The organism is Haliea sp. E1-2-M8 (assembly GCF_030649675.1).
In the GTDB taxonomy this organism is placed as follows: Bacteria; Pseudomonadota; Gammaproteobacteria; order Pseudomonadales; family Halieaceae; genus Haliea.
In genome coordinates, this window is sequence record NZ_JAUTDR010000005.1 from 113,702 (window position 1) to 227,581 (window position 113,880).

The 113,880-nt window shown below is 64.0% G+C and carries 97 protein-coding genes and 1 tRNA gene (1 of these 98 running past the window's edge); 42 read left to right on the forward strand and 56 right to left on the reverse strand.

The genetic code is table 11. The features are described 5' to 3' along the window. The 3 genes in view from Q6D67_RS05840 to Q6D67_RS05850 are tightly spaced (at most 32 nt apart) and all read right to left on the reverse strand, a layout consistent with a single transcriptional unit that may run on beyond the window. Window positions 1–174: the beginning of an alkene reductase gene (locus Q6D67_RS05840; protein WP_304704650.1), read on the reverse strand. 900 nt of this gene lie to the left of the window's left edge; only the first 174 of its 1,074 coding nucleotides appear in the window; its start codon is at window positions 172–174; its stop codon lies off the left edge, out of view. Between the two features lie 32 nt (window positions 175–206). After that, window positions 207–833: a nuclear transport factor 2 family protein gene (locus Q6D67_RS05845; RefSeq protein WP_304704651.1), complete on the reverse strand. Its 627-nt coding sequence runs from the start codon at window positions 831–833 to the stop codon at window positions 207–209. A gap of 4 nt (window positions 834–837) precedes the next feature. Further along, window positions 838–1,611, reverse strand: a complete 774-nt coding sequence (locus Q6D67_RS05850) for an SDR family NAD(P)-dependent oxidoreductase (RefSeq protein ID WP_304704652.1) — start codon at window positions 1,609–1,611, stop codon at window positions 838–840. A gap of 245 nt (window positions 1,612–1,856) precedes the next feature. On the opposite strand from Q6D67_RS05850, the gene Q6D67_RS05855 reads away from it, so the two are divergent. After that, entirely contained in the window at window positions 1,857–2,870 is a 1,014-nt protein-coding gene (locus Q6D67_RS05855; RefSeq protein WP_304704653.1) for a Rieske 2Fe-2S domain-containing protein, read from the forward strand. Between the two features lie 50 nt (window positions 2,871–2,920). Here Q6D67_RS05855 and Q6D67_RS05860 read toward each other — a convergent pair whose 3' ends face one another. The 3 genes from Q6D67_RS05860 to Q6D67_RS05870 all read right to left on the reverse strand — a co-directional run bounded on the left by Q6D67_RS05860 (window position 2,921) and on the right by Q6D67_RS05870 (window position 6,475). Beyond that, window positions 2,921–4,870, reverse strand: coding sequence for a DUF3604 domain-containing protein (locus Q6D67_RS05860; protein WP_304704654.1), 1,950 nt, complete (start codon window positions 4,868–4,870; stop codon window positions 2,921–2,923). Between the two features lie 157 nt (window positions 4,871–5,027). After that, entirely contained in the window at window positions 5,028–5,234 is a 207-nt protein-coding gene (locus Q6D67_RS05865) for a cold-shock protein (RefSeq protein WP_304704655.1), read from the reverse strand. Window positions 5,235–5,425: 191 nt separating this feature from the next. Continuing rightward, the gene (locus tag Q6D67_RS05870) at window positions 5,426–6,475 is read right to left on the reverse strand and encodes an AraC family transcriptional regulator (protein WP_304704656.1); all 1,050 of its coding nucleotides are present in this window, start codon (window positions 6,473–6,475) and stop codon (window positions 5,426–5,428) included. Window positions 6,476–6,623: 148 nt separating this feature from the next. Here Q6D67_RS05870 and Q6D67_RS05875 point away from each other — a divergent pair, with 148 nt between their 5' ends. From Q6D67_RS05875 to Q6D67_RS05895, 5 genes are all read left to right on the forward strand, one after another. After that, complete coding sequence (locus Q6D67_RS05875; protein WP_304704657.1) at window positions 6,624–8,111, forward strand: NAD(P)/FAD-dependent oxidoreductase; 1,488 nt, start codon at window positions 6,624–6,626, stop codon at window positions 8,109–8,111. Between the two features lie 10 nt (window positions 8,112–8,121). Next, window positions 8,122–9,588 (forward strand): acyl-CoA carboxylase subunit beta, encoded by a 1,467-nt coding sequence (locus Q6D67_RS05880; RefSeq protein WP_304704658.1) that lies wholly within the window; start codon window positions 8,122–8,124, stop codon window positions 9,586–9,588. Window positions 9,589–9,633: 45 nt separating this feature from the next. Next, window positions 9,634–11,439 (forward strand): DNA helicase RecQ, encoded by a 1,806-nt coding sequence (gene recQ / locus Q6D67_RS05885; protein ID WP_304704659.1) that lies wholly within the window; start codon window positions 9,634–9,636, stop codon window positions 11,437–11,439. Between the two features lie 108 nt (window positions 11,440–11,547). Beyond that, entirely contained in the window at window positions 11,548–12,735 is a 1,188-nt protein-coding gene (locus Q6D67_RS05890) for a hydroxymethylglutaryl-CoA reductase (RefSeq protein ID WP_304704660.1), read from the forward strand. Window positions 12,736–12,907: 172 nt separating this feature from the next. Further along, window positions 12,908–13,330, forward strand: a complete 423-nt coding sequence (locus Q6D67_RS05895) for a nuclear transport factor 2 family protein (protein ID WP_304704661.1) — start codon at window positions 12,908–12,910, stop codon at window positions 13,328–13,330. Between the two features lie 553 nt (window positions 13,331–13,883). Here Q6D67_RS05895 and Q6D67_RS05900 read toward each other — a convergent pair. Continuing rightward, window positions 13,884–15,011 carry a hypothetical protein gene (locus tag Q6D67_RS05900; RefSeq protein ID WP_304704662.1) on the reverse strand — a complete coding sequence of 376 codons (1,128 nt, stop codon included), beginning with the start codon at window positions 15,009–15,011 and terminating at the stop codon, window positions 13,884–13,886. 204 nt (window positions 15,012–15,215) lie between these two features. On the opposite strand from Q6D67_RS05900, the gene Q6D67_RS05905 reads away from it, so the two are divergent. Next, window positions 15,216–16,751 carry an AbgT family transporter gene (locus tag Q6D67_RS05905; RefSeq protein ID WP_304704663.1) on the forward strand — a complete coding sequence of 512 codons (1,536 nt, stop codon included), beginning with the start codon at window positions 15,216–15,218 and terminating at the stop codon, window positions 16,749–16,751. Here the strand turns inward: Q6D67_RS05905 and Q6D67_RS05910 are convergent. The 3 genes from Q6D67_RS05910 to recA form a co-directional block, all read right to left on the reverse strand. Next, window positions 16,745–18,550: an ABC transporter ATP-binding protein/permease gene (locus Q6D67_RS05910; protein ID WP_304704664.1), complete on the reverse strand. Its 1,806-nt coding sequence runs from the start codon at window positions 18,548–18,550 to the stop codon at window positions 16,745–16,747. The two genes, Q6D67_RS05905 and Q6D67_RS05910, sit on opposite strands and share 7 nt — an antisense overlap. Before the next feature lie 137 nt (window positions 18,551–18,687). Beyond that, the gene (locus Q6D67_RS05915) at window positions 18,688–19,266 is read right to left on the reverse strand and encodes a regulatory protein RecX (RefSeq protein ID WP_304704665.1); all 579 of its coding nucleotides are present in this window, start codon (window positions 19,264–19,266) and stop codon (window positions 18,688–18,690) included. 116 nt (window positions 19,267–19,382) lie between these two features. Beyond that, complete coding sequence (gene recA / locus Q6D67_RS05920) at window positions 19,383–20,435, reverse strand: recombinase RecA (protein WP_304704666.1); 1,053 nt, start codon at window positions 20,433–20,435, stop codon at window positions 19,383–19,385. Between the two features lie 269 nt (window positions 20,436–20,704). Here recA and Q6D67_RS05925 point away from each other — a divergent pair, with 269 nt between their 5' ends. Then, the gene (locus Q6D67_RS05925; RefSeq protein ID WP_304704667.1) at window positions 20,705–21,262 is read left to right on the forward strand and encodes a hypothetical protein; all 558 of its coding nucleotides are present in this window, start codon (window positions 20,705–20,707) and stop codon (window positions 21,260–21,262) included. Window positions 21,263–21,280: 18 nt separating this feature from the next. Here the strand turns inward: Q6D67_RS05925 and Q6D67_RS05930 are convergent, their stop codons facing one another. Together Q6D67_RS05930 and Q6D67_RS05935 are read right to left on the reverse strand one after the other, a co-directional pair. Continuing rightward, on the reverse strand, window positions 21,281–22,315 hold the full coding sequence (locus Q6D67_RS05930; RefSeq protein ID WP_304704668.1) for a succinylglutamate desuccinylase/aspartoacylase family protein: 1,035 nt from the start codon (window positions 22,313–22,315) through the stop codon (window positions 21,281–21,283). After that, the gene (locus Q6D67_RS05935; protein WP_304704669.1) at window positions 22,312–23,787 is read right to left on the reverse strand and encodes a glutamate--cysteine ligase; all 1,476 of its coding nucleotides are present in this window, start codon (window positions 23,785–23,787) and stop codon (window positions 22,312–22,314) included. Before Q6D67_RS05935 ends, Q6D67_RS05930 begins: the two co-directional genes overlap by 4 nt. A 122-nt stretch (window positions 23,788–23,909) precedes the next feature. On the opposite strand from Q6D67_RS05935, the gene Q6D67_RS05940 reads away from it, so the two are divergent. From Q6D67_RS05940 to fdxA, 7 genes are all read left to right on the forward strand, one after another. Then, entirely contained in the window at window positions 23,910–24,380 is a 471-nt protein-coding gene (locus Q6D67_RS05940) for a YbjN domain-containing protein (protein ID WP_304704670.1), read from the forward strand. A 30-nt stretch (window positions 24,381–24,410) separates the two neighbouring features. Further along, window positions 24,411–25,850 (forward strand): Wadjet anti-phage system protein JetA family protein, encoded by a 1,440-nt coding sequence (locus tag Q6D67_RS05945; protein WP_304704671.1) that lies wholly within the window; start codon window positions 24,411–24,413, stop codon window positions 25,848–25,850. Then, window positions 25,828–26,502: a DUF4194 domain-containing protein gene (locus tag Q6D67_RS05950; RefSeq protein ID WP_304704672.1), complete on the forward strand. Its 675-nt coding sequence runs from the start codon at window positions 25,828–25,830 to the stop codon at window positions 26,500–26,502. Before Q6D67_RS05945 ends, Q6D67_RS05950 begins: the two co-directional genes overlap by 23 nt. A gap of 46 nt (window positions 26,503–26,548) precedes the next feature. Continuing rightward, entirely contained in the window at window positions 26,549–30,196 is a 3,648-nt protein-coding gene (locus tag Q6D67_RS05955) for an ATP-binding protein (RefSeq protein ID WP_304704673.1), read from the forward strand. Next, the gene (locus tag Q6D67_RS05960) at window positions 30,197–31,327 is read left to right on the forward strand and encodes a Wadjet anti-phage system protein JetD domain-containing protein (RefSeq protein WP_304704674.1); all 1,131 of its coding nucleotides are present in this window, start codon (window positions 30,197–30,199) and stop codon (window positions 31,325–31,327) included. It begins immediately after the preceding gene. A 113-nt stretch (window positions 31,328–31,440) separates the two neighbouring features. Further along, on the forward strand, window positions 31,441–34,005 hold the full coding sequence (gene mutS / locus Q6D67_RS05965) for a DNA mismatch repair protein MutS (RefSeq protein WP_304704675.1): 2,565 nt from the start codon (window positions 31,441–31,443) through the stop codon (window positions 34,003–34,005). Window positions 34,006–34,098: 93 nt separating this feature from the next. Then, on the forward strand, window positions 34,099–34,422 hold the full coding sequence (gene fdxA, locus Q6D67_RS05970) for a ferredoxin FdxA (RefSeq protein ID WP_304704676.1): 324 nt from the start codon (window positions 34,099–34,101) through the stop codon (window positions 34,420–34,422). Between the two features lie 31 nt (window positions 34,423–34,453). Here fdxA and rpoS read toward each other — a convergent pair whose 3' ends face one another. The 16 genes from rpoS to Q6D67_RS06050 form a co-directional block, all read right to left on the reverse strand. Then, window positions 34,454–35,422, reverse strand: a complete 969-nt coding sequence (gene rpoS / locus Q6D67_RS05975; protein WP_304704677.1) for an RNA polymerase sigma factor RpoS — start codon at window positions 35,420–35,422, stop codon at window positions 34,454–34,456. Between the two features lie 223 nt (window positions 35,423–35,645). Then, window positions 35,646–36,482 carry a peptidoglycan DD-metalloendopeptidase family protein gene (locus Q6D67_RS05980; RefSeq protein ID WP_304704678.1) on the reverse strand — a complete coding sequence of 279 codons (837 nt, stop codon included), beginning with the start codon at window positions 36,480–36,482 and terminating at the stop codon, window positions 35,646–35,648. Window positions 36,483–36,519: 37 nt separating this feature from the next. Then, window positions 36,520–37,422 carry a DUF368 domain-containing protein gene (locus Q6D67_RS05985; protein WP_304704679.1) on the reverse strand — a complete coding sequence of 301 codons (903 nt, stop codon included), beginning with the start codon at window positions 37,420–37,422 and terminating at the stop codon, window positions 36,520–36,522. Beyond that, window positions 37,422–38,084 (reverse strand): protein-L-isoaspartate(D-aspartate) O-methyltransferase, encoded by a 663-nt coding sequence (locus Q6D67_RS05990; RefSeq protein ID WP_304704680.1) that lies wholly within the window; start codon window positions 38,082–38,084, stop codon window positions 37,422–37,424. Before Q6D67_RS05990 ends, Q6D67_RS05985 begins: the two co-directional genes overlap by 1 nt. Beyond that, window positions 38,077–39,084: a tRNA pseudouridine(13) synthase TruD gene (gene truD, locus Q6D67_RS05995; protein WP_304704681.1), complete on the reverse strand. Its 1,008-nt coding sequence runs from the start codon at window positions 39,082–39,084 to the stop codon at window positions 38,077–38,079. Before truD ends, Q6D67_RS05990 begins: the two co-directional genes overlap by 8 nt. Window positions 39,085–39,128: 44 nt before the next feature. Further along, the gene (ispF, locus tag Q6D67_RS06000) at window positions 39,129–39,608 is read right to left on the reverse strand and encodes a 2-C-methyl-D-erythritol 2,4-cyclodiphosphate synthase (RefSeq protein WP_304704682.1); all 480 of its coding nucleotides are present in this window, start codon (window positions 39,606–39,608) and stop codon (window positions 39,129–39,131) included. 5 nt (window positions 39,609–39,613) lie between these two features. Next, the gene (gene ispD / locus Q6D67_RS06005) at window positions 39,614–40,315 is read right to left on the reverse strand and encodes a 2-C-methyl-D-erythritol 4-phosphate cytidylyltransferase (RefSeq protein WP_304704683.1); all 702 of its coding nucleotides are present in this window, start codon (window positions 40,313–40,315) and stop codon (window positions 39,614–39,616) included. After that, window positions 40,312–40,689: a cell division protein FtsB gene (gene ftsB, locus Q6D67_RS06010; RefSeq protein ID WP_304704684.1), complete on the reverse strand. Its 378-nt coding sequence runs from the start codon at window positions 40,687–40,689 to the stop codon at window positions 40,312–40,314. The genes ispD and ftsB overlap by 4 nt, the downstream gene beginning before the upstream one ends. Before the next feature lie 31 nt (window positions 40,690–40,720). Then, on the reverse strand, window positions 40,721–42,013 hold the full coding sequence (gene eno, locus Q6D67_RS06015) for a phosphopyruvate hydratase (protein WP_304704685.1): 1,293 nt from the start codon (window positions 42,011–42,013) through the stop codon (window positions 40,721–40,723). Window positions 42,014–42,038: 25 nt separating this feature from the next. After that, complete coding sequence (gene kdsA / locus Q6D67_RS06020; RefSeq protein WP_304704686.1) at window positions 42,039–42,890, reverse strand: 3-deoxy-8-phosphooctulonate synthase; 852 nt, start codon at window positions 42,888–42,890, stop codon at window positions 42,039–42,041. A gap of 21 nt (window positions 42,891–42,911) precedes the next feature. Further along, complete coding sequence (locus tag Q6D67_RS06025) at window positions 42,912–44,540, reverse strand: CTP synthase (RefSeq protein ID WP_304704687.1); 1,629 nt, start codon at window positions 44,538–44,540, stop codon at window positions 42,912–42,914. Between the two features lie 124 nt (window positions 44,541–44,664). Next, window positions 44,665–46,014, reverse strand: a complete 1,350-nt coding sequence (tilS, locus tag Q6D67_RS06030; RefSeq protein WP_304704688.1) for a tRNA lysidine(34) synthetase TilS — start codon at window positions 46,012–46,014, stop codon at window positions 44,665–44,667. A gap of 25 nt (window positions 46,015–46,039) precedes the next feature. After that, window positions 46,040–46,987 carry an acetyl-CoA carboxylase carboxyl transferase subunit alpha gene (gene accA / locus Q6D67_RS06035; protein WP_304704689.1) on the reverse strand — a complete coding sequence of 316 codons (948 nt, stop codon included), beginning with the start codon at window positions 46,985–46,987 and terminating at the stop codon, window positions 46,040–46,042. Between the two features lie 102 nt (window positions 46,988–47,089). Beyond that, the gene (locus tag Q6D67_RS06040; protein ID WP_304704690.1) at window positions 47,090–48,394 is read right to left on the reverse strand and encodes a sodium ion-translocating decarboxylase subunit beta; all 1,305 of its coding nucleotides are present in this window, start codon (window positions 48,392–48,394) and stop codon (window positions 47,090–47,092) included. 5 nt (window positions 48,395–48,399) lie between these two features. Then, the gene (gene oadA / locus Q6D67_RS06045) at window positions 48,400–50,214 is read right to left on the reverse strand and encodes a sodium-extruding oxaloacetate decarboxylase subunit alpha (RefSeq protein WP_304704691.1); all 1,815 of its coding nucleotides are present in this window, start codon (window positions 50,212–50,214) and stop codon (window positions 48,400–48,402) included. A gap of 25 nt (window positions 50,215–50,239) precedes the next feature. Continuing rightward, on the reverse strand, window positions 50,240–50,503 hold the full coding sequence (locus tag Q6D67_RS06050; protein WP_304704692.1) for an OadG family protein: 264 nt from the start codon (window positions 50,501–50,503) through the stop codon (window positions 50,240–50,242). Between the two features lie 193 nt (window positions 50,504–50,696). Between Q6D67_RS06050 and Q6D67_RS06055 the strand changes: the two genes are divergently transcribed. Continuing rightward, window positions 50,697–51,683 (forward strand): tRNA-dihydrouridine synthase, encoded by a 987-nt coding sequence (locus Q6D67_RS06055; RefSeq protein WP_304704693.1) that lies wholly within the window; start codon window positions 50,697–50,699, stop codon window positions 51,681–51,683. Window positions 51,684–51,715: 32 nt separating this feature from the next. Further along, the gene (locus tag Q6D67_RS06060; protein WP_304704694.1) at window positions 51,716–52,474 is read left to right on the forward strand and encodes an SDR family NAD(P)-dependent oxidoreductase; all 759 of its coding nucleotides are present in this window, start codon (window positions 51,716–51,718) and stop codon (window positions 52,472–52,474) included. A gap of 21 nt (window positions 52,475–52,495) precedes the next feature. Here Q6D67_RS06060 and Q6D67_RS06065 read toward each other — a convergent pair whose 3' ends face one another. Further along, window positions 52,496–54,154, reverse strand: a complete 1,659-nt coding sequence (locus tag Q6D67_RS06065; RefSeq protein ID WP_304704695.1) for a M28 family metallopeptidase — start codon at window positions 54,152–54,154, stop codon at window positions 52,496–52,498. 157 nt (window positions 54,155–54,311) lie between these two features. On the opposite strand from Q6D67_RS06065, the gene Q6D67_RS06070 reads away from it, so the two are divergent. The 6 genes from Q6D67_RS06070 to Q6D67_RS06095 all read left to right on the forward strand — a co-directional run bounded on the left by Q6D67_RS06070 (window position 54,312) and on the right by Q6D67_RS06095 (window position 62,178). Next, a complete protein-coding gene (locus Q6D67_RS06070) occupies window positions 54,312–55,859 on the forward strand; it encodes a peptide MFS transporter (RefSeq protein WP_304704696.1) in 1,548 nt (515 codons plus the stop codon). 29 nt (window positions 55,860–55,888) lie between these two features. Continuing rightward, window positions 55,889–57,121: a trans-acting enoyl reductase family protein gene (locus tag Q6D67_RS06075; protein WP_304704697.1), complete on the forward strand. Its 1,233-nt coding sequence runs from the start codon at window positions 55,889–55,891 to the stop codon at window positions 57,119–57,121. 83 nt (window positions 57,122–57,204) lie between these two features. Continuing rightward, entirely contained in the window at window positions 57,205–59,157 is a 1,953-nt protein-coding gene (locus Q6D67_RS06080; protein ID WP_304704698.1) for a hypothetical protein, read from the forward strand. Between the two features lie 93 nt (window positions 59,158–59,250). Next, window positions 59,251–60,042, forward strand: a complete 792-nt coding sequence (locus Q6D67_RS06085) for a (Fe-S)-binding protein (protein ID WP_304704699.1) — start codon at window positions 59,251–59,253, stop codon at window positions 60,040–60,042. After that, on the forward strand, window positions 60,039–61,466 hold the full coding sequence (locus Q6D67_RS06090; protein WP_304704700.1) for a lactate utilization protein B: 1,428 nt from the start codon (window positions 60,039–60,041) through the stop codon (window positions 61,464–61,466). The genes Q6D67_RS06085 and Q6D67_RS06090 overlap by 4 nt, the downstream gene beginning before the upstream one ends. Then, complete coding sequence (locus tag Q6D67_RS06095; RefSeq protein ID WP_304704701.1) at window positions 61,459–62,178, forward strand: lactate utilization protein; 720 nt, start codon at window positions 61,459–61,461, stop codon at window positions 62,176–62,178. The genes Q6D67_RS06090 and Q6D67_RS06095 overlap by 8 nt, the downstream gene beginning before the upstream one ends. Window positions 62,179–62,206: 28 nt before the next feature. Here Q6D67_RS06095 and ppc read toward each other — a convergent pair whose 3' ends face one another. Genes ppc through eda form a run of 4 tightly spaced genes read right to left on the reverse strand, consistent with a single transcriptional unit; the run spans window position 62,207 to window position 67,577 of the window. After that, a complete protein-coding gene (ppc, locus tag Q6D67_RS06100; protein WP_304704702.1) occupies window positions 62,207–64,894 on the reverse strand; it encodes a phosphoenolpyruvate carboxylase in 2,688 nt (895 codons plus the stop codon). Beyond that, complete coding sequence (gap, locus tag Q6D67_RS06105; protein ID WP_304704703.1) at window positions 64,891–65,889, reverse strand: type I glyceraldehyde-3-phosphate dehydrogenase; 999 nt, start codon at window positions 65,887–65,889, stop codon at window positions 64,891–64,893. Before gap ends, ppc begins: the two co-directional genes overlap by 4 nt. Beyond that, window positions 65,886–66,911, reverse strand: a complete 1,026-nt coding sequence (locus tag Q6D67_RS06110; RefSeq protein WP_304704704.1) for a type I glyceraldehyde-3-phosphate dehydrogenase — start codon at window positions 66,909–66,911, stop codon at window positions 65,886–65,888. Before Q6D67_RS06110 ends, gap begins: the two co-directional genes overlap by 4 nt. Window positions 66,912–66,941: 30 nt before the next feature. Then, window positions 66,942–67,577: a bifunctional 4-hydroxy-2-oxoglutarate aldolase/2-dehydro-3-deoxy-phosphogluconate aldolase gene (gene eda, locus Q6D67_RS06115; protein WP_304704705.1), complete on the reverse strand. Its 636-nt coding sequence runs from the start codon at window positions 67,575–67,577 to the stop codon at window positions 66,942–66,944. A gap of 153 nt (window positions 67,578–67,730) precedes the next feature. On the opposite strand from eda, the gene folE reads away from it, so the two are divergent. Continuing rightward, window positions 67,731–68,408, forward strand: a complete 678-nt coding sequence (gene folE / locus Q6D67_RS06120) for a GTP cyclohydrolase I FolE (protein WP_304704706.1) — start codon at window positions 67,731–67,733, stop codon at window positions 68,406–68,408. A 133-nt stretch (window positions 68,409–68,541) separates the two neighbouring features. Then, the gene (locus Q6D67_RS06125; protein ID WP_304704707.1) at window positions 68,542–69,906 is read left to right on the forward strand and encodes an MFS transporter; all 1,365 of its coding nucleotides are present in this window, start codon (window positions 68,542–68,544) and stop codon (window positions 69,904–69,906) included. Here Q6D67_RS06125 and Q6D67_RS06130 read toward each other — a convergent pair. The 6 genes from Q6D67_RS06130 to Q6D67_RS06155 all read right to left on the reverse strand — a co-directional run bounded on the left by Q6D67_RS06130 (window position 69,883) and on the right by Q6D67_RS06155 (window position 78,074). Then, window positions 69,883–71,556: an AMP-binding protein gene (locus Q6D67_RS06130; RefSeq protein WP_304704708.1), complete on the reverse strand. Its 1,674-nt coding sequence runs from the start codon at window positions 71,554–71,556 to the stop codon at window positions 69,883–69,885. The two genes, Q6D67_RS06125 and Q6D67_RS06130, sit on opposite strands and share 24 nt — an antisense overlap. A gap of 75 nt (window positions 71,557–71,631) precedes the next feature. Further along, entirely contained in the window at window positions 71,632–73,380 is a 1,749-nt protein-coding gene (locus Q6D67_RS06135) for an alkaline phosphatase (protein ID WP_304704709.1), read from the reverse strand. 105 nt (window positions 73,381–73,485) lie between these two features. Beyond that, on the reverse strand, window positions 73,486–74,775 hold the full coding sequence (locus tag Q6D67_RS06140; RefSeq protein ID WP_304704710.1) for a DEAD/DEAH box helicase: 1,290 nt from the start codon (window positions 74,773–74,775) through the stop codon (window positions 73,486–73,488). Window positions 74,776–74,902: 127 nt separating this feature from the next. Continuing rightward, window positions 74,903–75,901, reverse strand: coding sequence for an alpha-L-glutamate ligase-like protein (locus Q6D67_RS06145; protein WP_304704711.1), 999 nt, complete (start codon window positions 75,899–75,901; stop codon window positions 74,903–74,905). Continuing rightward, complete coding sequence (locus Q6D67_RS06150) at window positions 75,898–77,421, reverse strand: inactive transglutaminase family protein (protein WP_304704712.1); 1,524 nt, start codon at window positions 77,419–77,421, stop codon at window positions 75,898–75,900. Before Q6D67_RS06150 ends, Q6D67_RS06145 begins: the two co-directional genes overlap by 4 nt. An 8-nt stretch (window positions 77,422–77,429) precedes the next feature. Further along, window positions 77,430–78,074, reverse strand: coding sequence for a RimK/LysX family protein (locus Q6D67_RS06155; protein ID WP_304704713.1), 645 nt, complete (start codon window positions 78,072–78,074; stop codon window positions 77,430–77,432). Between the two features lie 187 nt (window positions 78,075–78,261). Between Q6D67_RS06155 and msrB the strand changes: the two genes are divergently transcribed. Together msrB and Q6D67_RS06165 are read left to right on the forward strand one after the other, a co-directional pair. Continuing rightward, entirely contained in the window at window positions 78,262–78,702 is a 441-nt protein-coding gene (gene msrB, locus Q6D67_RS06160; protein ID WP_304704714.1) for a peptide-methionine (R)-S-oxide reductase MsrB, read from the forward strand. A 4-nt stretch (window positions 78,703–78,706) separates the two neighbouring features. Further along, entirely contained in the window at window positions 78,707–79,144 is a 438-nt protein-coding gene (locus tag Q6D67_RS06165) for a thioesterase family protein (protein WP_304704715.1), read from the forward strand. Between the two features lie 18 nt (window positions 79,145–79,162). On the opposite strand, the gene Q6D67_RS06170 is transcribed toward Q6D67_RS06165, so the two are convergent. Next, window positions 79,163–80,362, reverse strand: a complete 1,200-nt coding sequence (locus tag Q6D67_RS06170; RefSeq protein WP_304704716.1) for a magnesium transporter — start codon at window positions 80,360–80,362, stop codon at window positions 79,163–79,165. Then, on the reverse strand, window positions 80,359–80,766 hold the full coding sequence (locus tag Q6D67_RS06175; RefSeq protein WP_304704717.1) for a hypothetical protein: 408 nt from the start codon (window positions 80,764–80,766) through the stop codon (window positions 80,359–80,361). The genes Q6D67_RS06170 and Q6D67_RS06175 overlap by 4 nt, the downstream gene beginning before the upstream one ends. A 200-nt stretch (window positions 80,767–80,966) precedes the next feature. Between Q6D67_RS06175 and Q6D67_RS06180 the strand changes: the two genes are divergently transcribed. From Q6D67_RS06180 to Q6D67_RS06215, 8 genes are all read left to right on the forward strand, one after another. Continuing rightward, complete coding sequence (locus Q6D67_RS06180) at window positions 80,967–82,376, forward strand: tetratricopeptide repeat-containing sulfotransferase family protein (RefSeq protein WP_304704718.1); 1,410 nt, start codon at window positions 80,967–80,969, stop codon at window positions 82,374–82,376. A gap of 157 nt (window positions 82,377–82,533) precedes the next feature. Then, window positions 82,534–83,973, forward strand: a complete 1,440-nt coding sequence (sufB, locus tag Q6D67_RS06185) for a Fe-S cluster assembly protein SufB (RefSeq protein ID WP_304704719.1) — start codon at window positions 82,534–82,536, stop codon at window positions 83,971–83,973. Between the two features lie 50 nt (window positions 83,974–84,023). Further along, window positions 84,024–84,770 carry a Fe-S cluster assembly ATPase SufC gene (sufC, locus tag Q6D67_RS06190; protein WP_304704720.1) on the forward strand — a complete coding sequence of 249 codons (747 nt, stop codon included), beginning with the start codon at window positions 84,024–84,026 and terminating at the stop codon, window positions 84,768–84,770. An 11-nt stretch (window positions 84,771–84,781) separates the two neighbouring features. Next, window positions 84,782–86,074 (forward strand): Fe-S cluster assembly protein SufD, encoded by a 1,293-nt coding sequence (sufD, locus tag Q6D67_RS06195; protein WP_304704721.1) that lies wholly within the window; start codon window positions 84,782–84,784, stop codon window positions 86,072–86,074. Next, complete coding sequence (locus Q6D67_RS06200) at window positions 86,071–87,318, forward strand: aminotransferase class V-fold PLP-dependent enzyme (RefSeq protein WP_304704722.1); 1,248 nt, start codon at window positions 86,071–86,073, stop codon at window positions 87,316–87,318. Before sufD ends, Q6D67_RS06200 begins: the two co-directional genes overlap by 4 nt. A gap of 11 nt (window positions 87,319–87,329) precedes the next feature. After that, window positions 87,330–87,686: an iron-sulfur cluster assembly accessory protein gene (locus tag Q6D67_RS06205; protein ID WP_304704723.1), complete on the forward strand. Its 357-nt coding sequence runs from the start codon at window positions 87,330–87,332 to the stop codon at window positions 87,684–87,686. A gap of 16 nt (window positions 87,687–87,702) precedes the next feature. After that, window positions 87,703–88,245 (forward strand): putative Fe-S cluster assembly protein SufT, encoded by a 543-nt coding sequence (gene sufT / locus Q6D67_RS06210; RefSeq protein ID WP_304704724.1) that lies wholly within the window; start codon window positions 87,703–87,705, stop codon window positions 88,243–88,245. Window positions 88,246–88,258: 13 nt separating this feature from the next. Beyond that, entirely contained in the window at window positions 88,259–88,699 is a 441-nt protein-coding gene (locus Q6D67_RS06215; RefSeq protein WP_304704725.1) for a SufE family protein, read from the forward strand. A gap of 22 nt (window positions 88,700–88,721) precedes the next feature. Here Q6D67_RS06215 and Q6D67_RS06220 read toward each other — a convergent pair whose 3' ends face one another. The 8 genes from Q6D67_RS06220 to Q6D67_RS06255 all read right to left on the reverse strand — a co-directional run bounded on the left by Q6D67_RS06220 (window position 88,722) and on the right by Q6D67_RS06255 (window position 99,651). Continuing rightward, complete coding sequence (locus Q6D67_RS06220; RefSeq protein ID WP_304704726.1) at window positions 88,722–90,464, reverse strand: DUF5666 domain-containing protein; 1,743 nt, start codon at window positions 90,462–90,464, stop codon at window positions 88,722–88,724. Continuing rightward, on the reverse strand, window positions 90,461–91,276 hold the full coding sequence (locus Q6D67_RS06225) for a DUF6502 family protein (protein ID WP_304704727.1): 816 nt from the start codon (window positions 91,274–91,276) through the stop codon (window positions 90,461–90,463). Before Q6D67_RS06225 ends, Q6D67_RS06220 begins: the two co-directional genes overlap by 4 nt. 116 nt (window positions 91,277–91,392) lie before the next feature. Continuing rightward, window positions 91,393–92,715 carry an MFS transporter gene (locus Q6D67_RS06230; protein WP_304704728.1) on the reverse strand — a complete coding sequence of 441 codons (1,323 nt, stop codon included), beginning with the start codon at window positions 92,713–92,715 and terminating at the stop codon, window positions 91,393–91,395. Beyond that, entirely contained in the window at window positions 92,715–94,304 is a 1,590-nt protein-coding gene (locus Q6D67_RS06235) for an ABC transporter ATP-binding protein (protein WP_304704729.1), read from the reverse strand. Before Q6D67_RS06235 ends, Q6D67_RS06230 begins: the two co-directional genes overlap by 1 nt. A 6-nt stretch (window positions 94,305–94,310) precedes the next feature. Then, window positions 94,311–95,198 carry an ABC transporter permease gene (locus Q6D67_RS06240; RefSeq protein ID WP_304704730.1) on the reverse strand — a complete coding sequence of 296 codons (888 nt, stop codon included), beginning with the start codon at window positions 95,196–95,198 and terminating at the stop codon, window positions 94,311–94,313. Then, complete coding sequence (locus Q6D67_RS06245) at window positions 95,199–96,131, reverse strand: ABC transporter permease (RefSeq protein ID WP_304704731.1); 933 nt, start codon at window positions 96,129–96,131, stop codon at window positions 95,199–95,201. Between the two features lie 3 nt (window positions 96,132–96,134). Beyond that, window positions 96,135–97,781 (reverse strand): peptide ABC transporter substrate-binding protein, encoded by a 1,647-nt coding sequence (locus tag Q6D67_RS06250; RefSeq protein ID WP_304704746.1) that lies wholly within the window; start codon window positions 97,779–97,781, stop codon window positions 96,135–96,137. Between the two features lie 64 nt (window positions 97,782–97,845). Then, window positions 97,846–99,651, reverse strand: coding sequence for a long-chain-acyl-CoA synthetase (locus Q6D67_RS06255; RefSeq protein ID WP_304704732.1), 1,806 nt, complete (start codon window positions 99,649–99,651; stop codon window positions 97,846–97,848). Window positions 99,652–99,743: 92 nt separating this feature from the next. On the opposite strand from Q6D67_RS06255, the gene Q6D67_RS06260 reads away from it, so the two are divergent. After that, window positions 99,744–101,240: a carboxypeptidase M32 gene (locus tag Q6D67_RS06260; RefSeq protein ID WP_304704733.1), complete on the forward strand. Its 1,497-nt coding sequence runs from the start codon at window positions 99,744–99,746 to the stop codon at window positions 101,238–101,240. Between the two features lie 27 nt (window positions 101,241–101,267). Next, complete coding sequence (locus Q6D67_RS06265) at window positions 101,268–102,665, forward strand: wax ester/triacylglycerol synthase family O-acyltransferase (RefSeq protein WP_304704734.1); 1,398 nt, start codon at window positions 101,268–101,270, stop codon at window positions 102,663–102,665. A gap of 4 nt (window positions 102,666–102,669) precedes the next feature. Here the strand turns inward: Q6D67_RS06265 and Q6D67_RS06270 are convergent, their stop codons facing one another. Then, entirely contained in the window at window positions 102,670–103,209 is a 540-nt protein-coding gene (locus Q6D67_RS06270; protein ID WP_304704735.1) for a VOC family protein, read from the reverse strand. A gap of 190 nt (window positions 103,210–103,399) precedes the next feature. Between Q6D67_RS06270 and Q6D67_RS06275 the strand changes: the two genes are divergently transcribed. The 3 genes from Q6D67_RS06275 to Q6D67_RS06285 are packed head-to-tail and all read left to right on the forward strand — an operon-like array spanning window position 103,400 to window position 106,446. After that, window positions 103,400–103,900, forward strand: a complete 501-nt coding sequence (locus Q6D67_RS06275; protein WP_304704736.1) for a 2,4'-dihydroxyacetophenone dioxygenase family protein — start codon at window positions 103,400–103,402, stop codon at window positions 103,898–103,900. A gap of 58 nt (window positions 103,901–103,958) precedes the next feature. Continuing rightward, on the forward strand, window positions 103,959–104,744 hold the full coding sequence (locus Q6D67_RS06280) for a glucose 1-dehydrogenase (RefSeq protein WP_304704737.1): 786 nt from the start codon (window positions 103,959–103,961) through the stop codon (window positions 104,742–104,744). A 10-nt stretch (window positions 104,745–104,754) separates the two neighbouring features. Continuing rightward, a complete protein-coding gene (locus Q6D67_RS06285) occupies window positions 104,755–106,446 on the forward strand; it encodes an AMP-binding protein (protein ID WP_304704738.1) in 1,692 nt (563 codons plus the stop codon). Between the two features lie 26 nt (window positions 106,447–106,472). Here Q6D67_RS06285 and Q6D67_RS06290 read toward each other — a convergent pair whose 3' ends face one another. From Q6D67_RS06290 to Q6D67_RS06300, 3 genes are read right to left on the reverse strand one after another with little or no spacing between them, the layout of a single operon-like run. Beyond that, window positions 106,473–108,224 carry a thiamine pyrophosphate-binding protein gene (locus tag Q6D67_RS06290; RefSeq protein ID WP_304704739.1) on the reverse strand — a complete coding sequence of 584 codons (1,752 nt, stop codon included), beginning with the start codon at window positions 108,222–108,224 and terminating at the stop codon, window positions 106,473–106,475. 25 nt (window positions 108,225–108,249) lie between these two features. Then, window positions 108,250–109,044 carry an SDR family NAD(P)-dependent oxidoreductase gene (locus Q6D67_RS06295; RefSeq protein ID WP_304704740.1) on the reverse strand — a complete coding sequence of 265 codons (795 nt, stop codon included), beginning with the start codon at window positions 109,042–109,044 and terminating at the stop codon, window positions 108,250–108,252. 35 nt (window positions 109,045–109,079) lie between these two features. Then, entirely contained in the window at window positions 109,080–111,311 is a 2,232-nt protein-coding gene (locus Q6D67_RS06300; RefSeq protein ID WP_304704741.1) for a TonB-dependent receptor, read from the reverse strand. Window positions 111,312–111,557: 246 nt separating this feature from the next. On the opposite strand from Q6D67_RS06300, the gene Q6D67_RS06305 reads away from it, so the two are divergent. Together Q6D67_RS06305 and Q6D67_RS06310 are read left to right on the forward strand one after the other, a co-directional pair. After that, window positions 111,558–112,376: a LuxR C-terminal-related transcriptional regulator gene (locus Q6D67_RS06305; protein ID WP_304704742.1), complete on the forward strand. Its 819-nt coding sequence runs from the start codon at window positions 111,558–111,560 to the stop codon at window positions 112,374–112,376. 58 nt (window positions 112,377–112,434) lie between these two features. After that, window positions 112,435–112,510 (forward strand) — tRNA-Thr (locus Q6D67_RS06310). A gap of 147 nt (window positions 112,511–112,657) precedes the next feature. On the opposite strand, the gene Q6D67_RS21740 is transcribed toward Q6D67_RS06310, so the two are convergent. Genes Q6D67_RS21740 through Q6D67_RS06320 form a run of 3 tightly spaced genes read right to left on the reverse strand, consistent with a single transcriptional unit; the run spans window position 112,658 to window position 113,606 of the window. Beyond that, window positions 112,658–112,966 carry an SDR family NAD(P)-dependent oxidoreductase gene (locus tag Q6D67_RS21740; RefSeq protein WP_370551926.1) on the reverse strand — a complete coding sequence of 103 codons (309 nt, stop codon included), beginning with the start codon at window positions 112,964–112,966 and terminating at the stop codon, window positions 112,658–112,660. After that, window positions 112,854–113,396: an ABC transporter ATP-binding protein gene (locus Q6D67_RS06315; RefSeq protein ID WP_304704743.1), complete on the reverse strand. Its 543-nt coding sequence runs from the start codon at window positions 113,394–113,396 to the stop codon at window positions 112,854–112,856. The genes Q6D67_RS21740 and Q6D67_RS06315 overlap by 113 nt, the downstream gene beginning before the upstream one ends. Window positions 113,397–113,435: 39 nt before the next feature. Then, on the reverse strand, window positions 113,436–113,606 hold the full coding sequence (locus Q6D67_RS06320; protein WP_304704744.1) for a hypothetical protein: 171 nt from the start codon (window positions 113,604–113,606) through the stop codon (window positions 113,436–113,438). Window positions 113,607–113,880 lie beyond the last annotated feature (274 nt).

Sequence of the window (113,880 nt, forward strand, 5' to 3'; positions counted from 1 at the left end):
GGGCGCGACACCCTCGCTGATGATCATGCCAGCACTGGCGCGCTGGCGGTAGTACTCGGTCATCAACGGGGTGGGTACGGCATCGGTGCCGGCGCGACTGCGGGTCATGGGGGCCATCACAATGCGGTTGCGCAAGTGCAGGGCGCCGAGTTCCAGTGGTGTCAGGAGATCCATAGCAGGGGTAATCCTCGATCGGGTAACGGGGTTCAGCGCACGCGGATGCGCGGCTCGGGCGCGCCGCGGCGCATGCTGGCGAGGAACTCTTCCAGCGGTGCCGGGGCGGCCACCTCGGGTTCGTCCGCGGTTGGCGGGTTGGCCCAGAAATCCGCCCAGGAAGGCCACAGGTCGTGGAAGGCACCGTCGTAGGCTTCGCGCTCGGGCCAGCGCATCTTGTGCTCGCCGATGGGCGGGCTGTTGAGATCGGTGGCGTACCAGTAACAGGGCAGGCGGCGGCGGAAATACCAGCGCCCGTCAATGCGCTCGTAGTTGTCCCAGTACAGCATCTGCATGATCACCCACTGGTCGCCGGTTTCGTGCTCGTTCTTGGAGTAGACCACCCCGTGGGCGTGATCCGGGTCATCGAACTCGATAATGTGATTACCGATATGGTGGGAGGTGCCGGTAAACTGCAGGCGCAGGGTATCGTCCAGCCAGCGCTTGAGATGGCTGCGGCCGACCTTCTCCCGGCTCACCCGAATGTCCGCCGCGAACAGGTTGACGTGGGCATCCAGGTCGCGCATGTCCAGGGACAGGGAATACTTGGCTGCGAGCTGGCGTATTTCGTCCAGGGACTCCAGGCGATCCAGGCGCCGCAGCAGGCTGTCATCGCTCATCGCCCTACTCCCAGCTCGCCGCGCCGGCGTTCAGCTCCGCCACCCGGCCGCCGTCCACCACCAGTTCAGTACCGGTGATGTAGGACGCCTCCTCGCTGGCGAGAAACAGGATCGCATTGGCGCACTCCCGCGGGTCGCCAATGCGGCCGATCGGAATAGACTTTGCCGTGGCCTCGCGCGAGGCAGCGTCCGGCAGTACCGCCGCCGTGGGGGGCGTCATGAAGGCACCCGGCACAACGGTGTTGACCCGGATACCCTTTTTGCCCCACTCCATGGCCGCGTTGCGCGACAGGCCCAGCATCGCCGCCTTGGCCGCGCTGTAGCCGGCCATGGCCGGAGAGCCGCGCAAGCCACAGACCGAGGACACATTCACCACCGCGCCGCGATTCGCCTTGAGCTGGGAATAGGCTTCGCGCATCAGGAACATGGCGCCATCCAGAGAGACAATGAAGTTCTGGCGCCAGGCTTTGGTGTCGTGCGTGGCCAGCATGCCCGGCACCATGAGCACCGCATTGTTGACGACGATGTCCAGGCGCCCAAAAGTTTCCACCGTCTGCGCCACCAGGGCGCGCACCGCGTCCTCATCGGCTATGTCCGTAGGGCAGACCAGGGCCCGCCCGCCCGCCGCTGCAATCGTGGCCGCGACTGCGGCAAGCTTGTCTTCGCTGCGCGCTGCCAGTACCACCGCCGCGCCCTCTTCCGCAAAGCGCAGGGCGGTGGCGGCACCGATACCCTGTCCCGCTCCGGTAATTATCGCAACCTTGCCCTGCAATCGCATCTGCCTGCCCTCAATCTACGCTGTAAAGAAAGAGCGGCAGCTTAGGCAGCCCGGGGGCACAGGGTCAACTGCCGCGGTTCCGGCTGGCGCCCGCCCGCTGCCCGTCAGGGGCGAATAGCGGGCGGGGTATAATTATTTACTCCGGTAACGTTTCGTCAGAAATTTGCAAGCCATACCAATGCCCCAGGGCCTGCCGTAGAGTAACCACCCCAACGTAACGACACCTTTACCGGGAGTGTTCCAATATGAGTCAACGTATCCCCATGCCAATTCCCCTGGGCTGGTTCCAGATTGCCTACTCGCAGGAACTCGCGGTGGCCGCGTCGATGCCGCTGCGTTACTTCGCCACTGATCTGGTGCTGTTCCGGACCGAGAGCGGGGAAGCCAGGGTCCTCGATGCCTACTGCCCGCACATGGGCGCCCACCTCGGCTACGGCATTCGCGGCCAGGCCGGCGGCGGCTCGGAGGTACGCGGCGACTCCATAGTCTGCCCTTTCCACGGCTGGGCCTACAACGGCGAGGGGCAGTGCACGGATGTCCCCTACGCCGACAACCTGCCGCCCAGGATCGCCCGCGGTGAACAGGTGATCCGGCCCTGGCACGTGCGGGAACTCAACCAGGTAATCTACGTGTGGTACCACCCGGAAGGCGCGGAACCGTATTTTGAACCGGAGGAAATTCCGGAAGCCGCCGCCGACAACCACGACTGGGGCAGCTTCAAGATTCACACCTGGGACATCAGTACCCATATGCAGGAAATCGGCGAGAACGCTGTCGACGCAGCCCACTTCCTGTATGTGCACGGCACCCAGAATATCCCCACGCCCGACGTCATGGAGTTCGATGGGGTCTACCGGTCGGGGAGGCTGGTCAGCAAGATGGCCACGCCCCGGGGTGAAGTCACCGGGATCATCGCCAACAAAAGCACCGGGCCGGGGCAGGCTACGGTGCGCTTCAGCGGCATCTGCGATACGGTGCTGATGGCCAACCTGACGCCGGTGGACAGTGAGAATTCAAAAGCCTTCTATGCATTTATCCAGAAGAAGGTCGACGGCAAGGATCCGGTGGGCGGCGTCGCCGATGCCATCGTCAAGGATATCTATCGGCAGATGGAAGAGGACCGCATCATCTGGGCCCACAAGCGGTACTTCGAGAAGCCGCTGCTGTGTGACAACGACGGCCCCTTCGCCAAATTCCGCAAGTGGTACTCGCAGTTCTACACCCACGACAACTGGCGCCCAGGCGCTGGCGAACGCTGACAGTCAGGCAACCAGAACAGGACGTGGAGATGGCTCACGCCCAGGGCGCCCTAGGGCTGATACCAGACCGGTGAGGTCCAGGCCCGCTCCTGTACCAGCGGGCGGTGCTCGGCCGCGCAACAGCCTTCGAAGCCCTTGCCGATAGTCTCCGGGCGGCTGCAGTCGACGCCTCCGGCCAGGCACTGGCGCTGGCTCCAGCGGCAGCTCGGGTTCTCCACGACCCGGGTGTAATAGAACGCGCGCTGCGCCGGATCAAAGTCCGGGTCTTCCCACACGGTGCACAGCCGGCTGTGCCCGGCACCGGCGGTGGCACAGGTCTGCAGGTCGACGCTGCCGCGACTGACAGCGTCACCGACGACATCCACCACCTGCTCGCGGTTATTGCCCTCACCGTTCAGCCAGCCCTTGATCACCTGGATTTTCTGCAGGGGCATGCCGGGACTGTCGCCGGTGCCCGCATCCTGCTGCGCCGCCACCAGCAGGCGCAGGGCGCTGCCCTCCGGTGCCGGCCCCAGTTTCGACCCCATCGGTACCGCACTGGCATAGGCGCGTTCGATCTGGTCTGGTGCTGCGCACAGCTCCGGGTCAAGATCCCAGCCAGCGAACAGGCGGGTGACGATCCGCGGCCCGCTGGTGCCATAGGCCTCGCGCCGCTGCATCGCGGCAAACAGGGCATCGCGGGAATTCTCCTCGGCCCAGACCACGGCGAGACCGCCGGGATTGTACTCAAGCTTGTCGGGCAGACCCGCCGGTACTGCTTTCAGGGCCGGCTCACCGGCGCCGCCGTGACCCAGGAAACGATCCTCCTCCACCGCCCCCGGGGCTCCCAGGTGGGTGTCGGTACTGGCGATAACGCCAAAGCGGAAGGGATTGATACCCAGCGTTTCTTCCAGAGCCAGGCCCTGCTGCCAGGTTTCCCGCAGGAATCCGGTCCGGGGGGTGGGCGGGTTACCGAACCCGGCAATGTTATCCCGCGGCAACTGCTCGAACGCACACAGCTCATCGCGGCTGATGTCCGGGGCAAAGAAACACTCCGATGCCCCCTTGTGCTGCATGATCTCCGCCAGGGGCTCCATACGCTCACGCCGCAGGGCATACTCGGCATCGACGGGAGCGTCATCGGCCAATTGCTCACTGAACATGTGACCTGCGCTGAGATTCGAGTTGTGGGGAATCACCAGGGCGTCACAGCCGCTGCCCGCATCGATACACGCCGTCTCCAACGCGTCCCACAGCAGCGTCTCCTCCGGTGTATCGATGTAGCTCGCCGGCAGCGCCGGCACGGTATCGTTGCGAAACACCACATTGCGATGCAGGTTGCCACCGGAGTCCGCTTGCACGCCGGTCCACTCGTAGCCGACAAAGGTGGTAAACGCACAGTCGCTGGAGCGGTCGTAGTGACTCTCGGCCGCGTCCTGCATCTCCTGCCAGGGCACCAGCGCCGCCGCCAGACAGCGCTCGGCATCGTCGCCACACATGCCCAGGTGGGAGGCGCGCATCGCGGCCATGTAATTGAACAGATAGTAGGCACCCCGGGGCCAGGCCCGATAGAAGCGGCACTGCCAGCTGCGATAACCGGAGACTCCCGGATCGGTGCACATGTGCACCTCGCCGATCAGCTCGGCGTGGTCGGACACCATGGCGAAATCCAGCGGCCGGCGCAGTTGCAGGCTCCGGGCAGGCTGGCCGGCATCGTCCCAGGGCTGGATACCGATACGCTCGCCGCGGGCAAACCGGTAGGCATCCGCCGGCGAGGTGCGGGTGCCCTGGGTACTCGCGTCCAGCGAGTAACGGGTATGCACGTGGAGGTCACCAAAAAACGGCTGCCGCAGGGGTTGATGGTGACTGCAGGTCGCGCGCTGTTCGCTGTAGCCTTCGGCCAGAGCCTGGGGCAGCAACAACAGCGCAGCAAGCGGCAGGACCACCCATCGCCAGCAGTGGCTCAGTGCGGTGCGTTGCACAGCGGGATGGCGTAATTGGAAGGGATGCAGTGTAGCCATGATGCCTCCGGCGCGGATGAGGCCTCACCTTAATAAGGCGCCACTCCCCGCGCAAACGGGCGGGGCAAGCATGTTGAACCATGGCACCGGAACTGCGGGCACAAAAAAAGCCCCGCGGTGTTTCCACCGGGGGGCCTTGTCAGAAAACTGCGGCGTCTTAGACGACGACGATGTTTTCTGCCTGCGGGCCTTTCTGGCCCTGTGTGACGTTGAACTCAACCTTCTGGCCTTCGATCAGAGTCTTGAAGCCGGAGCCGGAGATCGCGCTGAAGTGCGCAAATACGTCCGGGCCTGATTCTTGCTCAATGAAGCCAAAGCCTTTTGTTTCGTTAAACCATTTTACGGTGCCGGTGCTAGTAGCCATGTTACGTTCCTGTATTTCAGGTATAGATAGAACCTTCCAAAGAAGGCGATAGAGCTTGAGGTATGCAATTACTTATGAAATCAGGGACGAGGTACTAACTGCGTGACTTCGAAATGGTATACATAAATAGGTGTAAAACGTTCAAGCAAGGCCAGATTATACAGCCGTTCTGCGAGCCGTCAATGTTTATTTCACTCGGCGGGCTTAAAGCTGGCCGCCAGCGCCTGCTCGCGCCAGGCGCCCGGCGCCATGCCAAACCACTGCGCGAACGCGCGACGAAAAGTGCCCGCATCGGCAAAACCGAGGCTGGCGGCAATATCACTGATCTGCCGGTCAGGCTGGCTCAGGGCCGCGCAGGCCCCGTTGCGCAGCGCGGCCTCCCGCAGGCTGCGATAGTTGCTGCCGCCCTGCTGCAAGCGCCGGCGGAAAGTGGAGAGCGGCAGGCCCAGATCCGCGGCGAGTTGCACCTGGCTCGGAAGCGGCGCCCCATGGCGCAGGGCGGCGGCCAGCAGCGCACTGACCTGGGCCGGCACGCTGTGGGCCCGCGCCCCGAACACCGCGCAGGGAAAGCTGTGGAAGAACGCAGCGAACTCGCTGGGCGCGCGAACTACCGGCAGGCTCAGTGCCGCCGCGTCGAAATCCAGCGCATAGTCCTCGCCGCCGGCGAGCACCGGGGCGCGAAACAGACGCAGGAATGGCAGCACATCCTGGCGCCGAATGGGGCCGATCCGCACCTGTCGCAGCGGCAGTTCGCGCCCCAGCAGCCACTGGAACAATTGCAGGAAGGCAAACAGGCCGGTGATGTCCACCAGGCTGCCGGCGGTGCTGGCCTGGCCGCGCAGGGAATCCAGCCGGAAACTGGCCCGCCCCCGCGCGATTTCCAGACGGATGCGGCCGGCACGCGGGTGCAGCATGCGGGCAAAATGTTCACAGAGCAGAATGGCCTCGCGCAGGTCGGCCGCGGACAGGGCGCAGCGGCACAGCAGCTCAACTTCGCCGCGCGCCATCGGCGCATGGTTGTCACTGCCGGCCAGGTGTGCCTCCAGGCGCTGCACGACATCCAGGTACCAGGAGGTGAATCCGGCCAGCGTGAGTGGCGGCTGGCGCAGGCCATCGGCCTGACCACAGGATTCCAGTTCCGCCAGCAACAGCTCGACCAGCGGGGCAAAGGTCGCGCTGGTGGTTGCGGGGGCATCCTGTTCGCCCCCTCTGCGGACACGTCGCTGAGCTTGCTGCTTCAAGGCACTTGGCACCTGGATTCCGGGTCCGGCAATTTTAGCATTACTGCCCTGTTATTGAACACGAATGTTATGCTAGAAAACCCCGATGTCCCGTAAGCTGTCGCCCTGTTCACAGCACCCATATTCACAACAATCTGGAGCCAGCCCCATGTCTGCCACGCAACCACGCATCATCGTTCTCGGCGCCGGCATGGCCGGTATTCTTGCGGGCATTCGCCTGCAGGCAGACGGCTATACCGACATCACCCTCTACGAGAAGGCCGATCGGGTCGGCGGCACCTGGCGCGACAACACTTACCCCGGCCTGACCTGCGACGTCCCCTCCCACTTCTACACCTACAGCTTCGAACGCAACCCGGACTGGAGCCGGCACTTGCCCCCGGGCCAGGAAATCCAGGCCTATTTCGAGCGCACCGCCGCGAAGTACGGCGTCGACAAGCTGACCCGATTCGGCGAGGAAGCCACCGGCGCGGACTACCGCGACGGCCGCTGGCATCTGCAATTCCGCAGCGGCTATCGCGACAGCGCCGACATCCTCATCGCCGCCACCGGCGTCCTCCACCATCCCCGCTACCCGGATATCGCCGGTGCGGATTCCTTCCGCGGCGACCTGATGCACAGTGCCAGCTGGGACCACAGCGTGGCCCTGGAAGGCAAGCGCATCGGCATTATCGGCAACGGCTCCACCGGGGTACAGATCGTCTCCGCACTGGCGGGCAAGGCGGCGCTGCTGGAGCATTACCAGCGCACCCCGCAGTGGATCATGCCGGTGGAAAACGGGGTCTTCAGCGAGGAGGAGCGGGCAGCCTTCCACGACCCGGAAGTGTTGGCCCAGGCGATGAACGTGGAGGAATACATGGCCGCCGTCGAGGCCTACACCCAGGCCATTACCGAAATGGAATCCGATGCCGCCAGGGCCATGGGCCAGGCCTGCCTCGATAACCTGGAGCAGTCCGTGACCGATCCGGCACTGCGGGAACAGCTGCGGCCCGATCACGCGCCCCTGTGCAAGCGCCTGATCTTCTCCCCCGATTACTACCAGGCCATCCAGCACCCACAGTGCAGGCTGGTGCGCAACGGCATCCAGCGCATCGAACCGGAGGGGATCCGTACCGAAGACGGGGAACTGCACGAGCTGGACGCGATCGTCTACGCCACCGGTTTCCACGCCGATCATTTCATGCGCCCGATGACGATCAATGGGCGCAACGGGGCGGCCCTGGAAGACTTCTGGGCCGATCGTCCCAAGGCCTACCTGGCGGTGACCATGCCCGACTTTCCGAATCTGTTCATGCTCAATGGTCCCAACGGACCGGTGGGCAACTTCTCGCTGATCGACATCGCCGAGCACCAGTGGGGCTACATACACCAGCTGATGGAGCGCCTGCGAAACGGCGACTGCAAGGAGGTTGCCCCCAGCCCCGAGGCCATGGAAACTTTCGAAACCGAACGCATCGCCGCGGCCAAGAACACGGTCTGGTACCGGGGTGGCTGTGTCAGCTGGTACCTGGACGCCGCGGGCATCCCCTCCAGCTGGCCGTGGAACTTCGCCCGCTTCGCCGCCTGCATGGCGGAACCGGACTGGGCGGTCTTCGGCCTGGATGCGCCGGCGGCAGAAAGATCCTCGGCGGCTTAGACCAGCCGCCATGACCGGGCACCGCAACCACTGGGAGGCGCTGTTGGAGGAACTGCGCTCGCGCCAGGAGGCCGCAGCGGCCATGGGCGGTGAGGAGCGCATTGCCCGCCAGCACCAGCGGGGCCGACTCACTGCGCGGGAGCGCATTGAGGCCCTGGCCGACCCCGACAGCTTCCGCGAATACGGCGCCCTGGCGGGCGGCCAGCACCCCGCCGGCCGGCCGGGGGTACCCGCGGATGGTCTGGTGGCGGGCACCGTGCGCATTGACGGCAGGATCAGCGTTATTCTGGCGGAGGATTTTACCGTCCAGGGTGGCTCGATTGGCCATCCCAACACGGCCAAGCGCGCCCGCCTGGTGCGGCTGGCCCTGGAGCAGCGCTATCCGCTGCTGGTACTGCTGGACGGCGCCGGCGAGCGGGCCAGCAACCAGGACGAACGCTATCCCCACGCCCCCGGTGACCTGCAGCTGCTCGCCGACCTGCAGGGGCGGGCCCCGATCGTGGCCGTGGTGCTCGGCACCTCCGCCGGCCACGGCGCTCTCGCCGCGATGTTCGCCGACCTGGTGATCATGGCCGAGGGCAGCTCTCTATTCAGCGCCGGACCGCCCCTGGTCAAGGCTGCCATGGGCATCGACACCACTGCCGACGAGCTGGGGGCCGCCCTGATACACACCCGCGACAGCGGCGTCGCCCACCAGCGCTGCGCCAGTGAAGCCGAGTGCTTCAGTCTGGCGCGGCGGTTCCTGCAGTTGCTGGCGGAGCCGGACAATGCGGCGGCAGCTGACGCGGATCCTGCCGCAGCCGCGCCGCGCCCGGTGGACACCCTGCTGGACATCATTCCCCCCGCGGTGGCGCAACCCTACGACATGCGCCGGGTGCTGGCGGAGCTGGTAGATGCGGACAGCCTGCTGGAATTGCAGCCGGACCACGGCCGCACCCTGATTGCCGCGCTCGCCCGCATCGGCGGCCGCAGCTGTATGCTGATTGCCAACCAGCCGGCGGTGGAAGCGGGCGCCATTACCCGCCAGGCCGCGGACAAGGCCTGTTACTTTATCGAACTCGCTCACCGTTTCGGCCTGCCGCTGGTGTCCCTGGTCGACAACCCCGGAGTGATGCCGGGGCCCGCCGCAGAGCGTTCCGGCGTCCTGCGCGCGGCGGCCAACATGTTCCGGGCCCAGCGCCACTATCGCGGGCGCAAGGTAGTCGTCACCCTGCGCAAGGCCTTTGGCTTTGGCAGCTCGGTCATGGGCATGAACCCCTGGGACCGGCAGCTGCTGAGTCTGGCCCTGCCCGGCGTCAGCCTGGGCGGGATCCCGGCCCTGGGCGCCGCCGCAGCCACCGGGGCCGACAGTCACGCCACCGACGCGCTGGTCGCCCAGCAGAGTGGCGCCTGGGCCGGGGCGGACGCCATGGCATTCGACCGGGTTATCGACCCCCGCGAGCTGCGCAACGAACTCATCGAGGCGTTATTGCGCTGACAAGATCGACGGATTCAGAGCTCGCCTGAGGTATACTCCGCGGCCATGACTTCTCCCCTCACTGTACTCCAGACCGTTTTCGGCTACCCCGCCTTTCGCCCGCTGCAGGAAGCGGTGGTGCAGCGGCTGGTGGACGGCGAAGACGCGCTCGTGCTGATGCCCACCGGCGGCGGCAAATCCCTCTGCTACCAGGTGCCGGCACTGGTGCGCCCCGGCTGCGGGATTGTCATCTCGCCGCTGATTGCCCTGATGCAGGACCAGGTCGATGCCCTGCGGGAGCTCGGTGTCAGGGCCGCCTACCTCAATTCCAGCCTCGATTCGGCCACCGCACAGACCGTCGAGCAGGCCCTGGCAAACGGCCAGCTGGACCTGCTCTACATCGCCCCGGAACGCCTGGTGCAGAACCGCATGCTGGACCTGCTGCAGCGCGCGGACATTGCCCTGTTCGCCATCGATGAAGCCCACTGCGTGTCCCAATGGGGCCACGATTTTCGCGCCGACTACCTGCAGCTGAGCCTGCTGCACGAGCGCTTCCCGGCGGTGCCGCGGATAGCGCTTACCGCCACCGCCGATGCCCGTACCCGCCAGGAAATCATCACCCGGCTGGACCTGGAGGGCGCGGAGAAATTCATTGCCGGCTTCGACCGGCCCAATATCCGCTACCGCATCGCGTTGAAGCAGAACCCGAAGCAGCAGCTGCTGCGGTTCCTGAAGGCGGAACACCCGCGGGACGCGGGCATCGTCTACTGCCTGTCGCGCAAGAAAGTGGAGGAAACCGCGCTGTGGTTACAGCAGGAGGGCTATAACGCCCTGCCCTATCACGCCGGCCTGCCGGCGGCCCTGCGCAGCAGCCACCAGTCGCGCTTCCTGCGCGAGGACGCGGTCATCATGGTCGCCACCATCGCCTTCGGCATGGGCATCGACAAGCCGGATGTGCGCTTCGTCGCCCACCTGGACTTGCCCAAGACCATAGAAGCCTACTACCAGGAAACCGGCCGCGCCGGCCGCGACGGCCTGCCCGCGGACGCCTGGCTCGTGTACGGGCTGCAGGATGTACTGAAGCTGCGCCAGATGATGGACAATTCCGAGGGCAGCGCCGAACACAAACGCGCGGAGCAGCAGCGCCTCAATGCCATGCTCGGCCTGTGTGAAATCACCACCTGCCGGCGCCAGGCCCTGCTGCACTACTTTGGCGATGACCTGCCCCAGCCCTGCGGCAATTGCGACACCTGTCTGGAACCGGTGCCCACCTGGGACGGTACCGAGGCAGCCCGCATGGCCCTGAGCGCGGTCTACCGCACCGGCCAGCGGTTCGGGGTCAACCACCTGATCGAGGTGCTGCGCGGCATCGAGAACGATCGCATTTTCCAGTACGACCACCACTGCCTGCCCACCTTCGGCGTCGGCAAGGCCCTGGACAACCACCAGTGGCGCTCGGTTTTCCGGCAGCTGGTGGCGGGAGGCTACCTGACCGCGGACCTGGAGCGCTTTGGCGCCCTGCGCCTGCAGGACAAGTGCCGCGGCCTGCTCAAGGGCGAGGAAACCCTGCAGCTACGCAAGGATATTGCGCGCAAGGCGACCCGCCAGCAGACCCGCCAGCCCCTGCCAGAGGAGGTAGACGTCGGCCTCTGGGAAGCCCTGCGCGAATGCCGCCGATCACTGGCGGAAACCCAGGGCATACCGCCTTATATTATTTTCCACGACCGCACCCTGCAGGACATGTGCGCTCAACTACCGCGCGATATTGCCGCCTTTGGCCGCCTCAGCGGCGTTGGCGAACGCAAGCGCGACAAGTATGGGCGCGACTTTCTGCGGGTGATCGAACAGCACCTGGAACAATCCACCGCCTGAGGGTGGATCTCCGCCGCAAGCGCAGGCGCAGGCGGAGCAGCACCGTGGCCCTGCTTGCGCCCGGATGCCCTTTTTCCTACCCTTTGTGTTTTTTCCGAGGACAATGCCATGAGCAATAACAAGATCCCGCGCAGCAACGACAACGATTACGGCCGCGACATCATCGCCGAACGCCAGGCCTTTATCGAAGAGAAAACGCCGGCGAAGCTGCACCATACCCGCGAGTTCTCCTTCGAACCCGAGGTGATGGCGGGCAACATCGAAAACATGTTTGGCGCAGTCCAGGTCCCCGTCGGCCTGGCCGGCCCCCTGCTGATTGACGGCGAGCACGCCAAGGGAGAATTCTACGTACCCATGGCCACCGTCGAGGGCACCATGCTGGCCAGCTACAACCGCGGCATGAAAGTGATCCGCGAAAGTGGCGGGGTAAAAACCACGGTCTGCGGCGAGGCCATGCAGCGTGCGCCCTGCTTCGTATTCAAGGACGCCCGCGATGCCCGGGATTTCAACGAATGGCTGGTTGAGAACTTCACCGCCATCAAGGAAGTGGCCGAGAGCACAACCTCGATAGGCAAGCTCAACGAGGTCGAACACTATATCGCCCACAACATGGTGTTCACCCGCTTTGACTACAGCACCGGCGACGCCGCCGGCCAGAATATGACCAGCAAGGCGACCTTCGTCGCCTGCGAGTGGATACGCGAGCAGTTCCCGAAAATGCGCCACTACCTGCTGTCCGGCAACTTCGACACCGAGAAACGCACCTCCTCGGTGAATTCGCTGAAGGGCCGCGGGCGCCGGGTCACTGCGGAAATCACCGTCCCCCGCGACGTACTGCAGGCCCATCTGCGCATTACCCCGGAAGCCATGCACTATGGCTGGGGCATTACCACGATTGCCTCTTTCCTCACCCACTCATCCAACAACGCCGCCCACCCCGCCAACGGTCTCGCCGCCCTGTACCTGGCCACCGGTCAGGATATCGCCAACATCGGCGAATCCAATCAGTGCACCGTCTACACCCGGGTGACCCGGGACGGCGACTATTTCTTCTCCATCACCCTGCCCGCCCTGATCCTCGCCACCTACGGCGGCGGCACCAACCTGCCCACCCAGCGCGAATGCCTGGAAATCATGGACTGCCACGGCAAGGGCAAGGCCCTGAAGCTGGCGGAAATTGCCGCCGGACTGGTGGTCGCCGGAGAGCTGTCGCTGGGTGCCGCCACCCGCGTCGACAAGGAGACTCGGCAGAATGAGTGGGTCAACGCCCACGAGCGCCTGGGCCGCAACCGTTGATACCGCTCCCAGCCCTGCAGCCAGTTATCGAATAGTTAAACCAGCGCCCGCCCACTGCATTGCCGCGGCAGAGCTGGATTGAAATGCTGTACCGGCAACATGGCGCAGCCCACAGCGGCGTCTAAGATAGGGGCATGGCGCCGCCCGGCGCTCCTTCGCTTGAGTAACGGCCATGACGACAGAGACAGACAACAAGGCAAGGGCCCGCCAGTTCCTGGCAGACCTGAGCGCCGGCAATGTAGACGGGGCCCTTGCTGCCTACGCGAAGAACGGCTGCGTTGAAACCATGGGTTCGACGCTGATTTCCGGTGTCAGCGAGTATCCCGAGCTGCCCGGCGCCATCGCCAGCATCATGGAAGTCTTCCCCAAGGGCATCACCTTCACCGTACGCGGCATGGTGGCAGAGGGGGAAAAAGTGGCGGTGGAAGCCTCCAGCGAAGGCGAACACGTCTCCGGCCAGACCTACAGCAACGACTACCACTTCCTGTTCGAATTCGACAAGGGCAAGCTGGTCAAGCTGACGGAGTACATGGATACCGAGCAGGTGACCGACGTGCTCTGCCGCGGGCAGCGGCCGCCCTACCCGCTCGACTGAGGCTTCGTATCCTGCCATCCAGGGCAGGCGCTGTTGGTGCGGGGACTTCGAGAGCGGGGATGGGGCTGACGGACACGCCGTCAATACGTCCGTGTAGGCTTGTTTGAAACATCCATGTTTCATACAGTCCGTCAGCCCCCTTCCCGCCCTCAAAGTCCTTCAGACTCAGTGGTGGCTGCAAGCCTATGCAACCTGCAAGCCACGAGCGGATTCTGCAGCCCCGGAGTGCTCCCGAAGTTAGGCAGACCCAGTGCGTGGATCTGCGAGCCTGGTGCTGAGCTGTGCGCTTCGAGCCTTGTAAAGTGCCGAGTATTTCGAGTCTTGTGCCGTAAGAGGCATAGGGAGCCCCGCCCCCCATCTCGGACTGTTGAAAACATGGATGTTTTCACCAAGCCTACAGGGATGTATTGACGGCGTGTCCGAGATGGGGGGCGGGGCTACCGATGCCGGCGACGTTGCGAAAACAAGCCTAAACTGCCGCGCCTGGGCGGCCCCACCTGGGCGGCCCCACCTAGCCGGCCGCACCTGGGCGGCCGCACCTAGGCGGCCCCACCTAGGCGGCCCCATCAAACCAGTCGTTAAAGCCGTAGCTGCGCGACGGCCCGATGTGCATCTGCTCGAGGACGCCGTGGCCGACGCGGTCGCCGCAGGTGGCGCGCACGACCTGTTGGACATGCAGGTTCTCCAGCGCCAGTGGGTCGAGGTCGCTGTCGCGCCAGCTCTCCCCGGCAATCACCAGCTCGCCGTGCCACTTGCCGTGGCCCCACTGCGGATGCTGGTAGCCCAGGCCCTTCATGTGGTGCACCAGTAGCGGTTCCAGGGTGACGGTCATGGCCTCCCCGGCGCGATCACGCATGGTCACGGTGGCGCTGGCGGCGCGGCGGGTGCCGGGTAGCATGGTGATGTCGTGCTCGACCGCGCCCTGCCAGACAGTGGCCGCGGGGTCGCTGGTACCGGGAATAGCCTCGACGTTTTCGTAGCGTGGCAGAAACCCCTGGTCGCAGTGCCACTGGTGGCCGCTGTCGTCCTCGAACCAGCCCGCCAGGCTGCACTGGTCTTGCCAGTGGATCGGCATCCAGCAGAAATGCACGGCCTGGAAGTTGCTGATCGGGGCGCCACCCGGCCAGGGCTCACCCACGGGGCGGATGCCCCAGGAACGGTCCTTGAGGCCAAAGGTGGTGGCACCGTCGACCCGCAGTTCACGGCCATCATAGCGAATCCAGCCATGCCAGCTGCCAAACTGATCGAGGCGTGTCGCATCCATCACCAGATGCCGCTCGTTGCGCAGAGTTTGCCTGCCCTCCTCCATACACGCTGTGTAAGACGTAAACACCAGGTCGCACTCAATGCCCGTATCGTTGGCTGCGATGGTCAGCTGATGGCGGCCCATCGGTTCGAGGATATGCAGGACAAAGGGTCCGACGCTGGTATCGGTGGGCTCGGACGGCGCCCGGCGCGAGCCGTGGAAAGCGTATTGTTGGCCGTCCAGCGCCAGGCTCAGGCTGCAGTCCATGATGCCCAGGTTGGGATAGCGGCAGAGACCGATCCCGAAATAAAAGCCGCCGTCGCGGTCGTGGGCGTTGTACCAATAGCGGTCATAGGTACAGCGATCACTGCTGGCGGTCAGCGCGATGGGTTCGGCGGTCTGGTGAATGGGGTAGTCGTCGAATCTGGAAAGCATTGTGGCGGCCCATTTGTTATTGGAGTTGGCTCGAGCATGACCGAGCGCGATGCCCCGCACAAGCGCAACACGGCTACGGCCGCACCCCGTTCAGCAAATCAAACCAATAGTGGGGCGAGGCGCTGATGCCTGTGAAATTGCCTGTGGGTTTGTCTCCCGCGCCGGGTCGAATTACACTGCGCTTTTCCCCGGGAAGCGTCCGGCATGAACCAGGCACCACTCTCCTCCACCCGCACCCAGAAAGTCCTTGCCAGTATCGAACGCGCCGGTAACAAGCTGCCCGACCCGGCGGTCCTGTTCATTGCCCTGCTGTTTGTTACCTGGGGTCTGTCGCTGCTGTTCTCACTGTTCGAGTACGATTCGATCGACCCCCGCAATGGCGAGCCGCTGGTGGTGGTAAACCAGCTCTCGGCGGGCGCAATGACCCAGTTCCTGTCTGAGATGGTCACCACCTTCGCCCACTTCCACCCGATTGGTGTGGTGCTGGTCGCAATGCTGGGGATTGGTGTTGCCGAGCACACCGGCTTTATCAATTCCACCTTGCGGGCCATGCTGGGTGTCACTGCCCGCTGGCTGCTGACGCCCATGGTGATCATGGTCGGCATCGTCAGCCACACCGCGGCTGACGCCGGCTATGTGCTGGTTATTCCCCTGGGCGGGATCATCTTTCACGCTGCGGGGCGGCATCCGCTTGCAGGGATTGCCGCCGCCTTTGCCGGCGTTTCCGGTGGCTATTCCGCCAACTTTGTTCCCTCCGCAGTGGACCCGATGCTGCAGGGAATCTCGCAATCCGCGGCCCAGATCATTGATCCGTCGGTGGTGCTGAACCCGCTGAACAACTATTTTTTCACCGCGGCCTCTTCGCTGCTGATCATTCTCGTAGGCTGGCTGATCACCGACAAATTTGTCGAACCGCGGCTGCAGCACAGTCCGCTGGATAAGGGCGTGGCGGATGAGACCGGGATGCAGGAACTCGGCGACAAAGAGCGTCGCGCCCTGCGCCTGGCCCTCTGGGGCATGCTGGCGGCGGTTGTCCTGCTGGTACTGAGCGCACTGCCCGCAGATTCGGCCTGGCGTGGGCCCACTGGCTCATTGACCGAAGCGGGGGCGCCCCTGATGGCGTCGATCGTACCGCTGATCTTCCTGCTGTTTCTGCTGCCCGGGGTGGTCTACGGCATTGCCGCCGGCACCGTGACCAGCAGCCGCGACGTTATCGAGGGCATGACCAAGACCATGCAGACCATGGGCTACTACCTGGTCATCATGTTTTTCATTGCCCAGTTCATCTACGCCTTTGGCGCTTCCAACCTGGGCATTCTGCTGGCGGTCAAGGGCGCCGCCGGCCTGCAGGCGCTGGGTTTGCCCGGCGCACTCACCATCTCCGGCATTGTGCTGCTGACCGGCCTGCTGAACCTGTTCGTGGGCTCCGCATCCGCCAAGTGGGCACTGCTGGCGCCGATCCTGGTACCGATGCTGATGAAACTGGGCGCCTCGCCGGACCTGACCCAGGCCGCCTACCGGATCGGCGACTCCACCACCAACATCATTACTCCGCTGATGCCCTACTTCCCGCTGGTAGTGGTGTACTGTCAGCGCTATATCCGCGGTGCCGGTATCGGCACGGTAACGGCCCTGATGCTGCCCTACTCCGTGACCTTCATCATTCTCTGGACCCTGTTTTTGCTGGGCTACTGGGCGCTGGACCTGCCGCTGGGACTGCAGTCCAGTTATACCTACTGAGCGGGAGCCACCAGCGGAGTCTGCTCATCCTGCTGGGCGCGCCACAGCGCCGCGTAGTGCGCGTCCCGCGCCAGCAGTTCCCGGTGGCCACCCTGCTCGACAATGCGGCCCTGGTGCAGCACCAGAATGCGGTCCGCATCGACCAAGGTGGACAGGCGGTGCGCAATCACCAGGCTGGTGTGGTGCTGGGCTATCTCCCGCAGCGCTGCCAGAATCGACTGCTCTGAGCGGCTGTCCAGGCTTGAGGTGGCCTCGTCGAACACCAGGATCGGCGGCCGCTTCAGTACCGTCCGGGCGATAGACACCCGCTGCTTCTCGCCCCCGGACAGTTTCAGGCCGCGCTCTCCCACCCGGGTCTCGCCACCCTCGGGAAGCTGGGCCAGGAATTCCTCCAGGTGCGCCATGCGGATTGCCTGGGCGACCTCCGCGTCGGAGGCACCGGGCTTGCCGTAACGCACATTCTCCAGCAACGTATCGTTGAACAGCACCGTGTCCTGGGGCACGATCCCGATCGCCCGACGCAGAGACTGCTGGGTCACCGTCGCAATATCCTGGCCGTCGATGGTGATACCGCCGGCGGTAGGGTCATAGAAACGGAACAACAGCTTTACCAGGGTGGATTTGCCGGCACCGCTGGCACCGACCACTGCTACCTTCTGGCCCGGCAGCACCTCGAAACTGACGCCCTGCAGAATCGGCCGTTCCGGCTGGTAATAAAAACCCACGTTGTCGAAACAGATCGCCGCCTCCCGCACTGCCAGCGCCGGCGCGCCGCGCTGGTCGACAACCATGGGGCGCACATCCAGCAGGGCGAACAGTTTCTCGATATTGGCCATCGCGCCCTTCATCTCCCGGTAGACAAAGCCCAGGAACCCCAGTGGCATGAACAGCTGGATCATGTACTGGCTGATCAGGATGAAGTCGCCGAGGGTGAGCACGCCTGCGCGCACCTGATAGACCGCCAGCCCGATCATCGCGGTCTGAGACAGGGCGATAATCAGCGCCTGGCCGCCATTGAGCCCAAACAGTGACAGCCGGTTCTTGCGTCGGGCCATCTCCCAACGCTCCAGGTCTTCGTCGTAGCGGTGTGCTTCGAAATCTTCGTTACCGAAATACTTGACCGTTTCGAAGTTCAGCAGACTGTCCACGGCCCGGGTATTGCTGGCCGAATCCGCCTCATTCATTTCCCGGACGAAGCGCGTCCGCCACTCGGTGGCACCGAAGGAAAACCAGCCATAGGCAAGCACGGACAGCAGCGTGAGCAGCGCATAGCTGGCGCCATACGCGACCAGAAACACCGTGACCACGGCGGCGATCTCGAACAGGGTGGGCACGATATTGAACACCATGAACCGGAGCAGGAAGCTGACCCCACTGGTGCCGCGCTCAATATCCCGGGCCAGACCACCCGTGCGCCGCTGCAGGTGAAAATCCAGATCCAGGGCGTGCACGTGGCGGAATACCTTGAGACCGAGGTTGCGCATCGCCCGCTCGGTCACGCGGCCGAACAGGGTGTCGCGCAACTCGCCGAAGAGGACACTGGATAACCGCGCCAGGCCGTAGGCCAATACCAGACCCAGAGCCACCATACCCGCCAGTTGCGCACCGGCTTCCAGGTTCATGCCATCCACCAGATATTTCATGATGAAGGGAATCACCAGCATCGCACCCTTGGCCAGCAGCAAGCACACCAGCGCGAGGGCAATACGGCGCCGGTGGTCGCGCAGGTAGGGCCACAGGCGCGGCAGGATGGACCAGTTCAGGGTCTGGCCAGGCTCCGCGGAGTTAGTCGGCCGCATACGTCTTGGGCCTGGGCAGATGGGGTGTGAGGGTCATTGCTGCAGCTCGTTACTCGGGCAGCGGAGGATAGCAAAGATTAAGGGCTCAAGGTTCCCAGCGCGTGCTGAATCACTGTTCACCGGGTCGACAGCTGCCCTCATTCATCCAGCAAATGCCGGAAGTGCTCCGGGGCAAAGCCGCGATACTGCATGAAACGCATACGGCGGGCCTTTTCCTTGAACGCCGCCTGTTGCGCTTGCCGGCGCGCGACAGGGTCGAGAGCATTGTCGTCACGCCCGAATGATTCGCTGGCAGGTGGAGCATCGAAAGCACCACCGAACTTGCGGGAAAACACGTCCTCGGCGGCGGCAAACCAGTCCGGTTCGACGGCGGCGTGGGCGGCCGCTATCGCCGCATCATCCAGACCCCGTTCACGCATGTCCTGCCGAACGCGGGCCGGGCCATAGCCCCTTCGCAGGCGCTGGCGCAGCAGGCTTTCCCCATAGCGCTCGTCGCTCTGCAGATTTTCCCGCTGTAATTCCTGCAATACGGAAGAAACCAGGTCGGGGGCATCGAAGCGACGACACAACTTGCTTTGTAATTCGGACTGGGAGTGTTCGCGGCGTGCGAGCAGGTTCATGGCGGCAACGCGGACATCGGCGAGCCGGATGCCTTGATCGTCAGCGCCGGTAACGCCGTCAGGGCGGTTGGCTTGATTCCTGGTGTCAACTTGCACCAATAGTCACTCCCGGAGTTGACTGAAAAAAAGCGCCGGGGATGTGAGAGTGGGGTCAGTGGGTGCCCCGGCGCCGAAAACCACCGGTGACCCTGGAGGGCCACCGGGCTCTGTGGTCATTCGTCAGCGAGGTCGTCTTCCGCGGCGATGGCTTCCTTGCCATCTTTCTTCGCCGGCACCACCGCCACCATCATCTGCTTGCGAATCTCGGTCTCAATCTCACTGGCGACCGCAGGGTTGTCCTCCAGGAACTTGGCCGCGTTGGCCTTGCCCTGGCCGATCTTGTCGCCCTTGTAGGCGTACCAGGCACCGGATTTGTCGACCAGGCTGAGCTTGACGCCCCAGTCGATAACCTCGCCCATGTGGTAGATGCCCTTGCCGTACATGATCTGGAACTCGGCCTGTTTGAACGGAGGCGACACCTTGTTCTTGACTACCTTCACCCGGGTTTCGTTGCCGATGACCTCGTCACCGTCCTTGACCGCGCCAATACGGCGGATGTCCAGGCGCACCGACGCATAAAACTTCAGCGCGTTGCCGCCGGTGGTGGTCTCCGGGTTGCCGAACATCACCCCGATCTTCATCCGGATCTGGTTGATGAAGATGACAAGGCAGTTGCTGTGCTTGATGGCGCCGGTCAGCTTGCGCATGGCCTGGCTCAGCAGGCGGGCCTGCAGGCCCACGTGGGAGTCGCCCATCTCTCCCTCAATCTCGGCTTTCGGCGTCAGTGCCGCGACGGAGTCGATTACCAGCACATCCACCGCACCGGAGCGCACCAGCATCTCGGCGACTTCCAGAGCCTGCTCGCCGGTGTCGGGCTGGGACAGAATGAGGTCGTCCACCTGCACCCCGAGCTTCTCGGCATAGGAGGGGTCCAGGGCGTGCTCGGCGTCGATAAAGGCCGCGGTGCCGCCCAGCTTCTGGGACTCGGCGATCACCTGCAGGGTCAGCGTGGTCTTGCCCGATGACTCCGGGCCGTAGATTTCGCAGATACGTCCCTTGGGCAGGCCGCCGATGCCCAGGGCGATGTCCAGCCCCAGGGAGCCGGTCGAGATGGCGGGCATGGCTACGCGCTCGTTGTCGCCCATGCGCATGACTGTGCCTTTGCCGAACTGGCGTTCAATCTGGCTGAGGGCTGCGTCCAGTGCTTTTTGCTTGTTGGCGTCCATAATCGACTGCTCCTGTCGTTGTTGCGGCTCTGCTGTGTGATTTTCTGGCCTGGTTGCCTATTGGCGTGGTGGCACCCGGCCTGACTACTGTATATATACTCAGTGCATTGACCGGTAAATGCAAGCCCCAAATCCAGACAAATACGGGCAAATCCGACCAGCACTGGAACACCTGCCTGTTCAGGCGACAGGTCTGCAGCAAAGGAGATGCAGGCTGCCCGTTTTGGTGTAAGCTCGGATCCTCAAGCCCGAGTGCCGGGAGACCTGCCATGCGACCGATTGCCTTTCTGCTGACCCTGCTGCTGGCGGGTTCTGCCCAGGCCAACCCCACTGCAGACTACTGGCAGGCACTGACCACGCTCTGTGGCAGGGCCTTCGCCGGCCAGCTGATCGATGCCCCGGCAGGCGACGACTTCGCCGGCAAGTCGCTGGTGATGCATGTGCGGGACTGCTCCGAAAACCGCATTCGCATTCCCTTCGTGGTCGGCGACGACCTGTCCCGTACCTGGGTACTGACCCGCAGCGAGGACCGCATCACACTCAAGCACGATCACCGCCACGCCGACGGCAGCCCCGACGTCATCACCATGTACGGCGGTACCAGCAGCAACGCCGGCCGTGCGGGGGAACAGCTGTTTCCCGCCGATGAGGAAACCCGCGAGATCATAGAGCCCGCCTTCGCCAATGTCTGGACCATGCGGGTCACGCCGGGGGAAGTCTTCACCTACGGTCTCTGGCGGTTGGGCACAGCGCGCGTCTTCCGGGTGGATTTTGACCTCAGCCAACCGGTAGAGCCACCGCCGGCGCCCTGGGGCTGGGAAGATTGATCCTGTCGAACAGCCGCCTCAGGTGACGTCAGCCGCCTCGTTCTGCTCGATGGCATAGAACAGGCAATCGCTGCGCGCGATGGCGGCGTTGGTGGTGATCATGAACAGCTTGAGCGGCGCGGCCGGAAACAGGCGTCCCGCTGCCACCCGCAGCAAGCGGCTGACCGCGCAGCGGCCGCTCGCGTCCTGGGCCCAGAACAGTGAGCGCAACTCACCATTGACCCAGCCCAGGGGCACGTCCGGTTGCACCACGCCGAAGTTGAGCTGCTCGATATCGGGCCGCAGAACCACCGGAAACGCGGGGTCCGCCTGCTCCGCATAGGCCAGCCCAATACCCGGGTTGAGCTCGAGCCGGATGGGGTTGCGCAATAGCTCCAGCCCCCATTCTGTTACCTCCCCGGCCAGCACCTGCGGCCTCTGCAGATACTCGCACAGCCCCGACCAGGCCAGCTCATGGGCGCAGTCATCCAGGCGCCCGCCCACCTCCACCGTCACGGTAGGGTAACTGTGTTCGCTGATCTCCATCAGCGCGCCCAGGTTGAGCCGGGTTACGATCATGCGCCGGGTGAACAGCGATACCAGGGCATCGTGCTGCCGATCCATGTGGGTACAGACCCCAAAGGCGGGGCCGGTGCCGGAAGTGTTGTGCATGTCCACCACCGCCTCGGGGTGATGCAGGCGCAGGATCTCCAGGATCTCCTCCGCCAGGCGGCCCTGCTCGTCGTCAAAGGGGGGCCGGAAGCAGCGGTTGAGGTCCCGTTCTCCAGGCAACATCCGGTGGCTGAAGCAGGGCGTCGTCAGGGCCGCCTGCACCGAAGCGACAATACACACCGTATTGACCGCGGGCTGGCGACCGGATTTAAGCCAGCGAAACAGGGCCATCGCGCCGGAGGGTTCATTGCCGTGCAGCAGAGTGACGATAGCGCGGGTGCGGCTATTGTCGAGGCCCTCCAGGAAAATACTCGCAGGGCCGCCGAGATAGCGCAGGAAGGACTCCACACTGGTGCCGATTTCGGTGGCGAGGGGGTTGCGGAGAAACCGGAAGCGCTTCATAGAGGCCACTCCGCCACCGGGTCGTTGCCAGCAGTACAATCCATGTATGCCTCCAGCATTGCCTGTAAATCAGCCGCATCCGGCCGCTTGTCCGCCCCGGTCTGCGCCAGCCGCCCCAGCTGCCAGCGGGCACCGGTCTGGCCGTTCGCCAGGCGCCGCTCGATAATACCGAGATAGTGCGAAATCGAGTGCTCGTCAATACCTATCGCAAGCAGGCCGCGCCGCGCCACCGGCAGCATATCGGCAATTATCGCAGCCGCGGTCTGCTCCTCACAGGCGCACTGCCTGTCCCGCGGCCAGACCAGGCGTGCATCCAGACCGTACTGGGCCGCCCGGTAAAAATTGTGTTCCGCAAAATTGAACGGCAGTGCCGGCAGCCAGGTGTTGATTGTGGGCCGCAACCCCTCGGCCATGCCAATCAGAAAGGCGGCATTGGCGACCATGTCCGCTGCGGTAGGGCCTGCCGGCAGTGCCCGCATCTCGATGCGCAGGTGCCCGCCTTCTGTAGCGTCATAGACCGGCCGGTTCCAGAGCCAGACGGTACTCTGGTGCAGCTGCAACTCGGGGAGCTGCGGCGGCTGCGCCGCCTCATCGGTATCTGCAAGCTCCTCGGCGCAGACCGGCAAAAGCGGCCGATAGAGGCGCACCGCCTCCACGAACAGCTCGGCTGCCTCGCGCCGTACCCAACCCTGGCCAAAGTTGACCCGCGCCGGCTCGTTCCAACTGTAACGGTCGGGCAGGCGAGTATCGATCGATTGCTTGAACAGGGGAATCCGCGTCTCCTGCCACAGGCAGTGACCAAACAGGGTAGGAGAATTACCCGCAACGGCCACCACCAGCGGCGTTACCGCCTGGACGGCATTGAAGGTGTCGGCAAAATGCCGGGGGTCGACCCGGTAGTGGACCTGGAAGGAGGTATTGGCGCCCTCGAGCGTAACGTCATCCATTTCCAGCCGCAGCGGGTGCCTGCCGTTGAGATCAATCCGGAACTGTCGGCCACGGCGCTCAATGAGCTGTTCCACCAGGGCCGCGAAGCGCTGCTTGCCGGTCAGGCACGCCGGCCCGAAATCCGTCAGCTGCAAGGTAGGCAGAATCCCGATAGGCACGATCCGGGCATCGCGCTCCGCTGCCAGGCTGCGCAGGCACTGGAGCTTGCCCAGAATTTCCTGTTCCAGCGCCCGCAGCGGATTGTCAGCGATAGCAACCGGTGTCAGGTTGTATTCCAGATTATAGCGGTTCAACTCCAGGGTGAGCTGTGGGTCACTCGCCGCCGCCTGCAGCTCTTCATTGAGCAGCGCGGGGCGCCCCTGCCGGTCGACGATATACAGCTCCAGCTCGGCACCAAGCGAGCCAGGGCCCTGGCCGAACCCGGGCACAGCCAGCGTCTGCCGCAGCCGCTCCAGGTTGCGTTCCAGGCGCTCACCAAAACGGAGATAATCCCCGGAGGTGAACTGCGTATGCTGAATATCCATGCCCATTGCTGTTTTATAGCACAGTTGGTCTCCAGGCCAAGAGCGCCGACGACAGAAGGCGGTAGAGGATCGCGGCCCCTTGGCGTAAAATCTCCCCCACGTTTATCGGAAATACTGTTGTCATGCCCACACCCGTCACCCCCGATCGCTCCCTGCTGGAAAGCTGGCTCAACGCCACCGCTGTCGAAAGCTACGTGTGCGAACATTGCGAAAACCTGCACCTGAGCGAGCTCCGCGCCCAGGAAGGGGTGCTGGACAGCCGTCTGATTCAGGAGTCCTTTGGCCTGCTGTTCACCACCGAGCTGGAAATCCGGCCCATGGCCCTGCTCGCCCTGTCGGCGGACCTGGGGCGCCTGAACATGGAGTACCCGACCCTGAAAATCTTTCTCGACATCGTCGACGATGCCACCCCGCAACTGGTGGCTGCCAGCATCTTCCCCGGCAATGAGGGCCTGACCCAGGGGCAGTTCAACCACTTTGTCGCCATCGCCATGCAGGCCACCCTGCTGTTGGCGGAAGAGTGCCTGCGGCTGGACTACCTGTTCTCCGAGGACGGCGCCACCCGCCAGCAGCCGCGTTCCGTGCTGCATTGAGTGGCGGCTGTGAGCCATTAGCTAAAGGCCATGTTTTTTACCGACGAGCGCACGCAGTTCTTCAGGCCACTTACCGGCAAGTACCGGGAGCAAATCGCCGAATGCCTGCGCCTGCTACATGAGCGGCTGTACAGTTCGCACGCCGACTATGGCGAGTCACTGCGCCGGGAACAGATCCTGGACCTGTTTTCCGAAGCACTGGAACGTGCCCCGCTGCTCGAGGGCGAGGAAGAGGGACGCTTCAACAGTAACCGCGAGCAGGCCGGCTGGATTCTCAACCAATTGGTGGAGAACGGCTGGCTCAAGCGCGACAAGGATGAAGCCTCTTTCCAGTCCACTTACCCCTTCAGTCGCAGCGGGCGCCTGTTCACCCAGACGCTGGCGGAAGTGGACGGCCGCAGCGTGCGCACCCGCCACCGCAATACGCGCAACACGCTCAATGCGCTTTCCGCGTTCCTCGAGCGCGGCGAAGTCTACGACCTGCTGGACGCCTACGAACACTCCGAGCGCATCATCGCCGACTTTACCGACATCATCGCCGAGCTTGAGGAGCGCAAACGGGAGCTGGTTCGCGAAGTTGAAGCGCAGCAACTGGTGCAGCAGGCGTCGGACCAGTTTTTCGATTTCATGGAGAAGCGGTTCCAGCCGGACGTAGCCATCCGTCTTTCGGCCGACAGTGTCGAGAAACATCGCGAGCGCATCCAGCGCACCATCGAAAAAATTCGCCGCAAGCAAAACAAGTGGAAGGCCAGCGCAGAACGCGAACTGCGCCGGCTGGCTCCGGAACTGGTGGTGAGCGACGAGGGCTCGGTGCTCTGGCACCTGCTGGACAGCATCGACAGCCGCATGCGCAATGCATCCGAGATAATGCTGCCGTCTCTGCGCCGCACCCTGCAGGGGTTTACCCGCCGCGCCGACATCATCATCCGCCAACTCAGCTATGTACACAGCCAGAAGCACAATGACATTGTCGGCCTGTGCCGCGAATTGTCCGAGCTGGACGATGCCAGTTTCAACCAGCGCCTGGCCGCCGCCGGTGACGCCATGGCGGGCCTGAAGCTGGGCCTGGTAGACCCGGCGCACAATCGCCTGCGGGAACAACGGCAAAAACGCCCGGTGCGCAGCCGCATCACCGAGCTTTCTGCACCGGACGCGGCCACGCGCCACGAGCTGTTGCTCCAGCAGTTACTGGAGAAAGCCTTCAATATCAACAACCGCGCACTGCGCGACTACCTGCGCGAGGCGCTCGGCGCCAGCCGCCGCATCGACAGCCGCGACCTGCCTGTCAACAACGCCGGCGACCTGCTGGCTCTGAGCCATGTGATCGAACTCGGTAGCGCCGACCACGCCGAGACGGGTTTCCGTCTGCGCCTGGAGCGCACCGAGCCGATCACCGGGGAACACTATTTCACCCGCAGGGACGGCTTCCTGCTGGAACTGGAGCACGATGACGATACGAACAGCCCTTGAAGACGCGCTGGAAGCACGCGGCGTCAGCGCGGAGCAATTCTCCGAACTGATGATCCGCTTGCTCGACCACGGCGTGCTGTGCCGCGACGAGAATAAGCGCGAGGCAGAGTTCTACGATCGTTACCTGCAGGTGGCGGACCTGGTGGAGGACTATCTCAATGTCCTGCGGATTCGCCTGCTGCACGAACCCCGCTTCCATTCCCTGCGCCTGTTCCCGCCCGGCGCCGAGGTGCCGGGCCTGGCCGACATCGACGACGCATTCAACAGCGGCCTGCGAGAACGCCTCAGCCAGCCGGAAGTGGCGCTGATTCTGGTGCTGCGCGCGGAATACGACAAGACGCTACGCGAAGGACAGATCGACGAGAACGGCCAGGTGACGCTGCCGCTGGAAGCCCTGAGTCTCGCCCACAAGAACCTGCTCGGCCGTCCGATGCCGGAGGGGCTGGTGGACCGCCGCAACCTGTTCCGCCGCTTGCGTCAGCTGCGGCTCATCCGCTACGCCGGCGACGAGGCGCTGGAGGACAGCGAATCCTGGCTCACCATCCGCCCCGACATTACCAGTCTGGTCAGCGACACTGTGCTTGCGGAGCTGGCAGACGCTGGCGAGCCAGCCAGCAACGATACACCGTCATCTGATGAGGACGCGCCGTGACTATGAAAAGCCGCGCCGCCGCCAGCCACAGGGATCCCCTCACTCCATGTACCTGAAACACGCCATTACCGTGAACTGGGGCAACCTGCCCCCGGAAGAACTGGAATTCGGCCCGGTGAACCTGTTTTCCGGCGGCAACGGCTCGGGCAAGACCACCGCCGCCGACGCCCTCCAGACCCTGATGACCGCGGCCCACGACAACCTGTTCACCTACAACCCGGGGCAGGATGAAACCACCCAACGCGGCCGCGGCGGCAAGCAGGTGCGCACCCTCGCCTCCTACGTGCTGGGTTGTGACGACGGCGCCTTCGCCCGGCCCTGGGACTGCGATGGCTACATCGCCGGCATCTTCCATCCCACCAGGGGAGAAACCGCGGAGCCTTTTACCGCAGTAATCGGCGTGCGCGCCCACCTCGACCGCGCCGGGGTCCAGCCGCAGGCGCGGCAGGACGAACTGCTGATGATGATCGTGCCTGGCGAGATGCTCAGACTCTCCCACTTCGTGCGTGAATACCCCGATGGCCGCCACGCTGTGCCGATCACCGAATTGCCCAACCTGCTGCGCCAGGAGTTTGGCAAAAAGGCGGTGGAAACCTACGAACGCAAGGGCGCCTATCTGTCGCGACTGTTCGGCGCGCTGCGTGGCAAGCGCGACGCGGTGTCCCAGCGCGAGGGTACCAACGCCGCGCGTACTTTCGCCCGCTTCATGGCCTACAAGCCGGTGGATTCCATCGACCAGTTTGTCGCGGGCGAAGTGCTGGAGGCGCGCGACCTGGGCGACACCATCCGCCGTATTCGCGAGCTGCTGCGGACCGTGCACGGCATGGAGCAGGAAGCCCGGCAGCTGCGCGACAGTGTCGAGCTGCTGGGGCGGTCCCGCGACCAGGCGGAGCGCTACCTGGAGAGCTGGCTGCAGCGTACCACTGTGACCTACGGCGCCGCCGCCCAGCAGCAGCGGCGCAATCAGGCGCTGTATAACGCGGAGAAAGATCAGCAGCTCGCCCTGCGCCAACAGCAGGCGACACTGAAAACCGAGCGGCAGGAAATACAGCGACGCAAAACTCACGCCCTCAACGAGTTGACCGAGCTCAAGGCCCGCATCCAGGGCATCCCCGCCCTGCGCAGCAAAGAGGAACTGGAAACCCGGCGGAGCACCCTTACCGGCAAACTGCACGAGGGAGCCCGCCCTCTGCTGGAACAGGACCAGCAGCGGAGCGCGAATATCACCGCCCTGCGCAACATCCGCGACATTCTCAGCCGCCACAGTCTGGAACTACTGTTGCCGGAACTGGCCGCGCGCGGTTGGCGCAACACGGCGAAAGAACTGCTGGCCCGCGCCGACCGACCGGTGCCCGACCTGAACCAGCTACTGGCACGAGACTGGATCGACCTCAGCCCGCTGGAGGCCGGACTGGACCTGAGCCGCGAAGAACAGCCCCTGCACAACGCACTGGCGGATATCCTGCACACCACCGACAACGCCAGGAGCGAGCGGGAAGCCGTATCGCTGTCCCAGCGTCTGGACCGGCTGCTTGCCGACCGCGAACGCGAACTGCGCGGCGTCGAGCAGGAACAGCAGCGCATCGAGCAGCAAATCAAGACCCTGCAGTCCCACCAGGTCAGCTACCCCCGGGATGTAGATGAAGCGCTGGCGGCTATACGCAAGGAGTGCCCCAAAGCCGACCCGCGGGTGCTCTGCGACCACGTGGAAGTCACCGACCCGGACTGGCAGATGGCCATCGAGGGCTATCTCGGCGGCGCCCGTTTCGGCATCCTGGTGGAGCCGGAGTTCGAGGCCGAGGCAATCCGTATCGTGCGCCGGCTGACGGGCGCGCGCCGCAATCGCACCCGGGTAATCCAGGGCGAGCAGGCACGCCGGGACGCCGAGCGCCAGTCCCTGCCGGAAGACTCCATTTTCCATGTACTGCGTTTTTCCCACGGCATAGCCGAACACTACCTCAAGGCCTCCTACGGCAGCGTGGTACGAGTGCCGGCTGCCGACACCCTGCGCCTCACCCGGCGCGGCATTACAGCGGACGGTCTCGCCTCCGGCAACTACGCCATGTTCCGCTGCGATGTGAGCGACAGCGAACTGGTATTCGGCGCGGCCGCCCGGGAGCGCAACCTGCTCGCCCAACAACAGGCCCTGCAGGATGTACAAGTCCAGCACCAAAATGCCAACGACGCCTACCAGGCGGTGCGACAACTACATCAACAGGTACACCATTTCCGGCCGCTGAACTGGGTGGAAGCTGTTACCAGCCTGCTCGACAGCCAGCGCCAGCTGCGGGAAGTGGATACCGCGCTGGAGAACCTCGATCTCAGCGACCACCGGGATCTGGAACAGGAGTGTGAACAGGCGCAGCAACGCTATCAGTCCCTGGACGAAGAGCAGCGCGAGCAGGATAAACGCGAGGGACAGCTGGATGAACAGCTCACTACCTGCGGTAATAAACTGCGCGACTTCGCCGACAACAGCGAAGCTCTGGAGCAGGCCCGCGACGATGCCGAAGCCGCGCTACTTGCCAGCGAACGCCACTGGCCGGGGCTCGACGTCCAACCGCGTATCGAATGGATGGACCAGCGCCTCGACGCGGTCCATGAGGCCATCGACTTCGTCGCCGAGGAGAAAGCGCTCGACGACAGCTTGATGAAGCAGGCGGTGGGATTGCAGCAGTCCATCAACCAGTACAACCAGCAGGCCCAGCCGGCAGACCATGTCCTCGCCGACACTGCCGAGGAACTGCACAGCGCACCTTTCTTCGGCCATGTGCGGACGCTGCAGCAACAACTCGATAACCTGCACAACCGCCTGCGCAACAACGTATTGCTGGCGAGACAGGAAGAACTCGGCAGATTGCGTGACACTTTCAACACCACCTTCGTCAGCGACCTGTGCCACGAGATCCACCAGGCGGTGCGCGACGGCGAGCGTACCCTCAAAAGCCTCAACAAGGAGCTCGAACACCACCGCTTCGGCGCCGACCGGGAGCGCTTCGCTTTCGACTGGAGCTGGCTGCCTGAATTCAAGGAGTACTGGGACTTCTTCCGCGAGATTATCGACATCCCCAACCTCGGCGACGGCAGCAGCCTGTTCGATGCCAATCTCTCGGAAAAGGCGGGCGGGGTGCGCGACCGCCTGCTGACCCTGCTGCTGGACGGCGACGAACAACAGGCCCTGCGCGAGCTGGAGCGCATCAGCGACTACCGCAAGTACCGCCGCTACGACATCCTCAAGTACCCCGAGAACAAAACACCGATCCGTCTCAGCCAGTACGGCACTGGCTCCGGCGGCCAATTGGAAACGCCCGCCTACATCATCCGCGCCGCCGCCATCACCAGCGCCTTCCGCTTCAACGAAGGCGACAGCCACCTGCGCATGGTGATCGTCGACGAAGCCTTCATGCACATGGACGAGACCCGCTCCCGGGAGGTCATTGGCTACCTGACCAAAACACTCGGCCTGCAGTTGATCTTTATCATGCCCAGCAGCAAGTCCGGTCCCTTCCTCGACCTGGTGAGCAACCAGTTCGTGTTCAGCAAGGTGCCCAGCACCGTACCGATGGGTGAACTGAATACACGCGTATTGCTGGATCGCCAGCAGCTCAACGTGGAACGGGTGGCGGAACTGTGGGCGCAGCACCGCCGGGTGATCCGCCAGCAGGGAGCGCTGGATTTTATGGATGAGGTGTAGATGGCCGACGGCGACGGCAACCGTCAGGGCGACCCTCCCGGCTGGCTGGCAGAGGAAGGCTGGCTGCGGGAGCTGCTCGGCTGGTTCCTCGACCGTTTGGATGGGCCACGGCAGCGGGACGTAACCCGCCGGATCAAAAAATCCACGGTGCCCGCCCTGTTCCGGTTTTCCGAGAATACCGGCTACCGCTGGCGGCTGGTTGAACAACTAGCCACCGTGTACGGTATTTTCAGCATCGGCTACGATCACCGCATCGAAGGCCACCAGGAACGCTACGAGAACGCGCAGTTACGGCTGAACCCGGACAGCGAGGCGGTGTTACGGGACTGGCTCCAGCGCCCGCGCCTCGACCCGACTTTGCTGGTCTGGCAAAGTGTGCTTGCTCAATATAGTGAACACTTCACTGACAGCGGCGCCGCGCTGCTCGCCAGCCCGCCCCGGTACCCCGACTGGGAAATCAGCGAACTGGCCGCGGCCTTCGCCACTATTGGAGAGCACCTGGACAGCGGCCTGAGCCTGCGCGAAATCGCCGCCCGATGCTTTCGCGGCGACTCCAAGTTTCTCGATAATCGCCAGGAACTGCTGAGCAAACTCTACGGCGAACGTGTCGCGGCCATCGCGCCTCGCCCCCTGCTATTGACAGCCTGGGCTCCGCCGGGTTTCCAGCGCTTGCTGGTTGTGGAAAACCAGGACAGCTTCCTGCGCCTGGTGGAGCGGCCTCCGCCCGCTTACGCCCTCTTGTACAGTGGAGGCTTTCGTGCCAGCGCGCAGCGGTTGAGTAGCCTGCATACACGCTTTGCCTTTCTACCCGGCAGCAACAGCGAAGGCTTTCAGGAGCGCTGGCTGGATACAGCACTCCCCACGTACTTCTGGGGGGACCTGGATTTTGCCGGCTTTGGAATTCTCAAAGGGCTACGCCAAAGCCTGCCGACACTGCGAGCCTGGGAGCCGGGCTACCGGCCAATGCTGCAATCACTGGAAAACGGCGGAGGCCACAGCGCCGGGCAGGCCTACAAGACCGGACAAATTGACCCGGTACAGACCGGGTGCGCCTACAGCGATACCGCGCTGCTGCCAGCCTTGCGCCAGCACCAACGCTTTGTGGATCAGGAAGCAGTCGCTCTGGGATAATGCACTATCGGACGGCTTGATATTGTGGGGGATCACCGCCTTCTGTTGCTGAAGGTTCCGCAACCCCGCCGCCATCGCGTAGAATCGCGCCTTTAAGCGCAGCAAGGTTTTCCATGTCCGCCCGGGAACAGCCCATCGAAACCCACACTCCCATGATGCAGCAGTTCCTGCGGATCAAGGCCCAGCATCCGCGGGAGCTGCTGTTCTATCGCATGGGCGACTTCTACGAGCTGTTCTTTGACGATGCCAAACGGGCGGCAGAGCTGCTGGACATCACCCTGACTGCCCGCGGCAAGTCCGGCGGCGAACCCATCCCCATGGCCGGGGTGCCCTACCACGCGGCCGAGGGCTACCTGGCGCGGCTGGTGAAAGCCGGAGTCTCGGTGGCGATCTGCGAGCAGATCGGCGACCCGGCGACCAGCAAGGGGCCGGTGGAACGCAAGGTCGTGCGCATCGTCACCCCGGGCACGCTCAGCGACGAGGCCCTGCTGGAGGAGCGGGCGGACAACCTGCTGCTGGCAGTGGCACAGCACCGGGATCAGTTCGGGCTGGCCTGGCTGGACCTGGCCAGCGGCCGCTTCCGGGTGCTGGAGGTGGCCGGCGAGGAGGCCCTGGCCAGCGAACTGCAGCGCCTGAACCCGGCGGAAACACTGTATCAGGACAGCCTTGCCTACCCGGTCGTGACCGGGCGCCGCGGCGCCCGCGCCCAGCCGGTCTGGGAGTTCGACCAGGACAGCGCGCGCCGGGCCCTGAACCTGCAGTTCCAGACCCACGATCTACAGGGGTTTGGCTGCGACGGGCTGGGCCTGGCGCTGGGCGCCGCCGGCTGCCTGCTGCAGTATGTAAAAGACACCCAGCGCAGCAACCTGCCCCACATCCGCGGTATCGGCCACGAAAGCCGGGCGGAGAGCGTGATCCTCGATGCCGCCACCCGCCGCAACCTGGAGATCGACCGCAATCTGGCCGGAGGGGAAAGCAACACCCTGCTGTCGGTGATGGACCGCTGTGCCACCGCCATGGGCAGCCGCCTGCTGCGGCGCTGGCTGCATCGCCCGCTCACGGACATCGGCGTCCTGCGCCAGCGCCACAAGGCGATTCAGATCCTGTGTACAGAGTACGTATACGAGCCCGTGCGGGCAGCACTCAAGCCCATCGGCGACATGGAGCGCATCCTCAGCCGGGTGGCCCTGCGCTCCGCCCGCCCCCGGGACCTGACCCGCCTGCGCAGCTCGCTGCAAGCCCTGCCGGCGCTACACTCGGCACTGGGCAACTGCGCTGCGGAGCGGCTCGGCGCCCTGTCGCAGCAAGCGGCGGAATTTCCGGAGCTCTGTGACCTGCTGGCAAGTGCAATTGGTGACAACCCCCCGGTGGTCATTCGCGACGGCGGGGTGATCGCCACAGGCTTCGACGCAGAGCTGGACGAGCTGCGCCGCATCAGCAGCAACGCCGGCGACTACCTGCTGGAGATCGAGCAGCGCGAGCGCGAAGCAACCGGCATCAACTCTTTAAAGGTGGGCTACAACCGGGTCCACGGCTACTACATCGAGATCAGCCGCGGCCAGTCAGACCGGGCCCCGGACACGTACCAGCGGCGTCAGACCCTGAAAAACGCCGAACGCTTCATCACCCCGGAACTGAAAACCTTCGAGGACAAGGCCCTGTCGGCCAAAAGCCGGGCCCTGGCGCGCGAGAAAGGCCTGTACGATGCCTTGCTGGAACGCCTGAACGAGGATCTGGCCCCGCTACAGGACAGTGCCGCCGCGGTGGCGGAGCTGGACGTGCTGGCCAACCTGGCCGAGCGCGCCGAGACCCTGCGCCTGTGCCAGCCCGAGTTCAGCGACGAATTGCTGTTCGAGATCAGCGGTGGCCGCCACCTGGTGGTGGAACAGGTGCTGGAGGAGCCCTTCATCGCCAATGACGCCCTGCTCAACCAGCACCGCCGCATGCTGCTGATCACGGGCCCCAACATGGGCGGCAAGTCGACCTATATGCGGCAGAATGCAATTATCGCCCTGCTTGCCCACAGCGGCAGCTTTGTCCCGGCGAGCAGCGCCCGCCTGTCGCCCATCGACCGCATTTTCACCCGCATCGGCTCTTCGGATGACCTCGCCAGCGGCCGCTCCACTTTCATGGTGGAGATGACGGAGACCGCCAATATCCTGCACAACGCCACCGAGCGCAGCCTGGTCCTGATGGACGAGGTCGGCCGCGGCACCAGCACCTTCGACGGCCTCAGCCTGGCCTGGGCAGCGGCGATCCAGCTGGCGCAGCAGGTCCGCGCCTTCACCCTGTTCGCCACCCACTATTTCGAGCTCACCGCCCTGCCCGAGCTGTGCCCGACCATGGCCAATGTGCACCTGGATGCCACGGAACACCAGGACCACGTGGTGTTCCTGCACAACATTCAGGACGGCCCCGCCAACCGCAGCTTCGGCCTGCAGGTGGCGAAGCTGGCAGGGATTCCGGACCCGGTGTTGCGCGCCGCCCGGGACAAGCTGCGGGAGCTGGAACTGGGCCGGGACCGCGCCGGGACCGCACCGGCGCCCGCTCAGGCCGAGTTGTTTACCGAACCCGCCACGCACCCGGTGCTGAAGGAGCTTGAAGCACTGGACGTGGACAGCCTGAGCCCGCGCCAGGCGCTGGAGCTGCTCTACCGAATGCGCGCCCGACTGGACTAGCCTGAAACGAGGCCAACCACTTTAAAACTCACCCCGCAGCGGTTAAACTTCCCCACCTTCGAACCGGCCCACGGGCAGATGAGGCAAAGTGGCATGACTTTCGTTGTAGGTGAACAGTGTATCAAGTGCAAGCACACGGATTGTGTGGAGGTCTGCCCGGTGGACTGCTTCTACGAGGGCCCAAATTTTCTGGTCATTCACCCCGACGAGTGTATCGACTGTGCCCTGTGCGAGCCCGAGTGCCCGGTGGATGCGATTTACTCCGAGGATGAGCTGCCGGAAGACCAGCAGGTTTTCCTGGAACTCAATGCCGAGCTGGCGGAAATCTGGCCCAACATTACCGAGATGAAGCCGGCGCTGCCCGACGCCGAGGAGTGGGCCCACAAACCCAACAAGCTGGCCCTGCTGGAGCGGTAGTACCCCGCCTCCTGGAGGCAGGGTGCCAGGCCTAGCTGAACAGGGACTCCCCGGTCAGGCCCTCGGTCTCCATGATCTGACGCAGGCGCCGCAGGGCCTCGACCTGGATCTGGCGCACCCGCTCCCGGGTCAGGCCGATCTCCCGACCGACCTCTTCCAGGGTACTGCTTTCGTGCCCACGGAGCCCGAAACGCCGGGACACCACCTCCCGCTGCTTCTCCGACAGCTCGTCCAGCCAGTGGCTGATACTGTCGCGAATATCGTTGTCCTGCAGCAATTGGGAAGGGTCATTGCCGCCCAGATCGGCAATGGTCTCCAGCACTGCCTTGTCCGATTCCGGTCCCACCGGCACATCAATGGAGGTGATCCGCTCGTTTAGCCCCAGCAGTCGCTTCACATCCTCTGCCGGCTTGTCCAGCATCTGGGCAATTTCTTCCGCGCTGGGCTCATGGTCCAGCTTCTGGGTGAGTTCGCGCGCGGCGCGCAGGTAGACATTCAGTTCCTTGACCACATGAATGGGCAGACGAATCGTGCGGGTCTGGTTCATGATCGCCCGCTCAACGGTCTGGCGGATCCACCAGGTGGCGTAGGTGGAAAAGCGGAAACCGCGCTCCGGGTCGAACTTTTCCACCGCGCGGATCAGGCCCAGATTACCCTCTTCAATCAGGTCCAGCAGGGTCAGGCCGCGATTGATGTAGCGCCGGGAAATTTTCACCACCAGGCGCAGGTTGCTTTCGATCATCCGGGCCCTGGCAGCCTTGTCGCCCTTGCGGGCCAGACGGGCATAGTATTTCTCTTCGTCAGCTGTCAGCAGGGGAGAAAAGCCTATTTCATTCAGGTAGAGCTGGGTCGCGTCCAGAGACTTTTCCGCGCAACGGGCGGACCGGGCGCGATCAAACGCCTGTTGCTCGGCATCGTCACCGCTATCTTCGGGGGGGAGCTCGTCGGCATCGCGGTCAGCCAGCGACTGCCCGGCTTCTGCGTCTTCGTTCGGGGGCACTTCAGGTTTCTGTCGTGACAGGGCGCTACGCGGATTCCCGGAGCAGGTCTTGCTCGCTGCGGCCCTCCGTTTGGGGCGTGTTTTTCTGGTGTCCACATCCATGGCTATACCTCATTTAATGCGCGCTGATTGCTGAGCGTATACGGGCCGTTCTTGCAGATTACCCCAAGGGGAATGTTCAGCACAAGACATACGGCATGCAGACACCTGGGCGGCCCCCCACCTACCTCCGAGGCAGCAGCCCCAGAGGATCAGCCGGCCTGCCTTCCTGGCGGATCTCGAAATGCAGTTTCACCGTATCAGTGCCGCTGCTGCCCTTCTCCGCGATCTGCTGCCCGGCGCTGACCCGTTCACCCTCGGCAACCAGCAGGCGGTCATTGTGGCCGTAGGCGCTCAGGTACACGTCATCGTGCTTGATGATCAGCAGTTCGCCAAAGCCAACAATCCCGGTACCGGCGTACACCACCTCGCCGGCCGCCGCCGCGACAACTGCCTCGCCGCGCTTGCCGCTGATATCAATGCCCTTGTGTACTGTCGCCGAATAACCCCGGCTGACCGGTCCGGATGCGGGCCAGCGCCAGGCTGACACCGCTGCCAGAGGAGGCTTGGGAGCAGGTGTCGCAGGTACGGGCGCCGCCGGCAACACTGTTCTAGCAGCGGTCGATGACGGTGGCGTTACCACGGGAGCCTGGGAGGGCTCGGGGCGCACAACCGTGGCTGGAGGTGGCGCAGACGCCCGCGCCCTCGGTGCAGGCGTGGCTCGGGCCACCGGTTGCGGGCTGGCGCTATAGCCTGCCGCCCGGCCACCAATCAGGGTCAGCCGTTGGCCGGGATAAATAGTGTAGGGAGCTCCGATGCCGTTGGCGGCCGCCATATCGCGATAGTCCAGACCAAAGCGAAATGCGATCGAATACAGGGTGTCGCCCCGCTTTACCAGATAGGCATTGGCCGCGGGCAGTGCGCTCGCGGCGCGGGTCTGGCGATCCTCGATCGGGGCCTTGGGTCCGCTGGCACAGCCCGCCAACAGCAGGGCCAGGGTAATTAGCAGTGCCACGGGCATGCACCTGTTTCCCTCGGCCCGCCAGGCTACGGGGTATTCAGCCATCACCCCACCTCCGGTCCACCAGCCATACCAGAGCGAAGCCGACGACCATCAGTGCCACACAGATGGAGAGCAGGGGCTCGCCGGCGAAATTCCAGGGCAATACCGGCACCTGTTGGGCGGGACGCAGCTCACCGTCGCTGCCGAGCACCCAGTCGAGGGCGTGCTTCCAGGGCCACACCACCAGCAGCGAGCCAAACAGAAAGCCCGTCAGCAGGGCCATGGTGGCCGCGTGGTAGTGATGCAGCAGCCAGTGCAGAAGCCGCGAGAAACACATCAAGCCCAATCCGGCGCCGAGCGCAAATACCGCCATCACGTCCAGTTCCAGATTCTTTACCGCATTGAGGATCGGGCCATACATGCCGAGCAAAATGAGAATGAAGCTGCCGGAAATTCCGGGCAGAATCATCGCACAAATGGCGATAAAGCCGGCCAGGAAAATACCGGGCAGCCCCGGAGCCATGGCCACAGCCGGGGACAGCGCAATGCCCGCGGCCAGCACCAGGCCGACGAGCAGGCAGGCCACCCGGGACGCTGTCCAGTGGGGAACGTGGCGCACCAGCACCAGCGCCGACGCCAGGATCAAGCCAAAGAAGAACGCCCACAGGGGGACCGGATACTCTGCCAGCAGCCACGACACCAGCCGGGCCAGGGAGAGAATGCTGGTGAGGATACCCAGCACCAGGGCGAGCAGGAAACCGCCGTCGACATGCTCCCAGGCATCCCGAACCCGCCCCTGCCAGAGCAGCCGCAGGCAGCGCAGGTCAAAGGCGCGGATACTGCCCAGCAGGCGATCGTAAATACCGGTAATGAATGCCATGGTGCCACCGGAAACACCGGGGACAATGTCCGCCGCGCCCATGAGTACACCCCGCAGGTAAACACCCAGTGGCGTCACTACTTCACCGTGCCCGGACGCAGGGGCACAAAACGCACGGCTTCCACAATTCGGGTATCGAAACCCTCGCTGGTACGGGTTACCACTTGCAGGTGCTGGCTGGTGCCGCCCACCGGAATAACCAGGCAGCCACCGGGCGCGAGCTGCCGCAGCAACTCCTCGGGTATGCGCTCGGGTGCCGCGGTGCTGAGGATCCCGTCGAAGGGGCCCGCATCTTCCCAGCCAAAACTGCCGTCGGCATGGCGCAGGGTGACATTGCGCAGCTTCAACTGCCGCAGGCGCTGGCGAGCCTTGTCCAACAAAGGTTTGATCCGCTCCACGCTCCATACCTGTTCCACCAGCCGGGCGAGCACCGCTGTCTGGTAGCCGGAGCCGGTGCCGACTTCCAGCACCCGGCTGCGAGGGCCCTGTTCCAGCAACAGCTCGGTCATGCGGGCGACGATATAGGGCTGGGAAAGTGTCTGCTGAAAACCGATGGGCAGGGCTGTGTCCTCGTAGGCGCGGTGCGCCATGGCCTCATCCAGGAACAGATGCCGGGGCGTGGTGCGCATGACATCGAGCACGCGCTGGTTGCCGATCCCCTGCTCCACCATGCGCTGAACCAACCTCTCACGGGTGCGCTGGGAGGTCATGCCGATGCCGTTGAGATCCACACTATTCACTGCTGTTACCACTCTCCCCTTGCTCTTCCCGGTAATCTGCCAGTTCCGCCAGCACTGCGGTCGCATAGCTCCCGGGGGGCAAACTGAACCCCAGCAGCAGCGCGCCATCATCACAAAACCGCCAGGAAAAGTCATCCGGCAGCAGCCGCGCCGGGCGGTAAGTCAGACTTAACCCGGCATCCTCCAGGAACCGGCACAGCGCCGCCTCGGGAGCCAGGATTGCCGCCTGCTCCGATAACTGCCCTGCACCCTGCAATGTCTCGCCCCGGCCCCACAGGGGCAGGCCCGGGTGTACGTCCCCCGCCGCGGCTCTCGCCGCCAGCTCCGCATCCACTGTGGTGCAGGGGAACAGGCTGCGGGACCCCTGCAGCATGCAGACGTCGCCCGGCAACAGGCGGTTCCAGCTGCCCGCTGCCACCCGCTGTGCCAGCAGCAGATTGAACAGATGCCCGCGCAGTGCTGACAACAACAGGCCGCGTTTGCTGTGGGACAGCTTGCGTGCGCCGCGCTGCTGCCAGAGCCGGGCCTGCGCCAGGGTGGCGCCACCGCGGCCGAAACGCTGTTCGCCAAAGTAATTCGGCACACCCTGGTGGGAGAGCAGCTGCAGACGCACCTGCAGGGCATCGCTGTCGCCTTCCAGCTCACGCAGCCGCAGCTCGAAGCGGTTGCTGCGGTGCACTCCACGCTTCAGTTTGCGTGAGTGGCGCCGGCAGTCCAGCAGCTCTACCTCACCCGCCACTGCCAGTTGCTGCCAGTCCGGCTCCGGCTTGCCCGCCATGCGCACGCTGACCCACTGGCTGGTTACGGCGCGGCGGTCCTTGAGGCCGCTATAGCCGATGTCGCGCAAGTGAATGCCACTCAGGGCCGAAACCCGCTGCAACAGGTCCTGGGTGTTGAGGCCGCGCTTCTGCAGGTGCAGGAACACATGTTCGCCACTGCCGTCCGGTTCGAAGCCGAGCTGCTCCCTGACCACAAAGTCTTCCGGCACACTGCGAATCAATGCCCTGACCGGCAGATCCGCTGTTGCGCGAGGCCGCGGTGCGATCACGGTGCGGCGGCGACCAGCAGAACCACCGCATGCGCGGCAATGCCTTCGCCGCGACCGGTGAATCCCAGCTTTTCCGTCGTGGTCGCTTTCACGTTGATCTGACCCTCCGTCACCAGCAGGTCCTGCGCCAGATTGGCACGCATGGCGTCGACGTGCGGCGCCATGCGTGGAGTCTCGGCGACCAGGGTGGCATCCATGTTCGCCAGCACCCAACCCTCGGCGTGTACCTGCTCTACCACCTTGCGCAGCAACTGGCGGCTGTCGACGCCGGCCAGGGCCGGGTCCGTGTCGGGAAAGTGGCGGCCGATATCACCGCGGCCGATGGCGCCGAGCAAGGCGTCGCAGAGGGCGTGCACCAGCACGTCGCCATCAGAGTGCGCCACCAGGCCCCGGGTGTGGGCAATGGCCACACCGCCCAGGGTGACCTCTAGCCCGGGGCCAAACCGGTGTACGTCAAACCCGTATCCAATGCGCATACCCGTCATCCTGTTATCGACTCGCTGAGGTAAAAGGCCGCCAGCGCCAGATCCTGCGGCACCGTCACCTTGAGATTGCGGGATGATCCGGGCACCACCGCCACCGGGTGGCCGGCCCACTCCATGGCTGAAGCTTCGTCCGTGATGGCGGCTCCCGCCCACAGCGCCCCCTCGAGAGCGCCCACGAGTTCCCCCAGGCGGAACATCTGTGGGGTCTGGGCGCGCCAGAGCTGGCTGCGGTCGAGGGTGCCCAGCACCCGCCCATCGGCGGCAACCCGCTTGATGGTATCCACTACCGGCTCCGCCAGCAGGGCTCCGGTGCCACTCGCCAGCACCGCTGCCACCAGGCGCTCGCCGTCCGCCGGCAACAGGCAGGGACGGGCCGCATCGTGCACCAGGACCCAGTCGTCTTCATGTGCAAATTCTTGCAGAACCCGCAGCGCCGCCAGTACCGAATCCGCGCGGCGGGCACCGCCCACTGCCAGCCGCACCCGGGAGTTCGCGACCAGGGCGGGCGCCCGGGCGTCGCCCTCACCCAGGGCGACCACGACAGCCTCGACCGCGGCAATGGCCAACAGGGCGTCGAGACTGTGTTGCAACAGACTCTTGCCGGCGACCTCGAGATATTGCTTGGGCTGAGCCGCCGCCATTCTGGCGCCGATACCGGCCGCGGGTATGACGCCCCAGCAGCGCGCCTCGGACTTCATTCAGCCACGGTCTGCGTGTCGGGCGCGGTGGGAACTGCGCTCGCCTTTGCGGTGCCCACCGCGCGGCTGTGGTCGCTGCCTACCGAGGCCGCGGGGCGCTCCGACTCGGGGACAAACTGGTAGAAAATCTCGCCTTCGCGCACCAGCCCCAGCTGTTCCCGGGCCCGCTGCTCCAGCCCGTCGTTACCGGTCTGCAGGTCCAATACCTCACGCTCCAGCACCGCATTGCGTGCCTCCAGCTCGCGGTTGACGGCCTGCTGCGCCTCCACCTCCCGCTGCAGCCGGTGCTTTTCCGCCAGGCTGCCCTCGGCAATCCACAGGCGATACTGCAGCACGCCCAGCAAGGCGACGAGCGCGACCAGGAGGTATTTCATCGCCGCGGCGGCCAGTTTACCGGCGCCAACTTTACCGTCGCCCGGCAATCTCAGCCAGACCCCGGTAGGGCGCGCGGCCCCCCAGCTCCGCTTCGATGCGCAGCAGCCGGTTGTACTTGGCAACCCGGTCGGAACGGCACAGGGAACCGGTCTTGATCTGGCCCGCGGCCGTGGCCACCGCCAGATCGGCAATCGTGGTGTCTTCGGTTTCCCCGGAGCGGTGGGAGATCACCGCGGTGTAACCGGCCTCCCTGGCCATGGCGATGGCGTCCAGGGTCTCGGACAGGCTGCCGATCTGGTTGAACTTGATCAGGATGGAATTGGCCACGCCGCGCTCAATGCCCTGCTTGAGGAGGCGGGTGTTGGTCACAAACAGGTCGTCGCCCACCAGTTGCACCCGGTCGCCGATCTTGTCGGTCAGCAGCTTCCAGCCGTCCCAATCGGACTCGTCGAGCCCGTCCTCGATGGAGACAATCGGGTGGCTGGCGGCAAGGTCGGCCAGGTAGTCGCAGAACTCCTCGCTGCTGAAGCGCTTGCCCTCGCCCGCGAGGTCGTAAATACCGTCGCGGTAGAACTCTGACGCGGCGCAGTCCAGAGCCAGAGTGATGTCGCGGCCTAGCTTGTACCCCGCCTTGTCAACGGCCACGGCAATGACCTCCAGCGCCGCTTCATTGGATGGCAGATTGGGCGCGAAACCGCCCTCGTCACCGACGGCGGTGCTGAGGCCGCGGGAGGCCAACACCTTTTTCAGATGCTGGAAGATCTCGGCGCCGGCCCGCAGGGCTTCGGCGAAGGTCGGCGCGGCAACCGGCTGCACCATGAATTCCTGGATATCGACGTTGTTGTCGGCGTGCTCGCCGCCGTTGAGGATATTCATCATCGGCACCGGCATGCTGAGCGCGCTGGTGCCGTTGAGCTCGGCGATGTGCTGGTACAGGGGCACCTTGCGCGCCTGGGCCGCGGCCTTGGCGGCAGCAAGGGACACCGCAAGAATGGCGTTGGCGCCAAAGTGCGCCTTGTTCTCGGTACCGTCGGCCTCGATCATGGCCGTGTCCAGCTCGCGCTGCTGCGCCGGATCGCGCCCCAGCAGCAGCTCCCGGATGGGGCCGTTGACGTGCCCGACGGCCGTCAACACGCCCTTGCCCAGATAGCGCTTGCTGTCGCCATCCCGCAGCTCCAGCGCCTCCCGGGAGCCGGTGGAGGCGCCGGAGGGCGCACAGGCCACGCCCACTGCGCCGCCGGCCAGAGTCACTTCGGCCATGACGGTCGGATTGCCGCGGGAATCCATGACTTCAAAGGCCTGTACATTGGCAATCTTGCTCATTGCGTAAACTCCAGTTGGCAGATACTTATTCGATAATCAGCGGGGGCAGGCTCTTGACCAGGTCGTCCACCGCCTTGACCTGGGCGAGGAAGGGTTCGAGCTGATGCAGCGGCAACGCGCTGGGCCCGTCACACAGCGCCCTCGCGGGCTCCGGGTGCGCCTCCAGAAACAGGCCCGCGAGGCCGGTGGCCATGCCGGCGCGCGCCAGCTCCAGCACCTGCTCCCGGCGCCCGCCGGAGGCGGCACCCAGGGGATCCCGGCACTGCAGGGCGTGGGTGACGTCGAAAATGAGCGGGATGTCGCCGCAGGTTCTCTTCATGACGCCGAAACCCAGCATGTCCACCACCAGGTTGTCGTAGCCGAAATTGCTGCCGCGTTCACAAATCAGCAGGCGGTCGTTGTCGCACTCGCGAAACTTTTCCGCCACATTGGCCATCTGCGAGGGACTCAGGAACTGCGGCTTCTTGATGTTGATGATGGCCCCGGTAGCAGCCATGGCCGCCACCAGGTCGGTCTGCCGGGCGAGAAAAGCCGGCAGCTGGATGATCTCGCAGACCTCGGCCGCCGGGGCGGCCTGCTCCGGCGTGTGCACATCGGTAATCACGGGGACACCGAACTGCGCCTTGACCTCCGCCAGGATCGCCAGCCCCTGCTCCAGGCCGGGACCGCGGAAGGAGTGGATCGAGGAGCGGTTGGCCTTGTCGTAGGACGCCTTGAAGACCAGCGGGATACCCAGCCTGGCGCAGACATCCGCATAGTGCTCCGCCACCTGCAGGGCGAAGTCCCGGCTCTCAAGGACATTGACCCCACCCAGCAGGACAAAGGGCGCATCGTTGGCTATGGGCACCGCGCCCAGGTGTACCGTGTGCTGCGTCACCGGCGGGCCTCCGGCAGCCGCTCAGCCCAGGGCATGGGCGAGCGCTGCCTCGATGTAGCTGCTGAACAGCGGATGGCCACCGCGGGGGCGGGAGGTGAACTCCGGGTGGAACTGGCAGGCGACGAACCAGGGATGCTGCGGCAGTTCGACCATTTCCACCAGAGCCTTGTCCGCGGACCAGCCGCCGATGCGAATACCGGCCGCCACCAGTTGCTCGACATAGTTGTTGTTGATTTCGTAGCGATGGCGATGGCGTTCCACCACCGTGTCCGCGCCGTAGATCTCCCGCACTTTGGAGCCGGGCTCGAGGTAACAGGTCTGTGCTCCCAGGCGCATGGTGCCGCCCAGATCGGAACTGGCATCGCGCTGCTCGGTAGAGCCATCTGCGTTCTGCCACTCGGTAATCAGTGCGACGACGGGATGTGGAGTGGACGCCTGCATTTCAGTGGAGTTGGCACCCTCGAGAGCGCAGACATTGCGCGCGTATTCGATCAGGGCGACATGCATCCCCAGGCAAATGCCCAGGAACGGGATATTGTTTTCGCGGGCATAGCGCACAGCGGTGATTTTTCCCTCAACACCGCGGTCACCAAAGCCGCCGGGAACCAGGATTGCATCCGCCTGAGCCAACACACCGGTACCGTCGCGCTCAATATCCTCGGCATCAATGTAGTCCACCTGGATCGCCACCAGGGTTTGCAGACCCGCATGCTTGAGCGCTTCATTAAGGGACTTGTAGGCGTCCAGCAGGTCCATGTACTTGCCCACCATGGCCACGCGCACGGTGCCGCGCGGCTCGGCAAACTCCCGGCGCAGGACGTCGTCCCACTCCGCCAGATCTGCCAGGGGGCAGTCAAGGCCAAAGCGTTCGACCACGAACTGGTCGAGGTGCGCAGCGTGCAGCATACCGGGAATCCGATAGATGGAATCCGCATCGAGCAGCGGGATGACTGCGCGCTCCTCGACATTGGTAAACAGGGAAATTTTCTTGCAGGCGCCCTCGTCAATGGGTACCGCGCAGCGGCACAGCAGGATATCCGGCTGCAGGCCGATAGAGCGCAGCTCCTTGACCGAGTGCTGGGTGGGCTTGGTCTTGATCTCCCCGGCAGTGGCGATGTACGGCACCAGGGTCAGGTGCATCAGCAGGGCGCGGCTGGACCCCACTTCCACCCGCAGCTGGCGCGCGGCCTCGAGGAAAGGCAGGCTCTCGATATCACCCACGGTGCCGCCAATCTCCACAATCGCGACGTCGGCATCGCCGGCGCCAAGTACTACCCGGCGCTTGATCTCATCGGTGATGTGCGGAATGACCTGCACCGTGCCGCCGAGGTAATCGCCACGGCGCTCCTTCTTGAGCACGGTGTTGTAGACCCGGCCGGTAGTGAAGTTGTTGGTGCGCTTCATGGTGGTGTGGGTAAAGCGCTCATAGTGGCCCAGATCCAGGTCGGTCTCGGCGCCGTCCTCGGTCACGAACACTTCACCGTGCTGGAACGGGCTCATGGTGCCCGGATCGACGTTGATATAGGGGTCCAGCTTGAGCAGCGTGACCCGGATGCCGCGCGCCTCCAGAACAGCCGCCAGGGATGCGGCTGCAATTCCCTTGCCCAGAGAAGAAACCACACCACCGGTGACGAAGACATATCGCGTCATGAAAAGCCTTTATGTACGCTGTGAATATGGACACCCAGGAGCGGCGCAGAGCGGCAAACGAGCTGCCGGAGACTGGCGCATTTCCTGCGAAAAGATGGGAAATCAGGTTACCAGAAAGGGGGTGTCAGCTCAATCCACGGAAGCGGAAGTTATTTCGCTGCCAGAGCGGTCGCCAGGCAGCTGCACCGCCTTTGGCGAGTGTCCTCGGGGAGGCGCACAACCACAGGTCGGCCACGGCCACCAGCTCGTCGCCCAGGTACAGCAGCGGCAGCCGATCGCGCCACCAGGGTGGCACTCCGCCTTCCTGCAGCAATTTCTTCAGGCGCTGGCTGCGGGCTTTCCCCTGCGGTTGACAGCGCTCGCCGCCGCTGCGGTTGCGCACCGCGAGGAATTCTCCCGGCCCCAGCGCAATACCCGGCCCCGTGCCCGCCGGCACCAGTTCCAGCCTGTCGGCCCCGGGCAGCTCCAGCGGCGCGCCGGGCGCAAGCGCGCCCGCATCGGCCCAGAGAGCGGCCTCTTCTATTGGCAGCAGGTAGACCCCGTCGCCGAAGCGCCGCAAACGCTGCCCGCTCCAGGCCAGCTCCGGACTGCCGCCCCCGGACCGCAACTGGCGCAGGAATTCGCCGACCGGCGCCCGCGGCGGTGCCGGCAGGCCCTGCCCCGCCAGCCACTCCTGCAGGACCAGCCAACCGGCATCGGCCGGGTCCCGCAGCAGGCTGGATACCGGAATACCGGGGTCACCCAGCAGCGTGGCGCAGGGTGGCGGCGTGGGCAGCAGCTGTTCCAGCACCGCTGCCGCGGAACCCAATTGTCGCGCCGAACGCACTACGCTGCCGCGGTATTCCGGCCAGCGCCGGGCCAGCAGGGGCAGCACTTCATGGCGCAGATAATTGCGGTCGAACCCGGTGTCGGTGTTGGAGGGGTCATCGACCCACTGCAGTCGATGCCGCCGGGCACAGGCTTCCAGCGCCGCACGGGGCCACGGCAGTAACGGCCGTGACAGCAGGCCCGCGCCCAGCGGCCGCAACGCCGGCATACCCTGCAGGCCGCGCAGACCGGCACCGCGCAACCAGCGCAGCAGCAGCGTCTCCACCTGGTCGTCCTGATGGTGGGCAAAAAACATCACATCAGCCGCTTCCAAGGTGTCTGCCAAAGCCCGGTAGCGGGCATCGCGGGCAGCCGCTTCCGTACCCCTGCCGTCGGCGTCCACCGCAACCTTGCGCAACAGCAGCGGTACCCCGAGAGCGGCGCAGACTCGCTCACAATGCCGCTCCCAATCCGCGGCCGCTGGCTGCAGGTTGTGGTTGACGTGGACCGCGGTGAGAGGCGGCGCCCCGGGATGGGTCTGCCGATAATCGTGCAGCAGATGCAACAGGACGGTGGAATCCAGGCCGCCGCTGAAGGCCAGCAGCCAGTGCCCCGCGCCCGCGTGGGGCTCCAGCGCAGACGCCAGGCTTGAGGTGTCGAGGATCATTCCACCGCCCGCCGGTGGCGCGAGCTCAGTTGCCGTAGGACATGAGGCGCTGGTAGCGCTGCTCGAGCATGTCCTCGAGCGGAATCTGCTGCAGCCGCTCCAACTGCGTGACCAGGTGAGCCTGGATGCGCTCGGCCATCTGCTCGACGTTGCGATGGGCGCCGCCCATGGGCTCCGGGATGGTGGCATCAACAATACCCAGATCCTGCAGGACCTTGGAGGTTACGCCCATGGCCGCCGCCGCATCCGGCGCATGGGCCGTACTTTTCCAGATGATATTGGCGCAACCCTCGGGGGAGATGACGAAATAGGTGGCGTACTGGAGCATGGCCAGGTGGTCGCCCACCCCGATACCCAGCGCGCCACCGGAACTGCCCTCGCCGATCACCACGCAGACAATAGGGGTCGCCAAGCGCGACATCACCGCCAGGTTCTGTGCAATGGCTTCGCTGATACCGCGCTCCTCGGAATCGATCCCGGGATAGGCTCCGGGGGTATCGATCAGGGTGATGACCGGCATCCGGAAGCGCTCGGCCATCTGCATCAGGCGCAGCGCCTTGCGGTAGCCCTCGGGCTTGGGCATGCCAAAATTGCGCAGTACCTTGTCCTTTACCGCGCGCCCCTTCTCCTGACCGATAACCATGACCGGGCGCCCGCAGAGACGGGCGGTGCCGCCGACGATCGCGTGATCATCGCCGAAGTGGCGGTCACCGTGTAGTTCGTCAAAGTCGGTAAAAACGCGGTTGATATAATCCAGCGTGTAGGGGCGCCGGGGGTGGCGGGCTACCTTGACGATCTCCCAGGCACTCAGGTTGGAATAGATTTTCTCGGTGAGTTTGGCGCTCTTCTCCCGCAGGGTGCGGATTTCCTCGCTGATGTTGATATCCGCGTCGGTTCCCACCAGCTGCAGTTCTTCGATCTTGACTTCAAGCTCGGCGATGGGCTGTTCAAAATCAAGGTAGTTGGGATTCATGCGGACTCTGGCTCAGCGGTTGTTGTCAGCGCCACAGTGTACAAAATTAATGCCTCAGGCACCAATCGGCGCCTGCCGCAACCACCCCGGGAGAGCCAGACTTCAGCCGCCGACCAGGCTGATCATTACCCCTGCGGCAACCGCCGAACCGACCACCCCCGCCACGTTGGGACCCATGGCGTGCATCAGCAGATAGTTGTGGGGGTTGGCTTCCAGGCCGACCTTGTTGCTGACCCGGGCAGCCATGGGCACCGCGGAAACCCCCGCGGAGCCGATCAAGGGATTCAGCGGGTTGCTGCCAAACCGGTTCATGAGTTTGGCGATCAGCACCCCGGAGGCGGTGCCAATGGCAAACGCGATGATACCCAGACCCATGATGCCCAGGGTGTTGATGTCGAGGAACTCGTCCGCCACCAGCTTGGAGCCGACCGAAAGCCCGAGGAAAATCGTGGTGATATTGATCAGCGCATTCTGCGCCGTGTCACTCAGGCGCCCGACGACACCGCACTCTTTCATCAGGTTGCCGAAACAGAACATGCCCAGCAGCGGTGCCGCGGCGGGCAGCAGCAGCGCCACCAGAATCAACAGCACCAGTGGGAACACTATCTTTTCCCGCCGCGACACTACCCGCAGCTGGGTCATGACGATTTCGCGCTCGGCCTGGGTGGTCAGCGCCCGCATGATGGGCGGCTGGATCAAGGGTACCAGCGCCATGTAGGAATAGGCGGCGACTGCGATCGGGCCGAGCAGGTCGGGTGCCAGTATGCTGGCCACGTAGATCGCTGTGGGGCCGTCGGCGCCGCCGATGATGCCTATAGCCGCGGCGTCCGCCAGGCTGAAGTCCATGATCCCCAGAGAGGCGAGGCCCACCGCGCCCAGCACCGTGGCAAAGATCCCGAACTGGGCTGCTGCCCCCAGGAACAGGGTACGCGGATTGGCCAATAGCGGACCGAAATCCGTCATCGCCCCCACCCCCATGAAAATCACCAGTGGCGCCACACCGCTGGCGATTGCCACCATGTAGAAGTTGTACAGCATGCCGTTGCCGTAGCCGGCCTGCTCGGCGATACGAGTGGCGGCCAGTTGCTGCGTCAGGTCGGCACTGGCGAGGGTATCCAGCAGGGCCCTGGCATCGGCGATCGCGCTACTGCCGAGCGCCGCCGCCATATCCGCGAACACCACGGGGTCGGCGCCGTGCAGAGCGTTCTCCGCGGCCGAGTAGGCCAGCCCGGCGCCGGGGATATTGGCCAATATGCCGCCAAAACCGATGGGCACCAGCAGCAGGGGCTCGAAGCCCTTGCGGATCGCCAGGAACAGTAAAACGATCCCGATCAGAATCATTGCCGCCTGACCCGGCTCGAACTGGGCCAGGCCCGTGGATTCCCAGAGCCGTAGAAGATTGTCCATGGCCGTCAATCCAGCATGATCAGGGTGTCACCCACGCCGACCGTGTCGCCGGCCTTGACCTCAACGCTGACCACCCGGCCATCCCGGGGCGAGCGCACTTCGGTTTCCATTTTCATGGCCTCGAGCAGGACGATCACCTGCCCCGATTTCACCGTGTCCCCGGGTTTCACGCCCACTTTGAATATATTGCCCGCCAGCGGGGCCGGCAGCGGCTCGCCCGGGCCAGCGGAGGTGGGTTCTTCAGGCGGCGCTGCCGGCTGGACCGCGGCCACGTCGCCACCCTCGGCCACTTCAACCACATAGGACTGGCCATTGACCTTCACTGTGTAGACGCCGGCGTCCGCAGCCGTCGTCGGAACCTTGCCGGCCGGCTTGTCCGCCGCCTTGGCGCCGGTGGCCGCGGCGGGTTCCACTGCCGCATCCGGTGCCGGCTCGAAGGCGCTGGCATCGCCGCGGTGCTTGAGGAACTTGAGGCCAATCTGCGGGAACAGCGCGTAGGTGAGGACGTCGTCCACCTGCTGCTCCCCCTCCTCCAGGGCAATGTCCTGCTCCCGGGCAAGGCTGTGCAGCTCCGCGGTCAGGGCTTCCAGCTCGGGCTCCAGCAGATCCGCCGGGCGACAGGTTATCACCTCGCCGCCCTCCAGCACCCGCTCCTGCAGCTCCTTGTTGACCGGTGCCGGAGTGACCCCGTATTCCCCTTTCAGCACCCCCGCGGTCTCCCGGGAAATGGACTTGTAGCGCTCTCCGGTGAGCACGTTGATAACAGCCTGGGTGCCGACAATCTGTGAGGTCGGGGTAACCAGGGGAATGAAGCCGAGATCCTCCCGTACCCGGGGAATTTCCTGCAGCACCTCGTCCATGCGGTCGGCGGCACCCTGCTCCCGCAGCTGGCTCTCCATGTTGGTCAGCATACCGCCCGGAACCTGCGCCACGAGAATGCGTGCATCCACGCCGCGCAGGGAGCCCTCGAACTGCGCGTACTTCTTGCGCACCTCGCGGAAGTAGGCCGCGATCGACGCCAGTTTTTCAATATCGAGCCCGGTGTCGCGGTCGCCGCCGGCGAAAATGGCTACCACCGATTCCGTCGGCGAGTGGCCGTAGGTCATCGACATCGAGGAAATGGAGGTGTCGACATTATCGATGCCGGCCTCGACACATTTCAGGATCGTCGCCGTCGAGAGACCGGTGGTGGCGTGGCACTGCATGTGGATGGGAATGGCGCAGGACTCTTTCAAACGCCGCACCAGCTCGTAACCCTCATAGGGTCGCAGCAGGCCCGCCATATCCTTGATCGCAATCGAGTCCGCGCCCATGTCCTCGATGCGCTTGCCCTGCTCCACCCACGTCTCAATGGTGTGCACCGGGCTCAGGGTGTAGGAAATGGTGCCCTGAGCGTGTTTGCCCACATCCTTGACCGCCTGCAGCGCCACCTCGATGTTGCGCATGTCGTTCATGGCGTCGAACACCCGGAATACATCGATGCCGTTGTGGGCGGCACGCTCGACGAACTTGCGCACCACATCGTCCGCGTAATGGCGATAGCCAAGGATATTCTGGCCCCGCAACAGCATTTGCTGAGGCGTTTTGGGCATGGCCTTCTTCAATTGGCGGATGCGGTCCCAGGGGTCCTCACCGAGGTAGCGGATGCAGGCATCAAAGGTCGCGCCACCCCAGGACTCCAGGGACCAGAAGCCGACCCCGTCGAGCTCTGCGGCAATGGGCAGCATATCGTCCAGGCGCATGCGCGTTGCCAGCAGGGACTGGTGCGCGTCGCGCAGAACCACGTCGGTAATGCCCAGTGGGCGCCTCTCGTCTTGCATCAACTAAACCTCTTTGGTTAGAGCGTCAGTGCCGCTGTTTTCTGTGCTGGTGGATAGCGGCGGTAATTACGGCTACAAGTTCAGCCTGGCCGGGACCGGTGGCGGATATGGGCGCCGGACCTGCAGGCGCTGCCACAGAGGACTCAACCTGCTCCGGGAAAAAGCGGGACATGAACCTCGAGGTCAGCGAGGTGACCAGCACCAGCAGGGACAGGAAGATACCCACGGCGCCGACGCCGAAGAGCATCAGCTCCACTCCCTGCATGAAAATATCGTCCTGCTGGCCCACTCTCCCCCCTCCCGGCTGGTTCAAATTACCGACCATCATAAATCAGGAACGGCGCCAGGCGCCAATGGCGGATGTCAGGCTGCCGGATTTTGGGCACCTCGCCGGTAGCACCTCGCCGGTAGCACCTCGCCGGTAACACCTAAACATGGGGGGCTGACATCGTTATACTGGCGGATTGAAATGGAGACCTGCCGTGCGACTGATCCTGGCCCCGATGGACGGCGTCATTGATGCCACCATGCGTGCCCTGCTGACCGACCTGGGCGGCATTGACCGCTGCGTCACCGAATTCGTTCGCGTCAACCAGCAGTTGCTGCCGCCGCGCGTTTTCCGGCGCCTGTGCCCCGAGTTGGACAGCGGCGGGCGCACGCCGGCAGGGGTGCCCGTCTTCGTGCAGCTTCTGGGCGGCCAGCCCTCGCCGATGGCGGACAACGCAGCCCGCTGCGCCGAACTGGGCGCACCCGGCATCGACCTCAACTTCGGTTGCCCCGCGAAGACCGTAAACAAGTCAGACGGCGGCGCGATCCTGCTGCGGGAACCCGAGCGCGTGGGCAGTATTGTCGCCGCGGTGCGCCAGGCCGTGCCCGCCAGTATCCCCGTCAGCGCCAAAATCCGCCTCGGCTTCGAGGACCGGAGCCAGTTCCTGGACAACGTCCTGGCCATCGCCGCTGCCGGCGCCAGCGAAATCGCAATCCACGCCCGCACCCGTCGCGACGGCTACCAGCCGCCCGCATGGTGGGATGAGATCGCCCGCGCTGTGGAGAGGGTTACCCTGCCGGTGGTTGCCAACGGCGAGATCTGGAGCCCGGAGGACGCCCGCCGCTGCCAGCTGGCGAGCCAGTGCCGGGACCTGATGCTCGGCCGCGGCGCCCTGTGCCGACCGGACCTGCCGCGCCTGGTGCGCGCAGCGTTTGACGGGGCGCCCGCGGAAGCCATGCCATGGCTGGACATCGCTGTGCTTCTGCAGAACTTTTTCCGGCGCAAGCGCGTCGAGTGTGAACCCCGCCACGCCGCCGGCACGCTCAAGCAGTGGCTGGGCTACCTGCGCCACAGTTATCCGGAAGCCGCGCTGCTGTTCGTCGGCATCAAGCGCCTGACCGACCCGGTCGCCGTCAGCGCCACCATCGACGCCCACCTGGCGAGCCTGCAACCCGGGCGCGACCAGCCGGCCGCCGCCTGAATCCGCCCTCAACAACCACAGGAACCCGCATCATGACCCACACCGCATTCATCACCGGCGCCACCTCTGGTTTCGGCCGCGCCTGCGCCCGCCACTTTGCCAGGGCAGGTTGGAATCTCGTGCTCAGTGGCCGCCGCGACGAGCGCCTGGCGGAGCTGGCTGCGGAGCTGGAACCGCAGTGCCGGGTACTCACGCTGACCCTGGACGTCCGCGATACGCAGGCGGTACAGGCTTCAGTGGCTGCTCTGGAGAGTCCGTTCCGGGAGGTCTACACGCTGGTCAACAACGCCGGCCTGGCACTGGGCACGGCGCCGGCCCAGGCCTGTGACCTCGAGCAGTGGCACCGCATGATCGACACCAACGTCAAGGGCCTGACCACGGTGACCCACGCCCTGCTGCCCACGCTGATCGACAGTGGCGCCGGCAGCAGCATCATCAACATTGGCTCGGTCGCGGGGCACTGGCCCTACCCGGGCGGCAATGTCTATTGCGGCAGCAAGGCTTTCGTCGAGCAGTTTTCCTATGCCCTGCGCAGCGACCTGCAGGGGACCGGGGTCCGGGTCAGTTGCCTGGCACCGGGCCTGTCGGAAAGCGAGTTCACCCTGGTGCGTACCGGTGGGGACCAGGCCGCCTATGACAGGATGTATCAGGGCGCGGACCCGATTCAGCCCGAGGACATTGCGGAGACCGTGTTCTGGCTCGCCACCCTGCCCCGCCACCTCAACGTGAACTCCCTGGAAATGATGGCGGTGAGCCAGACCTGGTCACCGTTTACCATTACCCGCCGCTGAGCGACACCCCGGGGCGCCCGGTTACGGCTGCAGCGAGGCGTCGCGGGCGCGCTTGAACTCCACCCCATCGTGCCAGTCGGGGAAATCCCGGTTGGCAGCGAGCTCGCGCCCCATCTGCAGCAGCAACATGACTTCTTGGGCGGCACCGCTCAAGTCCCAGGCAGGATCGTATTCGTCCGACGGCTTGTGGTAATGATTGGCGGTATAGTCCCGCAGGCGCTCGTCCCCCCAGGCCTTGCCATGTTCGATACTGTCCGTGGCATTGGTCAGGTACAGGGCGGGGATACCGACCCGGGCCAGGGAGAAATGGTCAGAGCGGTAGTAGGAACCTTTCTCGGGGTAGGGTTCCTGTACCACCACCCTGCCCTGGGCTTCCGCCGCCCGGGCCAGGTAGTCCTCCAGCTCGCTGTTGCCATAACCCACCACCGCCACGTCCCGGGTCCGGCCGAGGTTGCCGGCGGCGATATTGTCCATATTGAAATTGGCCACGGTTTTCGCGGCGGGAAAGATGGGGTTTTCACTGTAGAACTTCGACCCCAGCAGTCCCGACTCCTCGGCGGTTACTGCCAAAAACAGGATCGAGCGTTCCGGCGGTGTCTCCTGGGCCAGGAACTGGCGGGCAATCGCGAGCAGGCCTGCAACCCCCGAGGCATTGTCGCTGGCGCCGTTGTAGATGTTGTCACCCTCGTCGTCCGGGCGCACCCCGAGGTGATCCCAGTGCGCGGTGTAGATGATCACCTCGTCCGGATGGGTGGACCCCGGGATCAGCGCGACCACGTTGCGTGACAGGCTGTCAGCCAGGCTGTTTTCCAGCTGCACGGATGCGCTGAAGCCGGTCAGGGGCCGGGCCTTGAAGCCCGGCTTCTGCGCAGCCTGCTTGCTGGCCTGGTAATCCAGGCCGGCGGCCGTAAACAGGGCTTCCGCCTGGGCCAGGGGCAGCCAGCCCTCGATTGCCAGCTTGTCCCGGTGACCGTCGTCCGCGGTCAGGCCTATATTGGCGCCGGACCAGCTGTTGCGTACGACCTCCCAGGGGTAGGACGCGGCGTCGGTCTCGTGCACGATCAGGGCGGCGGCGGCGCCCTGCCTCACCGCCTCAGCGTATTTGTAATCCCAGCGCCCGTAATAGGTCATGCTATTGCCGTTGAACAACGCCGGATCCTGGGTGCCATAGCCGGGGTCGTTGACCAGGACGACAACCGTTTTGCCGGTGACGTCAACGCCGGCGTAGTCGTTCCAGCCGCGCTCGGGTGCATTGATACCGTAACCAACAAACACCAGTTCGGAATCTTCAATGCCGGTCGTGGCCACCTGCTGCTGGGTGGCCACCATCATCTCGCTGCCATAGGCCAGATCCGCGCTGAATTCGGGACCCCGGATCGCCAGCACCGCGGTGGGTGCGCTGGTAACCGCAGTGATCGGCACCTCCTGGACCCAGCTGCCGCGGTTACCTGGCTGCGCGCCCAGCGCGGCGAAATGCCGTTGCAGCCAGGTGATGGTCTTGTCTTCCCCGGGGGTGCCGGGCTCGCGACCCTGGTAGGAATCATCGGCGAGTTCGTCAATATGAAAGTGCAGGTCGCGCTGGATCTGCGCGTCGGTGTCTGCAGCGGGGGGTTGCCCGGCGTGGACCAGGGCGACGCTGAAGGCGATACTGGCGGTCAGCAGGGTCAGGATCTTGCTCATGTAGTCTCCGCGAAGGTAGAAGCAGTGGCGTTCATGGTACCCGCATCGCGACGGGCGCGCACCTTGCGCGCGAGCGAGGGCAAATGCAGACCATGAGTGGTACTCTTGCCGGCCGTGCCGGGGGCCTCTGCCCCGCTCTAATAAAGGACCCTGAATAATGACAAGCAGCAGCACAGTTGATCCGGCCACCGATACCGCTTTTTTCGGCCACCCCCGGGGTCTCTACGTGTGCTTTTCCACAGAGCTGTGGGAGCGTTTTTCCTTTTACGGCATGAAGTACCTGCTGTTGCTGTACCTCACCAAGTATCACCTGTTCTCCGATGCCAATGGCCTGGAAGTTCTCGGCGGCTATGCCGCTCTGGTTTACGCCATGCCGGTCATCGGCGGGCTGCTCGCGGACCGCTACCTGGGCATGCGCAAGTCGGTCATCTTTGGCGGCCTGCTGCTGGTGCTGGGGCACATGGGGATGGCGGTCGAGGGCGAGCAGGCCCGGCTGGTCGGGGATACCGTGGTGCGGGATGACCGGGCATTGCAGGTATTCTACTTCTCACTCGCCCTGATCGTCGTTGGCGTGGGTTTTCTCAAGCCCAATATCTCCACCATCGTCGGGCGCCTGTATGCGGTGAACGACCCGCGCCGGGATGCGGGTTTCACCATTTTCTACATGGGCATCAACCTGGGCGCGCTGCTCGCCACCCTGATCTGCGGCTATCTGGGTGTGACCTACGGCTGGGGCTACGGCTTCGGCGTCGCCGGCATCGGCATGCTTATTGGCCTGGCCACTTTCCTGCTCGGCCAGAAACACCTGCGCGGGCTTGCCGAACCGACGCAGCCGGAGAAACTGCGGGAGCGGTCGCTGCTGGGCGTCAGCAAGGAGTTGACGATCTATCTCGCAGGCCTGGCCGGTGTCTTCGCCGCCTGGCAAATGCTGCAATTCCATGGCGCTGTCGGCGTGCTGCTGAATGTGCTGGCCCTGATCGTGGCGCTGGGTCTGGCCTGGTTTATCACCTTCCGTTGCAACAAGGTGGAGCGCCAGCGGATGATTGTGCTGGTGGTGCTCACCGTTTCCAGCGTGGTGTTCTGGTCCCTGTTCGAGCAGAGCGCCGCCTCGATGACCCTGTATGCCGACCGGGTCATGGACCGCCGCGTGTTTGGCATCAACTTCACTGCTGCCCAGTACGGATTCTTCAATTCCTTTTTCATCTTCATCCTGGCGCCGGTCTTTGCCTGGCTCTGGACCAGCCTCGGCCGCCGCGGCCTGGAGCCCAGCACACCGGTTAAATTCGCCATGGGCGTGGCCTTCGCCGGCCTGGGGTTTGGGTCGCTGGTCCTGGGCGCCGCCAACCTCAACGAAGCGGGGCTGGTTGTTGGCTACTGGATGGTTCTCGCCTACCTGCTGCATACTGCCGGCGAACTGTGCCTGTCCCCGGTCGGCCTTTCCGCCGTGACCAAACTGGCGGTGCCCAGTATCGTGGGGGTCATGATGGGCGCCTGGTTCCTGGCCACCGCCTACTCCCAGCATGTCGCGGCCCAGCTATCCAAGCTCGCTGCACTGGATGCCGACACAGGCCTCGCCGATGTCGGCACGGCACTGGCGAGCTACACTGATCTGTTTACCACCCTGTTTTATGTCGGGTTGGGGATCGCGGCACTGCAATTTCTGATCGCGCCGCTGCTGCGGAAAATGATGCACGGAATCCACTGAGCGCGCCTGTCACCAGAGGAGTTGCCACCATGGCTGAACAACAGCGGGAATTCGACCTGATCATCTGGGGCGCCACCGGCTTCACCGGGGCGCTGGTGGCGGAGTACCTGGCCCAGACCTACGGCACCGGGGGCCCACTGCGCTGGGCACTGGGGGGGCGCAGCGAGGAGAAGCTGCATTTGTTACAGAACACGCTGCAGGCTCAGTACCCGGGCGAGCCTCTGCCCATTGTCCTGGCCGACAGCGATGACCCCGCCTCACTGCAGGAGATGGTGCAGCGTACCGCTGTGGTCTGCACGACCGTTGGACCCTACGCCCGCTACGGCACCCCCCTGGTGGCCGCCTGCGCCACCAGCGGCACCCACTATTGCGACCTCACTGGTGAGGTGCAGTGGATGGCACGGGTGATCCCCGAGTACCAGGCCGCCGCCGAGGCCAGCGGCGCACGGCTGGTCCATACCTGCGGCTTCGACTCCATCCCCTCCGACATGGGCACCTGGTTTCTGCAGCAGCGCATGCTGGAACGCCACGGGATGCCGGCGCACTACGTCAAGGCCAGGGTCGGGCGCAACAAGGGCAGCGCCAGCGGCGGCACCATCGCCAGTATGCTGCAAGTGCTGGACGAGGCCAAACGTGACCGCAGCGTGCGCAAACTGCTGACCAATCCTTACGCTCTCTGCCCTCCCGGCACCACTGGCCTGGACGGTCCCGACCAGGCCAGTGCCCGCTATGACAGCGACTTCAAGCGCTGGACCTGTCCCTTTATCATGGCGGCCATCAACGGCCGGGTGGTGCGGCGTACTCACTGCCTGCTCGGCAAACCCTGGGGTGAGGACTTCCAGTACGACGAATCGCAACTCTGCAGTTCCCGTGCCCAGGCCCTGCGCAACACCATTGCGATGGGCGCCGCCATGGCCGGGCTCGCGACCGGCCCCGGCCGCAAGTTGCTGGCGCGCTTCCTGCCCAAGCCCGGGGAGGGGCCGAGCCGCGAGCAGCGCGAGGCCGGGCACTACGAATTGTTCTTCCACGGCGCCCATCCCCGGGACCGGGCGCTGGATTTGCGCGTGCGGGTGGCGGGTCAGCTGGACCCGGGCTACGGTTCCACATCGCGCATGCTGGCAGAAGCGGCGGTCTGTCTGGCGCAGGACCCGCTGCAGGTCGGTGGTGGCTTCTGGACCCCCGCATCGGGCCTGGGCGAACATGTGCTCAAGCGGTTGCTGGACAATGCCGGTTTGACCTTCGAGGAAGTGCCCCTTGACTAGGGCGCGACGATGGCTGGAAAACTGCAGGCAAAGGCCGCAAATTGCCGGTAGATAATCTCAGCGGAAAGGGGCGCAGACGCGGGGTGAATCGCTTCAACCTCTCGTTCCGCGGAGAGATCCTGCAGGGCGTGGACCCGGCCACCGCGAAACTCAACTTTGCGCGGCTGTTCGCTATCCACGACCCCCTGCGCACCGAGCAGTTTTTCTCCGGCAAACCGGTAGTGCTGCGCCGGAACCTGGACCCGAAACGAGCGGCATCCTGGCAACTGCAGATGCGCGGCCTCGGTTTGCAGGCAGAGCTGACCAAGCAGACCGACAACACTGAAGCACCTGCCGCGGAATCCCGGCCTGCACCGCCGCCCGCAACCCCGGCCCCAGTGCCGCCTACGGCGCCAGCGAATCCGCCACCTGCGGCTCCAGCCACAGCGCGCGCCGCGGCCACCGCGCCAGCAGCGCCCGTGCGCGGCCCCGCACGCTGGGCGCCAAATCCCTACACCCTGCGCCCCTACCAGGCGGGCGCGGCCCAACGCCAGCGGGCAGTGCACGCAGCGCGGCTGAAACAGGCCGGGGCAGTGGTCGCGGTTGTGGCCACCATAGCCCTGGCACTGCTTGTGGCGGGCCTGCGGATGCTGCCAGCTCCGGCAGCCGTACCGCCGCTGCGTGCCGCCGCCAGCTCCAGCGGCGGCGAACTCCTGCTTGGCACCGGCAAATTCCTGCTCCACCACGACCGCTCGGGCGCCGAATTGGAAACCCTGGTGCTGCGCAATTTCGGCGTCACCGGTCGCCTGGCGGGGCTGGTGTGGGAGGGGCCACAAAGCCTGCTGCTCCTGGCCGACAATAAATCCGGCGGCAACCTCTACCGCTGCCAGCTTGAGGAACGGCAGTGCCGATTGCTGGCGGATGAATCGGGGCCGTTGCAGGCTGATGCGGTGACCGTGATCGAGGCCAGCGGCCAACTGATAATCGCCGACAGCGCCCGCTCGCTGCTCTCGCTGCACGATGCCCGTGGCTACCGACTTGCCAGCAGTGAGCGACCCCTGCCGGCACGCCCGGTGCTGCGAACGCACGGCGGCCTGCTGCTGTTAAACAGCACGGAAGGCCCGGGGATCAGTGTGCTGCGCTACGAGGCCGGGGCTTTTGCCCAACAGCTGGACGAGATCCTGCTGCTGCCGCCCGCCGCCCTGGACGCGGGCCTGGTGGCAACCCGGGATTTTGCCTGGAGCGGTGAACAGTGGTGGGCCACCCTGGAGGACCCGGAAACCGGAGCTGCTGGCGTGTTCCGGTTCGATGCCCTGTGGAACACGCTGGGGCAAGTCGCGGTGCCAACCGAGTACAACCCGTATGCGCTGGTGCCCTGGGGCACGCGCATGCTGGTGCTCGACCAGGATCAACGCCATCTGCTGCGGTTCAGTGCCCGGGGCGAACCAGGGGTTGCCCTGGTATCACCCCATTTACAGGGATTGGCGGATTCCCGCTCCCGAGCGCTGGGGCTGCGCCAGAGCCTCGGGGAGCTGGCACTGGGACTACTGGCACTGCTGGCGCTGGCCGCCACCTGCTTTACCCTTTGGCAGCACCTGCGACAGCGGGTTTTTGCCGCTGACCGCCAGCGTTCGGCGCCGCCGCTGGAAAACCGGACCGCCGATATCTTCTGGCTGCCACCGCAGCCCCGGCGGCCCGGGCGCTTGACGGCGCTGCTGCGGCGCCTGGGCGCAAGCCAGGGACACCTCGGGGTGCTGGGAAAACAGCTTATCCTGGTGGACCACCGCGGCGTCTATCACGTGGGCAACGGTATTCAGCTGCAACGACATCCGCTGTTCCTGCGGACAGAGGAGGTCGTCCTCTACACCGGTCCCGGCCGCCGCCGCGCGTTCGCTGCCGATGCCTGGCCACTGGTTCAGCCTGCCCTGACAGCAGCGGGCAAGGCGGATACTGGTACCATTGTGGTGGCATTGCTGGAGAGTCGCCATCCGCTCGCGCTGACCGCTGCCGGGCTCCTTGCCCTGGCGCTGGCCAGCGCAGTGCTTCTGCTAATCTGACGCGACGCCGCCGCCCCAATTTCGCTATACTCCCGGGCTTGTAGGTGCCGCAGCCTTCCTTGCGGCGCACCAGGCACGGAGCTCTCGCCCTACATGGACAATCTCAAACCCAAGCGCAAGCGCACCCGGGCCCGTCGCGATGTCGCCCTGATGGTGACCTGCCTGGCAGACCTGATGCGACCCTCAGTCGGCTTTGCCGCTGTGCGCCTGCTGGAGCGCGCCGGATGCCGGGTATCCGTGCCTGACCGGCAGACCTGCTGCGGCCAGCCCGCCTACAACAGTGGCGACGTCAATGCCGCCGTGCCAGTGGCGCAAGCGGTAATCGAATTGTTCGAGCCCTACGACTACGTGGTGATCCCCTCCGGTTCCTGCGCCGGCATGCTGTGCCAGCATTACCCGGCCCTGTTCGAGGGAGAGTGGCGCGAACGCGCACTCGCGCTGGCAGCAAAGACCTGGGAGCTGACCCGGTTCCTCACCGAGGTGGCGCCCCTGCCGTCGCCGAAGAGGCGGCCTCTGGACGCCGCCGTCACCTACCACGACGGCTGCGCGGGCCTGCGCGAGATGGAGGTCAAGCAGCAGCCGCGGCAGCTGCTGCTGCAACAGTGCGGGGTAGAGGTCAAGGAGCTGGCGCAGACCGAGGTCTGCTGCGGCTTCGGTGGCACGTTCTGTACGAAAATGCCGGCGATTTCCAGCAAAATGGCGGACGACAAGCTGGACAATGCTGTCGCCTCCGGTGCCCGGCTGCTGCTCGGCGGCGATCTCGGCTGTCTGCTGCAGCTTGCCGGGCGCGCCAGGCGCCGGGGACTGGAGCTGGAAGTTCGTCACGTTGCGGAAGTGCTGGCGGGCACACCGACAGGGCCGGGGATCGGGGATCCCCGGCGTTGAAGATCACCAGCGACCACTTCCTGGAGCACGCCGATGCAGCGCTGGCAGACCCGGACAAGGCCCAGCGCCGGGATCTGCTGGGGCTGTTCATGCCGCTGGCTCGCGACGCCGCGGCCGCGCGCTACGGCGACTTCGAGGCCTTGCGTGTGCACCTGAAGCAGGTGCGACGCCATACCATGGAGCATCTGGAACACTATCTCACCCGCTTTGAGGAGGAGGCGCTGCGCAACGGCAATCAGGTGCACTTTGCCGCCACACCGGAACAGCTCAACAGCACCGTGCTGTCCATCTGCCAGGACCACGGCGCACGCCGGGTGGCCAAGGGCAAGTCCATGGTCACCGAGGAAACGGCGCTCAATGACCATCTGCAGCAGGCGGGGCTGGATGTGATTGAAACCGACCTGGGCGAATATATCATTCAGCAGGCCGGCGAGACTCCCAGCCACATTGTCGGCCCTGCGCTGCACAAGTCCCTGGCAGAAATCCGCCAGCTGTTCCTTGACCGGCACGATCTGGGGGAGCGCCCTCTGGAGCAGGTCGCGGATATTGTGGCGGAAGCCCGGGGCATACTGCGCGAGCAGTTCCTGCAGGCCGAGGTGGGCATCATTGGCGCCAATGCCCTGGTTGCGGAGAACGGCAGCACCATGCTGGTCACCAACGAGGGCAACGGCGACCTGTGTGCCAACCTGCCACCGGTGCTGATTGTCTGCACCACGCTCGAGCGCATTCTACCCCGGGTCGAGGACGCAATGGCCCTGCAACGTCTGCTGGTGCGCTCGGCGACCGGCCAGCCCCAGACCTCATACACCAGCTTCTATTCCGGGCCGCAGCGCGATGACGATGTCGACGGGCCGCTGGAAACCCATATCATCCTGCTCGACAACAAGCGCACGGATATTCTGGCCAGTGACTACAGCGAAATCCTCGACTGCATCCGCTGCGGCGCCTGCCTCAACCACTGCCCGATCTATGTCGGGGTGGGTGGCCACGCCTACGGCTGGGTCTACCCCGGCCCCATGGGCTCGGTGCTGACCCCGCTGCTGACTTCGCTGGAGCAGAGCAATGACCTGCCCAATGCCTGCACCAGTTGCGGGCGCTGTGCGGAAATATGCCCGGCCAATATCCCGCTGCCGGACCTGCTGCGTGACCTGCGCCAGGAGGAGAGCCAGCGCCAGCTCAACTCACCGCGCTGGCGTCGGGGACTGCGCGTGCACGCCTGGTTCCTGCGCCACCCGGCCCTTTACCAGCGCCTGAGCGGCTGGTTGATGCCGGTTCTGGCCTGGCTGGGCAAGCGCCGTGGCAGTTTGCGCACGCTGCCCTTCGCTGCAGGCTGGACCGGAACCAGGGACTTTCCCGCGCCGGAAGGGGGCACCTTCATGCGCCAGTACCGCAAACGCGGCAAGGTGAGGAGGCGCCGTGGCTGAGTCCCCGAGAAGTGAGATAATGGCCCGCCTGCGCGCAGCCGCTGGCGCATCTGCCAGTGCCACAACCCCGGAACAGATCGCCCGGGAGCTGGCAGCCCTGGGGTTCGCCAGCGCCGCTGTCCTGCCCGCGGCTGACACCTGCATCGCCTTCATGGCCAATGTGCTGGCGAACAAGGGCAGTGTGGAACTGGCAGCGGATCGCGCCGAAGCAGTGCGGGTGGTCGGGCGCTACCTCTACAACCGGTTCCGCACGCACAAGCTGGTGGCGGGCAATGATCCCCGCATCGCCGCCATGCCCTGGCGTGATGCCGGCGTATTGCCGCGGTTTGGCGCAGCCGAAAACGGTGACGGCGCCGCCCTGAGCTACGCGCGCCTGGGCGTTGCCGAGACCGGCGCGGTCGTCACCTGGACCGGCCGCGCCAACCCGGGGCGCAACAACCTGCTGCCAGAAGATCATCTGGTGCTGATCAACCGCGAGGATGTGGTGGCCACACTGGAGGATGCCTGGCTGCGCATCCGGCAAGAACTGCCGGCGGGTAGCTGGCCGCGCGGGATCAACTTCATCGCCGGCCCCTCCAGCACCGCCGACGTCGAGGCGCAGCTGGTGATGGGCGCCCACGGGCCCCGGCGCTGGCATGTCATTCTGGTCGGCGCGACGCCCGCCGAGGCGCTGGCCGAGGCCAAAGTCCTGACCGCCGCAACCGGCCCCTAGCGCAACTGGCGGGTTCAGCCGGGGGCGCCTAGCCGGTGTTGCGCATGCCAGCGGCGATACCCGCAATGGTGACCATGATTGCCTGCTCCAGCACTGGCTGCGCCTGTTGCCGCTGGCGCTGCAGAAGCTCGGCTTGCAGGACATTCAGCGGATCGGTATAGATATTGCGCAGCTGGATGGACTCCCGGATCCAGGGCGAATCCGCCAGCAAGGCGGGACTACCGGCGATCTCGAGTACCGTGGCAATGTCCTGTTGCAGACCGGCGCGCAGGCTTTTCCCCAGATGCTGCAGGGGTTCCGGCACCAGGCAGGCATCGTAGTGTGCTGACAGCCCGCTGTCTGCCTTGGCGTAGACCATCTCCAGCATCGACAGGCGCGTGGCAAAGAACGGCCAGTCGGAGGCCATTTCCTGCAGCAGGTCGGCATGCCCCGCATCCAGGGCACGCTGCAACGCCGCACCCGCCCCCAGCCAGGCGGGCAGCATCAGCCGGTTCTGGGACCAGGCGAAAATCCAGGGAATAGCGCGCAGGCTTTCGATGCCGCCGCCACCGCGGCGCCGTGCCGGGCGCGAACCCAGGGGCAAACCCGCCAGCTCCTGCTCCGGGGTGGCGTGACGGAAGTAGTCGATAAAATCGGGCTCTTCGCGGATCATCTGCCGATAAACCGCGCAGGAATCCGTTGCCAGTGAGTCCATCAGGTCGCGCCAGGCCTGGCGTGGCGCCGGCGGCGTCTGCAGATTCGCGCGGGTGATGGCGCTGGTGTACAGCGCCAGGGTTTTGACCGCCAGCGAAGTCCAGCCGAGCTTGGCCCGGATCATTTCGCCCTGCTCGGTCACGCGCAGCCCCTGCTGCAGGGATCCGGGTGGCTGCGACAACAGGGCCGCCTGGGCGGGCGCGCCCCCGCGGCCGATAGTGCCACCGCGGCCGTGAAACAGGGTCAGCTTGACATTGTGCTCCTGGCACACGCCCAGCAATTCCTCCTGCGCCCGGTACTGGGCCCAGGCCGCCGCCATGACCCCGGCATCCTTGGCGGAATCCGAGTAACCAATCATGACCATCATCTGGCCCTGGACATGCCCCCGATACCAGGGGTCTTCCAGCAGCGAGGCAACCACCTCGCGTGCGCGAGACAGGTCGTCCAGGGTTTCAAACAGGGGCGCTACCGGCAGGTCAAAGGGACAACCGGCCTCGCGCAACAGCAGGTGTACCGCCAGCACATCCGAGGCCTGGCGGGCCATGGAGATCACATAGGCGCCGAGGGATTCACGGGGCTGGCGGGCGACCACCGCGAAGGTGGCGAGCACTTCCGCCACATCCGGCGTCGGCGCCCAGCGCGGCGGAATCAGCGGCCGCCGGCTGGCCAGCTCCTGGCGCAGAAAAGCGCAGCGGGACGGCTCATCCCACTCCGCGTAGTCCCCGATGCCCAGCCAGGTGGTCAGCTCGGACAACACCTCGGTGTGGCGGGCACTATCCTGACGCACATCGTGGCGCACGAGGTGGACGCCGAAACAGCGCACCCGGCGCAGCAGATCCAGCAGGGCTCCTTCGGCAATCACCGCCATCCCGCAGTCCCGCAGGGACTGATAGCACAATTCCAGCGGCTGCCACAGATCCGCCTGTGACAGTAGCGGCTGCTCTGCCGACAAGGTGGGGCGGCCATCCGTGGGGCGGCCCTCCAGCGCCAGCTCGATAAGCTGCAGATCCCCTTTCAGGCGATGCCTCAGTCGCCGCAGCACGGCGCGATAGGGTTCGTGGGAGCCGGCGGCGGCGCTCTCCAGGGCATCATTGCAGACGGTCATGGACAGCTCCTCGACCAGCCGCGTGACATCCTGCAGGTACAGCTCTGTCGCCTGCCAGCGGCTGAGCCACAGCACTTCTTCGGTCACCGCCGCGGTGACATTGGGATTGCCGTCGCGGTCACTGCCCATCCAGGAGCCGAAACTGACCGGGGCCGCATCCAGCGGCAGCCTGGCGCCACAGCATTCGTGCAAAGCGGCATCGAGCCGGCGCAGGAACTCGGGCACCGCGCGCCACAGGGAGTCTTCGACCACCGCAAAACCCCACTTGGCTTCATCCACCGGCGACGGGCGTTCGCTGCGGAAGTCGTCGCCATACCAGATCTGGGCAATCAGCTCGCGCAACCGGGTCTCCAGCTGCTCCTGCTCCCGCGGCGTCAGGCCTGAAAGCTCCAGCTGGGACAGGCAGCGGCCGATTTCGGTGTGCTTGTGAATCAGGGTGCGGCGCATGATCTCGGTCGGGTGCGCGGTCAACACCAGATCGATACTGAGCTGGTTGACCGCGGCCACGATGGCATCGGCGGCAACGCCCTCTTCCAGCAAGGCGGTGAAACCGCTGGTCAGGTTGCGGGCCGCGGAAAACAGTGGATCCATCTGCCGCGACACCGTGTGATGCTGGTCGGCGATATTGGCGAGGCTGAGGAATTGGCTGAAAGCGCGGGCCACCGGCACCAGCTGCTCGTTGTCGAGGTTGCGCAGCACCGCGAGCAACTCGCCGTGGGCGCTGCCGTCGCTGCCCGGGTCGTCACCGGCGCGGGCGGATTTGGACAGGCGCCGGATCTTCTCCACCAACGCCAGAAAGTCCGCGCCATTGGCAGCGGAGATGGTGTCTCCCAGCAGGTGACCGAGAAAGCTGACGTCGCTGCGCAGCTGGCTGTAGTCAGAGCGCTGGCCGGTTTCCTGTGCCTCTTCACCGCTCACAACTGGCGCAGCCTGTGCAGCAGATCGCAAACCCGGGCCGAATAGCCCCACTCGTTGTCATACCAGTTCAACACCCGCAGGTAGCGCTGGTTGACCACGGCGCTGAAACCGGCGTCGTAAATGGATGAATGGGAGTTGCCGATAATATCGGTGGAGACCAGGGGTCGGTCACAGTACTCCAGGATTCCCTGCAGCTGCGGCGTCGCAGCCGCGGCCCGCACCGCCTCATGCACCTCCTCCACCGTCACCGGCTGCGACAGTTTCACGAACAGATCCACCACCGAACCGTCGGGTACCGGTACCCGGGAGGCAATGCCGTGCAGGCGCCCCTTCAGTTGCGGCAGTACTTCACCGACCGCCTTGGCGGCGCCGGTGGAGGTGGGAATGGTGTTCTCCGCCGCGGCGCGGCTGCGACGCCAGTCCGAATGCGGTACATCGGCCAGGCGCTGGTCGTTGGTATAGGCATGCACCGTGTTGATGACGCCCTCCTCGATCCCGAAGGCCCCGTCCAGCACGCTGGCCATGGGGGCCAGGCAATTGGTGGTACAGCTGGCGTTGGAGATGATCCGGTGCTCGGGCAGCAGACCCGCGTCGTTGACCCCGAGTACGATGGTATAGTCGATGCTGTCGGCAGCGGGAACGGTCAGCACAACCCGTTTCGCGCCGGCCTGCAGGTGCTGTTCCAGCTGGGCGCGCTTGCGGAACGCGCCAGTGGCCTCGACCACCGCATCAATGCCCATCTCGGCCCAGGGCAGGGCCGAGGGGTCGCGCTCGCTGATCAGCTTGCAACGCCCCTTGGGAGTCACGAATTCGTCCCCCTCCAGGGTCAGCGCCTTGCCAAAGGGCCCCATGACGGTGTCGTAATCGAGCAGGTAGCGCAGGGCTTCAAAATCGAACAGGTCGTTGATGACCACGACATCAATTCCCGGAGTGTCCTCCAGGATCCTGAACACCGAGCGGCCGATGCGGCCAAAACCGTTGATAGCGACTCTCATTGCGCGACCTCCCCTTGCTGGTCAAGGGCGCCGTAGATGCGGGCAACGTCGAGCAGGCGCCCGGCATGACCCAGGGTCTCGTACCAGCCCAGTGTCTTGATGGTATTGGCACCAGCCTTGATGGTGCCCCTGGTGTCAAACAGCAGCGAATGCGGGTTGCCGATGACATCCGACGAGACAATCGGATCCTCGACCACGTCGACGATGCCAGGGTAGGCCGGCGCATGTTTGCGCATTGCCGCATTGATGTCCTCCGCAGCCACCGCGCTGTCGGCCAGCACCAGGTTCACATCCAGCAGGCAGCCCTCGTGGATAGGCACATTGAGTGCCGAGGTAATGACCTTGCCGGCGAAGGCCGGCAGCACATGACCGAGCCAGTCCGCGGCCTCGTGCGTGTTGGGAATAATGTTTTCGGCCGCGGAGCGGCTGCGGCGGAAGTCACTGCCGGCGTAGTCCTGCAACACCTGGTCCGAGGTGTAGGAGTGGATCGTGGTCATGCTGCCACACTCAATCGCAAAATCCCGCGACAGCGCGTGCAGGAGCAGGCAGAGCGCCGTGGTCGTCGCCGAACCGGCGGAGACCATACGGTCCTCGCGCCGGGCCGCCTGGCCGTTGATCCCCGGCATGATAATGCGGTCGATATGATCCGCGGGCAGCGTGCGCAGCAGCACCCGCGGCGCGCCGTTGGCAATGTGCTGCTCCATGAAATGGCGCTGGCGGAACTTGCCCGTGGCATCGATAACAATGTCCACGGCAAAAATATCCCAGGGCATTTCCGCCGGTGAGTCAGTGCGCATCAGGCGCGCGCGGAACCGCGGGTTGACCAAAAAGTTCCCCTCCAGGCGGTGCCTTGCGGGGTCCTTCACCTCGGAGCACAAAAGATAGTGCAGGATGTCCGGCTGGCCGATGTCGGCAACCGCCACCACCTCGATATCATCGCTGTGGGAGGCCAGTTCATACAGCTGCCGCCCGATCTGGCCGAAGCCCATGATGCCCACCCGCAAGGGTTGCTGCTTTGCCATCGTCTAGCTCCTTGATTCAGTGATCGCTGTCTACCGTTGCTGCGGCGCAGACCCGATCCGCATTGCCTCTGCTGCCAGGGCACCTATGGCGTCCCAGTCCCCGGCGGCGACCAGGTCCGCCGCCACCATCCACGACCCGCCACAGCAGATCACATTCGGCAGCGCCAGGAAAGTGCGGAAGTTATCCGCCCGCAGACCGCCGGTGGGGCAGAATCGAGCTTCGGGAAAGGGCCCTGCCAGGGCCTTGAGCAGACCCTGACCGCCCAGCGCTGTGGCTGGAAACAGTTTGAAGCAGTCCAGCCCCTGTTCCAGGCCCGCCATGACTTCGGACGCCGTGGCCACCCCCGGTAGCAGCGGTATCGCCCCGGTCCGGGAAGCCTGGTACAGGGCGGGGGTCGCGCCGGGGCTGACCGCAAATGCGGCTCCTGCATCCTGCACCTGATCCAGCTGGGCCGGAGTCAGTACCGTGCCGGCAGCCACCCGCAACTGCGGCACTTCCGCGACCACCGCGCGCATGGCTTCCAGCGCCGTGGGCGAGCGCAGGGTCAGCTCCACTGCCTTCATCCCCGCTGCGGCCAGTGTCCGGCAGAGCTGCACCGTGACGGCGACCTCCCCCGGGGTGATGACGGGTAACACCCTACTTTCCAGCAACCACTCTCGCAGCATGAGTTTTACCCCGGATTTCCACGTTCGCCACAGACGATGAACCGTCCATGTATTGTCCACAAATAACAGGACAAGTTGCCACCCCACCCCCTGACCGGGGAATCCGCCGACAACTCCACCCCGTAACTATCTGACCCCAACTGGAGATGCAACATGGACACTGCCCTGGCTGACAATATCGCTTTTACTACCAATATCACGCCCGAGGCGGCCCTTGTACGCAAGGCCCTGCTGGAGCGCGGACTGGAAACACCCATGGTGCACAACGGCCTTTCCCGCGATGAGAAGTTCCGCCGCATCTCACAGTCCTTCACCGACATCACCCGCACCCTGGGCCTGGACCTGAACGACGACAGCCTGAGCGAGACTCCGCAACGCATCGCCAAGATGTACGTCGATGAAATCTTCTCCGGACTGGATTATAGCCAGTTCCCCAAGATTTCGGTGATCGCCAACAAAATGCAGGTAGAGGAGATGGTACAGGTAGACGATATCGATGTCGTCAGCACCTGCGAACACCACTTCGTCACCATCGACGGGCGGGCGCGCGTCGCCTACATCCCCAGGGACAAGGTCATCGGCCTGTCGAAGATCAACCGCATCGTGCGTTTCTTCGCCCAGCGGCCACAGGTGCAGGAGCGGTTGACCCAGCAGATCCTGGTGGCTCTGCAGACCCTGCTGGAGACAGACGATGTGGCGGTGACCATTGATGCCGTGCACTACTGCGTCAAGTCCCGGGGGGTCATGGACAGCAACTCCCGCACCCGCACCACCTCACTGGGCGGCGCCTTCAAGGCGGACCCGAGCACCCGGGCTGAGTTCCTGAATTAACCCCCCCTCGGAACTCAGCTTTCTTCGCCCGGCTCTGCCGGGCTTTTTTTTGGGTCATCGCGGTTTGTGGCATAGACCAAACCGTGTACCCTGCGCTCTCCTTCAGCCTCCTCCGCCAGACCCCGGTTAATTCATGAGAACCCTGCTCACCCTCACCTCGCTGCTGTTTTCCACTTCGCTGCTGCTGGTGGGACAGGGCATGCAGCTCACACTGCTACCCCTGCGCGCCACCACCAACGGCCTGTCGGATTTCCTGATCGGGGTCAGCGCCTCCGCCTACTTCCTCGGCTTTGTCGCCGGCTGTTTGCTGATCCCGCGCATCATTGCCAAGGTAGGGCACATCCGCAGCTTTGCGGTGCTCACTGCGCTCATGATCAGCGCCATCCTGACCCTGGAAATGCTGGATGGGTGGCTGCCCTGGCTGACCCTGCGGTTCCTCACCGGCGCCGTCATCTGCGGGCTGTATACGGTGATCGAGAGCTGGCTCAATGACCAGACCAGTGCTGACTCCCGGGGCCAGGTCCTGGCAATCTATACCTTTATCATCCTCGCCTCGATGGCAATTGGTCAAATGTTGATCAACGTTGGCTCCGCCGACAGCTCCACGCCCTTTACCCTGGCGGCGATTTTCATGGCGCTGGCCATCGTACCCGTGGGGCTGACCAGCCGCCTCGCGCCTGCGCCCTTGAAGGCGACCCGCTTCCGCTTCAACCTCCTCTATCGCCGCTCCCGGGCCGCCTTTGCCGGCACCGTGCTCTCGGGCCTGATAGTGGGCAGTTTCTGGGCCCTCGGCGCGGTGTTTGCCCGCCGCTACGGCAGCAGCACGGCAGACGTTACCTGGTTCATGACCGCGGGAATTGCCGGCGGGGCACTGTTCCAGTACCCCATTGGCTGGCTGTCCGATCGGATCGACCGGCGCTTTGTCATGGTATTCCTCAGTATTGCCGCGGTAGCCACCTCCGCGGCGGTCGCGCTTACGGTCACCCACGAGCTGCACCTGTTGGCCGTATTCCTGTTCGGCGCGGTTACCATGCCCCTGTACGCCATATCCCTGGCTACCGCGGCCGACAACTCTTCAGCCGAGGAATTTGTCGAGATTGGCACCTCGGTGCTGTTGCTGAACGCGCTTGGCGCGGCCAGCGCGCCGATACTTCTGGGTCAGCTCATGAGCCTGTTCGACGCCACCGCCCTGTTCTGGTCCTTTGCGGCGCTGAGCACCCTGTTCTCTGTCTATCTGGCAGTACAAACCCGGGACAAGGGGCAGGTGGTGACCTCGAAAGACCACGTTCCCTTCTCTGCAGCGGCGCCGGAAATCGCGCCCACGGGCCTCGGCATCGATCCGCGCGGCCCGGATGAAGCGGCCAGCGATCTGCAACCGGTGGATTACGTCGGCATAGATGAGTACCACCCCAGTGCGCCGGAACCTGCGCCGGAGCTGGAAACTCAGGCGCAGGATCCACAGGCAGACGAAGCTTCAGTCGGCCCAGTGCAGCAGTAGCGTCTTCTCCTCCGCAGATCGTCGCGCCAGATCTTCGGCCAGCGCGCCATAGCGCTCCTCGACTTTCTCCCGGCGAATTTTCAGAGTGGGCGTCAGCACCTCGTTATCAATGGTCCACTCTTCGCTGGCCAGAATCACCGCACCAATACGGGCGTGTTTCTCTACCGCCTCGTTGATGCTCTGTACCGCCTGGTGTATGGCTTCGGCGATTTCCTGCTCGGCACTATCGCGTGAGGCTTGCGCCAGCTGCCGGGCAGCCTCGTTCAGCACCGCAACCATCACCGTCTTGGAATAGCCGCGACCCAGCAAGCAGTGCTGTTCAGTGTGCGGATTCCTGGCGAACTCGCTCTCTATTGGCGGCGGCGCCACAAACTTGCCCTGGATAGTCTTGAAGTAATCCTTGACCCGGCCGGTCAGATAGATGAAACCATCCTCGTCGACCCGGGCCTTGTCGCCCGTGTGCAGCCAACCGTCGCGTATCAGTTCGGCGGTCTTGTCCGGCTGCTTGTAGTAGCCCGGGGTGCAGCCCGCGGCCCGCACTGCCAGCTCGCCTTCTTCCGTAATCCGGTATTCCACCTCGCCAATGGGCTTGCCGATGGAGCCTATCCGCCGGCTGTCGTGCCCGCTGACGATAACGCCCATGGCCTCGGTCTGGCCAAATCCCTCCATCAGGGTCAGGCCCAGACGGTCCCACCAGTGAATCAGGGCCGGCGGGGTCGGTGCCGCGGCAACCAGGCAGAATTCCACCTGATCCAGACCGAGGCCTTCCAGAACCATGTGCCCAATACCCTGCGGATCCTGCGCCAGAGCGGCCTCCAGTGCATCGCTGCCACCGAACTTGGCTGTCACCGCCTGCTTCAGCTGCTCCCACACCCGGGGCGGGCCGAAGAACATGTGCGGCCGGGTCCGCTGCAGGTCTGCCGCGAGAGATTCCAGACTCTGGTTGAAACTGACCTCGCCGCAGCAGACCAAGGAGGAAAACTCCACGATCTGGCGCTCGGCAATGTGCGAAAGCGGCAGATAGGAAAAGTAGCGCGCTTCTTCCCGGGTGCCGAACGAGGCCCGGAAGCGATTGATGGGGATCAGGTTGCTGGCATGGGTCTGGATCACCCCTTTGGGCAGGCCGGTTGTTCCCGAGGTAAACACCAGCGACATGACGTCGTCCGGCTGACACTCCCAGGCAGGGGTCTTGCCCTGCCACGCCGCCAGCAGTGCCTCCCATTGCAGATGTGGTTGCTCGAGCTCGACACCGGGCAGGGTTATCAGGGTAATGCCCTCAGGCAACACCTCGCGCACCGCATGCCAATTGGATGTTTCACCGACCAACAGCACCCGCGCCTCGGTAAAATCCAGGATGTACTGCGCAGTGGACCCCGGCAGCGTGGTGAACATGCTCACCGTAATATTGCCCGACCTGATAATGGCGAGATCCGCCAGGAACCAGTGGGCACAATTGCGCGATAGCAGCGCCATGCGCTGCCCATGGCCAAACTGATGTTCCAACATCGCGGCCATCGCATTCACTGTGGCGGCGGCCTCGCCCCAGGTGACATCGCGGGAGCCTTCCGGCAACAAATCCTTGAGCCAGACCTTGTCCGGGCATTGCTGGGCCCAGTGATCGAGTAGTGCTGGCAACGTATCAGACTTCATTTCGGTGGCCTCTCTTATTGTAGGATGAAACATTTGGGCTCCCCTTTGAACGCGGCCCGGGTAAAGCTGGATCAGTCAGGACAGCAACAGGTCCGCGCGCTGCACCACCCGCCGCTGGAATGCAGCTTCGTTCTCCGTGTACTCGGGACTTTCAATCGTGGAGACGTAGCGCCACTCCGCTGTGACCGCTTCATCTGCAAATGCCACGGTCAGGTAGCCGCGGTCAAGGAAGTTGGCATACACCAGGTCGTCGACGAGTATGGACATCAGCGGCGCAAACAGGGCCGCTGCGTCGCTGCCGAGTATCGCATCCAGCCCCGGCGAGGTCACGCTGGCGGTGGCGAACTCCACTCCGGCGACGTCTCCGCTGCTGTTGCGCAGCTGCGATGCCCAGGCATTGTGGGTATCTCCGGCGAGCACCACCAGGCGGCTGCCGAGCTGGGCAGCAAAATCCAGTACCCGGTTGCGCTCGAAATCATAGCCATCCCAGGCATCCAGATTGTAGGGAATTGCGGAGTCAAGCAGCGCCTGCTCCTCCGCCGTGCGCTCCTCCGGAGTCTTGTTTTTGGCCGCAACCGCTGCCAGTACCGCCGCCGTGCCGCCCGCCAGTGGATCATCCGTGGCGATACTCGGCTCCAGTGCTTCCAGAATGGGTGACGGCAGCGCATAACGCCCCATCAGCACCTGCTGGCCAAGAATCTGCCAGCGCGCGGTCGAGTCGATGAGCTGCTCTTCCAGCCACGCCAGTTGCTGCGCCCCGAGCAGCGTGCGATTGCTGTCGCCGACCGCGGCCCGGGTGGCATCGACATCGATCTTGCCGCCGGTGGCAAAATCCGGGTAGACAAACTGGCGGTCGCGACTCACCACCCGGGTGTCCAGCATGATCAAATCGAGCAGGTCACCGTAGGGCAGACGCCGGTAGATGATTTCTTCGGCGCTGGCCGGGGGCCGCACCGGCAGCCACTCGTACCAGGCCTGAATGGCCGCTGCCCTGCGTGCGGAAAACTCGCCTTCGGTTGCCGGATCGTGGTTCTCGGCACCCCCGCGCCAGGCGTCGTTGGCAATTTCGTGGTCATCCCAGACCACGATAAACGGGTGTGCAGCATGGGCAGATTGCAGGTCCGGGTCGCTCCGGTACTGGGCGTGGCGGCTGCGGTAGTCGGCGAGGGTGAGAATCTCCGTGGCTGGTTCGACCACCCTGCCCAGGGCCTCGGCGTCGGCACTGGCGTAGCCGTTCGGGCCATATTCGTAGATGTAGTCGCCCAGGTGCAGCACCGCATCCACCGGCTGTTGCGCCACCTCGCGGTAGACGTTGAAAAAACCGGTCGGGTAGTTGGAACAGGAAACCACGGCAAAGGCCGCGGTGGCGGTTGCTCCGGCAGGCGCGGTGCGTGTGCGCGCTGCTGTGGACACGCGGTCGCGCACCCGAAAACGGTAGTAGTAGGCGGTGCCGGCAGCGAGGCCGGTGACATCGACCTTGACCGTGAAGTCCACGTTCTCATCCGTGGTTCCGGAACCGCTGGCCACGATTTCGCTGAAGTCCTGGTCGGCGGCGACTTCCCATTCCACTTCCACAAAGCCCGGTTCCTCGGGCGTGACCCGGGTCCAGAGTATGACCCGGTCGGTCAATGGATCCCCGGAAGCGACGCCGTGATTAAAGTCGGCCGCTACACCAACCGGCCCGGGCTCGGGAGTTGGATCAGGTATCTGGCGATCGCTACTGTCGGAACAACCGATCAGATTACTGCCCAACAGGGGCAAGAGAGATGCTGCCGCCACCCCTTTTACCAGGGCACGGCGGCGCAAATCGGGTTTCTCGGACATGCTTATGCTCCAGTGAGGCCGCCAGAGGCGGGAACCGGAGCAGGATTACAGGAAGTGGTTAGCGGCGCAAGTGCTGCGCCGGATCAAGCGGAGAGGAACCCTTCTTCACCGAGCCGGGCGATTGCCGTTACCCGCACCGCCGCCGCTGCGGCGACGGCGCTGGCCGCGATTCGCCGCATCAGCGGCCGGCGGGCCGGCGCGGCGCGCCGGTCTCTGGCTCTGGGGGCGGCCGGTCGCACCGGGGCGCCCCTGGGGCACCGCGTGCTCGGGCTCGAAGCCCTCGATTTCCTCCCGCGGCAAGGACTTGCGAATAAGCTTTTCAATCCCGGCCAGGTAATCAGCCTCGTCCGCACTCACCAGTGAGTACGCGTGGCCGGAGGCACCGGCACGACCGGTGCGCCCGATACGGTGCACGTAGTCTTCGGCAACGTTGGGCAGGTCGAAGTTGACCACCTGCGGCAGTTGTTCAATGTCGAGACCGCGGGCAGCGATATCCGTGGCGACCAGCGCCTGAACCTTGCCCCGCTTGAAATCGCCCAGGGCCTTGGTTCGTGCATTCTGGCTCTTGTTGCCATGGATCGCGACGGCGCTGATGCCGTTCTTCTCCAGCTGCTGGCTCAGCTTGTTGGCGCCGTGCTTGGTGCGGGTGAATACCAGCACCTGGTGCCAGGCGTTGCTTTGCACCAGGTGGCTGAGCAACTCCGGTTTGCGTTTTTTGTCCACCGGATAGACCCACTGGGTCACCATGTCCGCCGTGGCATTGGGGGGAGCGACTTCCACTTTCACCGGGCTCTGCATATAACCCTGGGCGAGCTTGGTGATTTCGGCGGAAAAGGTTGCCGAGAACATCAGGGTCTGGCGCTGTGTCGGCAGTAACTTGACGATCCGCTTTATGTCGTTGATGAAGCCCATGTCCAGCATGCGGTCCGCTTCGTCAAATACCAGCACCTCGAGGTCGCTGAAATCGACAAAGCCCTGACCGTGCAGGTCCAGCAGGCGTCCCGGCGTTGCCACCAGCACGTCGACGCCGCGCTTGAGCAGGGCGATCTGGGGATTGATCTTGACGCCCCCGAACACTACCGCCGAGCGGAAGTCGTCATATTTTCCGTAATCGCGCACACTCTCCTGCACCTGGGCGGCGAGCTCACGGGTGGGGGTCAATACCAGGGCACGACAACGGTTGGCCTTGACCGGCTTGCCGCCGGTGAGGCGATGCAGCAGCGGCAGGGTGAAGGCGGCGGTCTTGCCGGTGCCGGTCTGGGCGGCGGCCATCACATCCTGGCCTGCAAGGATCAGGGGAATGGCTTTCGCCTGAATTGGGGAAGGGGTTTCGTAGCCCTGGTCGGCAATAGCGCGCATCAGGCTGGCGGACAGCCCGAGGGTGTCAAAGGTCATAGTCAGCAATCTCTGTGGGAATGTATAAAAGGTAAATCGGAGGGGTGATGCTGACGAGGAATGGCACCGTCAGCGGGTGCGAGCTGGGAATACTACGCTAATCTGTCGTGAATGCAAGCTGCGCGAATCAGGCTGCGCCAGAGGGAAAGGCCACGGGCTCTTCTGGAAAGACCGGTTCCGGACGGTGAAAGCGGTCGCGAGCGAGGCGGACGCGGGCCGCGTGGTCAGGTGCGGTAGCGGCGATTTCCTCTGCCATTCGCAGGCGGTGGATCAGGCCTTCCTGGTTCGCCACCTGAATCGCCAGCCCGGGTCGCGCATTCAATTCCAGCAACATCGGGCCACGCTGCCTGTCCAGTACGATGTCCGCTCCCAGGTAGCCCAGGCCGGTCATCTCGGCGCAGCTGGCGGCGAGGTCCAGAATCGCGTCCCAGTCGGGCAGGCGCAGGGATTTGAAGCAGGCTCCGGTGTCGGGGTGGTGGGTGACCAGGCTGCCGTGCTGGACAGCGGCGATGCTGTGGCCGTCACCGATATCTATCCCCACGCCCACCGCGCCCTGGTGCAGGTTGGCCTTGCCGTCCGAGGCGTGCGTCGCACAGCGCATCATGGCCATGACCGGTACCCCGCGGAGCACGATCACCCGGATGTCCGGCACCCCCTCGTAACTGTACTCCGCCAGCGCCGGATTGAAGTCAATCAGCGCTTCGATCATGGCAAAGTCGTTGCGGCCACCGAGACTGTGCAGGCCGGCGAGAATATTGGAGGTGTGCCGGCGCAGGTCGCGGTCTGCAATGACGCTGCCACTGGACTTCACAAAGCGGTCCCCGTCGCGGCCGACAACAACCAGGATACCCTTGCCGCCGCTACCCTGCACCGGCTTGATAACAAAGGCATCCCGATCCTGGACCTGCTCCATAATATGGTCAATCTGGAACTGGTGCTCAATCACGCCATACAGCTCTGGCACCACGATACCGCGCTCCAGCGCCGCCTTCTTGGTGAGCAGCTTGTTGTCCACCAGCTGGTAATTGCGACGCGGGTTGTTGGCACCGATGAAGGAAATGTTGCGGCGGTTCATCCCCAGGATGCCAAGCCGGCGCAGGGTGGAGGGAGCTACCAGCCTGATCATTTCATATTGGCCATGTCGCGGAAGCGATACAGCTCCGACAAGCGGTAACCGGTGTACTTGCCGATCAGCAGGATGACGCCGAGCAGGCTGACCAGCAGTTCCGGAAAGTTGAAGGTGAGATGCTCAACCACCGACAGGGACATCACCAGGTAGGCCATGATCGCCACCAGCAGACTGCCACCGCCCTGCACCATCACCTCACGGCCACCCTCTTCTTCCCAGAGGATGGACATGCGCTCGATTGTCCAGGCCAGGATAATGGTCGGGAAGAACGTCACGGTGAGGGCCTGGTCCAGGCCCAGCTTGTAGCTGATCAGCGCCAGCACAGCCATCAGCAGGATCACCACAATGACCACCGCCGACACCCGGGCCACCAGGAGCAGGTTGAGATGACTCAGCCAGGATCGGATCCAGAGGCCAACGCTCACCAGGCTCAGGAAGATGACCAGGCCCACCAGCAAGGTAGTCTGCAGAAACGCGAGGGCGATAAGGATAGGCATGAAAGTGCCGGACGTCTTCAGGCCCACCAGGATACGCATCACCACCACCACAAAGGCGGCTACCGGCAACAGCAGGATGCCCTTGAAGATCCCCTGCTGCTCTACCGGCAGGGCGTAGATGGAAAAGTCGAGCAGGGCGAAGTCGTCGCTGCGCTGCTCCATGCTGACCACGGTCTTGGCGGACAGGCTGTTACTCACAAGGGCGAATTCGAGCCGCGAATCGCGCCCCCCCATCACCCGCAGCGCGGCGCCATCGCCGCGCTGCCAGATGAAGAAATTGTCCGGCAAACCACTGACCGCGGTCACTGGATCCAGCAACTGCCAGTCACTGCCATCGTGAATTTCCAGCAGCGCGCTCAGAGTCTGGCGCCGGCGCCCGTCCTGCAGCTGGATACCGCGCACAGTGTGGGCCGGGATACCCGCGTAGGCCAGCACGTCGAGCATGACCCGCAGCGACGTTTCACGGTAGGTGCCGAGGAGAAATTCTGCGTCCTGGCTCGGCTGCGACCGCGCCAGCTCCTGGATCAGCAGCGCGGCAAAGGTCGCCGGGCCGCTGGAACGATCCCGCAGGTCCATGACCAAACGCTCCATGGCCGCCCGCTGGTCCGCCTCCAGCAATGGCGCCTCCACCTCGCTCACCGGGAAATCGGGCAGCAGGTCCCGGTTGGCGCGATAGGCCTGCTGCTTGTAGTAGAGCGTGGTGGGATGCTCGAGGGACTGCCGCGACCACCGCGCCACCTTGCCATCCCCTTCCTCCACGACGGAAAAGCCAAACCCCGAGGAGGCAAAGTGTTCTTCCAGGGTGACCCAGCCGCCCAGCCCCGAGGGCAGTTCCAGCTCCACGTCCACCGGACCGTCACTGGGCTGGAAGCTGATCTTGGTCTCGATGGTCCACACTTCCCGCGACTCACCGGGCCAGAGCGGCAGGTCCAGGCTCACCACCTTGTAGGCGGTCAGGACCAGACCGAAGAGAATCAAGGCGCCGGCAACAATGCCGACCTTGTATTTGGATGCAATCATGGCGGCTGCTAGTTACCCAGGGTGTGGCGACGGCTGACGTCAACGATTGCGACGTCAGTCAACAGGTTGCGCCCTACCACCAGCGGGTAAGGCATATCGGCACGCTCAGACAGGCCGACTTCTACCCGCGTGCGGTTATCGCCAAAGGCCAGCCACATCTGCACCACGTAATTGCGGGTGGTACTGCCATCCGCATGCTGGTTGGACACGCGGCGCCGCACCAGGGCTTCAATTTCGTGCTCGTCCCCCGTTTCCGGGTCGGCGAGCGTGTAACTCACATAACGCTTGCCATCCTTTTCCAGCAGGCGAATGTTGCGGGCTGCAACGGTGGTGCCCTCCGCCGCCGTATCAATGATCGCCTCCAGACGCAGTCCGGGGGGATCAACCGTGACAAACTCGAGCACACCAATGATCGGCAGGTCCAGTTCTCCAGCCGTAGCAGGCGGGGGCGGTGGTGGTGGTGGCGGCGCCGGGCGCAGCACGATCTTTTCCAGCACGCGCGGTGCGGGGCACTCCTCGATCTGACACACCGGGCAATCCGGAACCTGCACCTCCGGACAGACTTCTGCTACGGGCTCCGGGCCGGGCACGGTCTGGCACCCAGCCAGCACCGCGACCGCCAACAACGTTGCACCTCTACTCAACAATGACATGCGTTCCCCTGACACTGCGCCGGTCGTCCTGCCGGCGTCGGACAAATGAGTATACTGTAGCTTGCGCAGGAAAATCACGCGCCATGGCAAGAGCGACTGCGGCGGGCGTTACCGAGGGATCGGCCGGGCTTGATATTCGCCGGGCTTGCCCCTACTGTGCGGCCATCGCCCACAAGAGGATTAGCCGATGCTGACCTGGAATGATGTCCGCCGCTTCGCCGAGGAGGGCAACCCCGCCCCAGATCGGACCCTGCAGCGCAGCGACGAAGAATGGGCTGAGCTACTGACGCCTGAGCAGTTTCAGGTCACCCGCAAGGCCGGCACTGAGCGGGCCTTCAGCAACGAGATGTGCTCCCGCTTCGAGCCCGGGGCCTATAGCTGCGTCTGCTGTGACACGCTGCTATTCGACGGCGACACGAAGTTCGAGTCCGGTACCGGCTGGCCGTCCTTCACCCAGCCCGCCAGGGAAAACGCAATCGCCTACCACAGTGACAACAGCGTTGGTCGCAGCCGGATTGAAACCACCTGCAACACCTGCGGCGCGCACCTGGGACACGTATTTCCCGATGGCCCGCCTCCCGGGGGGCTGCGTTACTGCATGAACGCGGCCGCGCTGCGCAAGTGCTAGGCCGATGGCGGCCACCATCCTGCCCTACCGCAACACCATGCTGGTACGCTTCAGCGACACCGATGCGCAGGGTCATCTGTATTTCGCCAACTATCTGGTTTATGCCGATGAAGTCGCGGGTTTTTACATGGAAGAGCTGGGCCTCAATGCCATGAACCCGCAGGCAGCGCCCTGCTTCATTTTCACCGTGAATATCAATTGTGACTACCTCGGCGAATGCCGGGCCTATGAGACCGTGGAAGTCCGGCTGGGTTACACCCGCCTCGGGAGCAGCAGTGCGGACCTGGCATTCGAACTGTATGCAGATCGCGGCAGCCGAATCCTGGCTCGGGGCAGCATCACCCAGGTCTTTACCGACAAGGAATCGCGCAGGCCGACCCCAATTCCAGCGCAGTTCCGGGCGGCGATCGTAGCGCGCCAGCCCGCGCTTGCGGATGCCTGACAGGCCACCCCCACCACGCTACAACAACAGCGCAGTAGCCAGGAACAGCATCAGACCCATCCCCAGAATGTCGGTGAACGTGGTGAGGAAAATACTGCTCGCCGTCGCCGGGTCGGCACCAAACCGCCGCAGAGTGAGCGGCACCATCACCCCGAAGATTCCGCTGCCCACGCAGGCACCCACCATCGCCACCAGGATTACCAGACCCAGCACCAGCGGATTGTCCGCTCCGCTCATGCTGGCGTAGGCCCACATGGCAATCGCGGCCACACAGCCCACCACGAAACCATTCATCGCGCCCAGCGCCATCTCCTTGCGCAGGAGGCGCGAAACCGGTATCTCCGCGATTTCTCCCACGGTCATGCCGCGCAGGGTTATAGCCAGCGCCTGACAGCCCGTATTGCCACTCTGCCCCGCCAGCACCGGCAAAAAAACCGCAAGCGCAACAATCTGGGTAATCGTCTCTTCAAAGATACCAACCACGAACGCTGCGGCAAACGCGGTCAGCAGATTCACCTGTAACCAGGGGTGGCGCATGCGGAAGGCGGACCAGATACCTGTGCCTACGCGCTCCTCGCGGCTTAAACCGACCATGCTACCGGTCTGCAGGCTCAGCTCAGACGCCATGCGCTCAAACAGCTGCCAACCGTAGACCAGGCCCAGCAGGCGCCCCTCCTCGTCAACTGCCGGGTAAATACGGTGACGCCGCCGCAGAGCCTGCTGAATGGCCTCGGGCAGCAGGGTGTCGCGGGTAAAGGCAAAGGGTTCCGGAGTCATGATCTCGGCCAGGCGCTGACCCGGGCGTCCCAGCAGCAGGTCGCGCATTGCCACCGTGCCCAGCAGGCGGCCCTCTGCCCCGGCGACGTAGATATAGGTGATGGTGGCCGTTGTGTTGGCCTGGACCAGGTAATCCAGGGCGCCGGCCACGGTGGTCTCCGGGCCCAGCACTCCGGCAGGAGCCACCAGCAATTCCTCAACCGTGTGGCTTTCGCCGCTGCCGACCTGGCCCATGTATTCCAGCTCCACCGGGCCCTCCCCAACGGCCGCAGGCGGGCCGCCGAGGTGGGAGGCGATCGCCAGGGCCTGGTCCGGGGGCAACACGGCCAGCACCTGCTGCTGCTGCTCTGGCGGCATGTCCTGCAACAATTCCGCGGCGTCAGCTGCCGATGCCTCGCGGATCTCTTCGGCCAGCGCTGCCGGGCTCTGATTCGACGTCATGCACCCTCTCCAGGCAGTCGCACACTGGCCTTCTGCTGCCGCAGTCGCCAGGCATAGGCGAACAGCACAACTGCGCCGGCCACTTCGACAGCTACGGATACGGGCGCCAGCGTGGCCTCATGCAGCAGCGCTGACAGGATGCGGAATACGGCAGCGCTGCCCAGCAGCAGGCAGGCGCCTAACAGAGGCTGCGCCTGCTGCCGCCAAACACCCAGCCCGATAAAGACCGTCAGAGTGAAGAAAAATGCGCTGAAATCACCAATCTGGGTATTGCGCGCGACCCCATCGAGCAGCGGCATGTCGAGCATTGCCGCGGCGCCGGCGGGGGCCAGTAGCCAATTGAGAAAACTGACGCCGAACAGCAGGCCAAACAGTCCCGAGATTGTTCGCAGTGTGGTCGTCATGGCTGTCATTCCATAATTTGCTGGCACAGGGGTGCCTCAATGTTGCATGACTCGGCCCGCCATGACCAGTTCTTCGTCACGCCGGATAACGCTACACAGCAAAAATCGTTGACCCGTCTGCAGGGCTGGGCAACTATCCGCGATCAGGACCGCGCGGCGCCCGCGCCGCGTGATCGGTGGCACAGAAGGGACCCGCCCACATGCAACCCCTGCACAGGGACGACGACACAGCCATTGCAGCCATCAGGGCCAGCCTCCAGCGCAAGGTCTTCGACCGGGCACTGCGAGCAAGCGAGCAGCAGCTGGCGCTGAGCCCCGACGATGCCGAGCTCTGGGCCCTGAAGGGCCAGGCACTACAGGGGCTGGGCCGCTGGACAGACGCTGAAGCCTGTTTTCTGCGGGGCCTGGAATTCAGTCCCGGCAATGCCCGCCTGCTGGTCCTGCAGGGGCACCTGTACACCCGGCTGGGCCGCGGCGAGGACGCCGTCTCCTGTTACACCCGGGCACTGGCGCGGGACCCGGGCCTGACTGACGCCTACCGCGGGCTGCTCAACTTCCGCGCGATTCCTGCCGATGGCCCCGAAGTCGCGGAGTTGCTCGCCCTGGCCCTGAACGAACGCCGGACCGACAATGCGCGGGCCCGCGCGCTGTTCCTGCTGGGCCAGATCTTCGTCGATGCCGGTATGGACCACCCGGGGTTCGCCTTCTTCCGCCAGGCCAATGCCCTGGTGGCCAGCACGATCGAACGCGGCAAGCGCGAGTACCAGGTCACCGCAGGCGCCAGCGCAATGACGGCGGAGTTTTTCCGCCACCATGCCCGCTCCATACCGGCCGCACCGGCCTGCCCCGCCATCATCGTTGCCGGGCTGCCGCGCTCGGGCAAGAGCCTGGTGGAAAACCTGCTGTCCGCGCACCCCCTGGTCAGCGCCGGGGGTGAACTTGCGCTGGTGCGCAAACTTGTCGGCGACCTCGACCAGCGCCCGGGGCTGGAAGCACTCGCCGCGCGCCTGTCAGCGGAAACCGCCTCGCCGCTGGGCCGACACTGCCCACCCCTGGCTGCCGGAGCCCGCTACCTGGTCGACACCTCACCGGCCAATCTCGGCAGGCTCGGCTACCTGGCCCTGCTGCACCCGGAAGTCCCGATCATTTTTTGCCGGCGCGAGGTTCTGGACCACGGCCTGGCCCTGTACTTCAAGAATTTCCGTAGCGGGCATCGCTACAGCTACCAGTTGGGCACCACCGGGCGCGCCATTGCCCTGGCAGAAAAACTCATTTGCCACTGGCGACAGGCACTGCCCAACCCCATGTTCGAGGTGCACTACGAGGAGCTGGTCCGAGACCCCCAGGGGACGCAACAGGCACTGTATGCGGGCCTGGGCCTGCCGCCGCCTCCGCCCCTGGAGCGCCCCGGGACGGGCGCCGAATGGCGCGTATTCCCCAGCCGTTCCATAGACTCGATGGGTAGCATCAGCGCCGAACTGGTCGGTTTCGCGGACCGCTTCCGCAGCCAGCTCGAGCCTCTGGCCAAAGCCTATGCGGCAGAAATTGCGCATTCCGGGTTCGCTCCGAGGGCCACAGGCCAGCGTAAGCCCGGACGCAGCGACGGCTGAGACCAGCATTGCACCGCCGCCTATAGTCGACTAAAATGGTCAGGTATTTTCCGGCAATGAAAAACCAGCTGCCGGCACAGACAGCCATGGATCTCCATGAGAAAATGTGCCCCGGATACCGTCGGGCGCCGATGCCCGCCCCAACAGGTCAAGCACTATGTCGCAGGAACAGATAGAGCACGCCATACACAAGGAATACGCGGCCGGCTTCTCCACTGATATCGAGTCGGACACCCTGCCCCCGGGGCTGGATGAAGATACCGTCCGCTTTATATCTGCGCGCAAGAACGAGCCCGACTGGCTGCTTGAATGGCGCCTGGAAGCCTACCGCAGCTGGCGGGAAATGGCCGAACCCACGTGGGCGCATGTTCACTACCCGCCGGTAAAGTTCGAGGAAATGTCGTACTTTTCCTCCCCCAAGGCAATGAAAGACCGTCCCCAGAGCCTGGACGAAGTCGACCCGCAGCTGATCGAAACCTACAACAAGCTGGGCATACCCCTGCACGAGCAGGCGGCCCTGGCCGGCGTTGCGGTGGATGCGGTGTTCGACTCGGTCTCCGTCACCACCACCTTCCGGGAAAAGCTGTGGGAGGCCGGGGTCATATTCTGCTCGATCTCCGAGGCGGTGAAAGATTATCCCGATCTGGTCAAGAAATACCTGGGCAGCGTGGTCCCGCGCAAGGACAACTTCTACGCCGCACTCAACAGCGCGGTCTACAGCGACGGCTCTTTCGTCTACATCCCCAAGGGGGTGCGCTGCCCGATGGAGCTGTCCACCTACTTCCGCATCAACGAAGCCAAGACCGGCCAGTTCGAGCGCACCCTGATCATCGCCGACGAGGGCAGCCATGTCAGCTACCTCGAGGGCTGTACCGCGCCGATGCGCGACGAAAACCAGCTCCACGCCGCGGTCGTGGAGCTGGTTGCGCTGGATGGCGCCGAAATCAAATATTCCACGGTGCAGAACTGGTACCCCGGCGACGCCGAGGGCAAGGGCGGCATCTACAATTTCGTCACCAAGCGCGGTGTTGCCCACCGCAACGCCAAGATCTCCTGGACCCAGGTGGAAACCGGCTCCGCCATTACCTGGAAATACCCGAGCTGCATCCTGCGCGGCGACAACAGCATCGGCGAGTTCTACTCGGTGGCACTGACCAACAACGCCCAGCAGGCCGATACCGGCACCAAGATGATACATCTGGGCAAGAACACCCGCTCCACCATCATTTCCAAGGGCATCTCCGCGGGCAACAGCTCCAACGCCTATCGCGGCCTGGTACGCATGAGCCCGCGCGCCGAGGGCGCCCGCAACTACACCCAGTGCGACTCGCTGCTGATCGGTGATCGCAGCGCCGCGCACACGTTTCCCTACATCGAAAGCCGCAATCCGAGCGCTGTCGTGGAGCACGAAGCGACCACCTCCAAGGTCAGCGACGACCAGCTCTACCTGTGCCAGCAACGCGGCCTGGATGCGGAAAAAGCGGTCTCCATGATCGTCAACGGCTTCTGCAAGGAAGTCTTCCGCGAGCTGCCCATGGAATTTGCCATGGAAGCCGGCAAACTGCTGGAAGTGAGCCTTGAGGGCTCCGTCGGCTAGTAAATTGACAACCGCGCGGCCCCGAGGCCACGCTCTGGAGCACAATCACCATGCTGAAAGTCGACAACCTGCACGTCAGGGTTGAAAGCGAAGATATTCTCAAGGGGCTCAACCTGACGGTAAAAGCCGGCGAGGTGCACGCCATCATGGGCCCCAACGGGTCCGGCAAGAGCACCCTGGGCCACGTGCTGGCCGGGCGCCCGGGCTATACCGTGACCGCAGGCTCGGCCCATTTGTTGGGCCAGGACCTGCTGGCGCTGGCTACCGAAGAGCGCGCCCATCTGGGTCTGTTTCTGGCCTTCCAGTACCCGGTGGAAATACCAGGTGTGAGTAACATGGAATTCCTCAAGGCTTCGGTCGACGCGGTGCGCGAACATCGCGGCGAACCGGCCATCGACAGCGTCAGTTTCATGAAGCAGGCCCGGGAGGCCTGCAAGAGCGTGGATCTGGATCAGGCCTTTCTCAAGCGGGGCGTGAACGAGGGCTTTTCCGGCGGCGAGAAAAAACGCAATGAGCTGCTGCAGATGATGCTGCTGCAACCGAAGCTGTGCATCATGGACGAAACTGACAGCGGGCTCGACATCGATGCTCTGCAGGTGGTGGCAGCCGGCATCAATGCCATGCGCAGTCCCGACCGCAGCTTCATTCTGGTCACCCACTACCAGCGCCTGCTGAACTTCATCGAACCGGATTACGTGCACGTGCTATCCGGCGGGCGCATCGTCAAATCCGGCGACAAGTCCCTGGCCCTGGAACTCGAGGAGCGGGGCTACGCCTGGCTGGAGGACGTGGCCTGATGGTGGATTTCATGCAGCGACCGCTGGCACAGGCCTCCTCTGCGGCGCCAGCCTGGTTGCAGGATATCCAGAGCCGCGGCCGCGATGCCTGGAAGGATACCCGTTTGCCCACGCGCAAGACGGAAGCCTGGAAATATACCAGCCTGCAACCGCTGCAGCAGTCGTTTGCTGTTCCCGGGCGCGACGCGGCCAAGGCCGATGTATCCGCTATAAACCTGCCGCAGCTGGGCGGGCCGACCCTGGTATTTACCGACGGCGTGTACCGGGCCGAGCTGTCCTCGACGGTCCTGCCCTCTGGCCTGACCCTGGTACGTTTCGCCGACGCGGATGCCGCCCAGGCGGAACAGATCCGCACCGCCCTCGGCAGCGCCCTGTTACCGGGACGGCATGTTTTTGCACCGCTGAATGAAGCCACCCTTGCGGACGGCGTATTCCTGCAGGTTGCCGCCAACGCGGTTGTCGAGCAGCCGGTGCATATCGCCTGGCTGACCACCGGCCAGCACGAAGCCATCAGTATTACCCAGCGCCTGCTGGTCTGCCTCGGCGCCAACAGCCAGGCCACCGTGGTGGAGACCTATGCCAACAAGGCCACCGGCGGTACCGCTTTTACCAACGGGATCACAGAACTGTTGCTGGACCGCGGCGCGCGCCTGCACCACTACCGGCTGCAACTGGAGCAGGGTGGCGCGGTACACATCGGCGGCGTGCACGCCCGTCTCGGCGCCGACAGCCTGCTGAGCGGCTTCCACCTGGCCCTGGGCAGTGCCCTGAAGCGGATCGACCTGGTAGTCGACCACCAGGGCCCCGGCGCCCACTGCGATCTGGACGGCATTTACCTGCCCCGCGGCACCGAGACCGTGGACTACCACACCTGCATTGAACACAGCGTACCCAACTGCACCAGCAAGGAGCGCTTTCGCGGCATTATCGCCGACGAGGCCACCGCGGTGTTCAACGGTCGCATTCACATCCACCCGGACGCGCAGAAAACCCGTGCCGAGCTCAGCAATAAAAACCTGCTGACCAGCAACAAGGCCGAAATCAACACCAAGCCGGAACTGGAGATCTACGCCGACGATGTGCAGTGCGCCCACGGCGCCACGGTGGCGCAGCTGGATCCGCTTGCCCTGCATTATCTGCGTACCCGGGGTGTGCCGAAGGAAGAGGCCGAGGTCATGCTCAGCTACGGCTTCATCAACGAGCTGGTGGAAGCGGTAGCGGAGCCAGGGCTGCAGGCATTCCTGAAGCCGCTGCTGGCCAACCGGTTTGCCCCGGAACCCCGGCTGACGAGGCACATCCTGTGACCTCCCCGGCTGCCGTAACCCGGCCCGTTTTCGACCCGGCCGCGATCCGCCTCGACTTTCCCATCCTGCAGCAGCAGGTCAATGGCCAGCCGCTGGTGTACCTGGACAACGCTGCCACCACCCAGAAGCCAGAGGTAGTGATTGAGGCTATCAGCCACTATTACCGCCACGATAACGCCAATGTGCACCGGGGTGCCCACACCCTGAGCGACCGGGCAACGGTGGCCTTCGAAAACGCCAGGTCAACCGTGTCCCGGTTCATCAACAGCCCGGCGCCCTCTCAGGTGATCTGGGTGCGCGGCGCAACGGAAGCGATCAACCTGGTAGCACACAGCTGGGGCCGCAGTACCCTGGAGGCTGGAGATCGCATTCTGGTTTCGTATCTGGAGCATCACTCCAATATCGTTCCCTGGCAGATGATCGCCGCTGCGACAGGTGCCGAGGTAATCCCCATCCCGATCACTGGCGGCGGCGATGTCGACCTTGAAGCCCTGGCTACGTTGCTCGACGAGCGGGTCAAGCTGGTCGCCGTCAATCACGTCTCCAATGCCCTGGGCACCATCAATCCGGTGGCGGAAATAACCCGCATGGCCCAGGCAGTGGGGGCCCGGGTACTGGTCGACGGCGCCCAGGCCACCGCCCACATGGCGGTGGACGTGCAGGCCATCGGCTGCGACTTCTACACCTTCTCTGGCCACAAACTGTTCGGGCCCACCGGCATCGGCGTGCTCTGGGGCAAAGAGTCGGTGCTGGAGGCCATGCCGCCCTTTTTCGGCGGCGGCGAGATGATCGAGACCGTGAGCTTCAGCGGCAGCACCTGGAACGTATTGCCCTTCAAATTCGAGGCGGGCACACCCAACATCGCCGGCGCAATCGGCCTGGCGGCCGCGATCGACTACCTCAACGCGCTGGATATGGACGCCGCGGCACAGCACGAAGTGGCACTGCTGGAGCAGTCCCTCGCGCTTGGCGCGGAGGTCGAGGGGTTGCGCCGAATCGGCGATCCCGCCCAATCCGTCGGCATCTTCAGCTTCGTGATTGACGGGGTCCACCCCTCGGATCTCGGCATGCTGCTGGACCAGCAGGGCATCGCGGTGCGCACCGGGCACCACTGCACCCAGCCACTGATGGCGCACTACCAGGTGCCCGGGACGGTGCGTGCCTCCTATTCCCTGTACAATACCGCCGATGATGTCGAGCGGCTGTTCGCGGGCATTCACAAGGCCAAGCGCCTATTTGGCTAGAAGGTTGATTCATGAGTGTAAAGACTTTTGACGTTACCACCGACGCCCTGCTGGTGACCCCGGCAGCCGCGGCGCACCTGAAGAAGCAGCTGGCGTTGTCCGGCAAGCACGCGGTGCGCCTCAGCGTGAAGGAAAGTGGCTGCACCGGCTTCATGTATGTGCTGGACGAAGTGGAGCAGGGAGAAGCGGGCGACCTGGAACTGCACCCCGAGGAGGGCCTCGATGTGTACGTCGACACCGGCTCCCTGAAAGTGCTCAGGGGCACCCGGGTTGACTTCGAAAAGGAAGGCTTGAACCGCACCCTCAAGTTCCACAACCCCAACGTCACCGCCGCCTGCGGCTGCGGCGAAAGTTTCAGCATCAGCTGAGCCGGACGGAGCACGCATGAGCGCCCAGGAAAGAACCCTGCTGACCACCCAGCGTGACTGCCCCGGCCGGCTGGTCCCGGTGGGTGACGCGGTCACGATTCCCGCCCATACCTTTGTCACCCTGACCCAGGCCCTGGGTGGCAATTACACGGTCATTTACAACGGCAATATGGTGCGGGTAGACGGTACCGATGCCGACGCCCTCGGACTGACGGCCCAGAAACTTGAGTTCGATGCCCCCACAGATGGCCTGGTGCACGAGGACCAGGTATGGGATGCGCTGCGCACGGTATTCGACCCGGAAGTGCCCGTGGACCTGGTCAATCTCGGCCTGATCTACAGCATGGACATCGACCAGGACGCAGGCAGGGTAGATATCCGCATGACCCTGACCGCGCCCGGCTGCGGCATGGGGCCGGTGCTGGTGGGTGATGTCAAATACCGGGTGGCGCAGGTCCCCAACGTGCGCGAGGTTGCCGTGGAACTGGTGTTCGACCCACCCTGGAGGCGCGACATGATGTCGGAAGAAGCCCAGCTCGAAACGGGCATGTTTTACTAGGGAGTACCCCAGAGTGCCTGATTCAGCGGCGAGCAACCCTTTCGGCCACAGCATCAGCAGCGAGGATATTGTCGACACCCTGTCGTTCTTTGACGACTGGGAAGACCGTTACAAGTACATCATCGACCTCGGCAGGGAACTGCCATCCATGCCCGAGGAACTGCATACCGAAGAGCGCAAGATCCGCGGTTGCCAGAGTCAGGTGTGGATAGACACCCAGCTCGAAGAGGGGCGGCTGCAGCTGTCAGTGGACAGCGACGCTTTCATCGTCAAGGGCCTGCTAGGCGTGGTGCTCGCGGCCTATAACGACAAAACGCCGGCGGAGGTGCTGGCGTTTGATATCGATAACTACTTCGAGCAACTGGATTTGCTGGGCCACCTCTCCCCCACCCGTGGCAACGGTTTGCGGGCCATGGTGGCCCGCATCCGGGAGATTGCTGCCGCAGCAGGGTAAGCTCTGAAAGCCTGAGGGCTAATCAAACCTCATCATCGTCGTCGATGCCATCGTCATCATCTACCAGATCGTCGTCGTCCGTCAGGTCATCGCCATCCGTAAGGTCCTCGCCGTCATCGCTCAGGTCGTCGTCATCCGTCAGATCGTCATCATCCGTCAGGTCATCGTCACTGGGGTCATCCTGACTGTCATCTGAGAAGTCGTCACAGCCGTCGCTGGAGTCGTCCACAGTGTCGTCATCGAGGGAGTCGTCGTCACCGAAGCAGGCGAACTCGCGCTCTCCCTCCAGCGCGTCCCGGTCTTCGAACTCGACCTCGTCAGCAACGCCGTCGGCGTTCTCTGCGTCCTTGACCCTGACCAGATCGCCTTCCTGAACATTGGCGAAGAACACCTCGGGGCTGATGTCATCGTCGTCCCGGTCTTCGAATTCCGCGCCGCTGGTGCTGTAGGTAAGGCCCAGAATCGTAATGTCGACACCCGAGGTGAATGACTGTACCGGCCCCTGCAGCACATGGTCATCGTCGTCATCGTCACGATCGATAGTGGTGGCAAACAGGGTGTCGCCGTCCAGGAACGCCTCCACCTCCAGGAAATCACCGGGCGCGATGTCGGCGAGAGTGAGGTTGTCCACCCGGTCGGTGTCGTCGTCGAGGCGGGTGCGCGCATTCAGTTGCACGGTAAGCATGCCCGGCACCAGCTGCAGGGTAACGGTCTCGTCCTCGCCGTCAACCTCGAATACCGGCGCTTCGATCTTGATCCGGCCACGCCGGGATTCTATCCGGGTTGCAACGAGGTTGTTGCCATCCCAGGTACCCTCGATTTGCACTACCGCACCGTTGCCCAGGCTGAGATCGGCTGGGCTCAGCACGGCGTCGCGTGCGTCGACATCGACCCCGCCCACCCGGAAACTGCCGACACTGGCAAAGCGGGTGACCGCACCCTGCACGCGCACGGTCTCACCGTCCTCGAAGCGGCTGCTGGTGCCCCGGTCAAACTCCACCCGGGACGCGGTGATCACGGTTCCGCTCAGAGTACCGCGCACCTTGACCAACTGACCGTCGGCGATGCTGCTGCCCGGGAAACCCACCAGGTCGGCGGCGCCGAACTCGACGCTGAGGTCGCCCAGGGCAAATTCCGAGCCGGATACCATTGCCGCTGTACCGCGAACCTGAATTTGTGTCTGGCCCGCCACAAAACGGGATTCGCGCTCTACCCGGGTAGCGCGCAGGCTGTCGCCGCGGCCGGTGAAACCCGAGACTTCAACCACGTCGTTGACGGCGAGGGTTTCGAAGGTGACGTCGTCAAACACCGTCCCGGCGTTCTCAACAATCACATTGATACCGAGGATAGTCAGCAGCTTCGAGTTGCCATCCGCGCTGATTTCGATGGCCGAGATAGGTCCTTTCAGTTCATTGTCGTACAGCACCTGCTCGGCGGTGCCATTGACACCATCGTCATCGACTTCACCGGTAACCAGCACCACCATACCCAGGCGCAGGGCCTCCTCACCGCGGGTTTCGCCATCGATGATGACTTCTGCGTCATCGGTGTCGAAGCGCACGCCATTGACAAAGATACTGCCAAAGCCATCGATGGTACCGCTGCTGGTCGTGCTCTGACCGGAGCCACCGATACCACCACCGCCGCCGGGAGGGGGGGAAGTCACGGCGACACTGTCGCCACCACCACCGCCGCCACAGGCTGCAAGAACCAGGGCGAGGGCACTTGCTGTAGCCACAGGGCGTGGCAAGAATTTGCTTTTCATGAGGATTGCTCCTGCTCTGAGAGCTCAATAAAATAGATGCCTACGGCAACGTAGGCCGTGTCTTCACTGGATTCCCGCTGTTCGTCGACCTGGTGGCGGGACAGCCAGGCATTGTATTCTTCGAGGAGCTCCTGGGATTTGCGATTGGACAGCTCCCGAAACTCGTTGACCGCGGCTGCAGCGACGGATGCGTTGGACACCTTGCGCTGGAAATACCGCTCACCTGGCCGGGCCTCGAGGTTGTGGCCGATGGTATAGATCAGTTCGCCCACATCCCTGCCCAGAATGTTGATCTTGTCGAATGGCGTCGCCATTGGAATATAGGCGCGCTCCTTGAGCACAGCCTGGCCATCCTCCACCAGGACGTTATTGCTGGCCTGCAAAATGGACATCATGGCTGCCGGCGGTATATCGCCACTGTAGCGCTTGACCAGCGCCGAGAAGCTCCCGGCCTCGCCATCCTGGGGCAGCGCCGCGGGTTCACCATCGGCGCCACAGAATTCGCGGTCATTAAGCCAGCCACTGATGACCCGGATCGCGCGACTGTAGCGCCGGGCCGCCTCCGCGTTGGTGTCGGGGGCCGCCTCCCGCAGGCGACTGACTTCCTTGCGCGTCATACCGGTGATGGCGGATACCGCCGATACCGTCGGGCGCTTGCCGGAACGCTCAATCAGCAGGAAGCCCTCATCGGCGAAGGCCCGCCTGGCCAGCTCGGCAAAGGCCCCGTAGGCCATTCCGTGGGAAAGTAATACGCGCGCCAGCGGTCGCAGGATGCGGAGCACGGCGTAACTGAGAACTTGATGTATTGGCATATCCATATTTGGGAAATTATTCCCATTTAATGGATTTGTCAAATACCTGGCTGCGGATGCGCCGCGGAAACCGGTCAAAACTTGTACACGCCCACGGAATCGGGGCTGCCGAGGGATCAGTCCCCGGCCGCGGCCCGCCTGTAGGCCGGAAGCCCCTGCACGACGAGTCCGATGGCCAGCGGGCACACCAGCACTGGCAGCAGCGCCAGGGAGTAGCGCAACGCGAGGTCATCCCCGAAAGCGAAGTCGGTCAGCATGGCGACTGCCGTGGGCCCAAACGCCAGGCCCAACAGGTTGGTGACAAACAGCATCAGCGCAGATATCTGGGCGCGCATGCGGTTGGGGGTGATGAACTGCACCGCGGCAACGCCGACCCCGTAATGGGCATTGAGGAAAAAGACGATGGGCGCCGCCATCCATACCGCCATTGTCGGTGAGCCGCTTAAAGGCCCCAGCACCGCTGGCAGTACCCACAGGGCAGCCACCGCCAGGATAATCCGCAGGGGTGCGTCCTGGTAACCGCGCCGCAGCAGCGGCTCCACGGCCCAGCCACCGGCGAGGGCACCGAGGCTACCGGCGATAATGAACATCAGGCCGAAGCGACTGGCCGCCTCGGCACGGGGCAGATCAAAGCTGCGAATGAGAAATTCCGGATACCAGGCCATGGTGCCGTAGCCGAGGATGCCCAGCACTGCCACCGAGCCGATCGGGGCGACGTAGGCGCGAAGGTGCAGCCGAAGGTGCTGCCCGATGGCGTCCAGACCGGGCTGGGCCTCCACCCCGTGCAACTCGCCGAAAGCCGGGCGCCGCGCAGGTTCGCCAAGCAGCCCCAGGAATATCGCCAGCAAAAAGCCCGGCGCACCAACCGCGATGAACGTCATCTGCCAGGGCCGAACCTCGCCCAGAAACGGCACCACCGGTGGCGGCATGGTGGAGAACCACTCATGCACCATGCCGCCGACAATATACGCGAGCCCGCCACCGAGGGTGATGCCCAGACTGTAGACGGCCAGTGCCCGCGCCAGTTTCTCCCGCGGAAACAGATCGCCGAGCATGGAAAACGCTGCCGGTGACAGGGTGGCTTCCCCGACCCCGACCCCGATGCGCACCACGAACAGGGCGGCGAAACTGCGCGCGGCGCCGCAAAGGCAGGTCATCAGGCTCCAGGCCATCAGGCCTGCGGTAATGATCCAGTTGCGACTGTGGCGATCCGCCAGCCGGGCAATGGGAAGCCCCATGACGATGTAGAACATGGAGAAGGCAAAGCCGTGCAGCAGGCTGTACTGGACGTCACTGATCGCGAAATCCTCGCGGATGGGGCCGATCAGCACCGCCATGACATTGCGGTCGATAAAAGAGAGGATATACGCGAGCAGCAAAAGCAGCAGCGCGTAGTTGGCGCGGGCGGGGGGCGGAAAGTCCGGAGGGCCCGCAGCCATCAGGCCAGCAAAAGGCGCCCGGGAATCGACTGCAGCAACTGTCGGGTGTACTCCTGCTGCGGCCGCTCAAACAGCGCTTCCCCGGTGCCCTGCTCCACCACCTTGCCCTTGTACAGCACCAGGATGCGGTCGGCGATGTGCCGCACCACCGCGAGGTCGTGGGACACGAACAGCATGGTCAGACCGTATTCCCGGCCCAGTTCCAGCATCAGGTCCAGGATCTGGGCCTGGATGGTTACATCCAGCGCCGACACCGGCTCGTCGGCCACCACAAATTCGGGCCGGGTCGCCAGGGCCCGGCCGATGGCGATGCGCTGGCGCTGGCCGCCGGAGAATTCATGCGGATACTTGCGCACGAAAGCCCGCGCCAGGCCGACGTCATCCATCAACTTGAGTACGCCCTGCTCTACTGTCTTGCGGCTCTCGATCCCGTGCAGCAGCAGGGGTTCCGCCAGCGCGTCGTAGACCGACATGCGCGGATTGAGGGAGGCGTAGGGATCCTGGAAGATCATCTGCATGCGCCGCCGCATCTGCTTCAGGGCCACGCCCTCGAGCGCGGTCACATCGGTGCCGTCAAACAGCACTTCGCCGCTGGTTATCGGCACCAGCCGCAGGAGGGAGCGGCCGATGGTCGACTTGCCACTGCCGGACTCGCCCACCAGGCCCAGCACTTCACCACGCTGGATGGTAAAGCTGACATCATCCACCGCGCGCAGCGGCTCCCGGCCCCGGCCCTGGCCGAACCAGGTGCAGAGGTGGCTGACGGTAATCAGGTCGTCGCGCGCCTCACTGCTGACCGCCTTGCTGCCGGCGGGTATCGCGTCCAGCAGTTTGCGGGTGTAGGGATGCTGCGCCCGCTCGAAAATTGCAGCGCGATCACCCCGCTCCACCAGCTGCCCCTTCTCCATCACCACGATTTCGTCGGCGATGTCAGCCACCACCGACAGGTCGTGGCTGATGAAGATCACGCCGATGTTGCGCTTGTGCTGCAGCTCGGCCACCAACTTCAGGATCTGGGCCTGGATGGTCACATCCAGAGCCGTGGTGGGCTCATCGGCGATCAACAGCTTGGGTTCGTTGATCAGCGCCATCGCGATCATCACCCGCTGGCGCATGCCGCCGGAAAACTGGTGCGGGTACTGGTCTATGGTGGCGGCGGGTTCGCGCATGCCCACTTCCCCCAACAACTCGAGCGCACGCTCCCGGGCCACCGCCTTGCTGACCTTGCCGTGGTACACCAGAGGTTCGACAAGCTGGTCGCCAACGGTCATGTAGGGATTGAGGCAGGTCATCGGATCCTGGAAAATCATCGCGATGTCGCGGCCGCGAATTTCCCGCAACTGCGCCTCGCTCATGGCCAGCAGGTCGCGCCCCTCGAACAGGGCCGTGCCGCACTCCACGCTGGCCGGCGGCGAGGGCAGCAATCCCAGCAGGCTGTAGCAGGCCACCGACTTGCCGGAACCGGACTCACCGATGATGGCGGTGATCTTGCCCGACTCAACGTCGAAGCTGATCTTGTTGACCGCCGTGACCCGGCCATTGCGGGTGGTGAAGTCGACCTGCAGGTCGCGCACGCTGAGCAGGGCCATGGCCGGTCAGTCTCCGGAACCGCGCACGTCGAGCGCATCGCGCAGGCCGTCGCCAAAGAAGTTGAGGGCAAACAGGGTCAGGGTCAGCGCGGCGCCCGGGAATATCAACAGCCAGGGGTACTCCTCCATGGTCTCCGCACCGTAGGAGATCAGCAGGCCCCAGGAGGTCGCCGGAGGCTGCACCCCCAGCCCGAGGAAACTGAGGAAAGCCTCCAGCAGCATGACGCTGGGAATGGTCAGGGTGGTATAGACAATGATCGGGCCCAGCGCATTGGGCACCAGGTGGCGGCGGACAATGGTCGCCGGCGAAAGGCCCAGGGAAATAGCCGCCTCCACAAACTCCTGCTGGCGCAGGGACTGCACCTGGCCGCGCATGATTCGCGCCATGGTCAACCACTCCACCGCGCCAATGGCCAGGAACAGCAGCAGCAGATTGCGGCCGAACACCACCATCAGCAGCACGATAAAGATCATGAAGGGCAGCGCGTAGAGAATATCCACCAGCCGCATCATCACCGCATCCACGCGCCCGCCCACATAGCCCGCCACCGCGCCCCAGGTAACGCCGATCACCAGCGCCACCGCCGTGGCCACGAAGCCCACCGCCAGTGAAATGCGGCCGCCATACATGATCTGGGTCAGCAGGTCGCGGCCGAAGATATCCGTGCCCAGCCAGTGCGCTGCCGAAGGCGGCGCGGCGCCCAGGTCCAGGTCCTGGGCATCGTGGGCGTAGGGCGCCAGCCAGGGCGTGAGGATCGCGATCAGCACGAAGAACACCAGCACACACAGCCCGAACAGGGCCAGCCGGTTCTTGCGCAGCCGGCGCCAGGCATCCTGCCACAGCGACGTGCCCTGCTCCGCCAGCACTGCCTCGCTGTCCGCCACGGTACTCACTCAGGCCTCCCCGTACTGGGCGCGCAGGCGCGGATTGAGCCAGGCTGCAAGAATGTCCGACAGCAGGTTGAAGAGCACGATCAGGGTCGACAAAAACACCGTGGTGCCCAGGATCATGGTGTAGTCGCGGTTGAAGGCGGCCTGCACATAGAAACGCCCCAGGCCGGGGATCTGGAAAATGGTTTCAACAACAAAGGAGCCCGCCAGCAGGCCGGCAAAGGCGGGACCGAGGAAGGCCACCACCGGAATCAGGCCACCGCGCAGGGCGTGGCGGGTGACCACCTGCCACTCCGGCAAACCTTTGGCGCGGGCGGTGCGGATATAATCCTGGGACATGACCTCCAGCATGCCGGCGCGACTCAGGCGAGCGATATAGGCCGCATAGGCCGCCCCCAGAGTCAGGCTGGGAAGGATCTTGTCGCCGGGCATGTCGCCCCAGCCAGACACCGGCAGCCATTCCAGATGAATGCCAAACACCAGCACCAGCAGGGGACCGAGCAGGAAGGTCGGCATGCAGATGCCGATCATGGCCACCGACATGGGAATATAGTCCTGGGCGCTGTTGGGCTTGAGCGAGGCGAACACTCCGGCCAGCCCCCCCAGCAGCACTGCCACCAGCAGGGCGTAGGCCCCCAACTCGGCGGTGGCCGGCAGGCCGGCGGCAATCAGCTCATTCACACTGCGGCCGGGATACTTGAACGAGGGCCCCAATTCGCCGCGGGCGAGGTCACTCAGGTAGGCCAGGTACTGCTGCCCCAGCGGCAGGTCCAGCCGGTACTGTGCCTCCAGGGCAGCCTTGACCTCGGGAATGACGGCTTTTTCGCTGTCGAAGGGGCCACCGGGCGCAATCCGCACCAGGAAGAACGTGACCGTGATAACCGCCAGGATCACCGGTATCGCCTGCAGCAAACGCCCACCGACAAACCGCCACATAGGCTACTCCAGCTCGAATTCGGCCAAGGGCATTGGCTCCAGGTCGACGTACTTCATGTTGACGAAGTCCATCAGGTTGGAGGGCATGCCCTTCACGCTGGGATGCACCAGATGCTTGCTGGCGTAGGTATAGATCGGAATGATCGGCATCTGCTCCATCAGCCGGGTCTCCGCCTCGTGGAAGATGGCAAAGCGCTCCTCCTTGGTGGCGGCCTGGGGTGCCCGGCGCAGAATCATCTCATCGTAGACCGGGTCGGCAAAACCGGTGTTGTTGTTGCCGCCGTCACTGATGTACAGGTCGAGGAAATTGTTTGGATCCACGTAATCGCCGATCCAACCGCGACGGGCAACATCGAAATTCATCTCCGACACCGAATCCAGATACACCTTCCATTCCTGGTTGGCCAGGGTGACCTCGATATTGAGCACGTCTTTCCACATCTGCTGTACGGCCACCGCGATCTTGCGATGGCTTTCGCTGGTGTTATAGGTCAATTCAAGCCCTGGCCAGTCGGCACCGTCCGGGTAACCGGCCTCCGCCAGCAAACGCCGGGCCTGCTCGGGATCGAAGCTGAACAGCTGCGGCGGCTGGTAGCCCAGCGTGCCCGGGGGCGTAATCGCGTAGGCGGGGTCATTGCTGCCGTGGAGCACGTTCCTGGTCAGCGATTCGCGGTCCAGCGCCAGCGACAGGGCCCGCCGGACCCGGACATCATCCAGCGGCGGCCGCCTGGTATTGAGCAGATAAAAATAGGTGCCGAGGTAAGGCGCCTCGACTAAAGGACTGTCCTTCAGCTTGCGGTAGTCGGGTAACTTGGCCAGCGGCACATCATTGCTCACGTGCAGCTGGTTGACCCGGAACATGCGCTCTTCACTGACTAGATTCTCGGTTGGGTAGAACACCACGCCGTTTAGGCGCACCGTGTCCGCATCCCAGTAGTGCGGGTTCTTTTCCACCACTATGCGCCGGTTCAGCTGCCACTGCAGCAAGCGGAAAGGGCCGTTGCTGACGATATTGCCGGCCCGGGTCCAGCGGGTGAACCGGTCCGTGGCCGCCCCGAACTCCTCCACCGTGGCGCGCGGCACCGCGAAGCTGCTGTAGTGGTCCATCAGCTGCAGGAAATACGGGGTGGGCTCGTTGAGCGTGACTTCCAGAGTCATGGCGTCCAGCGCCCGCACCCCGAGCAGTTCCGGGTCGTCGAGCATGCCGGTGGCGTAGGCTTCGGCATTCAGCACCGGATAGAGCATGTAGGCGTAGAGATTGCCCATCTTCGGATCCAGGGCGCGGCGCCAGGACCAGACAAAATCGTGCGCGGTCACCGGCTCGCCGTTGGACCAGCGCCCTTCCGGCTGCATGTGGAAGGTGATCACCCGGCGGTCTTCGCTGAACTCCCAGCTGGCGGCTGCGCCGGGTTCTGGCTCCAGGGTCCAGGGGTTCTTGCGGGTCAGGCCCTCGAACATGGCATCGATCAGCTTGCTCTCTGGAACCCCGGTAACCACATGGGGGTCCAGCCCCTGGGGCTCGGAGCCATTGCCAAAATGGAGAATGCCGTCACGATTGCCCTGGGCGACGTTGGATTCACCGGCGCTGCAGGCGAGCAGACCGGCGAACGCGGCCAGCAGGAGCAGGTATCTGGGGAAACAGCGGGGCATGGGGGAAAAGTACCCGGTTTTTCTCCCCAGCGCCAGCAGTTCACGGGGCAAGTTCACCAGAACCTCAGTAGCCGGCCGCTCCGCTCTGGATTCTCTCGAACCAGTCCGTGTCCAACGGTTCGTATCGCGTTGCACCGGGTTTGAGGACACACAGCAGATCCGTCACCTGCGCCGGGTCGTAACCCTGCTTGCGCAAGTCCCCTTTCAGCAGCTTGAACGTACCGGTGGTATCAATTTCGCTCTGGATACGCAGGAACAGGGGGCGGGCGTAGGGCGGCAGTTCTGCCTGTACATGGGCAGAAAAACTGGCCAGGTCCAGGCTCTCGACTCCCTCCTCAAGACGCAGTGCGGCCATCCCGGCACGGCCATCGGTCCCGGGCACTTCGACGCCGAATACGTTGCTCAGCGCGACCTGGGGATGTTGGTTGAGAATTTCACCCACCTCGTTGGTGGACACGTTCTCGCCCTTCCAGCGGAAAGTGTCGCCGATGCGGTCGACGAACTGGTAGTGCGGCAGGCCGAGGGCGAACCCCACATCCACGGTGCGCATCAGGTCACCGGTGTTGAACCAGGCGTCGCCGGGCTCGAAGACGTCCCGCAGAATCTTTTTCTCGGTCGCCTCGGCACTGGTATAGCCCTCGAACCGTGTCAGCGCCGTGATCTTGCCCAGCAGAAGTCCCGGCTCACCGGCCTGGACTCTGACACAGCGGCCGGCGCCGTCGCGTACGACCTCGTCGCGATCCACATCGTATTGAATCAGGGCAGTCGGCAGTGCGGAACTGCCCACCGTGCAGTCCTTGTTCAGAAGATTGACGAAGCCGATATTGCCTTCACTGGAGCCGTAGAACTCAATGATCCGATCAATCCCGAAGCGGTCCTTGAACTGGTGCCAGATGTCTGGCCGCAGGCCATTGCCGACCACCGCCCGCAGGGGGTTGTCGGCGTCGTCCGGCTGCGCGGGCACGTGCAGCAGATAGCGGCACAGCTCGCCAATATAGACGAACGCCGTGGTGCGATGTTCCCGGACCTCCGACAGGAACTGGCTGGCGGAGAACTTGCGCCGGATAAACATGCTGGCACCCGCCAGGAATGCCGCCCCCGCGCCCACCATGAGTCCGGTGCCGTGATACAGCGGCAGGCAGAGATACAGGCGGTCGTCCTCGGTGAGCTTGAGCCCCGAGGCCTGGATTATTCCGGCAGTGGCAAGATAGCGCCGGTTGGACAGGACGGCCGCCTTGGGCAGGCCAGTGGTGCCAGAGGTGAAAATGTAAAATGCGGTGTCACCGATGGTCACCGCAGCGGTCTCCGACGGGTTATCGGTGCTCGCCGTTGCAGCCTCCGCCGCCATGTCCAGGGTCCAGTCCGGCGCCGCAACAGCACCGGCATCCGGTACGTACAGGTAGTCGCCAGCCTGCAGCTCCAGCTGGGCACGGATTTCCGCAACGGCCTCCAGGCACTCCTCACCGAACAGAAACATGCGGGAATTGGCGGTGGTTACACAGTGCACCAGGGGCCGGTGGGTAAGGTTGTTGTTGATCAGGGAGGCGACCACGCCCAACTTGTTCAGGGCAATCACCACCACCAGGAATTCGATCCGGTTCTCCATCAGCACGCTGACGACCTCGCCGCGCTTGAGCCCCCGGGCCTTGAACACCGCAGCGTAGCGGTTGGCCTCGGCATTGAACTGAGCCCAGTTCATTTCCCGCCCTTCAAACACCAGGGCAGAGCGACGTGGGAAGCGCTCTGCATTCTGCGCCACCCTGGCGCCAAGGCAATCGGGTGCATCATCCGGCCGTGGTTGCAGCAGCTTCTTTGCCTTGATCAGGCCAGGCACTTCTCGCAGGGTTCTCAGTACATCTTTTTTTATCACCGACTGGCTCCGTGTTGGGATCAAAGGGGTAAGATACCGTTTCAAACGGCACTTGTAACGCGAACCGGACGCACTTTTGGAGCGGGGACCCCATGAATCACTATCAGCAACTGCAACTGCACTTCGCCCGACTCAATGACCTGGGCCACGTGCAGGCCATCGCCGGCTGGGACGAGGCCGCCATGATGCCCACCGGCGGCGGCGAGGCTCGCGGCCAGGCCCTCGCCACGCTGGAGGTAATCATGCACGGTATGGTCACCGACCCGCGCGTGGGGGACTGGATAGAAGGTGCCAGCGAAGAACAACTGGACCCCTGGCAGAGCGCGAACCTGCGCGAAATCGCGCGCAGCTACCGCCAGTCCACCTGTATCCCCGCAGACCTGGTGGAGCGGCAGAAACTGGTCACATCGCGCTCCGAGCAGGCCTGGCGCCGCTACCGCGCGGAGAACAACTGGCAGGCCATGGCACCGCTGCTGCAGGAGGTGGTAACCCTGGCCCGCGAGGAAGCCGCCGTGCGCGCCGACGCCACCGGCCTGTCGCGCTACGACGCCCTGCTCGACACCTATGAACCGGGCATGACCTGTGCCCGCGTGGACCCGCTGTTCGCGGACCTGAAGGGATTCCTGCCCGACCTGCTGGACGAGGTCCTGGCGGGACATGCGGCCGAGCCCCTGCTGCTGCCCGAGGGCAGCTTCAGCGTCGAGGAGCAGCGCCAGCTGGGGCTGGAACTGATGCGTACCCTGGGCTTCGACTTCGAACACGGCCGCCTGGACGTCAGCCACCACCCCTTCTGCGGCGGCGTCCCCAGCGATGTCCGGATCACCACCCGCTATCGCACTGATGACTTCGTGGCCGCACTGATGGGTGTCATCCATGAAACCGGCCACGCCCTGTATGAACAGGGCCTGCCCGCCAACTGGCGCCAGCAGCCCGTGGGCCAGGCCCTGAGCATGGCCATGCACGAGAGCCAGTCGCTGCTGATGGAAATGCAGGCCTGCCGCTCGCGGGAATTCCTCCATTACCTGACACCGCACCTGCAGCACGCCTTTGCCGCCGCCGATCCGGCGCGGCCGGCCTGGAGCGAGGACAACCTGTATCGCCTGTATACCCGGGTCAAACGCGGCTACATCAGGGTCGATGCCGACGAGGTCAGCTACCCCCTGCACGTGATCCTGCGCTATGAACTGGAGCGGGACCTGATGGAGGGCAGGATGGAGGTCACTGAAATCCCGGAAGCCTGGGACCAGCGCATGCAGCAATACCTCGGGCTCTCCACCGCCGGTAACTACAGCGACGGCTGCCTGCAGGACGTGCACTGGCCCGCGGGCCTGTTCGGCTACTTCCCCACCTACACCCTGGGCGCGATGACCGCGGCACAGCTGTTCGCGACCGCGCGCCGGGACAACCCCGAGCTGCTGCAGCAATTGGGCGACGGCAACTTCTGCGCGCTCCTGGGCTGGCTGCGGGACAAGGTGCACAGCCAGGGAAAACTGCTGGACTATGATGCATTGATGACTCAGGCCACCGGCGACACGCTGCAGGCGCACTATTTTCGCGATCACCTGCAGCAGCGCTATCTGGGTCTTTAGAGCCCGCCGCCAAACAGGAGGAATGCCGTGGAAAAGCTCAGCGCCCAGGACGTAGGCTTCCTCAAGATTGAAACCCCGCGCTGCCCCTTTCACGTGGCCGCGCTGGTGATCCTCACTCCGCCGGACAAGGCAGCCGCCAACTACCTGCGCCAGCTGGCGCGCAAATGCGGCCGCCTGAACGAGATCCTGCCCGCTTTCAACAAACGCCTGGAGGATCCCGAGGATCTGTCCGCGGCGGCCTGGATTCCGGCGGACAACTACCAGGCGGCGAACCATGTGCTGCACTACGCCCTGCCGGCGCCGGGCCGCATGGCCGACCTCTTGCCGCTGGTGACACGGGCCCACGAACGGGCTCTGGATCGCTCCCGGCCGCTGTGGGAACTGCACATGATAGAGGGCCTCCCCGGCGGCCGCTTCGCGCTGTATTGCAAGACCCATCACGCCCTGGTCGACGGTATCGGCGCCATGCGCATGATCCAGAGCCTGTTCAGCACCGACCCCAAACAGAAAATTGACCTGCGCAAGGTGCGGCGGGAGCCGACCCGCCAACACAGCCATCACAGCCTGTTCCAGCAACTCGGCGGCGTCGCGAAAGGGGTTCTGGAGCAGTACCGCGCGCTGCCGCAGCTATCGCGCCTGCTGCTGCACATGGGCGCGGATATCCTCAAGGGCAACACCGACGCCATGCGCCTGCCTTTCACTGCGCCGCGCACGATCTTCAATACCGAGCTGGAATCGCGCCGCAGCCTCAGCATCTGCGACCTGCCCCTGAAAACGGTGAAACGCCTTGCCCGCCAGCACGGCGGCACCGTCAACGATGTCCTGCTCGCTATCTGCGGCGGCGCCCTGCGGCGCTACCTGCAAGCGCATGCCGCTCTGCCAAAGAACTCCCTGATCGTCGGTATGCCCATGTCACTGAAATCCGGCGGCGAGCGCGAAGGCAACCGCCTCAGCTACATCATCAGCCCGTTCTTTACCGACGAGAAGGATGACCTGCGCCGGCTACAGCGGGTGATCCGCACCACTCGCGCCGCCAAGGCGGAGATGACCAGCATGTCGGTGACGGCGGCGGAGGACTTTTACGCCCTGCTGATGGTACCCGCGGTACTGCTCACCATCAGCGGCAACGCCGAGCGGTTCAACCCCGCCATCAACGGAATCTTTTCCAACGTCCCCGGGGCAAAAACTCCGCTGTATCTGGACGGCGCGCGGATGGAAGCCCTGTATCCGCTCTCCATCATTACGCACGGCATGGGCCTGAATATCACCGTTGTCAGCCAGGCGGGCAAGCTGTGTTTCGGCATTGCCGCCTGCCCGACGCGGCAGGCGGATATCGAGCAGCTGCCCGGCCACATCAGGGCCAGCTACCAAGCGCTGCGCCGGGCGTCGGCTTCACCCGGCGACGCCAAGCGGCGGAACGACTGAGGTCTCAGCCGGGAGTGCGCACCTGCTCGCTGCCATCCCAGCCGACGGCCGCATGGCGGATGTCGGTCCACAGGCGCTCCACCGCCGGGGTCATCTCCACCACCTCAATCATCCCGAAGACGGCGCTGCGGGTGTCGAAATAGGCCGCGCGGCCACCCACCGCCACCGAGCAGGAGAGAACCATTTCGAATCCCTGGGAAGCATAGTGTGCGCAGCTGCGCTCGAAATCGGTGGCGGCAATCGCATGATGATGAAAGCACCAACCCGACTCCCGGAATACCTCGCGGTAAGGTGAAGGTTTGTCATCGAGCGGCTGAATCAGCTCAAACTGCATGTGGCCGCAATTCGCCAGCGCCAGGCTGACGGCAAAATCAGCGGGCTGGCCCTTGTACATCAGGTCATTGAGCTCGAAGTTCTCAAACAAGAACCACGGCCCCACATTCAGCTGCCGGGTCAACTGCGCCATGGCTGTGTGGATATCATCGGTGATGAAGGCAGTTTGTATAACGCCACCATCGGGCTGGCCAAAATTCAGGACGGGCATTGCGAAGTCTCCTGTTACGGGTCAATAGCGTATTCACCACAAAGGCAGGAAACAATGAGTATTTCTACTCTGTCGAGGCATTTTTCCGGGTGCTAGGCTGCAATTCGAATGAGATTTCCCCAGGGGAGACCCTGCTGTAATACGCACCGCGCGGGAAATCATAGCCCACCAGCCTGAATGGAATACCGCCATGAACAGTACCAAGACCAGTAACCAACTCACCGACTCCGGCACTACCGGCATTGAGATCAGCAAGCAGCTCAAGAGCGCGTTTTTCGCCCAGGGTGATCTTGAATGGATCCCCTGGGTCATGCCCGATACCTGGTTCAAGCTGCTCGCGATCAACCCGATAACCGGCGGCTTCAGCATGATGCTGAAAGTCGGTCCCCACAACATCGCCCCTATCCACGGCCATACCGGCTCGGTGGAAGGTATTATCCTGGAGGGTGGTTTTGCCTACGAGGACGACTGGGGGCACGCTGGCGACTACGTGCAGGAACCGGCGGGGATCAACCACAAACCAACCACCGGCGCCGAAGGCATGGTGATGTTCGCGATAGCCCATGGCCCGCTGGCTGGCTATAACGACGATGGCAGTGTCGCGCTAATCCTGGATGCCAGGGAAATGTTCCGGATGGCGGAAGCTGCCGGTGCCGCCACCCATGTGGACAAGCCTGAGCACTGGGACTGAACCGGGATGCACAGCAGCCGCGAGACCAATCCAACTACCAAAGGGAGAGCCACTTAACATGAGCGACAATAGACTGGCGGGCAAGACTGCCATCGTGACCGGTGGCGCATCGGGACTGGGCCTGGGGATTGCCCAGCGGTATATTGAGCACGGCGCCTCCGTAATCATTACGGACATAAATATCAAGGCCGGAGAGCAGGCGGCAGCCAAAATCGGTGCTCGCTTCATCGCGCAGGACGTCACCGTCGAGAGCAGTTGGGAAGCTCTGTTCACTGCGCTGACGGATGAGGACATCCACGCCAACGTGCTGGTGAATAATGCCGGATTTGCCGACGCCGGCCTCGGAGTGCTGTTCGAGGACATTGACGTGTCGCAAGTGAAAAAAATCTTCACGGTGAATGTCGACGGCACCATACTGGGTTGCAAACATGGCATCCGTCACATGAAACGAGACGGCGGCTCCATCATCAACATGTCCTCCATTGCCGCCATGGTACCTGTGCCATTCATCGCAGCCTATGGTGCATCCAAGGCCGCGGTACGCCATCTCACCCAGTCAGTGGCCCTGTACTGTGCCCAACAGCACTACCGCATCCGCTGTAATTCCATCCATCCCGGACAGATTCGCACGGCGATGCACGATCGCCTGGTAGATGCCACCGCGGAACAGAACGGCATCACCGCGGCAGAGGCAGAGGCCGGGTTTCTGAGCATGATTCCCATGGGGGAGTTCGGCCAGGTGGAGGATATTGCCAACGCCGCACTATACTTTGCCAGCGATGAGAGCAAGCATGTGACCGGCGACCGCATTCTGGTGGATGGTGGCATGATGCTCACCAGCTGATGGAGGCGACATGACTGACAGACTGAGCTATGTAAGTGGCATTGCGGCTGTTCCGCTCCTGTATAAAACTATTGGTTTGGCGCTGGACGAGGCGGCTGAACGCTGGGGCGACAGGGAGGCGCTTGTCGTAGGGCATCAGGACGTTCGCTGGAGTTGGACTGAACTCGCTACCAGGGCCGAAGCTCTGGCGGCGGGCTTCCTCGCACTGGGGCTGGAACCCGGTGACCGAGTGGGAATCTGGTCACCGAACAGGGCGGAATGGGTGCTCACGCAGTTTGCCACCGCCTGTGCGGGGCTCGTGCTGGTAAATATCAACCCGGCCTACCGCTCGGCGGAGCTTGAATACGCCCTGAACAAGGTCGGCTGTCGGGCGCTGGTATTGGCGGACCGATTCAAGAGTTCCGGCTATGTGCAGATACTGCGGGACCTGGCGCCTGAAATCGACGGCGCCGCACCCGGAAAATTGCACGCGGCCCGCTTACCCCGGCTCACCCACGCCATCGTTATTGCCGAGGAGGAACCGGCCGGGTTCCACCGTTTTGCCGACATTGCAGAGCATGCGACGGATGAGAGCAGGCATAGGCTGTCGGAGCTCAAAGGTGAATTGCAGCCTGAGGATCCAATCAATATTCAGTTCACCTCAGGCACCACTGGCTCACCCAAGGGGGCGACACTCAGCCACCACAACATTCTCAACAACGGCTACTTTGTGGGCGAGGCGCAAGGCTTTACCGAGCAGGATCGGCTCTGCATTCCGGTGCCGCTGTACCACTGCTTCGGCATGGTCATGGGCGTGCTCAACTGCGTGACCCACGGCGCGACCATGGTCTTTCCCGGCGAGGCGTTCGAGCCCCGCAGTGTGCTGGAGACAGTCGAGCAAGAGAGATGCACCTCGCTGTATGGGGTGCCGACCATGTTCATTGCCGAGCTCGACTATTCGGAGTTTGGCAAGTTTGACCTGTCCTCCCTCCGCACCGGCGTGATGGCGGGCTCTCCCTGCCCGGTGGAGGTCATGAAGAAGGTCATTGAACGCATGCACATGGAGGATGTGACCATTGCCTATGGCATGACCGAGACTAGCCCGGTGAGTTTCCAGACCCATCCCGATGACCCCTTTGAAAAGAAAGTGGGTTGCGTAGGCCGTATCCATCCCCACCTTGAGGTCAAGATCGTGGATGCGGCGGGCAAGGTGGTACCCGTGGGCGAGCGGGGTGAACTCTGTACCCGGGGCTATTCAGTGATGTGCGGCTACTGGGACGATCCCACGCGCACGGCGGAGTCCGTGGACGACAGGGGCTGGATGCACACCGGTGACCTTGCCACCATCGACGAAAGCGGTTATTGCAACATCGTCGGGCGGTTGAAGGACATGATTGTACGCGGTGGCGAGAATATCTACCCCCGGGAAATCGAGGAATATTTTTACCGCCATGAAAAAATTCAGGACGTAGCAGTTTTCGGCGTGCCAGACGATCGCTACGGCGAGGCCGTTGCCGCCTGGATCCTCCTGAAAGAAGGCGCGAGCGCTACAGAGCAGGAAGTCCTGGACTTTTGCAAGGGCCAGATTGCGCACTACAAGATTCCTGCCTACATCCGGTTTGTCGATAACTTCCCAATGACAGTGACAGGCAAGATCCAGAAATTCGTGATGCGTGAGCAAATGGCCGGGGAGCTGCGATTGCAGCAACCGCTAACGGCCTGACAGATGCCAGCCGCGTCACGGGGGGCTCAGGCAACTGCCTGCAGGGGTGTTTTCTCAGGGGCGGGGAACTGGAACCCTTCCAGAATGATGTTGGGCCACAGGAAATCCATGGGATGCGGCGTGAAATCCACGCCAATATTGAGCACTGCCGGGCGACCGCTGTCCATCGCACGCTGGACCGCGGCGGGGATGTCCCGAAGCTCCGATACATCCTCGGCGTAACAACCAAACCCCCTGGCAACGGTAGCAAAATCAACCGTAGACAGTTTGGTGCCGAAATCGGGGTTCTCCAGCATCTCCCCAAAGGGCTTGTACATGCCCCAGTAACTGTCATTAAACACGATAACAATGACCGCCAGACCATAACGACTGGCGGTTTCCAGTTCCTGGACGGTCATGCCCATGGCACCGTCACCCGTCAGGCAGAAGACTGCCCTCTCCGGGTGCGCCAGTTTGGCAGCATTGGCGTAGGGCAGGCCGAAGCCGAGATGCCCCATGCCGGGAACAAACAGCGACCGCTCCGGGCTGTCCACCTGAATGTGGGAGATTGTCCACATCATGGTCTGGCCCCCATCGTGGACGACAATGGCATCGCGAGGCAGCAAGTCGGCAATTGCGGCAGCGACCGCGGACTCGTTGAGCAAACCGGCGCCGCCGACCACCCTGCTCTCCTTCGCCGTCTCCCGATACAATGCCCTGTCCGCATCGCGCTGCTTCAGGGTCGATTGCTTCCAGTCCAGGTCCTGATGGAAACCGACATCTTCCGCCAGCACTTGCAGCAGCGCCTCCAGGCTTGCCCGGGCATCTCCCACCAGGCCGATCTCCACCGGTACGGCACGGCCAATGGACTCGGCATCTATTTCGATCTGGATGATCTTCTGGTCGTCCGGCTTCGGGTAGTGCGGCGGCTTGTGAATGGGCGTGAAGGTGGAGAACTTGCAACCCACCGCAAGCACCAGATCCGCTTCCTGGCCGACATCAATTGCCGCCTGTCCGGACACCAGGCCCGCGGACCCAAGGGTATTGGGATCCGCCGGATCCAGCACCCCGCGGCCGTTTGCCGTGGCCATGGCCAGCATGTCCGTGTGCGCCACCAGCTCGCGAAACACCTGCACACCACCGGAGCGGGCAACGCCACCGCCGGCAATCAGCAGGGGCCGGCGGGCTCCCCGCAGGGCAGCCACAACCCGCAGCAACTCCTCCCTGCTGGGCACCGGGCGCTGCGGTCGATAAGGCGGTGTCTGGTCGAGGTCGTAGCGGCACATCAAGGTACCGACATCACAGGGAATATCCAGATGCACCGGCCCAGGGCGCCCCGAACGGGCAATGTGCACGGCCCGCTCGAACAGTTCCGGGGCGCGCTCCGGATGGTGCACTATGGCATTCCACTTGGTGATCGAGCGGAACAGCCCGATCTGGTCCGCTGACTGCAACTGGTCGATACTCGGGTCTATCGCCCGGGCCTGGTTCTGCCCGGTAATCACCACGATGGGAATATTGTCGGCAAATGCGGCGGCCACACCCGGCACCAGGTTGGTAGCTCCCGGCCCGACCGTGGCGAAACAGACACCCAGGGTATCGGTGACCCGGGAAATCGAGGCCGCCATGTGGCCAGCCGCTTCCTCGTGGCGGGTCGTGATGTAGACCAGGTCCGGGTCCCGCGAGGCACCGTGCATGATGAGGCCTATCTGAGCCGCAGGCAGGCCGCAAATATACTTCACGCCATGTTTTTTGAGGATGGCGAGCAGCATGTCGCTCACTGTGCATTCTGTAATCATTCCACGGCACTCCGGGACAGGGTTGTCAGTTGCGTTGCGAATGTTTGGAGGGCATGCCCGCAGTGGTGCCACCGTCGACCAGAAACGCGGTTCCGGTGATCATGGCCGACTCCTCACTGGCCAGAAACACGACCGAATTAGCTATGTCCTGTGGTGTTGCCAGCCTTCCGAGGGGAACGTTATCGACCATGCCCGCGACCATGGCATCCCGGTCTCCCACCATCTCGGCGATCGGGTCCAGCATCTCAGTATCGACGTAGGTCGGGTGGATGGCATTGCAGCGAATGCCGTAACCACGCTCGGCACAATCCATGGCCACAGACTTGGAGAGCAGGGTGACACCGGCCTTGGAGGCGCCATAGGCTGGCAGATCCGAGGTGCCCAACAGGGCACCAATGGACGAAATGTTGATCAGCGAACCGCCACCATCAGACTGCCTGATGGCACGGATACCGTGCTTGCAGGCCAGCATGGTGCCGGTGAGGTTGACCGCCAACACCCGGTTCCACTCCTCGAGCACCATGTCTTCAACGGTGCCGGTAATTCCGATGCCGGCGCAGTTCACCACGATATCCAGGCGCCCGAACAGTTCGATGGCACGGGCTGTTGCCGCCTCCCAGTCAGTCTCGTTGCTGACATCCAGCGTATGGCTGGCCGCTGCGGGGCCGATGCGCTCGGCGGTTGCCTGCGCGCCCTCGTTATTGATGTCAGCCACCAGGACACTGGCGCCCTCACGCGCCAGCGCCTCGCAGGAAGCACGTCCTATGCCCGAGGCACCCCCGGTGACCAGTGCCACCTTTGCTGTCAGCCTGCCCATCATGACCTCCTCCCCGCCGGCCCGTTTCGTTTCACGTTTCAGAAGTTGAAACGCCCCTCGATGCCGACCCAGCGGGGCTGGCCGAGGGTCTGCTCGGTGAAACCGTTGGAAGCGATATCAAAGGCATAGCTGATGTACTCCTCGTCGAGGAGGTTGCGGGCAAACAACGACAATTCATACTGTTCGTTGGGGGAGGTGTAGGTGACGCGGCCATTAAATAGTTTGTAGCTGGGAATATCGGTGTTGGGCGCGTTGGTCAGCTGTGAAAAATAGCCGCTGTTGTAATAGCCACTCAACTGTACCGAAATTACCCCCGCCTGCAGGGGAAAGTCCTGCACGATGGCACCGCTGAAAGTGAACTCCGGTGACTGTGGCGCTTCCCGGGTGACATTGATCGGAGCGAGCGGATCCGTCCCGATCAGCACGTCTTCCACCTCGGTATCCAGGTACGCGGCGCTGAACATCAGCGTGGTGGTGTCCGTCGGCGAGATGGTCAGCTCGGTGTCCATTCCCTGAATCGTGGCATCGGTGTTGTACAGGGTGAAATTGATGCCACGCTGGTCAAAGGCCTGGTAGTCACGGTAATCGTAGTAATAGGCACTGATGTTCCAGCGCGCCCGGTTGTCCCAGAAGTCCAGTTTGCTGCCGACTTCCCATGCATATATATCCTCGCCGTCAAAGCGCAGACCGGCAAAGGGCGCATGGCCCGCAAACCCGGCGTTGTAGTTGAACGCCTTATAGCCCTTGTTGAAGCTGGCGTATAGCAGCCAGTCTTCCGCGGCGCTGTAATCCAGCTGCAGGCGGGCGGAGACGCCGTCTTCGTCGTATTCGTCGACGATGGGCCCGTTGGTCAGCACCTCTTCAATGAGGCTGCCCGGCGGTACTCCCAAAGGGGCCTGGCCGGGAATGGGAACGCCCCCGGCGCGCAGGAACGGCACCGCATTGTAGTCGTAGTCCTTTTCATCGTAGGTCCAGCGCAGGCCCGCGGTCAGCACCAGATCCGGGGTCAGGTCGCGCTCCAGCTGGCCGAACGCCGACCAGGAAGAGGTTTCCACGCTCCAGTTCGCCGTCTGGCCCAGGGAGAGTGCCGCGGGATTCAGATCCGGCGGTGGATTGACCAGCAGTGACTGGCTGTAGTCCCCGTCAATATTCAGGTAGTACAGCCCTGTGGTCCAGCGGGTTGCTCCCTCGACCTGCTCTACGCGGAGTTCCTGGCTGAAAGTATCGCTGTCGCCGGTCTGACCGAATTCGATAAAGGGGAATGGGGTCAGGTCATTGTCTTCCAGATAGTCGGACTCGACGCTGTTCAGGTTGCTGAGCGATACCAGCCTGACCTGGTCAAACTCATAGGCAATATTGGCAATGAGGTTGCTGGAGTCACGCTCCAAGAACCCGGGCTGGTCGAAAGCGCCACTGTAGAGGTCATTGTCAGGCTTGACGTAGCCGAGAACGGTGTTGTTCACCCCGGGCACATTGAAGCCGAGCCCGGTCACTGGGTCAATCGCCGCGCCCTGGGTGTGGGCGCCGCCGACATTGTCCACATCCATCTCGTAGATATCCGCTGAGAGCAGTATATCCAGTCGATCCGAAGGGGTGATCTGCACATGCAGACGCCCTGCCAGAGTGTCGTCCTCCAGCTGGTCGGGGCCTACAGCATTGTCGATGTAGCCGTCCGCCTTGCTGTGGAACAGTGCCAGCCGGGCCCTGACCGTGTCCGACAGCGGACCGCTGATTGCACCCTGGACACTGTAGGAACTGTAGCTGCCGGCGGATGCCTTCACGTAGCCTTCCACCTCCTCCGTGGGCTTGTTGGTGATCAGGTGGATGAGCCCGCCGGTGGCGTTGCGACCAAACAGGGTACCCTGGGGACCGCGCAGCACTTCGGCCCGACTGATGTCGTACATCTTGATGGAGTTGGTGGAGATGGAGGACTGGTAAACCTCATCCAGGTACAGCGCATTGGGCGATTCGATATGTCCGGCGAAGTCGTTCTGAGCCACGCCGCGGATGGATACCAGGCCCACCAGCGGGGCCCCGCCTCCGTTCTGCAGCATCAGGCCCGGTGTCACCATGGTCAGCATGTCGGTATCGGTGATATTGAACTGCTCCAGTGCGGCCCCGGACATCGCCGTGACCGAGATCCCGGTATCCTGGAGGTTGATTTCACGCCGGGTGGCGGTGACGACAACTTCCTCCAGGGTGTTCGCCATCACATCGGCGTTGAGCAGCGCCAGAATCGCTGCCGGCAAAATACAGGTTCTCTTATACATGGGTACACTCCAGGTCGTGGCCTTCGCAGGAATTGCTGTAATCGCGCAAGGCGTCAATCGAGCTGCCTGCCGGCTGGTACAGAAGATCCCCGCACAGGCGCTTGAGCATGGGGATGGAGTCTAGGCGCCCGGCACCCGAAACGGGATAGCGAGAATTACTCAATTTTGTATATACTCAAAGTATAAAATGATAATCCGGAGTGGCGGGATATGGCTGGAAAGCTCCCCCGCCCGAGGTAGAACGTCATGGTAGCGCTGCGTACACGGGACCTGCAGGATGTTGTCGACATCAGCCACAGAGCCCTCGAATGCGACAACATGAATCAACTACAGAAGGAAGCCCTGGCTTCCATGGAGCGCGCCATCGGCGCGCGCAGCAGTATCTATGCACATCTCAGCCTGAGCCAGCAACAGATCCGCATCAGCGAGGGGCAGGACCGCGGCGTGCCGGCCGGGGCGATGGCGCGCTGGTGCGCCGGCTATCACCGCCAGGATCCCTTCATGCAGAGCTACCTCACCTGCCTGTCGACATCGTCACGAAATGTCATCGTCTCCAGCGAAGTCATCAGCCACCACGACTATGTGGCCACCCGGTTCTACAATGAGTTTCTCAGGCCGCAGTCGATCTATCACGTGATGATCATTGGTCTGAGGCCATCGGGACGCGCCCCCTTTGGCGTCATCGGCCTGCACCGTTCCGCAGGCGAACGCGGCTTCTCCCGCCTGGAGGTCGCCAAGGCCGACCTGATGGCCCCCTGCCTGCGCGGCGCCGTCGAGCGCATCCAGGCACGGGAACTGTTGTCCCGGCACGGGCACGTGACGCCGCGGGGCGTGGACGTGGTTGCCACCGACGGCACCACGACCCTGGAACAGCGCATGGAAAAGTTTGGCCTGTCACGACGCGAGAAGGAAGTGGTGGAGCTCCTGCACCAGGGCCTGACCAGCATGCACATAGCCGACCGCCTCAATATCAGCGTCCGTACCGTCAACAACCACCTGCGCTCGGTCTATGACAAGAGCGGAGTACACAACCGCACCGCCCTACTCTACCAGCTGACCTGCTGACAACCACTGCGCCGACGGTTGTCAGCGCCGCGGAAAATTTTGCTATACTCGCGCCCTCGCCGGTGTAGCTCAGTTGGTAGAGCAGCGCATTCGTAATGCGAAGGTCGTAGGTTCGACTCCTATCTCCGGCACCAATAATTCAATAAAATCAGATACTTAAGTATTTCATCCCTATATTAGTCCCCACTAAGCGAAAAAGCAACTTCCATTAACTAGGCATCAAGCGGTGATGCCTGAAGCCGATTGACAAAGCCATTGCATTCACAATGAGAGAGCGATTATCACCGGTTACTTGATAGAGTAACCCCATCCACCGCGAAATTAGCGCCCAAGGCAACACTAGAACGATCAGAGAGCAGCCAGACAACTGTCTCACCAATTTCCTCGGGGCGGCCAAGACGCCCTACCGGCTCAGCCTGTACAAGCATATCCCGTAAACCCGGAACATTGGTCATTTGCGTGATCATCATGGGTGTCTCAACGACACCCGGAGAGACCACATTGATACGCACGCCCTGCGCACCATAGTCGAGAGCGGCGCTGCGGGTAAGACCGAGCACACCGGCCTTGTATGCGCAGTAGGCAGCCATGTTTACTGCCCGACTTCCGCGAGTCGCGACCGGTCAGCCCCACCGCATCCAGCCAGCTGGCGAGTTCCCTGCGCTGGACCGTGCGCGATGCGCCGGCGAGATCCAGCGGCAGCAGGATATTCTCCGCCGCGGTCAGCGTGGGAATCAGGTTGAACCGCTGGTAGACGTAGCCGATATATCGCCGGCGGAACCGCGTGCGCGCCGGTTCCACAAGGTCGACCAGCGACTCGCCATTGATGTACACGCTGCCCGAGCCGAGATCATCGATACCGCCCAGGTGGTTGAGCAGCGTCGACTTGCCCGAACCGCTGCGACCGAGCAGCGCGACACGCTCGCCGGCACCGATCGACAGCGAGACATCATGCAGTACGGTGTGCGACCGCCCCGCCTCGTCGTAGGCATAGGACAGGTTTCTGGCTTCGACCGGCATTGGGAAAGTTCCGACAGCGTTGCATTCGCGTCAATGATACTACAGGGTCAATGCGTCGCCCCGTGTAACTGTGCTGGAGATCGACCTGTAGCCGCAGGCGCTCTCCAGGATCAGCTTGTTGCTGCCCCAGGCCTCGCCGTAGTGATCACCCGGCCCCTCGCCGATATAGATCCAGTCGAGGACCGAGAAGAAATCCACGGGTTGATACATGCGACCAGCGCCGCATTCGCCGCGACCAGCACGTCCACCCGGCTCTGAGGATTTTCCAGCGCGATATCGCGCTCCTCGAGTAAGCGCAGCGCAAAGTCGAGCAGCTTCTGCCGGTGGGTGCCGGGCAGCAGCGGAAACAGTGCATGATGACGCGATAATGTGCGGGTGAGTTCGTCAACGCGATAGCGGGAGGATGTCATGAAAGAGTTATTGTCAAATCTGGTGTTCAAGGGCCTGAATCAAGCGGCGGCCTGGTTTGATTCTGTTACCTCGA

Excerpts from the sequence above, each read along its gene's own strand:
- Q6D67_RS05845 (WP_304704651.1), bottom strand. The coding sequence starts at position 833 with ATGAGCGATGACAGCCTGCTGCGGCGCCTGGATCGCCTGGAGTCCCTG.
- Q6D67_RS05850 (WP_304704652.1), bottom strand. The coding sequence starts at position 1,611 with ATGCGATTGCAGGGCAAGGTTGCGATAATTACCGGAGCGGGACAGGGT.
- Q6D67_RS05855 (WP_304704653.1), top strand. The coding sequence starts at position 1,857 with ATGAGTCAACGTATCCCCATGCCAATTCCCCTGGGCTGGTTCCAGATT.
- Q6D67_RS05860 (WP_304704654.1), bottom strand. The coding sequence starts at position 4,870 with ATGGCTACACTGCATCCCTTCCAATTACGCCATCCCGCTGTGCAACGC.
- Q6D67_RS05865 (WP_304704655.1), bottom strand. The coding sequence starts at position 5,234 with ATGGCTACTAGCACCGGCACCGTAAAATGGTTTAACGAAACAAAAGGC.
- Q6D67_RS05875 (WP_304704657.1), top strand. The coding sequence starts at position 6,624 with ATGTCTGCCACGCAACCACGCATCATCGTTCTCGGCGCCGGCATGGCC.
- Q6D67_RS05880 (WP_304704658.1), top strand. The coding sequence starts at position 8,122 with ATGACCGGGCACCGCAACCACTGGGAGGCGCTGTTGGAGGAACTGCGC.
- recQ (WP_304704659.1), top strand. The coding sequence starts at position 9,634 with ATGACTTCTCCCCTCACTGTACTCCAGACCGTTTTCGGCTACCCCGCC.
- Q6D67_RS05890 (WP_304704660.1), top strand. The coding sequence starts at position 11,548 with ATGAGCAATAACAAGATCCCGCGCAGCAACGACAACGATTACGGCCGC.
- Q6D67_RS05895 (WP_304704661.1), top strand. The coding sequence starts at position 12,908 with ATGACGACAGAGACAGACAACAAGGCAAGGGCCCGCCAGTTCCTGGCA.
- Q6D67_RS05900 (WP_304704662.1), bottom strand. The coding sequence starts at position 15,011 with ATGCTTTCCAGATTCGACGACTACCCCATTCACCAGACCGCCGAACCC.
- Q6D67_RS05905 (WP_304704663.1), top strand. The coding sequence starts at position 15,216 with ATGAACCAGGCACCACTCTCCTCCACCCGCACCCAGAAAGTCCTTGCC.
- Q6D67_RS05910 (WP_304704664.1), bottom strand. The coding sequence starts at position 18,550 with ATGCGGCCGACTAACTCCGCGGAGCCTGGCCAGACCCTGAACTGGTCC.
- recA (WP_304704666.1), bottom strand. The coding sequence starts at position 20,435 with ATGGACGCCAACAAGCAAAAAGCACTGGACGCAGCCCTCAGCCAGATT.
- Q6D67_RS05925 (WP_304704667.1), top strand. The coding sequence starts at position 20,705 with ATGCGACCGATTGCCTTTCTGCTGACCCTGCTGCTGGCGGGTTCTGCC.
- Q6D67_RS05930 (WP_304704668.1), bottom strand. The coding sequence starts at position 22,315 with ATGAAGCGCTTCCGGTTTCTCCGCAACCCCCTCGCCACCGAAATCGGC.
- Q6D67_RS05935 (WP_304704669.1), bottom strand. The coding sequence starts at position 23,787 with ATGGATATTCAGCATACGCAGTTCACCTCCGGGGATTATCTCCGTTTT.
- Q6D67_RS05940 (WP_304704670.1), top strand. The coding sequence starts at position 23,910 with ATGCCCACACCCGTCACCCCCGATCGCTCCCTGCTGGAAAGCTGGCTC.
- Q6D67_RS05945 (WP_304704671.1), top strand. The coding sequence starts at position 24,411 with ATGTTTTTTACCGACGAGCGCACGCAGTTCTTCAGGCCACTTACCGGC.
- Q6D67_RS05950 (WP_304704672.1), top strand. The coding sequence starts at position 25,828 with ATGACGATACGAACAGCCCTTGAAGACGCGCTGGAAGCACGCGGCGTC.
- Q6D67_RS05955 (WP_304704673.1), top strand. The coding sequence starts at position 26,549 with ATGTACCTGAAACACGCCATTACCGTGAACTGGGGCAACCTGCCCCCG.
- Q6D67_RS05960 (WP_304704674.1), top strand. The coding sequence starts at position 30,197 with ATGGCCGACGGCGACGGCAACCGTCAGGGCGACCCTCCCGGCTGGCTG.
- mutS (WP_304704675.1), top strand. The coding sequence starts at position 31,441 with ATGTCCGCCCGGGAACAGCCCATCGAAACCCACACTCCCATGATGCAG.
- fdxA (WP_304704676.1), top strand. The coding sequence starts at position 34,099 with ATGACTTTCGTTGTAGGTGAACAGTGTATCAAGTGCAAGCACACGGAT.
- Q6D67_RS05980 (WP_304704678.1), bottom strand. The coding sequence starts at position 36,482 with ATGCCCGTGGCACTGCTAATTACCCTGGCCCTGCTGTTGGCGGGCTGT.
- ispF (WP_304704682.1), bottom strand. The coding sequence starts at position 39,608 with ATGCGCATTGGATACGGGTTTGACGTACACCGGTTTGGCCCCGGGCTA.
- ispD (WP_304704683.1), bottom strand. The coding sequence starts at position 40,315 with ATGAAGTCCGAGGCGCGCTGCTGGGGCGTCATACCCGCGGCCGGTATC.
- ftsB (WP_304704684.1), bottom strand. The coding sequence starts at position 40,689 with ATGAAATACCTCCTGGTCGCGCTCGTCGCCTTGCTGGGCGTGCTGCAG.
- eno (WP_304704685.1), bottom strand. The coding sequence starts at position 42,013 with ATGAGCAAGATTGCCAATGTACAGGCCTTTGAAGTCATGGATTCCCGC.
- Q6D67_RS06025 (WP_304704687.1), bottom strand. The coding sequence starts at position 44,540 with ATGACGCGATATGTCTTCGTCACCGGTGGTGTGGTTTCTTCTCTGGGC.
- tilS (WP_304704688.1), bottom strand. The coding sequence starts at position 46,014 with ATGATCCTCGACACCTCAAGCCTGGCGTCTGCGCTGGAGCCCCACGCG.
- accA (WP_304704689.1), bottom strand. The coding sequence starts at position 46,987 with ATGAATCCCAACTACCTTGATTTTGAACAGCCCATCGCCGAGCTTGAA.
- Q6D67_RS06040 (WP_304704690.1), bottom strand. The coding sequence starts at position 48,394 with ATGGACAATCTTCTACGGCTCTGGGAATCCACGGGCCTGGCCCAGTTC.
- oadA (WP_304704691.1), bottom strand. The coding sequence starts at position 50,214 with ATGCAAGACGAGAGGCGCCCACTGGGCATTACCGACGTGGTTCTGCGC.
- Q6D67_RS06060 (WP_304704694.1), top strand. The coding sequence starts at position 51,716 with ATGACCCACACCGCATTCATCACCGGCGCCACCTCTGGTTTCGGCCGC.
- Q6D67_RS06065 (WP_304704695.1), bottom strand. The coding sequence starts at position 54,154 with ATGAGCAAGATCCTGACCCTGCTGACCGCCAGTATCGCCTTCAGCGTC.
- Q6D67_RS06070 (WP_304704696.1), top strand. The coding sequence starts at position 54,312 with ATGACAAGCAGCAGCACAGTTGATCCGGCCACCGATACCGCTTTTTTC.
- Q6D67_RS06075 (WP_304704697.1), top strand. The coding sequence starts at position 55,889 with ATGGCTGAACAACAGCGGGAATTCGACCTGATCATCTGGGGCGCCACC.
- Q6D67_RS06085 (WP_304704699.1), top strand. The coding sequence starts at position 59,251 with ATGGACAATCTCAAACCCAAGCGCAAGCGCACCCGGGCCCGTCGCGAT.
- gap (WP_304704703.1), bottom strand. The coding sequence starts at position 65,889 with ATGAGAGTCGCTATCAACGGTTTTGGCCGCATCGGCCGCTCGGTGTTC.
- Q6D67_RS06110 (WP_304704704.1), bottom strand. The coding sequence starts at position 66,911 with ATGGCAAAGCAGCAACCCTTGCGGGTGGGCATCATGGGCTTCGGCCAG.
- eda (WP_304704705.1), bottom strand. The coding sequence starts at position 67,577 with ATGCTGCGAGAGTGGTTGCTGGAAAGTAGGGTGTTACCCGTCATCACC.
- folE (WP_304704706.1), top strand. The coding sequence starts at position 67,731 with ATGGACACTGCCCTGGCTGACAATATCGCTTTTACTACCAATATCACG.
- Q6D67_RS06125 (WP_304704707.1), top strand. The coding sequence starts at position 68,542 with ATGAGAACCCTGCTCACCCTCACCTCGCTGCTGTTTTCCACTTCGCTG.
- Q6D67_RS06130 (WP_304704708.1), bottom strand. The coding sequence starts at position 71,556 with ATGAAGTCTGATACGTTGCCAGCACTACTCGATCACTGGGCCCAGCAA.
- Q6D67_RS06135 (WP_304704709.1), bottom strand. The coding sequence starts at position 73,380 with ATGTCCGAGAAACCCGATTTGCGCCGCCGTGCCCTGGTAAAAGGGGTG.
- Q6D67_RS06140 (WP_304704710.1), bottom strand. The coding sequence starts at position 74,775 with ATGACCTTTGACACCCTCGGGCTGTCCGCCAGCCTGATGCGCGCTATT.
- Q6D67_RS06145 (WP_304704711.1), bottom strand. The coding sequence starts at position 75,901 with ATGATCAGGCTGGTAGCTCCCTCCACCCTGCGCCGGCTTGGCATCCTG.
- Q6D67_RS06150 (WP_304704712.1), bottom strand. The coding sequence starts at position 77,421 with ATGATTGCATCCAAATACAAGGTCGGCATTGTTGCCGGCGCCTTGATT.
- Q6D67_RS06155 (WP_304704713.1), bottom strand. The coding sequence starts at position 78,074 with ATGTCATTGTTGAGTAGAGGTGCAACGTTGTTGGCGGTCGCGGTGCTG.
- msrB (WP_304704714.1), top strand. The coding sequence starts at position 78,262 with ATGCTGACCTGGAATGATGTCCGCCGCTTCGCCGAGGAGGGCAACCCC.
- Q6D67_RS06165 (WP_304704715.1), top strand. The coding sequence starts at position 78,707 with ATGGCGGCCACCATCCTGCCCTACCGCAACACCATGCTGGTACGCTTC.
- Q6D67_RS06170 (WP_304704716.1), bottom strand. The coding sequence starts at position 80,362 with ATGACGTCGAATCAGAGCCCGGCAGCGCTGGCCGAAGAGATCCGCGAG.
- Q6D67_RS06175 (WP_304704717.1), bottom strand. The coding sequence starts at position 80,766 with ATGACGACCACACTGCGAACAATCTCGGGACTGTTTGGCCTGCTGTTC.
- Q6D67_RS06180 (WP_304704718.1), top strand. The coding sequence starts at position 80,967 with ATGCAACCCCTGCACAGGGACGACGACACAGCCATTGCAGCCATCAGG.
- sufB (WP_304704719.1), top strand. The coding sequence starts at position 82,534 with ATGTCGCAGGAACAGATAGAGCACGCCATACACAAGGAATACGCGGCC.
- sufC (WP_304704720.1), top strand. The coding sequence starts at position 84,024 with ATGCTGAAAGTCGACAACCTGCACGTCAGGGTTGAAAGCGAAGATATT.
- sufD (WP_304704721.1), top strand. The coding sequence starts at position 84,782 with ATGCAGCGACCGCTGGCACAGGCCTCCTCTGCGGCGCCAGCCTGGTTG.
- Q6D67_RS06205 (WP_304704723.1), top strand. The coding sequence starts at position 87,330 with ATGAGTGTAAAGACTTTTGACGTTACCACCGACGCCCTGCTGGTGACC.
- sufT (WP_304704724.1), top strand. The coding sequence starts at position 87,703 with ATGAGCGCCCAGGAAAGAACCCTGCTGACCACCCAGCGTGACTGCCCC.
- Q6D67_RS06220 (WP_304704726.1), bottom strand. The coding sequence starts at position 90,464 with ATGAAAAGCAAATTCTTGCCACGCCCTGTGGCTACAGCAAGTGCCCTC.
- Q6D67_RS06225 (WP_304704727.1), bottom strand. The coding sequence starts at position 91,276 with ATGCCAATACATCAAGTTCTCAGTTACGCCGTGCTCCGCATCCTGCGA.
- Q6D67_RS06230 (WP_304704728.1), bottom strand. The coding sequence starts at position 92,715 with ATGGCTGCGGGCCCTCCGGACTTTCCGCCCCCCGCCCGCGCCAACTAC.
- Q6D67_RS06235 (WP_304704729.1), bottom strand. The coding sequence starts at position 94,304 with ATGGCCCTGCTCAGCGTGCGCGACCTGCAGGTCGACTTCACCACCCGC.
- Q6D67_RS06245 (WP_304704731.1), bottom strand. The coding sequence starts at position 96,131 with ATGTGGCGGTTTGTCGGTGGGCGTTTGCTGCAGGCGATACCGGTGATC.
- Q6D67_RS06250 (WP_304704746.1), bottom strand. The coding sequence starts at position 97,781 with ATGCCCCGCTGTTTCCCCAGATACCTGCTCCTGCTGGCCGCGTTCGCC.
- Q6D67_RS06260 (WP_304704733.1), top strand. The coding sequence starts at position 99,744 with ATGAATCACTATCAGCAACTGCAACTGCACTTCGCCCGACTCAATGAC.
- Q6D67_RS06270 (WP_304704735.1), bottom strand. The coding sequence starts at position 103,209 with ATGCCCGTCCTGAATTTTGGCCAGCCCGATGGTGGCGTTATACAAACT.
- Q6D67_RS06275 (WP_304704736.1), top strand. The coding sequence starts at position 103,400 with ATGAACAGTACCAAGACCAGTAACCAACTCACCGACTCCGGCACTACC.
- Q6D67_RS06280 (WP_304704737.1), top strand. The coding sequence starts at position 103,959 with ATGAGCGACAATAGACTGGCGGGCAAGACTGCCATCGTGACCGGTGGC.
- Q6D67_RS06285 (WP_304704738.1), top strand. The coding sequence starts at position 104,755 with ATGACTGACAGACTGAGCTATGTAAGTGGCATTGCGGCTGTTCCGCTC.
- Q6D67_RS06290 (WP_304704739.1), bottom strand. The coding sequence starts at position 108,224 with ATGATTACAGAATGCACAGTGAGCGACATGCTGCTCGCCATCCTCAAA.
- Q6D67_RS06295 (WP_304704740.1), bottom strand. The coding sequence starts at position 109,044 with ATGATGGGCAGGCTGACAGCAAAGGTGGCACTGGTCACCGGGGGTGCC.
- Q6D67_RS06300 (WP_304704741.1), bottom strand. The coding sequence starts at position 111,311 with ATGTATAAGAGAACCTGTATTTTGCCGGCAGCGATTCTGGCGCTGCTC.
- Q6D67_RS06305 (WP_304704742.1), top strand. The coding sequence starts at position 111,558 with ATGGTAGCGCTGCGTACACGGGACCTGCAGGATGTTGTCGACATCAGC.
- Q6D67_RS21740 (WP_370551926.1), bottom strand. The coding sequence starts at position 112,966 with ATGGCTGCCTACTGCGCATACAAGGCCGGTGTGCTCGGTCTTACCCGC.
- Q6D67_RS06315 (WP_304704743.1), bottom strand. The coding sequence starts at position 113,396 with ATGCCGGTCGAAGCCAGAAACCTGTCCTATGCCTACGACGAGGCGGGG.
- Q6D67_RS06320 (WP_304704744.1), bottom strand. The coding sequence starts at position 113,606 with ATGTATCAACCCGTGGATTTCTTCTCGGTCCTCGACTGGATCTATATC.